Annotated in this window: 111 protein-coding genes and 1 tRNA gene (1 of these 112 running past the window's edge); 43 read left to right on the plus strand and 69 right to left on the minus strand. The window is 30.2% G+C overall.

Annotated features, from left to right (window positions below; genetic code table 11):
* The first annotated feature begins 157 nt into the window (after positions 1 to 157).
* Positions 158 to 1,189: a T9SS type A sorting domain-containing protein gene (locus tag ACIQ06_RS05480; protein WP_396144261.1), complete on the plus strand. Its 1,032-nt coding sequence runs from the start codon at positions 158 to 160 to the stop codon at positions 1,187 to 1,189.
* Between the two features lie 355 nt (positions 1,190 to 1,544).
* Here the strand turns inward: ACIQ06_RS05480 and ACIQ06_RS05485 are convergent, their stop codons facing one another.
* The 6 genes from ACIQ06_RS05485 to ACIQ06_RS05510 all read right to left on the minus strand — a co-directional run bounded on the left by ACIQ06_RS05485 (position 1,545) and on the right by ACIQ06_RS05510 (position 7,991).
* Positions 1,545 to 2,798, minus strand: coding sequence for a murein hydrolase activator EnvC (locus ACIQ06_RS05485; protein WP_298306923.1), 1,254 nt, complete (start codon positions 2,796 to 2,798; stop codon positions 1,545 to 1,547).
* A 5-nt stretch (positions 2,799 to 2,803) separates the two neighbouring features.
* Positions 2,804 to 3,577 (minus strand): DUF4292 domain-containing protein, encoded by a 774-nt coding sequence (locus tag ACIQ06_RS05490; RefSeq protein ID WP_396144262.1) that lies wholly within the window; start codon positions 3,575 to 3,577, stop codon positions 2,804 to 2,806.
* 27 nt (positions 3,578 to 3,604) lie between these two features.
* Complete coding sequence (locus ACIQ06_RS05495) at positions 3,605 to 4,957, minus strand: tetratricopeptide repeat protein (RefSeq protein WP_396144263.1); 1,353 nt, start codon at positions 4,955 to 4,957, stop codon at positions 3,605 to 3,607.
* Between the two features lie 7 nt (positions 4,958 to 4,964).
* Positions 4,965 to 5,975, minus strand: coding sequence for a sugar phosphate nucleotidyltransferase (locus ACIQ06_RS05500; protein WP_396144264.1), 1,011 nt, complete (start codon positions 5,973 to 5,975; stop codon positions 4,965 to 4,967).
* Positions 5,976 to 6,089: 114 nt separating this feature from the next.
* The gene (dut, locus tag ACIQ06_RS05505; protein ID WP_396144265.1) at positions 6,090 to 6,524 is read right to left on the minus strand and encodes a dUTP diphosphatase; all 435 of its coding nucleotides are present in this window, start codon (positions 6,522 to 6,524) and stop codon (positions 6,090 to 6,092) included.
* Between the two features lie 6 nt (positions 6,525 to 6,530).
* On the minus strand, positions 6,531 to 7,991 hold the full coding sequence (locus ACIQ06_RS05510) for a lipopolysaccharide biosynthesis protein (protein WP_396144266.1): 1,461 nt from the start codon (positions 7,989 to 7,991) through the stop codon (positions 6,531 to 6,533).
* Between the two features lie 127 nt (positions 7,992 to 8,118).
* Here ACIQ06_RS05510 and ACIQ06_RS05515 point away from each other — a divergent pair, with 127 nt between their 5' ends.
* Complete coding sequence (locus ACIQ06_RS05515) at positions 8,119 to 10,200, plus strand: prolyl oligopeptidase family serine peptidase (protein WP_396144267.1); 2,082 nt, start codon at positions 8,119 to 8,121, stop codon at positions 10,198 to 10,200.
* A 103-nt stretch (positions 10,201 to 10,303) separates the two neighbouring features.
* Here the strand turns inward: ACIQ06_RS05515 and atpG are convergent, their stop codons facing one another.
* From atpG to ACIQ06_RS05580, 13 genes are all read right to left on the minus strand, one after another.
* On the minus strand, positions 10,304 to 11,164 hold the full coding sequence (atpG, locus tag ACIQ06_RS05520; RefSeq protein ID WP_396144268.1) for an ATP synthase F1 subunit gamma: 861 nt from the start codon (positions 11,162 to 11,164) through the stop codon (positions 10,304 to 10,306).
* Between the two features lie 73 nt (positions 11,165 to 11,237).
* The gene (gene atpA, locus ACIQ06_RS05525; protein ID WP_344815852.1) at positions 11,238 to 12,815 is read right to left on the minus strand and encodes a F0F1 ATP synthase subunit alpha; all 1,578 of its coding nucleotides are present in this window, start codon (positions 12,813 to 12,815) and stop codon (positions 11,238 to 11,240) included.
* Positions 12,816 to 12,826: 11 nt separating this feature from the next.
* Positions 12,827 to 13,381 carry a hypothetical protein gene (locus ACIQ06_RS05530; protein WP_396144269.1) on the minus strand — a complete coding sequence of 185 codons (555 nt, stop codon included), beginning with the start codon at positions 13,379 to 13,381 and terminating at the stop codon, positions 12,827 to 12,829.
* A 1-nt stretch (position 13,382) separates the two neighbouring features.
* Positions 13,383 to 13,916 carry an ATP synthase F1 subunit delta gene (gene atpH, locus ACIQ06_RS05535; RefSeq protein ID WP_396144488.1) on the minus strand — a complete coding sequence of 178 codons (534 nt, stop codon included), beginning with the start codon at positions 13,914 to 13,916 and terminating at the stop codon, positions 13,383 to 13,385.
* The gene (locus tag ACIQ06_RS05540) at positions 13,916 to 14,416 is read right to left on the minus strand and encodes a F0F1 ATP synthase subunit B (RefSeq protein ID WP_396144270.1); all 501 of its coding nucleotides are present in this window, start codon (positions 14,414 to 14,416) and stop codon (positions 13,916 to 13,918) included. The genes atpH and ACIQ06_RS05540 overlap by 1 nt, the downstream gene beginning before the upstream one ends.
* Positions 14,417 to 14,499: 83 nt before the next feature.
* On the minus strand, positions 14,500 to 14,694 hold the full coding sequence (gene atpE / locus ACIQ06_RS05545) for an ATP synthase F0 subunit C (protein ID WP_396144271.1): 195 nt from the start codon (positions 14,692 to 14,694) through the stop codon (positions 14,500 to 14,502).
* Positions 14,695 to 14,727: 33 nt separating this feature from the next.
* Entirely contained in the window at positions 14,728 to 15,879 is a 1,152-nt protein-coding gene (atpB, locus tag ACIQ06_RS05550; protein WP_396144272.1) for a F0F1 ATP synthase subunit A, read from the minus strand.
* Positions 15,880 to 16,399: 520 nt separating this feature from the next.
* Positions 16,400 to 16,633, minus strand: a complete 234-nt coding sequence (locus ACIQ06_RS05555; protein ID WP_396144274.1) for an AtpZ/AtpI family protein — start codon at positions 16,631 to 16,633, stop codon at positions 16,400 to 16,402.
* Complete coding sequence (locus ACIQ06_RS05560) at positions 16,602 to 17,006, minus strand: polymer-forming cytoskeletal protein (protein WP_298306890.1); 405 nt, start codon at positions 17,004 to 17,006, stop codon at positions 16,602 to 16,604. The genes ACIQ06_RS05555 and ACIQ06_RS05560 overlap by 32 nt, the downstream gene beginning before the upstream one ends.
* Before the next feature lie 4 nt (positions 17,007 to 17,010).
* Entirely contained in the window at positions 17,011 to 19,872 is a 2,862-nt protein-coding gene (locus ACIQ06_RS05565; protein ID WP_396144277.1) for a tetratricopeptide repeat protein, read from the minus strand.
* A gap of 111 nt (positions 19,873 to 19,983) precedes the next feature.
* The gene (locus ACIQ06_RS05570) at positions 19,984 to 20,562 is read right to left on the minus strand and encodes a methyltransferase family protein (RefSeq protein ID WP_396144279.1); all 579 of its coding nucleotides are present in this window, start codon (positions 20,560 to 20,562) and stop codon (positions 19,984 to 19,986) included.
* A 4-nt stretch (positions 20,563 to 20,566) separates the two neighbouring features.
* The gene (locus ACIQ06_RS05575) at positions 20,567 to 21,265 is read right to left on the minus strand and encodes an ABC transporter ATP-binding protein (protein WP_396144282.1); all 699 of its coding nucleotides are present in this window, start codon (positions 21,263 to 21,265) and stop codon (positions 20,567 to 20,569) included.
* Positions 21,266 to 21,308: 43 nt separating this feature from the next.
* Complete coding sequence (locus ACIQ06_RS05580) at positions 21,309 to 22,778, minus strand: DUF5687 family protein (RefSeq protein WP_396144284.1); 1,470 nt, start codon at positions 22,776 to 22,778, stop codon at positions 21,309 to 21,311.
* A 118-nt stretch (positions 22,779 to 22,896) separates the two neighbouring features.
* On the opposite strand from ACIQ06_RS05580, the gene ACIQ06_RS05585 reads away from it, so the two are divergent.
* From ACIQ06_RS05585 to ACIQ06_RS05595, 3 genes are all read left to right on the plus strand, one after another.
* Positions 22,897 to 23,952 carry a 2Fe-2S iron-sulfur cluster-binding protein gene (locus ACIQ06_RS05585; RefSeq protein WP_396144286.1) on the plus strand — a complete coding sequence of 352 codons (1,056 nt, stop codon included), beginning with the start codon at positions 22,897 to 22,899 and terminating at the stop codon, positions 23,950 to 23,952.
* A gap of 71 nt (positions 23,953 to 24,023) precedes the next feature.
* Positions 24,024 to 24,332, plus strand: a complete 309-nt coding sequence (locus tag ACIQ06_RS05590) for a hypothetical protein (protein WP_396144289.1) — start codon at positions 24,024 to 24,026, stop codon at positions 24,330 to 24,332.
* 95 nt (positions 24,333 to 24,427) lie between these two features.
* Complete coding sequence (locus ACIQ06_RS05595) at positions 24,428 to 24,955, plus strand: hypothetical protein (protein ID WP_396144292.1); 528 nt, start codon at positions 24,428 to 24,430, stop codon at positions 24,953 to 24,955.
* Positions 24,956 to 24,971: 16 nt separating this feature from the next.
* Here the strand turns inward: ACIQ06_RS05595 and ACIQ06_RS05600 are convergent, their stop codons facing one another.
* Both ACIQ06_RS05600 and ACIQ06_RS05605 read right to left on the minus strand, forming a co-directional pair.
* The gene (locus ACIQ06_RS05600) at positions 24,972 to 25,958 is read right to left on the minus strand and encodes a glycosyltransferase family 9 protein (RefSeq protein WP_396144490.1); all 987 of its coding nucleotides are present in this window, start codon (positions 25,956 to 25,958) and stop codon (positions 24,972 to 24,974) included.
* Between the two features lie 58 nt (positions 25,959 to 26,016).
* Complete coding sequence (locus tag ACIQ06_RS05605; RefSeq protein WP_344815844.1) at positions 26,017 to 26,622, minus strand: DUF4254 domain-containing protein; 606 nt, start codon at positions 26,620 to 26,622, stop codon at positions 26,017 to 26,019.
* 67 nt (positions 26,623 to 26,689) lie between these two features.
* On the opposite strand from ACIQ06_RS05605, the gene upp reads away from it, so the two are divergent.
* Entirely contained in the window at positions 26,690 to 27,343 is a 654-nt protein-coding gene (upp, locus tag ACIQ06_RS05610) for a uracil phosphoribosyltransferase (protein ID WP_344815843.1), read from the plus strand.
* Here the strand turns inward: upp and ACIQ06_RS05615 are convergent.
* Positions 27,338 to 28,267: a DUF6427 family protein gene (locus ACIQ06_RS05615; protein ID WP_396144295.1), complete on the minus strand. Its 930-nt coding sequence runs from the start codon at positions 28,265 to 28,267 to the stop codon at positions 27,338 to 27,340. The genes upp and ACIQ06_RS05615 overlap by 6 nt on opposite strands.
* 48 nt (positions 28,268 to 28,315) lie before the next feature.
* On the opposite strand from ACIQ06_RS05615, the gene ACIQ06_RS05620 reads away from it, so the two are divergent.
* Complete coding sequence (locus tag ACIQ06_RS05620) at positions 28,316 to 28,546, plus strand: uracil phosphoribosyltransferase (protein WP_298306858.1); 231 nt, start codon at positions 28,316 to 28,318, stop codon at positions 28,544 to 28,546.
* Here ACIQ06_RS05620 and purD read toward each other — a convergent pair.
* On the minus strand, positions 28,538 to 29,812 hold the full coding sequence (gene purD, locus ACIQ06_RS05625; protein ID WP_396144298.1) for a phosphoribosylamine--glycine ligase: 1,275 nt from the start codon (positions 29,810 to 29,812) through the stop codon (positions 28,538 to 28,540). The genes ACIQ06_RS05620 and purD overlap by 9 nt on opposite strands.
* Positions 29,813 to 29,920: 108 nt before the next feature.
* Between purD and ACIQ06_RS05630 the strand changes: the two genes are divergently transcribed.
* From ACIQ06_RS05630 to ACIQ06_RS05645, 4 genes are all read left to right on the plus strand, one after another.
* Complete coding sequence (locus ACIQ06_RS05630) at positions 29,921 to 31,234, plus strand: phenylacetate--CoA ligase family protein (RefSeq protein WP_396144301.1); 1,314 nt, start codon at positions 29,921 to 29,923, stop codon at positions 31,232 to 31,234.
* 24 nt (positions 31,235 to 31,258) lie between these two features.
* Positions 31,259 to 31,786: an ORF6N domain-containing protein gene (locus ACIQ06_RS05635; RefSeq protein WP_396144303.1), complete on the plus strand. Its 528-nt coding sequence runs from the start codon at positions 31,259 to 31,261 to the stop codon at positions 31,784 to 31,786.
* Between the two features lie 76 nt (positions 31,787 to 31,862).
* Complete coding sequence (wecB, locus tag ACIQ06_RS05640) at positions 31,863 to 32,948, plus strand: non-hydrolyzing UDP-N-acetylglucosamine 2-epimerase (protein WP_396144305.1); 1,086 nt, start codon at positions 31,863 to 31,865, stop codon at positions 32,946 to 32,948.
* Between the two features lie 96 nt (positions 32,949 to 33,044).
* Positions 33,045 to 34,229, plus strand: a complete 1,185-nt coding sequence (locus ACIQ06_RS05645) for a glycosyltransferase family 4 protein (protein WP_396144307.1) — start codon at positions 33,045 to 33,047, stop codon at positions 34,227 to 34,229.
* On the opposite strand, the gene ACIQ06_RS05650 is transcribed toward ACIQ06_RS05645, so the two are convergent.
* The 23 genes from ACIQ06_RS05650 to ACIQ06_RS05760 form a co-directional block, all read right to left on the minus strand.
* On the minus strand, positions 34,226 to 35,593 hold the full coding sequence (locus tag ACIQ06_RS05650; protein WP_396144311.1) for an undecaprenyl-phosphate glucose phosphotransferase: 1,368 nt from the start codon (positions 35,591 to 35,593) through the stop codon (positions 34,226 to 34,228). The genes ACIQ06_RS05645 and ACIQ06_RS05650 overlap by 4 nt on opposite strands.
* A 3-nt stretch (positions 35,594 to 35,596) precedes the next feature.
* Positions 35,597 to 36,580, minus strand: coding sequence for a UDP-glucuronic acid decarboxylase family protein (locus ACIQ06_RS05655; protein WP_298305063.1), 984 nt, complete (start codon positions 36,578 to 36,580; stop codon positions 35,597 to 35,599).
* The gene (locus ACIQ06_RS05660; protein ID WP_396144313.1) at positions 36,577 to 37,896 is read right to left on the minus strand and encodes an O-antigen ligase family protein; all 1,320 of its coding nucleotides are present in this window, start codon (positions 37,894 to 37,896) and stop codon (positions 36,577 to 36,579) included. Before ACIQ06_RS05660 ends, ACIQ06_RS05655 begins: the two co-directional genes overlap by 4 nt.
* Positions 37,856 to 38,965 carry a DUF1972 domain-containing protein gene (locus ACIQ06_RS05665; RefSeq protein ID WP_396144317.1) on the minus strand — a complete coding sequence of 370 codons (1,110 nt, stop codon included), beginning with the start codon at positions 38,963 to 38,965 and terminating at the stop codon, positions 37,856 to 37,858. The genes ACIQ06_RS05660 and ACIQ06_RS05665 overlap by 41 nt, the downstream gene beginning before the upstream one ends.
* Before the next feature lie 71 nt (positions 38,966 to 39,036).
* Positions 39,037 to 40,197: a glycosyltransferase family 4 protein gene (locus ACIQ06_RS05670; protein WP_396144321.1), complete on the minus strand. Its 1,161-nt coding sequence runs from the start codon at positions 40,195 to 40,197 to the stop codon at positions 39,037 to 39,039.
* Positions 40,197 to 40,763: an acyltransferase gene (locus ACIQ06_RS05675; RefSeq protein ID WP_396144323.1), complete on the minus strand. Its 567-nt coding sequence runs from the start codon at positions 40,761 to 40,763 to the stop codon at positions 40,197 to 40,199. The genes ACIQ06_RS05670 and ACIQ06_RS05675 overlap by 1 nt, the downstream gene beginning before the upstream one ends.
* 148 nt (positions 40,764 to 40,911) lie before the next feature.
* Positions 40,912 to 42,165: an O-antigen ligase family protein gene (locus ACIQ06_RS05680; RefSeq protein WP_396144325.1), complete on the minus strand. Its 1,254-nt coding sequence runs from the start codon at positions 42,163 to 42,165 to the stop codon at positions 40,912 to 40,914.
* A gap of 2 nt (positions 42,166 to 42,167) precedes the next feature.
* Positions 42,168 to 42,950: a glycosyltransferase family 2 protein gene (locus tag ACIQ06_RS05685; RefSeq protein ID WP_396144328.1), complete on the minus strand. Its 783-nt coding sequence runs from the start codon at positions 42,948 to 42,950 to the stop codon at positions 42,168 to 42,170.
* Positions 42,940 to 44,169, minus strand: coding sequence for a glycosyltransferase (locus ACIQ06_RS05690; protein ID WP_396144330.1), 1,230 nt, complete (start codon positions 44,167 to 44,169; stop codon positions 42,940 to 42,942). Before ACIQ06_RS05690 ends, ACIQ06_RS05685 begins: the two co-directional genes overlap by 11 nt.
* Positions 44,166 to 44,954 carry a class I SAM-dependent methyltransferase gene (locus ACIQ06_RS05695; protein WP_396144332.1) on the minus strand — a complete coding sequence of 263 codons (789 nt, stop codon included), beginning with the start codon at positions 44,952 to 44,954 and terminating at the stop codon, positions 44,166 to 44,168. The genes ACIQ06_RS05690 and ACIQ06_RS05695 overlap by 4 nt, the downstream gene beginning before the upstream one ends.
* A gap of 16 nt (positions 44,955 to 44,970) precedes the next feature.
* Entirely contained in the window at positions 44,971 to 45,804 is an 834-nt protein-coding gene (locus ACIQ06_RS05700; RefSeq protein ID WP_396144334.1) for an FkbM family methyltransferase, read from the minus strand.
* 20 nt (positions 45,805 to 45,824) lie between these two features.
* A complete protein-coding gene (locus ACIQ06_RS05705) occupies positions 45,825 to 47,177 on the minus strand; it encodes a hypothetical protein (RefSeq protein WP_396144337.1) in 1,353 nt (450 codons plus the stop codon).
* Complete coding sequence (locus tag ACIQ06_RS05710; RefSeq protein ID WP_396144340.1) at positions 47,164 to 49,110, minus strand: OstA-like protein; 1,947 nt, start codon at positions 49,108 to 49,110, stop codon at positions 47,164 to 47,166. The genes ACIQ06_RS05705 and ACIQ06_RS05710 overlap by 14 nt, the downstream gene beginning before the upstream one ends.
* Positions 49,111 to 49,201: 91 nt before the next feature.
* Complete coding sequence (gene rfbD, locus ACIQ06_RS05715; protein WP_396144342.1) at positions 49,202 to 50,101, minus strand: dTDP-4-dehydrorhamnose reductase; 900 nt, start codon at positions 50,099 to 50,101, stop codon at positions 49,202 to 49,204.
* Entirely contained in the window at positions 50,095 to 50,646 is a 552-nt protein-coding gene (gene rfbC / locus ACIQ06_RS05720) for a dTDP-4-dehydrorhamnose 3,5-epimerase (RefSeq protein ID WP_396144344.1), read from the minus strand. The genes rfbD and rfbC overlap by 7 nt, the downstream gene beginning before the upstream one ends.
* Positions 50,647 to 50,725: 79 nt before the next feature.
* Complete coding sequence (gene rfbA / locus ACIQ06_RS05725; RefSeq protein ID WP_396144347.1) at positions 50,726 to 51,586, minus strand: glucose-1-phosphate thymidylyltransferase RfbA; 861 nt, start codon at positions 51,584 to 51,586, stop codon at positions 50,726 to 50,728.
* Between the two features lie 98 nt (positions 51,587 to 51,684).
* On the minus strand, positions 51,685 to 52,680 hold the full coding sequence (locus ACIQ06_RS05730) for a hypothetical protein (protein WP_396144350.1): 996 nt from the start codon (positions 52,678 to 52,680) through the stop codon (positions 51,685 to 51,687).
* Positions 52,681 to 52,689: 9 nt separating this feature from the next.
* Positions 52,690 to 54,378 carry a DUF6909 family protein gene (locus ACIQ06_RS05735; RefSeq protein ID WP_396144352.1) on the minus strand — a complete coding sequence of 563 codons (1,689 nt, stop codon included), beginning with the start codon at positions 54,376 to 54,378 and terminating at the stop codon, positions 52,690 to 52,692.
* Positions 54,379 to 54,420: 42 nt separating this feature from the next.
* The gene (locus ACIQ06_RS05740; protein WP_396144354.1) at positions 54,421 to 55,296 is read right to left on the minus strand and encodes a carboxypeptidase-like regulatory domain-containing protein; all 876 of its coding nucleotides are present in this window, start codon (positions 55,294 to 55,296) and stop codon (positions 54,421 to 54,423) included.
* Positions 55,296 to 56,177 carry a carboxypeptidase-like regulatory domain-containing protein gene (locus ACIQ06_RS05745; protein WP_396144356.1) on the minus strand — a complete coding sequence of 294 codons (882 nt, stop codon included), beginning with the start codon at positions 56,175 to 56,177 and terminating at the stop codon, positions 55,296 to 55,298. Before ACIQ06_RS05745 ends, ACIQ06_RS05740 begins: the two co-directional genes overlap by 1 nt.
* 15 nt (positions 56,178 to 56,192) lie before the next feature.
* Positions 56,193 to 57,683, minus strand: a complete 1,491-nt coding sequence (locus tag ACIQ06_RS05750) for a GH3 auxin-responsive promoter family protein (protein WP_396144358.1) — start codon at positions 57,681 to 57,683, stop codon at positions 56,193 to 56,195.
* 2 nt (positions 57,684 to 57,685) lie between these two features.
* Positions 57,686 to 58,036, minus strand: coding sequence for an SdpI family protein (locus ACIQ06_RS05755; protein WP_396144360.1), 351 nt, complete (start codon positions 58,034 to 58,036; stop codon positions 57,686 to 57,688).
* 10 nt (positions 58,037 to 58,046) lie between these two features.
* The gene (locus ACIQ06_RS05760) at positions 58,047 to 58,535 is read right to left on the minus strand and encodes a peptidase (RefSeq protein WP_298305118.1); all 489 of its coding nucleotides are present in this window, start codon (positions 58,533 to 58,535) and stop codon (positions 58,047 to 58,049) included.
* Positions 58,536 to 58,744: 209 nt separating this feature from the next.
* Here ACIQ06_RS05760 and tatA point away from each other — a divergent pair, with 209 nt between their 5' ends.
* Positions 58,745 to 58,948 carry a twin-arginine translocase TatA/TatE family subunit gene (tatA, locus tag ACIQ06_RS05765; RefSeq protein ID WP_345093482.1) on the plus strand — a complete coding sequence of 68 codons (204 nt, stop codon included), beginning with the start codon at positions 58,745 to 58,747 and terminating at the stop codon, positions 58,946 to 58,948.
* A 65-nt stretch (positions 58,949 to 59,013) separates the two neighbouring features.
* On the opposite strand, the gene ACIQ06_RS05770 is transcribed toward tatA, so the two are convergent.
* From ACIQ06_RS05770 to ACIQ06_RS05800, 7 genes are all read right to left on the minus strand, one after another.
* The gene (locus ACIQ06_RS05770) at positions 59,014 to 61,140 is read right to left on the minus strand and encodes a Tex family protein (RefSeq protein WP_396144363.1); all 2,127 of its coding nucleotides are present in this window, start codon (positions 61,138 to 61,140) and stop codon (positions 59,014 to 59,016) included.
* Positions 61,141 to 61,149: 9 nt separating this feature from the next.
* On the minus strand, positions 61,150 to 61,713 hold the full coding sequence (locus tag ACIQ06_RS05775) for a DUF4870 domain-containing protein (protein ID WP_396144365.1): 564 nt from the start codon (positions 61,711 to 61,713) through the stop codon (positions 61,150 to 61,152).
* A gap of 111 nt (positions 61,714 to 61,824) precedes the next feature.
* Positions 61,825 to 62,388, minus strand: a complete 564-nt coding sequence (locus tag ACIQ06_RS05780) for a DUF4143 domain-containing protein (RefSeq protein WP_396144367.1) — start codon at positions 62,386 to 62,388, stop codon at positions 61,825 to 61,827.
* Positions 62,389 to 62,400: 12 nt separating this feature from the next.
* Positions 62,401 to 62,727: a hypothetical protein gene (locus tag ACIQ06_RS05785; RefSeq protein WP_396144369.1), complete on the minus strand. Its 327-nt coding sequence runs from the start codon at positions 62,725 to 62,727 to the stop codon at positions 62,401 to 62,403.
* A gap of 4 nt (positions 62,728 to 62,731) precedes the next feature.
* Positions 62,732 to 63,160: a ribose 5-phosphate isomerase B gene (rpiB, locus tag ACIQ06_RS05790; RefSeq protein WP_396144371.1), complete on the minus strand. Its 429-nt coding sequence runs from the start codon at positions 63,158 to 63,160 to the stop codon at positions 62,732 to 62,734.
* Positions 63,157 to 64,224, minus strand: a complete 1,068-nt coding sequence (locus tag ACIQ06_RS05795; RefSeq protein WP_396144374.1) for a YhcG family protein — start codon at positions 64,222 to 64,224, stop codon at positions 63,157 to 63,159. The genes rpiB and ACIQ06_RS05795 overlap by 4 nt, the downstream gene beginning before the upstream one ends.
* A gap of 674 nt (positions 64,225 to 64,898) precedes the next feature.
* On the minus strand, positions 64,899 to 65,132 hold the full coding sequence (locus tag ACIQ06_RS05800; protein ID WP_290835674.1) for a DUF2007 domain-containing protein: 234 nt from the start codon (positions 65,130 to 65,132) through the stop codon (positions 64,899 to 64,901).
* A gap of 109 nt (positions 65,133 to 65,241) precedes the next feature.
* Here ACIQ06_RS05800 and rnr point away from each other — a divergent pair, with 109 nt between their 5' ends.
* From rnr to ACIQ06_RS05825, 5 genes are all read left to right on the plus strand, one after another.
* Positions 65,242 to 67,422: a ribonuclease R gene (rnr, locus tag ACIQ06_RS05805; RefSeq protein ID WP_396144377.1), complete on the plus strand. Its 2,181-nt coding sequence runs from the start codon at positions 65,242 to 65,244 to the stop codon at positions 67,420 to 67,422.
* 98 nt (positions 67,423 to 67,520) lie between these two features.
* Positions 67,521 to 68,189 carry a head GIN domain-containing protein gene (locus ACIQ06_RS05810; protein ID WP_396144379.1) on the plus strand — a complete coding sequence of 223 codons (669 nt, stop codon included), beginning with the start codon at positions 67,521 to 67,523 and terminating at the stop codon, positions 68,187 to 68,189.
* Between the two features lie 84 nt (positions 68,190 to 68,273).
* Positions 68,274 to 68,978, plus strand: a complete 705-nt coding sequence (locus tag ACIQ06_RS05815; protein ID WP_396144382.1) for a LysE family translocator — start codon at positions 68,274 to 68,276, stop codon at positions 68,976 to 68,978.
* Positions 68,962 to 69,762, plus strand: coding sequence for a hypothetical protein (locus ACIQ06_RS05820; RefSeq protein ID WP_396144384.1), 801 nt, complete (start codon positions 68,962 to 68,964; stop codon positions 69,760 to 69,762). Before ACIQ06_RS05815 ends, ACIQ06_RS05820 begins: the two co-directional genes overlap by 17 nt.
* Entirely contained in the window at positions 69,743 to 70,402 is a 660-nt protein-coding gene (locus ACIQ06_RS05825; protein ID WP_396144386.1) for a GldM family protein, read from the plus strand. The genes ACIQ06_RS05820 and ACIQ06_RS05825 overlap by 20 nt, the downstream gene beginning before the upstream one ends.
* A 233-nt stretch (positions 70,403 to 70,635) precedes the next feature.
* Here the strand turns inward: ACIQ06_RS05825 and ACIQ06_RS05830 are convergent.
* A tRNA-Cys gene (locus ACIQ06_RS05830) sits at positions 70,636 to 70,706 on the minus strand.
* A 106-nt stretch (positions 70,707 to 70,812) separates the two neighbouring features.
* On the minus strand, positions 70,813 to 71,172 hold the full coding sequence (folB, locus tag ACIQ06_RS05835) for a dihydroneopterin aldolase (protein WP_344815799.1): 360 nt from the start codon (positions 71,170 to 71,172) through the stop codon (positions 70,813 to 70,815).
* 117 nt (positions 71,173 to 71,289) lie between these two features.
* Here folB and ACIQ06_RS05840 point away from each other — a divergent pair, with 117 nt between their 5' ends.
* From ACIQ06_RS05840 to ACIQ06_RS05855, 4 genes are all read left to right on the plus strand, one after another.
* A complete protein-coding gene (locus ACIQ06_RS05840) occupies positions 71,290 to 72,975 on the plus strand; it encodes a glutamine--tRNA ligase/YqeY domain fusion protein (RefSeq protein WP_396144389.1) in 1,686 nt (561 codons plus the stop codon).
* Between the two features lie 327 nt (positions 72,976 to 73,302).
* Positions 73,303 to 73,632 (plus strand): YtxH domain-containing protein, encoded by a 330-nt coding sequence (locus ACIQ06_RS05845; RefSeq protein ID WP_298303296.1) that lies wholly within the window; start codon positions 73,303 to 73,305, stop codon positions 73,630 to 73,632.
* Positions 73,632 to 73,982 carry a competence protein gene (locus tag ACIQ06_RS05850; protein ID WP_396144392.1) on the plus strand — a complete coding sequence of 117 codons (351 nt, stop codon included), beginning with the start codon at positions 73,632 to 73,634 and terminating at the stop codon, positions 73,980 to 73,982. The genes ACIQ06_RS05845 and ACIQ06_RS05850 overlap by 1 nt, the downstream gene beginning before the upstream one ends.
* A 3-nt stretch (positions 73,983 to 73,985) precedes the next feature.
* Entirely contained in the window at positions 73,986 to 74,240 is a 255-nt protein-coding gene (locus tag ACIQ06_RS05855; protein WP_396144395.1) for a DUF6327 family protein, read from the plus strand.
* 27 nt (positions 74,241 to 74,267) lie between these two features.
* On the opposite strand, the gene ACIQ06_RS05860 is transcribed toward ACIQ06_RS05855, so the two are convergent.
* A complete protein-coding gene (locus ACIQ06_RS05860; RefSeq protein ID WP_396144397.1) occupies positions 74,268 to 75,254 on the minus strand; it encodes an SPFH domain-containing protein in 987 nt (328 codons plus the stop codon).
* A 74-nt stretch (positions 75,255 to 75,328) separates the two neighbouring features.
* On the opposite strand from ACIQ06_RS05860, the gene ACIQ06_RS05865 reads away from it, so the two are divergent.
* The gene (locus ACIQ06_RS05865) at positions 75,329 to 75,988 is read left to right on the plus strand and encodes a PorT family protein (RefSeq protein WP_396144399.1); all 660 of its coding nucleotides are present in this window, start codon (positions 75,329 to 75,331) and stop codon (positions 75,986 to 75,988) included.
* 48 nt (positions 75,989 to 76,036) lie between these two features.
* The gene (locus ACIQ06_RS05870; RefSeq protein WP_396144401.1) at positions 76,037 to 77,443 is read left to right on the plus strand and encodes a hypothetical protein; all 1,407 of its coding nucleotides are present in this window, start codon (positions 76,037 to 76,039) and stop codon (positions 77,441 to 77,443) included.
* A 31-nt stretch (positions 77,444 to 77,474) separates the two neighbouring features.
* On the opposite strand, the gene gltX is transcribed toward ACIQ06_RS05870, so the two are convergent.
* The gene (gene gltX, locus ACIQ06_RS05875; protein ID WP_396144404.1) at positions 77,475 to 78,980 is read right to left on the minus strand and encodes a glutamate--tRNA ligase; all 1,506 of its coding nucleotides are present in this window, start codon (positions 78,978 to 78,980) and stop codon (positions 77,475 to 77,477) included.
* Positions 78,981 to 79,162: 182 nt separating this feature from the next.
* Between gltX and ACIQ06_RS05880 the strand changes: the two genes are divergently transcribed.
* The 6 genes from ACIQ06_RS05880 (at position 79,163) to ACIQ06_RS05905 (ending at position 89,096) form a co-directional block, all read left to right on the plus strand.
* The gene (locus ACIQ06_RS05880; protein WP_396144406.1) at positions 79,163 to 82,549 is read left to right on the plus strand and encodes a hypothetical protein; all 3,387 of its coding nucleotides are present in this window, start codon (positions 79,163 to 79,165) and stop codon (positions 82,547 to 82,549) included.
* Positions 82,542 to 82,961 carry an rRNA maturation RNase YbeY gene (gene ybeY, locus ACIQ06_RS05885; protein WP_396144409.1) on the plus strand — a complete coding sequence of 140 codons (420 nt, stop codon included), beginning with the start codon at positions 82,542 to 82,544 and terminating at the stop codon, positions 82,959 to 82,961. Before ACIQ06_RS05880 ends, ybeY begins: the two co-directional genes overlap by 8 nt.
* 83 nt (positions 82,962 to 83,044) lie before the next feature.
* Positions 83,045 to 84,916 (plus strand): tRNA uridine-5-carboxymethylaminomethyl(34) synthesis enzyme MnmG, encoded by a 1,872-nt coding sequence (gene mnmG / locus ACIQ06_RS05890; protein WP_396144413.1) that lies wholly within the window; start codon positions 83,045 to 83,047, stop codon positions 84,914 to 84,916.
* A gap of 144 nt (positions 84,917 to 85,060) precedes the next feature.
* Complete coding sequence (locus ACIQ06_RS05895) at positions 85,061 to 85,912, plus strand: class I SAM-dependent methyltransferase (protein WP_396144415.1); 852 nt, start codon at positions 85,061 to 85,063, stop codon at positions 85,910 to 85,912.
* A 234-nt stretch (positions 85,913 to 86,146) separates the two neighbouring features.
* Positions 86,147 to 86,725, plus strand: a complete 579-nt coding sequence (locus ACIQ06_RS05900) for an OmpH family outer membrane protein (RefSeq protein ID WP_396144417.1) — start codon at positions 86,147 to 86,149, stop codon at positions 86,723 to 86,725.
* Between the two features lie 100 nt (positions 86,726 to 86,825).
* On the plus strand, positions 86,826 to 89,096 hold the full coding sequence (locus tag ACIQ06_RS05905; protein ID WP_396144419.1) for a helix-turn-helix domain-containing protein: 2,271 nt from the start codon (positions 86,826 to 86,828) through the stop codon (positions 89,094 to 89,096).
* Here the strand turns inward: ACIQ06_RS05905 and ACIQ06_RS05910 are convergent.
* Positions 89,093 to 89,476, minus strand: coding sequence for a DoxX family protein (locus ACIQ06_RS05910; protein ID WP_396144422.1), 384 nt, complete (start codon positions 89,474 to 89,476; stop codon positions 89,093 to 89,095). The genes ACIQ06_RS05905 and ACIQ06_RS05910 overlap by 4 nt on opposite strands.
* A gap of 3 nt (positions 89,477 to 89,479) precedes the next feature.
* Complete coding sequence (locus ACIQ06_RS05915) at positions 89,480 to 90,628, minus strand: ATP-binding protein (RefSeq protein WP_396144425.1); 1,149 nt, start codon at positions 90,626 to 90,628, stop codon at positions 89,480 to 89,482.
* Positions 90,629 to 90,855: 227 nt separating this feature from the next.
* Between ACIQ06_RS05915 and ACIQ06_RS05920 the strand changes: the two genes are divergently transcribed.
* From ACIQ06_RS05920 to ACIQ06_RS05945, 6 genes are all read left to right on the plus strand, one after another.
* Positions 90,856 to 92,817: a hypothetical protein gene (locus tag ACIQ06_RS05920; RefSeq protein ID WP_396144429.1), complete on the plus strand. Its 1,962-nt coding sequence runs from the start codon at positions 90,856 to 90,858 to the stop codon at positions 92,815 to 92,817.
* Entirely contained in the window at positions 92,807 to 92,968 is a 162-nt protein-coding gene (locus ACIQ06_RS05925; RefSeq protein WP_298303324.1) for a hypothetical protein, read from the plus strand. Before ACIQ06_RS05920 ends, ACIQ06_RS05925 begins: the two co-directional genes overlap by 11 nt.
* Positions 92,969 to 93,045: 77 nt before the next feature.
* On the plus strand, positions 93,046 to 94,233 hold the full coding sequence (locus ACIQ06_RS05930) for a phosphoglycerate kinase (protein ID WP_396144433.1): 1,188 nt from the start codon (positions 93,046 to 93,048) through the stop codon (positions 94,231 to 94,233).
* Positions 94,234 to 94,334: 101 nt separating this feature from the next.
* Complete coding sequence (locus ACIQ06_RS05935; RefSeq protein ID WP_396144435.1) at positions 94,335 to 96,671, plus strand: LysM peptidoglycan-binding domain-containing protein; 2,337 nt, start codon at positions 94,335 to 94,337, stop codon at positions 96,669 to 96,671.
* Between the two features lie 39 nt (positions 96,672 to 96,710).
* Positions 96,711 to 97,694, plus strand: a complete 984-nt coding sequence (locus ACIQ06_RS05940) for a DUF4837 family protein (protein WP_396144437.1) — start codon at positions 96,711 to 96,713, stop codon at positions 97,692 to 97,694.
* 1 nt (position 97,695) lies between these two features.
* Positions 97,696 to 98,151 (plus strand): GNAT family N-acetyltransferase, encoded by a 456-nt coding sequence (locus ACIQ06_RS05945; protein ID WP_396144439.1) that lies wholly within the window; start codon positions 97,696 to 97,698, stop codon positions 98,149 to 98,151.
* Here the strand turns inward: ACIQ06_RS05945 and ACIQ06_RS05950 are convergent.
* From ACIQ06_RS05950 to ACIQ06_RS05985, 8 genes are all read right to left on the minus strand, one after another.
* Complete coding sequence (locus ACIQ06_RS05950; RefSeq protein WP_396144442.1) at positions 98,148 to 98,984, minus strand: OmpA family protein; 837 nt, start codon at positions 98,982 to 98,984, stop codon at positions 98,148 to 98,150. The genes ACIQ06_RS05945 and ACIQ06_RS05950 overlap by 4 nt on opposite strands.
* Before the next feature lie 3 nt (positions 98,985 to 98,987).
* Positions 98,988 to 99,803, minus strand: a complete 816-nt coding sequence (locus ACIQ06_RS05955) for an OmpA family protein (RefSeq protein WP_396144444.1) — start codon at positions 99,801 to 99,803, stop codon at positions 98,988 to 98,990.
* A complete protein-coding gene (locus tag ACIQ06_RS05960; protein WP_396144446.1) occupies positions 99,803 to 101,437 on the minus strand; it encodes a S41 family peptidase in 1,635 nt (544 codons plus the stop codon). Before ACIQ06_RS05960 ends, ACIQ06_RS05955 begins: the two co-directional genes overlap by 1 nt.
* A gap of 98 nt (positions 101,438 to 101,535) precedes the next feature.
* The gene (gene rnpA, locus ACIQ06_RS05965) at positions 101,536 to 101,928 is read right to left on the minus strand and encodes a ribonuclease P protein component (RefSeq protein ID WP_396144492.1); all 393 of its coding nucleotides are present in this window, start codon (positions 101,926 to 101,928) and stop codon (positions 101,536 to 101,538) included.
* A gap of 13 nt (positions 101,929 to 101,941) precedes the next feature.
* Positions 101,942 to 102,355, minus strand: coding sequence for a hypothetical protein (locus tag ACIQ06_RS05970; RefSeq protein ID WP_396144448.1), 414 nt, complete (start codon positions 102,353 to 102,355; stop codon positions 101,942 to 101,944).
* A 79-nt stretch (positions 102,356 to 102,434) separates the two neighbouring features.
* A complete protein-coding gene (locus ACIQ06_RS05975; protein WP_396144450.1) occupies positions 102,435 to 104,330 on the minus strand; it encodes a M1 family metallopeptidase in 1,896 nt (631 codons plus the stop codon).
* Between the two features lie 61 nt (positions 104,331 to 104,391).
* Positions 104,392 to 105,987 carry a S8 family peptidase gene (locus ACIQ06_RS05980; RefSeq protein ID WP_396144452.1) on the minus strand — a complete coding sequence of 532 codons (1,596 nt, stop codon included), beginning with the start codon at positions 105,985 to 105,987 and terminating at the stop codon, positions 104,392 to 104,394.
* A 65-nt stretch (positions 105,988 to 106,052) separates the two neighbouring features.
* Positions 106,053 to 106,913, minus strand: a complete 861-nt coding sequence (locus ACIQ06_RS05985; RefSeq protein ID WP_396144454.1) for an MBL fold metallo-hydrolase — start codon at positions 106,911 to 106,913, stop codon at positions 106,053 to 106,055.
* 166 nt (positions 106,914 to 107,079) lie between these two features.
* Between ACIQ06_RS05985 and ACIQ06_RS05990 the strand changes: the two genes are divergently transcribed.
* From ACIQ06_RS05990 to sufD, 4 genes are all read left to right on the plus strand, one after another.
* The gene (locus ACIQ06_RS05990; protein WP_298303344.1) at positions 107,080 to 107,409 is read left to right on the plus strand and encodes an iron-sulfur cluster assembly accessory protein; all 330 of its coding nucleotides are present in this window, start codon (positions 107,080 to 107,082) and stop codon (positions 107,407 to 107,409) included.
* A gap of 6 nt (positions 107,410 to 107,415) precedes the next feature.
* A complete protein-coding gene (gene sufB, locus ACIQ06_RS05995) occupies positions 107,416 to 108,864 on the plus strand; it encodes a Fe-S cluster assembly protein SufB (protein WP_344815770.1) in 1,449 nt (482 codons plus the stop codon).
* Positions 108,865 to 108,900: 36 nt separating this feature from the next.
* Positions 108,901 to 109,650, plus strand: coding sequence for a Fe-S cluster assembly ATPase SufC (sufC, locus tag ACIQ06_RS06000; protein ID WP_298117636.1), 750 nt, complete (start codon positions 108,901 to 108,903; stop codon positions 109,648 to 109,650).
* 69 nt (positions 109,651 to 109,719) lie between these two features.
* Positions 109,720 to 111,036, plus strand: coding sequence for a Fe-S cluster assembly protein SufD (gene sufD / locus ACIQ06_RS06005; RefSeq protein WP_396144457.1), 1,317 nt, complete (start codon positions 109,720 to 109,722; stop codon positions 111,034 to 111,036).
* Between the two features lie 64 nt (positions 111,037 to 111,100).
* Here sufD and ACIQ06_RS06010 read toward each other — a convergent pair whose 3' ends face one another.
* Together ACIQ06_RS06010 and ACIQ06_RS06015 are read right to left on the minus strand one after the other, a co-directional pair.
* Positions 111,101 to 111,289 carry a hypothetical protein gene (locus ACIQ06_RS06010; protein ID WP_396144460.1) on the minus strand — a complete coding sequence of 63 codons (189 nt, stop codon included), beginning with the start codon at positions 111,287 to 111,289 and terminating at the stop codon, positions 111,101 to 111,103.
* 96 nt (positions 111,290 to 111,385) lie between these two features.
* The gene (locus ACIQ06_RS06015; RefSeq protein ID WP_396144464.1) at positions 111,386 to 112,732 is read right to left on the minus strand and encodes a serine hydrolase domain-containing protein; all 1,347 of its coding nucleotides are present in this window, start codon (positions 112,730 to 112,732) and stop codon (positions 111,386 to 111,388) included.
* 157 nt (positions 112,733 to 112,889) lie between these two features.
* On the opposite strand from ACIQ06_RS06015, the gene ACIQ06_RS06020 reads away from it, so the two are divergent.
* The 4 genes from ACIQ06_RS06020 to ACIQ06_RS06035 form a co-directional block, all read left to right on the plus strand.
* Positions 112,890 to 114,104 (plus strand): aminotransferase class V-fold PLP-dependent enzyme, encoded by a 1,215-nt coding sequence (locus ACIQ06_RS06020; RefSeq protein WP_396144466.1) that lies wholly within the window; start codon positions 112,890 to 112,892, stop codon positions 114,102 to 114,104.
* A gap of 104 nt (positions 114,105 to 114,208) precedes the next feature.
* Positions 114,209 to 114,643 carry a hypothetical protein gene (locus tag ACIQ06_RS06025; RefSeq protein ID WP_396144468.1) on the plus strand — a complete coding sequence of 145 codons (435 nt, stop codon included), beginning with the start codon at positions 114,209 to 114,211 and terminating at the stop codon, positions 114,641 to 114,643.
* Between the two features lie 37 nt (positions 114,644 to 114,680).
* On the plus strand, positions 114,681 to 115,100 hold the full coding sequence (locus ACIQ06_RS06030) for a SufE family protein (RefSeq protein ID WP_396144470.1): 420 nt from the start codon (positions 114,681 to 114,683) through the stop codon (positions 115,098 to 115,100).
* A gap of 6 nt (positions 115,101 to 115,106) precedes the next feature.
* Positions 115,107 to 115,343: the 5' portion of an SUF system Fe-S cluster assembly protein gene (locus ACIQ06_RS06035; RefSeq protein WP_298117622.1), read on the plus strand. 87 nt of this gene lie beyond the right edge of the window; only the first 237 of its 324 coding nucleotides appear in the window; its start codon is at positions 115,107 to 115,109; its stop codon lies off the right edge, out of view.

Genomic DNA, 115,343 nt, shown 5'->3' on the forward strand with positions numbered 1-115,343 from the left:
ATAATGGACAGTTTGAGATCAAAGCTTACTTTTTGATACTCATTTTTTCGACATGGTTGTTTTTTTGGTGTTTCCATAGGATACTAAAAGTGTTTAATTTTTAGTCAACCTATTTTAGGACGAGAGGGCGCCAAATGGTGTTCATCACGATCTAGAAGTGGTTGTTATTCCGCTACTTCCTGCTCGTCCTGGTTTTGATGCTGATTATAAAATCAAATACAAAAACAAAGGCACTTCTTCTGAAACAGCTACTTTGGTTTTTAATTATGACGATGCCGTTTTAGATTATGTTGCTGCAACTTTAGTACTAACCACTCAAAATGTAGGTTCGCTTTCTTGGAATATTGGCACAATTGCACCTTTTCAGAGTGGTGAATTTGTGATAACGTTAAATGTAAATTCTCCAATGGAAACTCCAGCCGTAAATAGTGGTGATATTTTGAGTTATGCTGCAACAATAAATGGCTTAAATACCGATGAAACGCCAATTGATAATACTGCTGCAATAAACCAAACAGTTGTAAATTCTTATGATCCTAATGATAAAACGTGTTTAGAAGGCAACACCATCAACCCAAGCATGATTGGAAATTATGTGCATTACAAAATTCGTTTTGAAAACACGGGTACTTTTCCTGCTCAAAATGTTGTAGTAAAAGATATGATAGATATTTCAAAATTTGATATTTCAAGTTTACAAATGATCGATGCTTCTCATAGTTGTACAACAAGAATAAACGGCAACAAAGTAGAATTCATTTTTGAAAACATCAATCTTCCTTTTGATGATGCCAATAATGATGGTTATGTGGTTTTTAAAATTAAAACAAAATCAACTTTAGTGGTTGGAAACACTATTAGCAATCAAGCAAATATCTATTTTGATTACAATTTTCCAATTATAACCAACACAGCAACTTCAACTTTTCAATCATTGAATAATGATGCTTTTGTTTTTGAAAACGAGTTTGTTTTATACCCAAATCCTGCTAAAAATTTGTTGCATATCGAAGTAAAAAACGAAATTGAAATGTCGTCCATTTCAATTTATAATATGTTGGGACAAGTGGTTTTAACTACAACTAATCCTTCAAACACAATTGAGGTATCAAATTTAAAAACCGGTAACTACTTTATAAAAGTCACCACCGATAAAGGAACTGCTACTAGTAAATTCATAAAAGAATAAACCATTTTATAGTATAATAAGCCTTTCAGAAATGAGAGGCTTTTTTGTTTTATTTATAAAATAGGTTCTTATCGCTACTTGTGAGGTCAATAAAAATAAACAAGAAATTTAAACCATTAAGATAGTAAGTTAATTAAGGCTTAATGACCCAAGCTTTTGCGAATTGGCGGATCAAACTTAAAATCTTATTGGTTTAAAAAAAATGGCTTTAGTCTAAATAACGTTAGATCGATATAAAAATTAAGTCAAATTTAAATAAAATGAGCCCGATAAAAAATCGAGCTCATTATTATCATTATTACTTATAAATCTGTCAGCACTTTAGGTCGCAGTCTATAATTGCAGACTTTTCTTTTTATCTACTTATCCATTGTGATGGATTGGTGTAAGTTGTATTTTGAGAAATCATAAACTTCAGCACTGTTTTACCTTCGGCATTGGTTCGTACTTTTCCTAACACTTGTTTAGTCGATACTTTATCACCGGCGCTTACATTTACACTTCCAAGATTTTGATAGATAGTGAAGTAATCTCCGTGTTGCACACAAACTGCTTTGTTTAAAGGTGAAATTACAATTACTTTAGTTACTTCTCCACTAAAAACAGCTCTTGCATTAGAACCAGATTCTGTGGTTATTTCGAGACCACTGTTGTGAATGATTAATGATTTATAAACTGGATGTGGTTGATCACCATAACCTAAAGTAATAGTTCCTTTTTCTACTGGCCAAGGTAATCTTCCTTTGTTAGCTTTAAAATTATTCGAAACCAATTGTCCTTCTGGTGTTAAAACAATTTTGGTTGATGTTTCAATTTTCTTTGTTTCGGCAGCAGTTGTTGTTTTTGGGTTAGCTTTTGCTTTTGCTGCTGCTGCTTTTTTATTAGCTTCGGCAATCGCATCACGAATCAACTTTTGAATTTGAGCATCAATTTTTCTGTATTCTTGTTGCTTTTTCTTAATCTCAGCGGTAATTTGCTTTTTATTTTTCTTTAAGCTATTGGCGATTTTTTCTTGTTCCTGCTTTTCTTTTTCTAAATCTTGACGTTGCTTTTCTTGCTCAGCAAGAAGCTTTTCTTTCTCTGTTTTTTGTCCGCTTAGTTTTAGATTATAATCCGCAAGCTTATCTGTTTTATCCTTGATTTCAATACCTTGCATTTTTCTATAGCTAGAATATTGTTTCATGTATTGCAATCTTTTATAAGCTTGCAAGAAATTTTCTGAAGATAACATAAACATAGCACGACTCTGCTGCGAACGACTTTTGTAAGACTTCAAAATCATTTCAGCATAATCATCTTTAAGTACCACCAATTCTCTATTCAACTTATTTATTTGAAGTTGATTAATGTACATATCGTTACTCAACAACTTCGTTTGCTTAGCTGTTGTGTTGATTAGTTTCTCTTTCAATCCGATTTTCTCTTTTTGAATTTGAAGTAATTTTACCACCGATTTTTCTTTACCTCTAACTTCTTGAAGCATGCGTTCTTTTTCACGAATTTCTTCTTGAATTTTAGCTTTTTTCTGTTCAAGTTCTTCCTGACTTTGTTGGCTCCAAGCAAATGAAGTAAGTAAAACTAAAAATAATGTGACTAATTTTTTTTGCATAACCATTATATCTTATCAATGTAAATTCTTTCATATCCTTCAGGAACGCTATAAGGAAACGATAAATCTTCGTTGAATGTAACCGTTTTATATTCTATATCAATTTTTGTATTCCCTTTCTTTTGTCGAGCATCAATTGCCAAAGATAAAGGTAAAATCATTTCGTTGTGTTTTTTATAATCTGGATAAGCAATTTGCAACGTTCTATCTTGAAAAGGTTGATTGATTTCTTGTCTTTTTATTAAAAAATTTTCGCTTTCAAAGTAAAAAGATTTATTGGTTTTCTCCTCAGGCTTTGATTCTAATTTATACAGTTTTTCCATGATTGAAACAGCATATTTTTCTTTATGCAAATCATCCAATGCTTTTCCTAAGAACATATTTTCTAATTTGTTGTAATCTAAATCGGTGCCAAGCCATTGGCTCAATCCTTCATAATTGCCTTCAAAATATTTGTTCCCAATCTTTTCATAATACTGAACTGATGTTGGTGTAATTAAAGCTTTAGCCATAGTTATCCCCAAAACCCTAATACTTACTAATATCTTTTCGTTTTTCTTTATTCTTATTTCTGCTGTAACATTTTGAGTGTTTTTCTCATCTTCATATCTCGCACCAGCTTTAATATATAATGTAGAAAAATCTGTTTTATTGTTGTAATGATTTTCTATTATTTTATCTGCAGATAAGGTATTACTTGCACTACCTTCTGCCAAAACTGCTTTAGGTTTACAAGATGCTAGAAAAATAACAACTAAAAGGACAAGGTATTTTTTCATAGATAATCCAACTGAATGGCGTGTTTACTATTTTCTTTTTTGTTTTTCAATTAATTGGTTGGCTTTAGAAAAATACAAATCTTTCTTCTTCATATCTCCCAATCCATTAGACGCTTCACCCAATTGAAGGTTGAAATTTATCTCCAAAACTGTATCGTCAATTATAAAATCTATTCCAGATTCTAAAACGTCTTTAGCTTTTTTATAGTTTTTTAATTGATTGTTTGCCAATCCATTATAATAATACAACTGAGGTTGTGTTGGAAACAATTGCAATTGCTCTTCAGAAATTTTTGCTAATTTATCAAACTGCAAATTCTCTGTATAAGCTTGCATTAAAAGTAGAATGGTTTCCATATCATCTGTTGCATTTTTTAGATGCATTTCATAATATTTTATTGCTTTGGTCCAATCTTTTTTAGATTGATAAAATTTGGCAATTTCCTTTGCTACTTTTACTTCTTTATCGTTATCAAAATAACCAATTGCTTTGTCTAAATCTTTATCATATTGTGGGTTATTCTTTGAAAAAATTAAAAACTCATTCAAAATACGATGCTTAATTTTCTTATCTATTTTATCACTTGCTAAAACAGTATTAATTGATTTTACTGCTTTATCTCCGTCATTGTTATTGATATGAAACTTGAACAAACTTACTTGAGCCCAATCGGATGTTGGGATTTCTTTTTCTAATTGCTTGGCGATTTCTAATGCTTTTTCCTCTTGATTGCTTTGAGAATACATGTAAATTAGAGCAATATAATTAGCTTCATCTTTAGGATTCTTTTTTATTTTATCGATAAGATTGGCTTTTTCAGAACCTTGGTATTTAGCATCGCGTAAGATATCAGCTTTATATAATTCACGTTTTTCAGATTTTCCAACCGTTTCATTCAACTCGTTTATCAAATCTAATGCTTTGTCAAACTGCTGCGTATTCATATACAATGAAACCAAATCTTCTCTATAATCGGGTTTGAACTCAACTAATTTTTGAACAATTATTATTGCCTGATTAAAATCTCTTGTGTCGTAACAAACGTCATACATTCCAACCCAAGCCCAACGGTTTTTGGGGTCAATTTTGGTTACTTTTTCAAAATTATCGTAAGCATCTTTATACTTTTTTTGAGAAAGATAATTTTTACCTAATTCAAAAAACACAATTGGATTTTCTGGTTGAATATTTTTACACTTTTCTAATGCATCAATAGCTTTGTCATAGTTTTCGATGCCTTTTTGTTTAAGAGATTCGTAATAGTAATTTTCAAATTCATCAGAAACAGTAGCAACGTCTTCTGGTTCGGTTTGAGCCAAAAGAACGTTTGGAATGAAAAACATTCCGAAAAGAAAACTATATAAAACTATTTTTTTCATCAACTTTTTATTCTAAAACGGAATAATCTCCAATACTAATACTTGTAAAATTGCCATCAAAACTTACGTGATTTCCAATCATTGCATTGTCAAGATTTGCGTTTTTAATATGAGCGTGAGTTTGAACCAAACTGTTTTTAATGGTACTATCAATTACATGACATCCTTTTCCTAAAGATACATTTGGACCAACTGTAGCATTAATTAAAACCACATCTTCACCAATATAACATGGTGGAATGATGGTTGAATTCTCTTGTTTAACATCGTAATCAACTAAATGAATTCCGTCGTTATGAAGAAAATTTAACATTCTGTTGTTGGTGTCAACCGTTACGTCTTTATTTCCGCAATCCATCCATTCGTCTACTTTACCAGGAACAAATACCATGCCTTTTGCCATCATTTGTTTGATTCCATCATTAATTTGATATTCACCTCCATGAATGATGTTATTATCAAGTACTGATTGCAACTCATTTTTTAAAACGGCAACATCTTTAAAATAGTATATTCCAATCACTGCTAAATCAGAAACAAACTCTTTCGGTTTTTCAACTAATTCGATTATTTCTCCATTGGAATTCAAATTTACAACTCCAAAAGCTTCAGGTTGATCAACTTGTTTTACCCAAATTACACTATCAGCATTTTGATCTAAATCAAAGTCGGCGCGAATCAAAGTATCAGCATAAGCGATTACTGCTGGACCACTTAAAGAATCTTTGGCACACATTATAGCATGGCCTGTTCCAAGCGCTTCATTTTGATAATAAATTGTTCCTTTTGCGCCAAGTTTTTCGGCGATTGCAATTAATTCTTCTTCTACTTTTTTACCGAAACTTTCGTGAATTACAAAAGCTACTTCTTCTATTGGTTGATTTAAAACACCAGCAATATCTTCTACCAAACGGTGAACTATTGGTTTTCCTGCAATAGGAATTAATGGTTTTGGAATCGTTAATGTGTGCGGACGTAATCTTGAACCACGCCCTGCCATTGGTACTATTATTTTCATTTTTTATGTTTTTTACCACAAAGACACTAAGTTTTCACAAAGTGCACTAAGTTATATTATTATTTCTCGCAAAGGCGCTAAGGCGCAAAGCTTATATTATCAATTAACTGAAATCTATTTTACGCCTGTTGAACCAAAACCGCCTTCACCACGAGAAGTTTCCGATAATTCTTGAACTTCAATCCATTCGGCTCTTTCGTGTTTTGCAATGATTAGTTGTGCAATTCTTTCACCGTTTTCGATGATAAAATCTTCATTGGATAAATTTACTAAAATAACTCCGATTTCACCTCGATAATCGGCATCGACTGTTCCAGGAGAATTTAAAACAGTAACTCCTTTTTTGGCAGCTAATCCGCTTCTTGGTCTTACTTGTGCTTCGTAACCTATTGGTAATTCAATAAAAAGTCCTGTTTTTACAATAGTTCTTTCTAAAGATTTTAAGGTAATTGGTTCTGAAATATTAGCACGTAAATCCATTCCTGCAGAGGCAATGGTTTCGTAATTAGGCAGTTCGTGTTGTGATTTATTTATAATTTTAATCGTCATGAGTTATTATTTTCGTTTGATGATTTTTAAATGTGTTTCCTTTTCGTTTCTGTAAATGAAATATGTAAATATCAATATTAAAGAGATTCCTACCAAATAATTTTCTCTGAAAAAATAAAATGAAATACCTGAAAACAATATTGAAATTCCTAAATAGCTACTAATTTTTTTCATATCATAAGGAATTGGATAATACTTATTTCCAAGAATGAAAGAAATTGTCATCATACTTCCATAGGCAACAATAGTTCCTATTGCAGAACCCATGTAGCTATATTTTGGTATAAGAAGATAATTCAATACTAAAGTAAAAAAAGCTCCAACAATAGAAATGTAAGCTCCGATTTTGGTTTTGTCTGTTAATTTATACCAAACAGAAAGATTATTATAGATTCCTAAAAAGAAATTTGCCAAAATAATTAGAGGAACAACTTTCATAGCTTCCCAATAGGATTCGTCTTTAATCATTATTAGTTTTAATAAGTCAGCAAAAACAATTACAGTCAAAAGAATTAGTGATCCAAAAATTACAAAAAATTTAGTTATTGTTGCATAAGTTTGTTTTGCATTTTCGTTTTTAGAATGGCTAAAAAAGAAAGGTTCTATTCCTAACCTAAAAGCTGTTGCAAATAAAACCATAAATAAGCCTAACTTATAGCATGCTGCATAAGCTCCTACTTCTGATTTTCCGATGTTTTTTGGTAAAAGATATTCTAAAATTATTTTATCTAAATGTTCGTTTACTGCAAATGCAATTCCAGCAATTAGAATTGGAAATCCGTAAAGCATCATTCTTTTCCAAAGCTGAACATCTAACTTCCATTTCAATCGGAAATAATTTGGCGAAAGCACAATAAAAGTTGCTAAACTAGCTATAAGATTGGCTAAGAAAATATATCCTATTTGGAAGTTTTCAAAATACAAAGTTGCTAAAAAGCCATCAGATTTTTGAGTAGCAATATCTGGTAAATACATTAAGAAAAATAGGTTTAAAACCATATTGATTAACACATTTCCAATTTTAATTACTGCATAAACAATTGGTCTTTGTTCTGCTCTTAACTTGGAGAATGGAATGATAACTAAAGCATCTAAAACCAAAATCCAAATGGCATAAGTAACATATTCTATTTCAACATTTATCCAATTGGAGATTGTTTTTCTTAAGAAAAGCGATAAAAATAAAAAGCCAATAGAGGTCCAAAAAACGGAAATTGTTGAAGTTTGAACCACTCCTTTTTTATTTTCTTCTGAATTATAAAAACGGAAAAACGCAGTCTCCATTCCATAGGATAAAATCACATTGAAAAAAACCATGTAAGCAAGAAGAATAGTGGTTTCTCCATAATCTGCTTTTTCTAATTTACCGGTATGAACCATAACTAAAAGAAAGCTTATCATTCGTGGCAAAACAGTTGCCAAACCATAAATTAGTGTTTGCTTAAAAAGATTTTTATATAAACTCAAGGTGGTTTTATTTAATGTGAAACAAAAATAGTTATTAAATCGATGTAATAAAAAATTTGCCTATAAATGTGAGAATTGATGCATAATAATAACTGATAATTATATATTTGTATAAACATCTCTTTAAATGAAACAACTTTCTTTATTTTTTATAGTTTTTGTAACTACTCTTTCTTTCTCTCAAAATATTCCTATCACTAAAAAAGTTGCTAAAACTGTTGAAAAACATGATTTAAAGATACAAGATGACTATTCGTGGTTAGAAAATTTAAAATCTGATGAAGTGACCGGTTGGGTAAATGCTCAAAACGCCAATACTAATGCTGTTTTTGAAAAAATTAATGTGAGTAAAATTGCCTATAAGATTAAAGAATATGATTATTTATCAACTAATTCTTTGCCTATAAAAATTGGTAAATATTTTTATGGTAAATACAGAAAAGACAAAAATCAACCTTCAATACTTTGTTATAGAAAATCTTTAAATGAAAATCTAATAGAACTCGTTAATCCTTTCAAAATTTATAAGGATGAAAATGTGGTTATAGATGGCTATTATCCCTCAAAAAATTCAACTTTAATTGCTTATGAAATAAGTATTGATGGTAGTGATCGAAAAGAAATAAGGTTTTCAAGTATTGATAAAGGAGAAGTATTAAAAGATATTCTAAAGGATTCTAAATTTTCAAATGTTGCTTGGAATATTGATAAAGGAGTTTTTTATAAAAAAAATTCCAATAAAAATATAATGGCTAAAGATTCAACCTTTCAATTATATTACCATGTTATCGGAACCAATCAAGAAGATGACAAATTAATATTTGACGCTTCTAAAAAAGAATCAAACATTTCATTTTTTACTTCAAAAAATAAACTTTTTATAACTGAAACAAGTAAAGATGAGTTCTCTAAAAGTATGTATTATATAAATTTGGAAAATGATACTTTTGAAAAAGAAATTATTTTTGAGAATGATACAACAGGTTTTACATACTTAGGTTATCAAAACAATAAAATTTATATCTCAACTAAAGAATATGAATGGGGCGAGGTTCGTAGTTTTGAAATAAAAAACAAAACAGATATTAAAGAAGTAATTCCTCAGATTTATAACAATCTTCTTGTTGGATGTTACTTCTATGATAATTATATTATTTGCAAACACAAAACCCTTAATAGATATTATCTAAGAGTCTACGATATTGATGGTAATTTTATAAGGAAATTTGATGCTCCAGAAAACATGAATTTTTCTGTGCGTTTTTATAACTCTGAAACAAAGGATTTATTTGTAACTTTTTTTTCAGAAGTAATTTCAGCCCAAAATTTTAAATTAAATATAGATACAGGTGAAATCCGTAATTTTTATAATGATTTTATTAGGCCATTACCAACTATTTTTCCTTTAAATCACTTTATTACCAAAAAAATTACTTTTAAAAGTAGAGATAACAAGGATGTTCCTATTACTATAATTCATAAAAAAAATATTGTTTTAGATGGAACGAATCCAACTCTTTTAAAAGCATATGGTGGATTTGGAGCTGTATCTGGTCCAAATTATGATACAGGATTATTATACTTTCTTGAGCAAGGTGGCGTTTATGCCTTTGCTGAAATTCGTGGTGGTGGAGAAAAGGGTTTAAAATGGCATAAAGACGCAGTTGGTTTAAAAAAAATGAATTCTTTCAATGATTTTATTGATGCTTCTGAATTCTTAATTAATGAAAAATATACTTCACCCGACAAACTAGCAATTTCTGGAGGTTCTTATGGCGGATTGGTCGTTGGTGTTGCTATAACTCAAAGACCAGATTTATATAAAGTTGCTATTCCTGAAATGGGTGTGTTTGACATGTTGACCTATTCTGAATATTCAGTTGGAAAATTTCATTTAGACGAATTTGGGGATCCTGAGAAAAAACCAGATTTCAACTACTTGCTTGGATATTCACCTTATAATAAAGTAAAAGAAGACGTAAATTATCCTACAACCTTATTAATAACTGGAGAAAATGACGATAGAGTTCCACCATTTAATTCGTATAAATTTGCAGCTGCACTTCAAAATAGAACTGCTCAAAAGAATCCTATTTTTCTAAAAACTTTAGGAAATTCTGGACATTACGGTAAAAATTCAACTTATCAAAGTCGAATTAATGAAAGTGCTGAATTTTATGGATTTTTATTATACTACTTAACCAAATAAAAAAGAGCCAACAAATGTTGACTCTTCCTTAATTTTATTTTGAATTAAATAACCTTTCAAAGCTTCGCATTTTTGAAGATTTGAAAAAATTAAAAATTTTTCCTTATCCTTTCAAAGCTTCTGCTCCACCAACGATTTCTAAGATTTCGTTAGTAATTGCAGCTTGACGTGCTTTATTGTAAGTTAATTTCAATTGGTTTCTTAATTCTGTTGCGTTATCCGTTGCTTTATGCATTGCTGTCATACGAGCTCCATGTTCTGATGCAAAAGAATCACGAATTGCTTTGTACAATTGAGTTCTTAAAGATTTTGGAATTAATGTTAAAACAATTTCTTCTTTAGAAGGTTCAAAAATATAATCTCCTGTTGAAACTGGTTTATCAGATTTAACTGGTGCTAATGGCAAAAATTGTTCGGTTTGAACTATTTGAGTTGCAGCATTTTTAAACTGATTGTAAACAATTTCGATTTTATCATACTCACCAGAAGTAAACTTTTGAGTTAATTCTTCAGCAATTTGGGCAACATTTTCGAATGTTAAATTATCAAAAATAGAATTTTGACTTGCTAAAATAGTATTTGTTTTAGCTAGTACATCACCACCTTTTTTACCAATAGCAAAAACATCTACTTCTTTTCCTTGATAAGATTCGGCAATTGATTTTACTTGTTTGATAACATTGGTATTGAAAGCACCACACAAACCTCTATTAGAAGTTACGGCAACAATTAATACTTTTTTCACTTCACGTTGCGATGTAAAGCTTCCGCCTACTTCACCATCAAGTGTTGCACTTAAACTTTGTAATAATTCCGTTAACTTCTCTGCATATGGACGCATTGCTGTAATTGCATCTTGTGCTTTTTTCAACTTTGCAGCAGAAACCATTTTCATCGCCGATGTAATCTGCATCGTTGACTGAACGGAAGTAATTCTATTACGGATTTCTTTTAAGTTTGCCATTTTTTTCTAGTAATTAGTAATAAGTAAATAGTAATTAGCTTTTTACTAATCACTATTCACTTTTCACTTATAATTAATTATATTTCGCTGAAATTTCTTTAGCTGCTTTTTCTAAAACATCAGTAATGTTGTCATCCAACTTACCAGCTTTAAGAGCATTAAGCGTATCTCTGTGTTTGTTATTTAAGTATTCGATATAATCATTTTCGAATTCTTTAACTTTATTTACAGGAACATTTCTTAACAAGTTTTTAGAACCAGCGTAGATAATTGCTACTTGGTCTTCTACTGTATAAGGATCGTTTACTGCTTGTTTTAAGATTTCAACGTTTCTTCTACCTTTTTCAATTACGTTTAAAGTAACCGCATCCAAATCAGAACCAAATTTAGCGAAAGCTTCTAATTCACGGAATTGAGCTTGGTCTAATTTTAATGTTCCAGCAACTTTTTTCATTGATTTAATCTGTGCGTTACCTCCAACACGAGATACCGAAATACCTACGTTAATTGCAGGACGAACTCCAGAGTTAAACAAATCTCCATCAAGGAAAATCTGTCCGTCTGTAATCGAAATTACGTTAGTTGGGATATATGCAGATACGTCACCAGCTTGAGTTTCGATAATTGGTAAAGCAGTTAACGAACCACCACCTTTTACGATACCTTTCAAGTTGTCTGGTAAATCGTTCATGTTTTTTGCGATATCATCATCGGCAATTACTTTACAAGCTCTTTCTAATAAACGAGAGTGTAAGTAAAAAACGTCTCCAGGATAAGCCTCACGACCTGGTGGTCTTCTTAATAAAAGAGACACCTCACGATAAGCAACCGCTTGTTTTGATAAATCATCATAGATAATCAAAGCAGGACGACCTGAATCACGGAAATATTCACCAATTGCAGCACCTGCCATTGGAGCGTATACTTGCATTGGAGCTGGATCTGAAGCATTTGCAGCAACAATAACTGTGTAAGCCATTGCACCTTTTTCTTCTAATGTTTTTGCAATTAATGCAACAGTTGAAGCTTTTTGTCCAATTGCAACATAGATACAAAATACTGGTTGACCAGCATCATAAAATTCTTTTTGATTTAAGATAGTATCGATACAAACAGTTGTTTTACCTGTTTGACGGTCACCAATAACCAACTCACGTTGTCCTCTACCAACTGGAATCATCGCGTCGATTGACTTGATACCTGTTTGTAATGGTTCTGTTACTGGCTGACGAAAGATAACTCCTGGAGCTTTTCTTTCTAATGGCATTTCATAAAGTTCTCCACCGATTGGTCCTTTACCATCGATTGGGTTACCTAATGTGTCTACCACACGACCTACGATTTGCTCACCAACTTTTAAAGAAGCAATACGTTGTGTACGTTTTACTGTAGAACCTTCTCTAATTCCTGTAGATGGTCCTAAAAGTACAACTCCTACGTTGTCTTCTTCTAAGTTCAATACGATAGCTTCCAATCCGTTTTCGAATTGTACTAACTCACCATATTGAGCATTTGATAAACCGTAAACACGAGCGATACCATCACCCACTTGAAGTACAGTCCCTACTTCTTCTAACGATGCACCTGATTCAAAACCAGATAATTGTTTTTTTAATATTGCTGAAATTTCAGCAGGTTTAATTTCTGCCATAATATTTATGATTATCTACCTATGTTTATATTAACGCCTGATCTTCTTGGCTCTTCTTTTATAATTATTGTTTGTGTATTGTTATTTCCACGATTATTAATTTCATCGCGTTTTTTGGAATACTCAAATCCTATTTTTTTTGATAACATTTCAAGTTTTTGAATATTTAAAGTTCCATCAGCATTAATAGCTTCACCATTGTACAAATTTGAAATTGTGTTTTCTGTGTAAAGACTATTGAAAGGTGACCCTGATGGACGATTTTCAAAATATATTGTATTCAAATCAGCTGATAAAACTTCAAAATAAAAAACATCTCCATTTGTGTAATGCCCTGGTGTTGTTTGTCTAACTTCTGCTGGATCATAATAAGAATTTCCTCTTATATACAATATATCTTCTCCCTTAAGATTAGAAACTATGTAACATCTCTTTGAAACTTTATCTTCTCTAATCTTTATGTATTCAACCTTATCAACTAAGATTACACCATCTTTAAGCTTAATCTTTTGAGAAAACCCAAAAAAAGAGGTGCATAAAAATATTAAAATTAAAAATTTCTTCATCTTAGTTTGCAAATTCACGTTTCAATTCACTCAATTTACCTGCTACAGAAGCATTATACTGCTGGTCGCCAACTCTTAAAATAAATCCACCAATAATTGAAGGATCTACAATATTTTCAATTGTAATTTTATTTTTTGAAAATTCTGCAATTTTAGCCAATACTTTAGTTTCTAATTCAGCAGTAATTGGGAACGCTGTTGTTACTTTAGCAACTTCAACTCCATTACTTACATCATACAACTTAGTGTATTGAACGGCTATTGATTCAAGAATTTCGTATCTTTTGTTTTCAAACAACAAGTTGAATAAACTTTGCGTTTCAGCTTGAACATTTGAAAATATTTCAGATATAGCTGATTTTTTTACATCCATTTTGATAATTGGACTTGATAAAAAATCTTTCAATTCTGTACTTTCTGCAACAGCTGTAACGATAGATTTCATATCATTATTTACTGCTTCAGCTTTTCCTGAAGTTTGCGCAATATCTAAAATTGCTTTTGCATATCTAATCGCTGCTCTAGACATAATGATTAGTTTAATTTAGCGTCACCTAACATTTTCTCAACTAATTTAGTTTGTGAATCTTTGTTAGATAATTCGTCTCTTAATACTTTTTCTGCAATTTCTAATGACAACGAAGAAACTTGATTTTTCAATTCTGCCATAGCTGCATTTTTCTCGCTAGTGATTGCTGCTTTAGCTTGCTCAATCATTTTCTCTCCAGTAGCTTGTGCTTCTGATTTAGCATCGTTAATCATTTTTTCTTTGATTTCACGTGCTTCTTTGATCATTGCATCACGTTCAGCTCTTGCGTCAGCCAACAATTTCTCGTTATCCGATTTAAGATTTTGCATTTCTTTTTTTGCATTTTCAGCAGAAAGTAACGCGTTTTTGATTCCTTCTTCTCTTTCGTTAACCGCATCAAGAATTGGTTTCCAAGCGAACTTTTTTAACAATAGAATTAAACCTACAAACAAAACTGTTTGCATAATAAACAATCCTAAAGAAAATTGACCTAATAATTGTTCCATTATATATCTTCTTAATTTATTAATCTAAATTTTGTTAATTAAACAATTGTTGTAACCAACCGTTACAACAATTGTTATTTTAATTATTTTACTGCAAATAAAGCAGCAAAACCAATACCTTCAATAAGCGCTGCTGCAATAAGCATAGCTGTTTGAATTTTTCCAGAAGCTTCTGGTTGACGAGCGATAGCTTCCATAGCTGATCCACCAATTTTACCGATACCTAAACCAGCACCAATAACGATTAAACCTGCTCCTACGATGTTTGGAATTGTCATAATGTATATATATTTAATTAAACATTCAAGTTATTAATGAGCTTCTTCATGATGATGCTCTTCATTAGCTGCACCAAAATATAATGCAGTTAACATAGTAAATATGTATGCTTGTAATAATGCTACAAGTATTTCTAAAATTGATAAAACAAATCCTAATAAGAAAGATAATGGACTACCTATAGGACTATTAAATGTATACATTAATGCAATAATACTCATAATTACTACGTGACCTGCTAACATATTAGCATACAAACGAATCATTAAAGAAAATGGCTTAATAAAAGTTCCTAATAATTCAATTGGCGCTAAAACAATTTTCATTAAAGACGGTACGCCTGGCATCCAAAAAATATGACCCCAATAATTTTTATTTGCAGAAAAAGTTGTAATCAAATAAGTAATAATAGCTAATGATGCAGTAATTGCAATATTTCCTGTAACATTTACTCCAAGCGGTGTTAATCCAAACATGTTTAAAAACCATATAAAGAAAAACACTGTCAATAAATGACTCATATATTTTCTATAATGTTTTTCACCAATATTTGGAATAGCTATTTCGTCTCTAATATAAAGAACTAAAGGCTCAAAAAATCTTCCTACACCAGTTGCAATACCACCATTTCTTCCATAAGATTTACCCAAATTTCTAAAAATTACAAACATCAATAAAGCAACGATTAAAATCATTACAATACTTTTAGTAATTGAAAAATCGATAGGTTTTGTATTGGTTGTATGATGTTTTTCATCAACATTAAAAGTTCCTTTTGCATCAGTATTGTAAATCATACCATCATGATGATTTATAGCAAAATATTTTCCATTTGATTCGGCAACTTCTTCACCGTGATGGAACTTAGATGACATAAAGAAATGCAACCCATCTTCCCATAAAATAACTGGCAACGGAAAACCAATATGTTTTTCATGACCTGACTCTTTCCCATAAGAAAATAAGTGAAAATCATGAGAATCTAATAAGTGATGTTGAATGAATTCCGCTCTTTCTTCTTCAGGCGTCTTTGATTCTTCTTCATGAGAAACACCTTCAGCATTTGTAACAGCGTGAGCTTCAACTTTTGTAGAGTCATTCGTTGGGTTTGCAAAAGTAATTAGTGGCATAAAAGCTACTAACAATGCTACGATAAAATGGAGTGGTTTTTTTGAAATCACCATAACTTTATTTTTCTTAAATTTTAAGGTTTCTAAAATTTGGTGCAAAAGTACAATTTTTATTAATATACCAAGTGGATAAGAAAAAAAAATAATCGATTTTACAGATATTTTTCAGATTTACTGATTATTATTTAATAATCTTACGGTTATTAGCGTCTCTATTGCTAAAAAAAGAATAAATGACAGAAAAAAACTATTCTTTTCGTAAGATAAAAATTCGTGAGGGTTTTTATTGATTTGATGTAGAAAAAAATAAGCAACTCCCATTTTAACCATAGTCAATATCAAATAAAAATAACCAACAATATCTAGATTCTTTTTTCGAACAAAAATTAATATTGTTATTATTAAAATAGAGGAGATTGTGTAGAAAAGATAAATTTGATGTACTGAAAAATAAAAATCAGAAAGTGCTTCTTGACCTATTAAATAAATAAGAATATAATAATGAGCAAAAAAAAATAGAATTGAAAAAACTAAAACAGATAATAGCGGTTTGAATATTGAGAGTTTCATTGTGTTATTTATCTTCAGAATCGTTAATCTGTTTTAACTGCCTATTCAAATTATAGAATGCCAATGCTACGCCAATTAAAACAAAGACTTTTACATAGATTTCGTTTGGATTTGGGTATTTTTCATCCAACCATCTTCCTAGGTGGGCAAATAAAAAAATAACAATACCCATTTGAATTGGAATATTAATGAGTGCCAGCCATCTATTACGCTGTTTTTTCTTCGACTGGTTGTCCATTTTGTGGAAGATTTTTTACATGAGGTTTCATAACACATGTGGCACTAAATTCTGCTCCTGGTTCAACGGCTAGTTTTCCACAAACTACTTCTCCATGAATTATTGCTTTAGATTTCAAGTTCAAAATTTCTGAAACTTGAATTTTTCCATCAAATTTACCTTCGATATCACAATTTTTACAAATGATATCTCCTTTAACACTTCCAGCTGGTCCGATGACTAGTTTCCCTTTTGACTCGAAATTACCAATTAAATGTCCGTCTAAACGAAAATCTGCAGGAGAAGAAATATCACCTTTAATTGTGGTTCCTTCAACTATTCTATTAGTTTTTCCTAAAAGGTCTGTATATGATTTTGGTTTTTTATCAAACATAACTTTATGGTTTTTTAGGTAATTCAGGTGTTGGAGGCATCATTCCTTTTGGTGGAGTATCATCGGTTTCTACTGGATTAACTCCTTTTGGTGCTTGATTTGATCTGCTTTTTTCTGGAGGAGCTTGTTGATTGAGTTTATTTAAGACATTTTCTTTTGTAAGCTCTGGTTGCTTTTTGGCTTCTTCTTTTGGTTGATCTAATTCAAGAGTTCTCTGAATAGGAATTATATCTTTATTCAACCAATCACCTGCTGTATATTCGTCGATGTTCTTTTTAACTTGAACTACTTTGTAATTCTCGCTAGAAATCACAATAGCTGGTTCTGCGATTTTATATTCTTTAAATTCTTTTAAAACCTGAGCAATTCCCTTTGCGTTATCTAAAGATTTGATTCCGTGAATTACAATGAAATTTTTGTCAATGGTATAAATATCTGTTGATATTGTTAATTTCTCTATTGTTCTTTCTTTAGCAAATTTATTTAACTTTTCTAACAACGCTTTAGTATTCTTGTCTTCTAAGCTATCCGCTTTATACAAGATATTCCAAGACAATGGAAACTCCGAATTAAAAGAAAGAGATTCTAAGTAAGGCATTTTTTTAGCTAAAAACACTTCTGTTGATTTTCCTTCTTCACTATTAGGATAAGTTAACGCTACATAATTAAGTGCTTTTTTAAATTCACTCAATCCTTTAAGTTTTCCTAAAAGATTGGCTTTTAGCAATTCAAATTTCGATACCATTTCCTCGCCAGTAAACTGCTCTACTGCAAGTTCTGTTTTTGGAAGTACTTCTCTATACAAACCTTTTTCATAGTCTTTATAAAGTAAATCATAAGCTACTTCAGGTGTAGAACCTAATTGGCCTGAATTTGATGAATTATTTATGATTTGTGCATAACGAGAATCTGGATATTGAGCCGTAATTTTAGCTTTCATCGCTTGTGCTTTACTTGGATCTATAATTTCATAAATCTTGTATAAATTATACATTGAAGGAAGCACCAATCGCTCTTCTGGATTGTTTAGAAGTAGTTTTTCAAGTTTTTCAGCAGCTCTTTTATACTCTTTAAATTTCTCTTTGTAGATTACTCCCAATTGATAGTATGCAAAATTTCTTTCCTTAGCAATACTATCCAAATCTTTATCTGAAGAAGGGATTTGTTTCAAATAGAAATCAGTCGTGTAACGTTCGTCAACTTCTTCTTTCTTGTCGCCATTGTCAGCAACATCATTGTTTTCATCGGGATTTTTATCTTCTTTGATAATATCTTTTGACCATCTCCAATTTTCTACATGAGGTCTATTTCCCCATTTTTTCTTAAACTCTACTTTTCCCAAAGCGATAGTTGATGGATTGTAAAAGTAAAATGTGCTTGAATTACTTGAAATTGATTGTGTTGGCGCAATTGCTTTAGGAGGCGCTTGCTTAGAAGCCATATTATCTGGCTGAGCTAGTTCTTTTGCTCCATTTTTACCTAAAACATCTCCATCAGAGGAATTTAAAGCAGCTAACTCTTTAATTTTCGCTTCTTTCTCAGCCAATTCTTGTTTTCTTTTTTCTTCTTTTTTAAGTTCATCAATAAACTGTTTGTAATAATTCTCTTTTTCAGAAGAAGACATTGAAGCCACTTTCAAAATACTATCGTTACGTTGTGCAATTCCTTCAAATTTTATTACATCTTCTAGATTCTCTCTCTTTTTTGTAATCAATTTAAATTCACGTGTTCTTGAATTTAAAACAGTTAACGTGCTATCAAAATATTTTCCAGCTATTACATATTTAGCTTTGTTGAAATAAATTTCTGCTAAATTTCTATAATTAGAAGCTATCAAATATTCATCTTGAGATCTAGATTTTAATGATTTATTATAATATTTTTTAGCAACTTCAGGCTTTTTTGATTTGTCATAAAATAAGGCCATTTGATGATTAAGAACATCTAAATGAGGACGGTTTTCTCTATCTTTCAATAAATCTTTATATTTTTTTATAAAGGATAAAGTATCTCCTTTTTCAAAATCAAATTGTTGTGCTTGACGAGCATGTGCTTGAATTACATATTGTCTTGCTGATTTTCTCTTCATATCAATTACATCTTGATATTTTGCAAATGCACTATCTTTATGACCCATTTGTTCATATACTTGTCCTAAAATGAAGTGATATCTTGCTTTTTCTTCGTTAGATTTTGTAAATTCTGTAGCCAATTTTAATTTTGCAACAGCACTATCTTGTTCTTTTAAGTTCAGAAAAGCCTGAGCTAAGGTTGCATTTGCATCGGCAAAAATTTGATCTTTAAATTTAATTTCTTTTAGAAGTTTTCTAAGATTTGTAACCGCTAATGCGTCATTATCCATGCGCATATTAGTTTTTTCTCTCCAAATTTTCACTTCATATATCTTGTCGCTATTTGGATATTTGTATAAAACATAATTGAATGCTTCTAATGCAGGAACAAATCTTTGGTCGTAATAACGAGCTTTCCCTAACATTAAATGCGCTTCATCCATTTGCGGATTTTTTTCACCGCCATCAATATTCATAGAGTGTTTTTGAATGGCTTTTGTTGCTTTGGTTTCGGCTCTTTCAAAATTGGCGTTTTTGGCTTGACCAGGAAGCATTTGATCTTGGGTGATTTGCATTCGCTCAACAGGAAGTACTTCCCAAAAGTTATCTTTATATTGTGATTTTAAGTCGGCAATACCTTTATCTAAAGCAATGCCACCATTATAAAGGATATTATATTCTGTACTTAAAGCATGTGAATTTCTAGCAAGAAAAGTGTTCTTCTTTGTTGAACAAGCCACAAAAAAAACAATAGTTCCTAATAAAAAAATGTATTTGATAGTATTTGATTTCAATGTAAAAACGTTTTAATAAGTAACTCTAAAAGGTTAATTTTAGTATAACTAACTGGTAAAAATACGTTTCTTTTTGATAAGTGAAAATAAATTGATAGTTTTTTTGATTTCCTATAACAAATAAGGAAGAATTGCTTTGGTGGTTTTTTTATAATTATGATAGTCTTCGCCAAAAATTTCTATCAGCCATTTTTCTTCTTTTTTTAGTTTAAACCAAAAAGAAATGAAAACTATTAATACAGCAATAATTCCTCTGTAATCGCCTACAATTATCGTGTTTCCAATGAAAATTAAAAGAATTCCTGTATAAATGGGATGACGTAAAATAGAATAAGGTCCAGATCTTATTAATTCATGATTTTCTTTTTTTTGAACCGATAAACTCCAATTTTTTCCTAATAAATATCGAGACCAACAAGCAATTAATAATCCCATAAAAGATATTAAAAGTCCTATTCCGCCGACTAAATTAGTGTGTTCAACAAAATTTTCTCTAATGAGAGAATGACCAAACCATTCACCAGGACCAAGAAGTAACATCGCAATTAATATTGGCAACCAATAAAGAAGAAGTCTTTTAAAAAAAGATTCTTTGTGAATTGATTGTTTGTTGTTTCTTCCGGATAGTATCCAAAATAACAATAATGAAATCCAAATTAATGACAATCCAATTTTGATGATTTCACTCATGATTTTATACTGCAAAAAATGCTTCTAATTCTCTAAGAGTTTCTGGCGATGTTTCAATATCTTTAACAATTTCGCCTTTGTTTAAAGCTACAATTCTATTGCAAACCTCAACTGTGTGAACTAAATCGTGCGAAGAAACTAAAACAGTAACTTCTGGATTTTCAGACAATTCTTTGATAATTTTTTTCAATCTATTTACAGTTGTTGGATCTAAATTGGCAAATGGTTCATCAAGAATTACAACTTCAGGACTTCCAATTAAAGTGGCTATGATTCCCACTTTTTTCATATTTCCTTTAGATAAATCACGTAAGTACTTTTTACTTTTTAGAATTTCACCATTGAAAAATTCTTCATGTTTTGCTAAAAGTGCATCGACATCAGCTTTGTTTTGACCTCTCAAATCACCAATGAAATAGAAATATTCTTCGGCTGTCAAATATCCGATAAGGAAACTTTCGTCAATAAATGCTGCTGTGAAAGGTTTCCAAGCTTCACTAGTATTTACTTGAATAGAGTTGTTTTTAATAAATCCTGTTGAAGGTTGAATTAAATCTAACAGCAAACTGAAAAAAGTAGTTTTTCCTGCTCCGTTATTTCCTACCAAACCAAAACTTTGTCCTTTTGGAATTTCAAGATTAGTGATGTTTAATACTTTAACTCCGTTGTTATATGTTTTTGAAAGATTGTTTACTTGTATCATTTTTTTAGTGATTAGTCATTAGTAAATAGTAATTAGTCTAAAACTAGTTTTTTTGTTTGTAAGCTGCGATTGTTGCGTATTTTTCCTTTTTGTAGATTTTTTCAATCTGACTGAAAACGTAATTTCTAAAGGCAAATCCGAGAATTCCTGCCAAAGCCACAAATAATAATCCGATGTTTGGAGAGAAAATATAATATCCTATTGCATAAAGTGCCATTGGAATTAGCATTTTTGGAAGAGAAATTAACATGGTTTTAATATTGAACGCTTGCTTATCGCCAAAAGCTCCTTTTCCGGTTGTTAAATCGATTGGTGTTTTTACAAATGCACCGCCAAGCATTACCAAATGCGAGTTTACTCCGATGTTGAAAATCGCACCAACTACAATTAATAAATAGGTGTGAACTCCAAAGAATAAATAAAACGATGCTAAAATTGTTGAAATCACTGTTCCAATAACCATCAACCACCATTTAGAACTAATGTATTCTCTGTATTGAATGTTTTGACTCATCATCAACTGATAATAAGCGCTGTCCCAACTTGGTACAAATTGTCCGAACGTGAAAAGAAATCCGCCTGAAACAAAAATTCCAGCAAAAATTTGAAACATCGGACTTCTATAAGCTTCTATCGAATTTGTGAAAAACAATAATCCATAAAAAATAAATAAGAAACTCATTGTAAGAGTAGTTTTAGAACGCTTGTTTCTTAATAACAATCGAAGGTCATTTTTCAAGAACGTTCCTAAAGTTCCGAATTGGTCGAGGAAAGAAAAGTTTTGTGTCTTTGCAATTTCACTTTTCTTAGCCAAACCTTCGTCTAAATTCAAATTACTTTTAAAATAATTGAAAGCAAAATAATAGGTAGCAACAACCAAAATAATCGGAATTAAAAACACAAAAACCGTTTCGTACATTCCTTGAAAAAATGGCTGTGTGTAAAGTGTAATATCAAAAATTTTGTAATAATGCGCCAATCCTAAACCTGCAACAACACCCAAAACCGAGTAGAAAACACTGTCTTTATTATTAATTAAAACATTTATAAAATTATTTAAATAAAACAGCGCCATAATTCCTAAATGCCACAGAATAACATTCAAAACCGAATAGCCATTCATCATTAAAACAATAGAAAACGGAATGAAGAACAAGGCGTGCGACCAATTGAAAAAAGACAAGGCCGTTTTTCCTAAAGTAAAATGAACAATCGTATTTCTTTTAATAGGTAACGTCAACAAAGGACGAATATTCATCACAGGCATTTTTTGAAGAAAATACCTAACCACTAAATCTAAGACTAAATAATAAATCATAAACTTATTTACTGTTGATAGCGGTTCAAGTCCAGACTTTTTCAAAATGAAGAAAACTCCAATACCAGCTGCAATAAAAATCACCATAAAATAAGCTGCAAAAAAACCAATAAAGATTTTCATTGCAATATTAGTTCCCAAGGAAGCTGAACGGAGAAATGCCTTCCATTCGAGCATGATAAAATGTTTGAACATAGTTGATTGTTTTTGGATGAAGTATTAGATGATGAATTTAAAAATTTGTTACAAACATTTCAAATTTTAAATAAAAGTAAATAATTGCTATTTATTACCTTTGTAAAAATTACTTACAATGTCACAATTCTATAAATTACAAATCAAAGAAGTAAAACGTGAAACGCCAAGCGCGGTTTCTGTAGTTTTTAATGTTCCTTCTGAGTTACAATCTGTTTACCAATTTATTGCAGGTCAATATATTAATCTAAAACTTACACTTGACGGACAAGAAATACGTCGTGCCTATTCTATATGTTCTTCGCCAGAAAGTGGTGAACTACGAATTGCGATTAAGTCTGTAAAAAACGGACATTTTTCAAAATTTGCTAACGAGAATTTGAAGGTTGGTGATATTATAGAAGTTGGTCAACCTGAAGGTAAATTTACTTTTGAACCACAAGTTGGCAGACAAAGAAACTACGCAGCTTTCGTTGCAGGAAGTGGAATTACGCCAGTGATGTCTATTCTAAAATCGGTTTTGCATAACGAAAAAGACAGCACTTTTGTTTTAGTTTACGGAAATAAAAACACTGACGAAACCATATTTCATCAAGAATTACACGATTTGCAACAACAATATGTTGGAAGGCTTTTTGTACATTTTGCTTACACTCAAATTAAGGTTGAAAATGAACTTTTTGGTCGAATTGACAAAGCCAACGTGAACTTTGTTTTGAACAACAAACACAAAGAAAAAGAATTCTCAAAATTCTATTTATGTGGTCCAGAGGAGATGATTAATTTGGTTTCCAATATTTTAAAAGAAAATAATGTTGCTGATAAAAACATCAAATTTGAATTATTTTCAACATCAACTTCAGCAGAAAAAGAAATTGCAACTTCTGAAAATGGTCATACCAAAATCACAGTTTTAGTTGACGACGAAGAAACAACTTTTGAAATGAGCCAAAAGCAAACTTTATTGGAAGCAGCTTTAAAACAAGGCATCGATGCTCCTTATTCTTGTCAAGGAGGAATATGCAGCAGTTGTTTAGCGCGAATTTCAAAAGGTACAGCCGAAATGAAAAAGAACTCCATTTTAACTGATAAAGAAGTTGAAAGTGGTTTAATTTTAACTTGTCAAGCGCATCCAACGAGTAGTGAGATATTTGTTGATTTTGATGATGTCTAAATTCAGTTAGCAGTGTTCAGTTTTCAGTGTTCAGTTACGTAGATCGTGTTAAATTTTTATAGAATTAAACTTTGAAAAACAAACTCGAAATATTTAAAAAAGCTCAAGATCTTTTGGACGAACCAGAAGTTCAAGAGCTTTTAGAATATTGTGAAAAATTGGAAGATGAGTTGGTGGATTTCAAATTTGAGAAAAATAAAAGCAAAGAATTAATCTTGCTCGATATGATTAAGGAAGTTTTAAAAGGTTGCAATGCCATCGAAAAAGAACAAATGGAACACGAGCGTTTTGGCTACGAAGCACCAAATTATCAAGCCACTATTTCAAATTTAAAGAGTTATATTTTGGAGATTTGCAGAGATAATCAGATTTATTTGTGAATGAATTTATGTTATAGCTTTGAATTAAAATTATAAAAACTTTTAGTTTAAAAAAGTTATAAAGATTTCGTTAATAATATAAAGTAAGTTAAAATATGGCAATTGATAATGTTTTTTGGTCTAATCCAGATGATTGGTTTTCAGCAATAATCTTGAATGACAGTGGAAATCAGGTTTATGGTAGAGTTAAAAACGATATAGCTTTAATAGAAAGCCTTCCAGATATAAACACTGGATTCCACTTTAATGATGTAGTAAAAGTCAATAAAACAAATATCCAACAGCGATATAAAGATGATTATATATCTGAATACAAAGTACAAGAATTATATTGTCCTTCTGATAATTTTACTTTTCAATTTAAAGCGATTATTTCCAACACAACTGAATATTTTAATTTACAACAATGGTTTATTGAAAACAATCAAATTTCTTCTCTTGTGTTTAAAACTAAATATGAAAAAGATGATTGGAATGATTGTTTTTGTTCAGCAATTAATACTTCACAAGCCAATAAAATATTATTAAATTTTCAATCTAAAGTATCAGGAAAATGGTACGAACGTATTTTTGGAAATAAAAAATCTAATTTTCAATTCAAGGAAATACATCTTTGTGGTTAATTAAAAAACATTTAAACTAAAACTGCGACTGAATACTGAAAACTACCTTCTCCACAGAAATACTTCTCATTACATCTTCATAACCAGCAACATTTTTATTTCCATACACAGAAGTTGGTAATAATGGATATTGATTTCTATCGGAAGTCAAGCAATTTTCTAAAGGTTGATTAAATGGTGAAAAACCAGCAAAAGGATGTGTTGCGCCCCAAAGCGTGATGGTTTTTATGCCAAACATGGCTGCCAAATGAGCGTTTCCACTGTCCATCGATACCATTAAATCTAAATTTGAAATCAGATGTAATTCATCATCAAAAGATATTTTCCCAGCAAAATTTATGACATTTTCATTTGAAAACCCTTCTAATAGTTCCATTTCCTTTTTTCCTCCACCAAAAAGAAGGATTTTTAAGTTTGGATTTTCAGATAATTTACTAATAACTTCTCTCATCAAATCCATTGGATAGGTTTTACTTTGGTAATGAGCAAAAGGTGCTATTCCTATCCATTTTTGATTTTTATTTCCAATTATTTTTTGTGCTTTCAAAGGAATATCCATTTGTCTCAAAAAAATAGGATTGCTTAAATCTATATCATAATCTAACTGTTTAAAAGTATCAACATGTCTTTCAAACATTGATTTTAATGGCTTGAAAATTTTATTTTCTGCACGTGTTAATTCTTTTTTCTCTTTTCTTCCTTTATCAGTATAAGCTACTTTTTTTCCGCTTAAAGCAAATAAAAATCTAATAACTTTTGAACGCAAAACGTTGTGCAAATCGGCAACTTGTTCAACGTTTTGGTGTTTAATTTCTTTGTATAATCTATACAATCCAAATATTCCTTTGTGTTGGTGATTGGTATGAACTGATAAAAAAGTTACATTAGGTATATTTTCAAAAATGGGTTTGAAAAATGGGCGAGAAACCATCGTTATTTTAACTTCTGGATACTGATTGACTAATGCTAAAATAACAGGAACTGTCATCGCGACATCTCCCATTGCAGAGAGTCGAATGACAGCTATATGTTTTATTTTATGTGACAAAGTTTGTCGGAAATTATTTTTTATTCTGATACAAAACCGGATTCAAATCATCGTCATTGTACATTTTCATTTGTTTGTACACTTTCATGAATTTGTCACCATTTTCAATATCCGTTAATAAATCGTCGATTGCTGTTGACAAATCGGTTCTTTGCTCTAAAAGTACGTTCAGTTTTTCTTGACATTTATCTCTGTGTTCTTGTGAAGCTTCAGCACGAGTTGCTTCTTCGTTCATGTGATAAATTTTTAAAGCTAAAATTGACAATCTATCAATCGTCCAAGCAGGCGATTCTGAATTGATTTTAGCTGTTGGTTTTACTTCAACATGAGCATATTTTTGAAGAAAATAACTGTCAATATATTCTACCATGTCGGTACGTTCTTGATTAGAAGCGTCGATTTTTCTTTTCAAAGTTAATGCTGCAACAGGATCGATATTTGGATCACGAATAATGTCTTCATAATGCCATTGAACCGTGTCAATCCAGTTTTTAAAATAAAGTAAATGTTCTATTTTTTCCTTTGGATACGGATTGTTAATAGGTTGGTTTACATTGTCGTAAACGTGATAATCCTTGATACTTTGTTCAAATATAGAATAGGCAAATTTTGAAAACATAATGATTAATTTTATTTGCAAAGATAGTTTTTATACTTTTACGTAAACATACAAATTTTTTACTTTTATGCAAATTCATTACATCTCTGAAAACAATAGTATTCTTAATCATTTTTTGGCAGAAATTCGTGATGTCAACATTCAAAAAGACAGCATGCGTTTCAGAAAAAATATTGAACGTATTGGAGAAATTATGGCGTATGAATTGAGTAAAACTTTAGAATATAAATCAATTGATGTTCAAACTCCTCTTGGCGTAAAACACACTACAACTATTGCAGACAATGTCGTTTTATGTTCTATTCTTCGTGCAGGATTGGCATTGCATACAGGTTTTATGAATATTTTTGATAATGCCGAAAATGGTTTTGTTTCTGCTTATCGTCATCATCCAAATAACGATGATTATTTTGAAATTTTAGTAGAATATCAAGCGGCGCCATCCTTTGAAAATAAAAATTTAATTCTAATTGATCCTATGTTAGCAACAGGTCAATCTATTGTTGCTGTTTTAAATAAATTGCATTTGGAACAAAAACCAAAAGAAATTCACCTTGCCGTTGTTATAGCTGCTCCAGAAGGAATTGCATATCTTGAAGAAAATCTTCCTAACAATTGTCATCTATGGGTTGCCGCTCTTGATGAAAAACTAAACGAGAAAAATTACATTATTCCTGGACTTGGAGACGCTGGTGATTTAGCTTACGGAAGTAAATTATAACTGCGAAAAGAAACAGAATACTCCACAAATAATTGATACAAACAAAATAATTTCTTGTTGAATTTTATTTTGTAAATATTCTACCGTGTTTGTAGCCATTATAGCCATTGGTAAAAACGTGTAAACCAATACTTCATTACTTTTATTTGCTGAGATAAAGAAAATTGCTATACCAATAAAAAAAGCTAATAGTACTTTTTTATAGGAAGCTTGTAAATTTAGTGGCTTGTTTGTTAAGGTAAACAGATAGGGTAAAACAAAAAAAACAGCAAATACTGCATAAATAGAGAAAGCAATATTTTGATAATTATTAGTAAAATAGTCTACCTGCAAATTTATTACTTCCGATTGAAGGTAAGCATCAATAGCTTCTTTATCAAATAATAAAGCATAAAAAACAAAGATTATTGATGAACTGAAAAGGGCTACAAAAGGAATTAACCAATTTCTATAATCTCTTGAAACGTGAAAAATTATGGAGATGTAAACCAATAAAATAAAAAGTATTGCCCAAAAATGGAATAAACTAGCTACAAAAATCCATAACGAAGCATCAAATATTTTTTCTTTTGGGGCTTTCAATGTTTGCAAAGAAACCAATCTTCTCATTGCTAATAGAATGAAAAAATTAGATACAATTAGTTTGTAATTATCTAAAACATTTGGAAAAAACATTAAAAAAATAAGAACAAAGAAAATAGTATAAGCACTATCCTTAGTTAATGCGTTTTTCTTAACAATAAAATTTGAAATGAAAAGTGATGCAAATAAAATCAATATTAAAGCCGACTTTTTTGCAATTTCAAATAACGAACTTGTCCATTTTGTATCCTGCAACTGGTAGGTAAAAAAGACAAAAACCATCAAAATTCCTATAAAAGAATAATTAATTGGTGTAGATTTTTTAAAAACGCTTGTTATCATGAGGATATTTTATACTTTTGTGGATGTAAATATAACACTTGTTTAAAAATGAAAGCATTTTTCGAAGCAATACAATCACTTTTTGTAGATTTTTTATTTAAACCACTAGATTGGTTACGTGCATTAGAGTTAGATAATTGGTGGTTGGCTAATATCGTTAGTTGGACATTAATGGCTGTTTGTGCTAGATACATCATTTATTGGTGTAAAGAATTGCAAAAGCATCAAGATAACAACGAAGAAAACCAAGATACAACGGCTCACTCTTTCTTAAAGTAAGTCAAAACCGATATCTTTTCTAAAATACATCTTATCAAAATGTAGCTTGTCTATGTTTTGATAAGATTTTTTTATGGCTTCTTGAAAGCTTTCGCCAAATGACGTAATGGCAATAACTCGACCTCCATTGGTTACCACTTTTCCGTTTTCTAATTTTGTTCCGGCATGAAAAGCAATCGAATCTTCGATGTTTTCTAAACCAGAAATTTCAAAACCTTTCCCATAATCTTCAGGATATCCGCCAGAAACTACCATAATTGTTGTGGCACTTCTGTCGTCAATTTCTAGAGAAACTTCGTTTAATGTTTGATTTCCAACCGCATGAAAAAGTTCCACCAAATCCGATTTCAATCTCGGAATTACAACTTCCGTTTCTGGATCACCCATTCTCACATTATACTCAATTACTATTGGTTCGCCTTTTACGTTAATCAGTCCAATGAAAACGAAACCTTTATATTCAATTCCGTCGCTTTGCAAACCTGCGATTGTTGGTTTTACAATTCGTGTCTCAATTTTTTCTAACAAAACTGCATCTGCAAATGGAACTGGAGAAACTGCTCCCATTCCACCAGTATTTAAACCTGTGTCACCTTCACCAATTCTTTTGTAATCTTTCGCTGTTGGAAGAATTTTATAATTTTTTCCATCGGTTAAAACGAAACAACTTAGTTCAATTCCGTCAAGAAATTCTTCAATCACAACTTTTGCACTTGCGGTTCCAAATTTTTCATGAACCAACATGTTTCTTAATTCAGTTTTGGCTTCATCCAAATCTTGAATAATCAAAACACCTTTTCCAGCAGCCAAACCATCTGCTTTAAGAACGTATGGAGGTTGTAAAGTTTCTAGAAAATTACATCCTTTTTCAACTGTTTCTTTGGTAAAACTATCATAAGCCGCAGTTGGTATTTTATGTTTGATTAGAAATTCTTTAGCAAATTCTTTACTTCCTTCTAATTGTGCACCCACTTTTGATGGTCCAATCACAGGAATATGATTTAAATCAGCATCGTTTTTGAAGAAATCATAAACTCCGTGAACCAAAGGATCTTCAGGTCCAACAACAACCATATTCACTTTTTCAGCCAAAGCAAATGTTTTTATAGCTTCAAAATCTAAAATATTTATAGAAACATTTGTTGCAATTTGAGATGTTCCAGCGTTTCCTGGAGCAACAAAAAGTTTAGAACATTTGTCTGATTGTAACATTTTCCATGCTAAAGCGTGTTCGCGTCCGCCTGAACCAAGTAGTAAAATTGTCATTGTGTGTGTAGTTATGTTGTTGCAAAAATAGTTTGTTTTCAAAAGAATTTAAAGCTAATTGATAGAAAAGTTTTTGTTTTTAGTATTTTTGAACAAAATAGATTTTTTGTGTTCAACCTTTTCAATTTATCACTCAAGGCAAATGGTTTTCCGATGAAGGAAGCAACTTCTGAATTTGAAAAAATTCAAGCCATTTCTGATGCTGAATATGAAAATTATATTAATCTAAAACGAAAAGAAATTGTTGACTACCATTTAAAAAACAATAAATCTTTTCAAGACTTTGTTGGAAAACCTGAGATTGGAAATTGGAATGAACTTCCGATAATGACTAAAAAAGAATTTCAGAAACCTTTATCTGAAAGACTTTCTAAAGGCTTTACTTTAAAAAATGTTTACGTCAATAAAACTTCTGGTTCCAGTGGTGATCCATTTATTTTCGCCAAAGATAAATTTTGTCATGCCTTAACTTGGGCAAATATCATTAATAGATTTGGATGGTTTGGAATTGATTTTAATTCGTCTAAACAAGCAAGATTTTATGGAATTCCTTTAGATTTTATTGGAAACAAGAAAGAACGATTAAAAGATGTTTTGAAAAACAGTTATCGATTCACCATTTTTGATTTATCAGATAAAATTCTTGAAAAAGTACTACTGAAATTTCAGAATAAAAAGTTCGATTACATTAACGGTTATACTTCTTCCATCGTTTTATTTGCAAAATTTCTTCAAAAGAAAAACATTGTATTAACATCAGTTTGTCCTAGTTTAAAATGTTGTGTTGTTACTTCCGAAATGTTATTTGAAGAAGATAAACTATTGATGGAAAAACAATTTGGAGTTCCAGTTATCAACGAATATGGGGCTTCAGAATTGGACTTGATTGCTTTTCAAAATCCAAATGATGAATGGCAAGTCAATTCAGAAACCTTATTTGTAGAAATTTTAGACGATAATGATAACATTTTACCTAACGGAAAAGAAGGTCGAATTGTAATTACTTCATTGTATAACAAAGCGCATCCATTCATTCGATATGATATTGGAGATATTGGAATTCTTGACGAAAAAAGCACCTTCAAAAAACCAATTTTAAAGAAACTGATTGGTCGAACCAACGATATTGCTATTTTACCAAGTGGAAAAAAATCACCAGGATTAACATTTTACTACGTAACAAAAAGTATTATTGAAGACGACGGAAATGTAAAAGAATTTGTGATTAAACAAACAAAAATCGATACTTTTGAGGTGGAATATGTAAGTGAAAATGCATTAACCGAAAGTCAAATTCGCGATATTGAAAAAGCAATTACAACTTATTTAGAAAGCGGTTTGAACTTTAGCTTTATTAGGAAAGAAAAATTAACACGAAGTAAAAGTGGTAAATTGAAACAGTTTGTTTCGATGATGAAATAAAATATAAACCATTAAAATAACTATATGAGCCAAAATTTAATTATTTCAGAAGAAACGATTTCAGATAAAATTTACTTTATCCGAAATCAAAAAGTGATGTTAGACAGAGATTTAGCAATGCTTTATGGGATTCAAACAAAAGTCTTAAAACAAGCCGTAAAAAGAAATATTTCTAGATTTCCAGACGATTTTATGTTTGAATTATCAGATGCTGAGTTTTCAAATTGGAGGTCACAAATTGTGACCTCCAATTCAGACAAAATGGGTTTACGTTATGCACCAATGGCTTTTACTGAACATGGAGTCTTAATGTTATCAAGTGTTTTAAATAGTGATAAAGCTATTCAGACTAATATTCAAATTATGAGGATATTTACAAAAGTGCGTCAAATGCTTTTGGATACAACCGATTTGAAAATTGATATTATGCAAATTCAAAAGAAATTAGAAAACCACGATAAAAATATTGAGTTGGTTTTTAGTTATTTGGATGAATTGACAGAAAAAGAAGAAAAAACAAAACCAAGAACGAAAATTGGTTATAAAAAATAGTTTTTTAATGACGCAAATTGCGATCTTAATGAAATCGAAATAAATTAACAGATACTGAAACAAGTTCAGCATTACTATGAAAATAACCATAATTGCAGGCGCAAGACCTAATTTTATTAAAATCGCACCTATTATAAAAGCGATTGAAAAAAAGCAATCTGAAGGAAAAACTATTTCTTATAGATTAGTTCACACAGGTCAACATTATGATAAAAATTTGAGTGATACTTTTTTTGAGGAGTTGAATATTCCGCATCCAAATGCAAATTTGGAAGTAAAGAGTGGTTCACAAGCAGAGCAAACTGGTGCAATAATGGTAGCTTTTGAAAAAGAATTAACTCAAAATCCTTGTGATTTGGTTTTGGTTGTTGGTGATGTCAATTCGACTATGGCTTGTGCTATTGTAGCTAAGAAAATGAACATAAAAGTCGCTCATGTTGAAGCCGGAATTCGTTCTGGAGACATGACAATGCCTGAAGAAATTAACCGAATTGTTACCGATAGTATTACGGATTATTTCTTTACAACTTCAAAATCTGCATCTGAAAATTTATTGAAAAATGGAGTTGATTCTTCTAATGTACATTTTGTTGGAAATGTAATGATTGATACTTTACATCAGAATTTAAATCGAATTTCCGCTCCGAGTTTTTGGGATGAATTCTGTTTAGAAACTGGAAATTATATCATTTTAACCTTACATCGTCCATCCAATGTTGATGAAGAAAAATCATTAATCAATTTATTGGAAGGAATTGATAAAATGGTTGGAGATAAAAAAATAATCTTTCCAATTCATCCGCGAACTAAAGCTATTTTGGGTGAAACCAATTTGAATTTGAAAAACATATTATTTGTTGAGCCACAAGGTTATTTGAATTTCATGTATTTGATAAAAAATAGTTTTGCAGTGATTACAGATTCTGGAGGAATTTCTGAGGAAACTACGGTTTTAGGAATTCCATGTTTTACTATGCGAACCACAACCGAAAGACCAGAAACTATTGAAATTGGTACTAATAATTTGGTTGGAATTTCAATAGAAAATTTGACTTTAGAATTTAGTAAATTTCTAAAAATTGGTTTGTCAAAAAGAGGAATTCCTGAGCTTTGGGACGGAAAAGCATCAGAAAGAATTATTGATATTTTGCTAAAAATTTAACCACAAAGGCCACAAAGAATGCAGAAAGAACACTATTTTAACTTTAATAATTTACTTTGTGAGCGTTGTGCTTCCATTGTGTCTTAGTGGTAAAAAATGGAAGAAATTCTAATTATATCTAATTATTATCCGCCTGAAAAAGGTGCTGCTGCCAATAGAATTGAGCAGTTGGCTTTGAAGTTGAATCAAAATAATTATAAAGTTTCTGTAATTTGTCCGCTTGGAAATTATCCAAAAGGTGAATTGTTTCCTGAATATAAAGGAAAGTTTTCAGTTACAGAAAATCGAGATAATATTGCTGTAAAACGTCTTTGGATTTATCCGAGTGTGAGCAAAAATTTGGTTGTTCGAATAATTTCTGTTTTGTCTTTTTCGTTGAGTTTGTTTTTTTATTTATTGTTTAAAAAAACGCCTCAGAAAGTAGTGGTTCAATCACCGCCTTTATTGCTTTCTTTTATCTCTGTTTTTGTACTGTCGTTGAAAAAGAAAAAGATAATTCTAAACATTTCAGATCTTTGGCCATTGGCTGCGATTGAATTGAAAGCTTTGAAAGAAAACTCTTTTTCACATAAATTCTCATTGTTTTTAGAACGATTTATTTATAAAAAAGCAACATTAATCATTGGTCAATCTAATGAAATTATCACTCACATAACTTCTTTATTTCCTCTAAAAGAATGTTATTTATATCGCAATTTTCCAGATCATAAAATTGAAAATTTTGATTTGAAGTTGGAAGAAAATCAACCTATTAAAATATTTTACGCAGGACTTTTAGGAATTGCTCAAGGCGTTTATGAATTGTGTGAGAAAATCGATTTAAATGGCTTAAATATTGAATTACATCTATTTGGTGATGGTGCTGAAAAAAGTCAAATAGAAGCTTTAATTTCAAGTGAGAAAGGTAAAAACATCTTCTTTCACGGTATGATGGAACGAAATGATTTGCACGAAAAATTGAAAACTTTTGACATTGCAATTGTACCGTTAAAAGTTCGGATTTATGGTTCGGTTCCTTCTAAGATTTTCGAATATGGCGCACTTGGATTTCCTATTTTATACTTTGGAGGTGGCGAAGGCGAAACTATTGTTGAAGAAAACAATATGGGTTGGATTGCATCTGTAAAAAATTATGAGCAATTAAATCATGAAATAGAAAAGATTTCGAAGATGAGTAAATCAGAATTATTCGAAATGAAAAAGAGCATCTTTATTAAATCAGAAATCAATTTCAATTTAGACAATCAAATGAATTATTTAATTGAAAAAGATGTTTTTTAGTAAGCTTTATCCTCGCCTTTAAAAATGTTTACAACCGTTTGAATAATGATTTTGATATCCATTACTATTGACCAATTTTCAATGTAGAAAACGTCAAATTTGATACGATTTATCATGTCTTCATCGGTTTCAATTTCACCACGATATCCTTTTACTTGAGCAAGTCCTGTTATACCTGGTTTCACATAATGACGAACCATATATTTTTTCACCTTACTTGCATACGATTTATTCTGTGACCACAAGTGCGGTCTTGGTCCAACAACCGACATATCGCCAAGTAATACATTGAAAAATTGTGGTAATTCATCAATACTCGTTTTGCGCATAAATCGTCCCATTTTAGTAACTCTAGGGTCGTTTTTTGAAGCTTCTTTTTCAGTTGTTTCATTGACTTGCATGGAACGAAATTTATAGCAAAAAAATTCGTTTTCATCTAAACCTGGTCTTCCTTGTTTGAAGAAAACAGGTCCTTTAGATTCTAATTTAATTAAAATTGCAATTAAAGGCATTAACCAAGAAAGGATGAGAACGATAACCAAAAAAGAAAAAACAATGTCAAATCCTCTTTTAATACCTTTTATTGTTGGGTTATGAAGTTGGGTTTTTTGAAGCGATAAAACAGGGAAAAGCTCATAATAATCAATTCTCATGTTTTTAGAAAATATCTCTTTAGTATCAGGAATGAATTTTATTGTTTTATTGTTTTCGTCAGAAAACTCAACTAATTCTTTCAATTTTTCATTTGAAATTTCATTTAGAGAACAATAAATTTCATCTATTTTTTGATCTATAACAAAATTCTTTATGTCGTCTACTCTACCTTTTACCTCGGGATTCTGTTTTTTATCTGAAAAATATCCTTGAAAACGATAGCCGTAATCTTGTCTGTTATCAAAAACTTCTTTAAGTCGAATTGCCTCTGGAGTATATCCTATTATAATTGCATTTCTGAAATTATTTTTGGTGGTAATTCTGTATTTTTTTAGGTAAAAAAACAAGAAATATTTAATTCCTGCAATAATAACAAAACTAATAGTTGTCATAATTGCAATAGCTTTTCCGCTGAAAATTACTGTTTTTGCAAAGGGAAAAAAAGCAATTACAACTAATATAAATAAACTAAATTGTTTAAATATTTTAGATATAATTTCTACCGGAGTTGTAAACCTATATACCTCATAAAACTTGAGTAAAAAGGCAATGAATATCCAAGCAAGTGTTTGATATGCAATATAATATACCATATTAAGATTTAAATCTCTAAAGAAATATAAACTTAATATGGTAATGACCAAAATATCTATTGTGATACTTATTGGTCTAATATATTTTGAATATCTACCTGTTTGTTGTGCAACCATATTTTAATGGATGTAACCTTTGAAATCTTTGTGTTCTTCTTTTAGTAATTCTTCCGATGATAAAGATTTGAAATAATCATATGTCAATTTCATACCTTCTTCTCTATTTACTTTAGCTTCCCAGCCTAGAATTTCTCTAGCTTTAGTGGTGTCTGGTTGACGTTGTAGAGGATCGTTTATTGGTAATGGATGATAAACAACTTTTTGTTCAGTTCCGGTTAGTTTAATAATCTCATCAGCAAAATCTTTAATTGTGATTTCATCTGGATTACCAATATTCACAGGATAAATATAATCTGAATGTAATAGTCTGAAAATTCCTTCAACTTGGTCGGTAACATAGCAAAAAGATCGTGTTTGACTTCCGTCACCAAAAATAGTTAAATCTTCACCACGTAAAGCTTGTCCGATAAAAGCTGGAATTACACGTCCATCATTTAGTCGCATTCTTGGTCCATAAGTGTTAAAAATTCTAACTATTCTTGTTTCCACACCATGAAAAGTATGGTAAGCCATTGTTATTGATTCCTGAAAACGTTTCGCTTCATCATAAACACCTCTTGGACCAATGGTGTTTACATTTCCATAATATTCTTCTGTTTGTGGATGAACTAATGGATCTCCATATATTTCTGAAGTTGATGCGATAAGAATTCTAGCTTTTTTTACTCTCGCCAATCCTAAAAGATTATGTGTACCTAAAGATCCAACTTTAAGTGTTTGAATAGGAATTTTTAAGTAATCAATTGGAGATGCCGGAGATGCAAAATGAAGAATATAATCTAATTTTCCAGGAACATGAACGAATTTAGTTACATCGTGATGGTAAAATTCAAAATTTTCAAGTTTGAATAAATGTTCAATGTTTTTTAAATCTCCAGTAATCAGGTTATCCATTCCGATAACAAAGTATCCTTCTTTGATAAAACGATCACAAAGATGTGATCCTAAAAAACCTGCCGCTCCTGTTATTAATATTCTTTTCATAATTTTGGTTCTATATTTATTGACTCTTTGGGGCTTATTGAATTGAAAATACAAAATAATAATGTAAAAAATACAACGCCTCTTTGCCTGCAAAGAAAAGATTCTGTCAAAAATAAACTTATCATTAGAACTGCAAAAGAAAAATGCATAAAATCTTTGTTATTTATTGCTTTTTTTAATGTTTGAAACAGCATAATGACTAAAAGTAGAAATCCAACTACACCAATTTCGGCAAAATTCTGGATGTATTGATTGTGAAAGTTAAATCTTCCATATCCATTATGTAGATTATATTTCTTTTCTTTTTCTAATAATTTAATTTCGGAAGCATTTAAACCAAATCCTTTAAGGAAAATTGATTCTTCTTTCAAAAGTTCAAAAAACATTCTTGCTTGATAAACTCTTAAAGCAGTTCCTGGAAAATAATCATTAGGAGAAAACTTTTCATTGTTCCATGCTTCATAGATACTGGTATTGTGCACACCATTTTCTAGAGTTGCTGAAACATTTGTACTTATATTATTTGGTGTATTATTTCTAAACTCCTCTTGAAAACGTTGTTTAATCTTACCAAAAGACAGTCCGATCGAAATAATCCCTATAAAAATTATTAGATTTCTTAATCTCATTTTGTGAGATGCTTTTGAATAGTAGAAAAAGTAAACTAAAATTAAAACAACAATAACTAGAATTATATTTTTGGAAGAAAGTAAAACAATAAATCCTGCGAGAAGTAATGAGAGTGCTATATCAATTTTAGATTTAATTTCTTTTGTGAAAAAATAAAAAAACGCTAATGCAACAAAAACTGAAACATGAATTGCATTTAATAGATTCGGTACTAATCCATAATCATCATCGTTTTCTCCATGGTAGAAAAAGCTCCGTGTGTCTTTACTTATTAAATATCTAATTATTGCTCTTAAAAGGAAAAAAACTACAATCAATACCATTGAAAAGCTATAATATTTCAAAAGTTTTTCTTTTTCTGTTTTGGAAATTTGTACTTTCATGAACACCAATGGCAGTAATAGTAAAGTAATTCCTTTTGGAATAGCTTTTAAAGTTTCGTGCTTATCAATACTCCAAAAATTGGATACAGACATCCATAAAAACAATACTATTGGAAAGAAAAAAATTAGATTTTTATTGAAATTGGTCTTATTGAAATTTATAAGAACCGATAAAATTAATAGTACTAATGCAATATTGTTTACCGCTAATGAAAATGGAATAGTAACAAGTAATACTAAGGTGAAAATAAAAGAACTATTCTTATTGCTTTCTTGTTTTATGTCTTGAATAACACTCTTCAAAAAGTTGTAAATATTGACCATTTATTTTCTCCCAATTAAAATCTTTAATTATTGCTTGATAGTTATTTTGAACTTTCTGCAAGTTATCAATTTTTTTGACAGATTCTAAAATATTTTTGACTTCAGAAGGATTAGAAAAATAGATTCCATTTTCTTTTAAGATTCCTTTATTGAAATCGTTATTGTGAGCAATAACTAATGCTTGCGAAGCCATAGCTTCTAAAAGAGATGGATTGGTTCCGCCAACGGAATGACCATGAAAATACAATTTAGAAAAATAACGAAGATTATTTAAATGCTCCAGATTATAAATTCCTCCCAGAAATCTAATGTTGTCGAAGCTTTTAAATTTATTTTTTAAATATTCTCCATATTTTGTTTCGTGTTTTCCTATGACTAAAATTGGTGTTTTATCATTAGATTGAGCAACACCTTCTAGAACCATATCAAGATTGTTTTCGGGTTCAAAGCGCGCCATAATCATGTTGAAATTTTGCTTTTCAACATTATATTCTTTTAGAAAATTTTCATTAGGTGAATCAAATGGATAAGCTCCATAGGCAATATAGGTTGATTCTTTTTTGTATTTTTTCTTCAAAAATTTTTCAATTCCAATTGAATCTGAAACTAAATAATCACTTGAAATTGCTGCAAGTCTTTCGGCAAATTTTAAAAATTGTTGAACTGGTTTTGAATACTTAGTTCTTTTCCACTCTAAACCGTCCATATTTGTAATAATGATTGGCTTTTTTGGAAGAAGAAAAAACCAAATAGAATTACTTGTATATCCTAATTGAAGAATAATATCAAAATCTCGCTTTCGAGAATCCATGATGCAATTGTAGTCATAAATAAATTGACCGAAAGTTCCATATTTATACTCAGGATCATGTTGATGAATGATATTTACGCCATGAAAAGTTTTTTCTTGAAATTTGTGATTATGAGAGTTGTAGCAATATACTTCATGTCCTTTTTCTACAAGATAAACCGAAAAAAATTCAGCAAATTGTTCAAAACCTCCGTAATGATTTGGAATTCCTCTTGTCCCTAAAATGGCTATTTTCATTTAATTACTTCTTTTCGTGGGCAAAAATAGGGAAATTTAGTAATGTTTTTAAAAATAGATTTGGTTTGTTTTTATAACATTTCAGAAAAAACAGTTTCAAAACTTTGAACGTATTTGTCTACTGAAAACTCTTTGATGGATCTTTGATATCCTTTTTCTCCAAAACTTTTTCGCAACTCAGAATTATCTATTAATTTACAAATTGCTTCAGAAAGCGCTTCAACATTGTTTGGTTCAACCAAAAAACCCGTTTCGTCATTTATAATTATTTCTGTTAAACCTCCATGATTAGATCCAATAACAGGTTTTTTTGCTAACATTGCTTCTACTGCAACTAATCCGAATGGTTCTGGTTCAGTAGAAGGAACAACCGCAATATCTATACTTTGCCATACCAAATTTATATCGTTTTGAAATGGCACAACTTTTACAAAATTATTGAGGCTTAAATTATTTATTTCTTGGTATAGATTTTCTAAAAATCCTTCTTGATTTAGTGGTGGTGATCCAACATAAACTAATTTAATATTCTTATGAGTTTTATTAACAATATGAAAAGCTCTTAGTAAAACTTGTTGTCCTTTCCATCTGCTTATTCTACCAATAAGTCCTATTACAAGATCATTCGAATTTGCTTGAAAAAGCTCTTTTTTGGTTTTATTTACTTCTACTTGTGATAAATAATAATTTGGAAGTTCTAATCCATTCCAGATTACTTGGGATTTAAATTTAATTTTATCATTTATATCCCAGAAATTTCCAGTTGCTACAGAATTGTAAATTATTTTAGTATTACTATTAAGCGCTAAAAGAAAATTGAATGCTTTTGTAAATATTTTAGGCGATTCAATAATTTCATGCACATGCCAAATATGTTTTATTTTTGTTTTTTGCGCATAAAATATTCCTAATAAAACCGCAAGTGTATTAGAATATATAATTTCAAATTGATGCTCTTTATGAAGTATATTTAATGTTGAAAAACTACTTTTTATCTCTCTGAAAAATTTAATTATGTTTTTTGGTGAAAACATTTTTCGATACAATTTTAAAACAGGAGCAATAACAACTTTTATATTTTCTTTTTCAAGTTCTGTTTTTAACGGACCTTCAAATGGAATGATAACAACAGGATTAAACTTTGTTTTATCGAGATGTTTTAATAACAAAAGTAATGTTTTATCTGAACCATAAAGTTCGGCTGATTGATGTATGAAAAGAATATTTTTCATTATTCTATATTCTTTAAAATTCTTGCAGGAACACCACCAATAACTACATTGTCTGGAAAAACACCTTTAACTACTGCGCCTGCTGCAACCACAGAATTGTTACCAACCTTACATCCGTCAAGAAAAGTCACTTTTGCACCAACCCAAATGTTGTTTCCTAAAACAATTCCTTTTGATGTTACACCTTGTTCTCTTATTAGTTTTGAAGAATCATTAAAATTATGGTTTTCTGAGTGAAAACTTATATAAGATCCCATAATCACGTCGTTTCCAATTTTTATTCCTCCTGAAGCGCCAAAATGAGTATAATCACCTATTGCGGAATTGTTTCCCATAATTAAGCCTTTACCATATTTAGATAAATGACTAGTTGATGTCAATGTTGAAAAAGAACCAATTTTTACACAATTGCCTAATTTAATATTTTCTGAGGAAAAAGCGTCAATCTCACACAATTTACCAATAGTGACACTGTGACCAAAGACAATATTTTTTGAATTATAAATTTTAGTATTGCTTCCAATAAAGACTTTTTTGCCCGTTTTTAAAAAACCTCTTATTAACATAAAAAATCTATTTGAAAGAGTATAAAATATTAGCAGATTAGGTATTCTACTATCAATTTCATAATTTTTTCCCGATTTGTTGAGAAGTTTTTGAAATATTGTTTTTAGCATATTTCTAAGGTTATTTATTATAAATTTTCATTTAAAATTATTTTATTTTTTTAAACTTTAGTTCTGACGCATTTTTTTCATCGAAAAACACTAAAGCACCTAGTAAAATCATCATAGTAGGATTACCATTAAAAATACTTCCAATTACAATTGAAGCTAACATAATAGAAAGAGCGATACCCGATATGAATACTTTCTCAAAACTTCTTCTGTAATATATTTTTTTATAAAGATTGTATAAAAAAAATAGATATAAAAATAATCCGAAAAAACCTGTTTTATACAACATAAAAACATACCCATTATGCAATTCTGATATATATTTCATTCCTTTATCATCATCCGATAAAGGTGCAAAAAATTTTAAATTTACTAATGAACCATATCCACATCCAATAATATATCCTGATTTATTATTATTTAATAATTCAAACGCACATTTTGCTTCATATCCTCTCCAATGATCCCATAAATCAGTATGATCTTCTCTATCTATTTTAGTTTTAAAAACCTCTGCTGGCGCAACTTTTACTTTATATAAAAATGATTCTATTCCCTTTTTATTTCTTTGAATATTAATTGAAAATAAAAATATGTAAAATCCAACAAGAAAAATTAATAAAAAACTAAATATTTTTAAAGCCCTTTTGGTTAAAATAGTATAACCATATACGGTTAACAATAAAACAATTGACATCAAAATCATTGTTCTTGAAAAATAAAGGACACAAGAAAGTAAAAGACTATAGTAAACTATTTTTTTGATGAATATATTTTTAAATAACTCTTCGTTTTGAAACTTTTTATAAAAACTAAAAAAAAATAAAGCAAATAATTCTAAAACATTGTCTCTTGAATTTTCGCGTAAACTACTAACGTTGCTAAAACCACTATTTACGAAAAAAATTATGTAATAATGAAATAATGAAGATATAAATCCAATAATTATAATTGTTTTTATAAATAGTCTAAAATTATTAATTCTTTTATAAAATAAATAACCTAGAAAGATTGCTATTAATGGTCTTATAAAGTGAAAAATGTCTTTAATAATATTATATAAGTTGTATTTATTAAAAATCATACCTATAAATCCAATAAGAATAATTATTATTATAGGAACTAAGATTTTATAAAATTTATACGAAATTGTAACTTTTTCTATGAAAAAAAAGGTAGCCAATACAAATAATTGAAAGAAAATATTAATTCTAAATGAAGAAACATACAATTGCAATAAAAAAACAATTATAAAAATGTAGGTGTAAAATTTTTCAGCATTTATTTTCATTGTTAACGATATAACCTCTCTGCTATGTGTGTTTTAGATTTATTTATAAAAATTCTTATAATTGCGAAAAAGTACTCGAAATATATTTGAAAAATTGATGTTTTTTTATATTTTAATTGAATTGCTAAAACTTCATTTAAAGGCTTTATAAAGTTAGCGTTACTAACTCCTGAATTTAGCATTTGAGCAGTGATTTTGTTTATATAACCTGCATTTATATTTTCACTACATCTCATGAAAAAATCATAGTCTCCAACAATTTTATAATTTATATCAAAATTTCCAAAAGTTTCAAACAACTTTTTATGATGAAAAGAACCAACATGAGCTATATTCATATATCGAATCATTTGATTATGATTATATGGATTTTTTAACACTTTTAATACTTTTCTTTTCTCATTAACATATTCAACCTTACTACAAATATAATTTATATTTTTATGCTTATCTATTTCAATAATGTAATTTTCTAAAGCATCTGGATAATAGATGTCGTCTGATCCTAAAAAAGAAATCCAATTAGATTTTGCTATACTTAGACCTTTATTCCAGGCATCATATATTCCTTTATCTTTTTCTGAAATCCAAATAAAGGAAATGTTTTTGCTTATGAATAATTTCTCAAAGTTATTAACAATTGACAATGTTCTATCATTTGAAAGCCCATCTATTATTATAACTTCAAAATCAAAATAAGTTTGAAATAACAAAGATTCTAACGTTTTTTCTAACGTTTTTTCAGAATTATATGTCGCAATAATTATAGATAATTTAGGTATCATTTTTTTTGGCAATTTTTTTAAATAATTCTATATATTTTTTGGCTTGAATAGTTTGATCGTATTTATTTACGGCGTTTTCTCTTATCTGCTTTTTATCAAAAAAATTAGGATTATCTAAAAAATTTTGAATTGTTTTTGTTAGAGATTGAACACTCACGTCTTCTGTCAAATATCCATTTACACCATCTTGAATCATTTCGGGAATTCCACCAATAGGGAAACCTATTACAGGTGTACTACAAAATAACGATTCTAAAACTGTATTGGGTAAATTATCCATCAATGAAGGAATAATAAAAACATCTGCTGATGAATATACATGACTTAACAATTCATCATTATTAATTGACCCCAGTTCTATTATATTATTTGTTGATTTAAAATTAATCTGATTTTTGCCGATAGCACAAAGTATAACATTGGGATCTTCAATTTGTTCTAAAGCTTTTTTTAAATAAATAAATCCTTTTCTACTATTTAAAATTGAATCTGCTACAAATAGTAAAACTTTTTTATCTTGAGGTATTTTCAATAAATCTCTTGATTTTTGTCTGTCTTTTGGGGAAAATATTTCAGAATCAAGGCCATAAGGAATACAATAAATAGGCTTACTCCCAAAAACTTTGCTTTTTCTTGCTTCATTTGCTAGCCACTCGGAAGGTGCAACAATGGTTAAATTTTCAATTTTATCTATGCATTTTTTCTTATATGAAATAATTTTTTTAAACAATTTTTTTTCACTTTTAGATAGTATTCTTTTAATTGGAAAACCAAACTCATCAATTCCTAGATATTCTTCATCATAATGTTCTCCACCAGTAAATGGATTCATATCATGTAAAGTCCAAATTACTGGCTTTTTGTTTTTTTTAAAAAAATTAAAATCTAAGAATCTTGCAACCCAATGTAAGTTAATAATAGTTGCATCCTTATAAAGTTCTGACTTTGTAATATCAAAATTAGAATCTGGAAAACTAAATAACTCTAGCTCTTTTGAACGCTTTCTTAATTTTATTTTATACTTTAAAAATGATATTGTTTTTAATATAAATGTGTTAATAATATTGTTTTTAAACAAAAATGTGTTTCGATAATTTTTTTGTTTTTTACTAACTATTACTTTAGAATTAATTTTTTCATCTAAAAGCGCGTTATGAAGTCTAAAACAAGCATTGGCTGCACCTCCGATATCTGAAGTGCTTATAATTAATAAATTCATATTTTTTTTGCTTCTATAAATAAAGAATCTGGTTTTCTTATTTTCCCATCAATTACGTCTAAACTATAGGTTTGCCAATTAGGAATATCACTTTCAAAAGCAGAACAAATTTTTACTTCTCCAAAACCATTTGATATTAATAATAAACTTAGTGAATATCTATCATACATCCATTGATGAATTTCACCTCCAAGTCTGAATTGACCTATTTTATAATCTAATGAAAACTTACTTAGTAATTTTTTAAATATTTTTTTAATCCTACTAATACTTATTTTTTTTGGTTTAATGTTTTGAGCGTTCACAATTTTATCTCTAATAATTGTTCCTTCATATCCAATTCTATTAAAAACATATTCCTCATTTGGTAATTTTGGTTGCAATAAATAGTCTTTCATCAATCCACCACTTTCATTACGAACCATTTGATCTAAAAGTTCTAATTTGATCCATTCATAGTTCTGTTTAGCATTCATATCTCCATTTGAAGCTCTTTCAAGATTTATTAAATACTCTTTTGCAATTGTTTCAAGATCTGGAATTGCAATTCTGATAATTCCATTTGTATTTAAAACTCGGCAGCATTCTTTAATAAATTTTTCTCCATCTTTTTTTGAAAAATGTTCTAAAACATGTGAATGATAAACAACATCCACTGAATCATTTTTTAAAGGAATTCCTTTTAGTAAATTATGACCAATAACATCTTTACAGTTAGATATAAAATCTATGTTTATCCAATTTTTATGATATGTTGAACCGCATCCAAGGTTAAGTAATTTCATGCTTTTAAAATTATTATTATTCTTTATATCCAAAAATATTTAGTTGAAAATCCATATTGTTGTATTCATTTAATCCCATTAATGGAGATTTTAGAGCGTTATTTCCTGGTATTGACATATAAAGTCTAAAACCGGCTTTTGTGAGAATATTTATTACTTCATTCAAAGACTGAGGTTGATTAACAAATGAGTGATATTCAACAAAAATTTTATCGACATTAATTAAATCATCCTCTATGTCTTTCAAAACCAATGTTTCAGACCCTTCAATATCTAATTTCAAAAAATCGATAGGTTTTTGTAAATAGGGTTTAAGTGAAACTACATTAATTGATTCTGTTGATTCTGTAGTATTGTCAATATCAGCGACTAATCCACCGTCAGCTCCTTCAGATTTAAAAAATAAAGTTTTTGTTGCGTTCCATAATCCTTTATTTACTAATTCGACATTCGTAAAGTTAAACGATTTTATGTTACTTTCTAAAATTTTATAAATTTTAGAATCCGGCTCAAAGGCTATTATTTTAGAATTAGGATGTAATGATTTTAAGTAAATCGTTGCTAATCCGATATTAGCACCACCATCAATAATAATTGGATTTGAATTTGTGGTTTTAAATCGATATATTTCATCAATAAAAATCTCTTTATGCATAAACATAAATGAAGCGCTATCTGGGATTGTTATTTCAAATCCATTTAAATTGAAAGTAGTTTTAGTATATCTTGGAATATTAATTAAACTTTCGACTTCCCGGCTTTTATATAAACGTAATTTCCTTTTAATTAATTGAATGATTTCGGGAGGAAGTGATTTTCCTATTTTTTTTATCCAATCGAGATTTTTCATAGTGTTTCTTTCTTTTTTATTTATACTCTCGCTTTAATCTTTTTATTTATAATACAAAAAGATTGTAAAGGTGTCATTACTGACGCCGGCAATATACATAAACAATTTCCAATAATTACTCCTTCTATCCCATAACCTTTTTTAATTAACAACAAGCATATTGGTAAATTTACAATAGCTTGAAAAACAATTATGCGCATTGAAAGATTGATTTTGTTTACTCCATTTAAAAAAAAACTATATATAGAAGCGTACGATATAAGAGTAATATAAATAGATAATGATATCAATAATGTATTTGAAAAAATTATTTGCTTATCAATCCAAAAAATGATAATGTCATTTAACATATAGTTCAAAATAAACATTCCAATTATAAATAAAATAAATGAAAAATTATAAATATAAAACACTTTCTTAATCCATAAATATTTTTTTTCTGCATAAGCTTTTGAAAAAATAGACCAAAAAGGTGACAAACCAGCAGTTATAAGTAGCATTGGAACCTGAAAAAGCTTAAATACAATATCAAACTGACCAACTTCTTTACTTCCAAAATATTTCAAAATTAAAAAATGGTCCGTTGAATATATTATTATCATGCAAACCTGTATAATAAAAAAATTTAACCCCAAACCGATGTTTTCTTTTAAAACTGAAAAATTAAAATACTTAAATGAAATTTTAATATTATTATGTTTTTTAAAAAAGTAAAAAGTAAAAATTATTCCAACAAAAACATTTACAAACCCATATACAATTGAAACATTTATAATTTTTGACTCAAATAAAAGAATATTAAATCTACTTATAGTAAATATAGAAGCAAATATTAATAATTGAATTAACATTAGTGAAAACTCCACTAAGTGAGTTTTTAATACACCAACAAATAATGATTTGTGATTACCAATTATAAGAATTAAAATTGAAAAAAGTAGGTTTATAGATAACAAAAAATTAAAATTTATTGAACTTGCTTTAACATTAAAAAATTCTGAAGGTGTGCTTATAAAATTTAATATACAAAAAATTATAATTATTGTTAAAGCTATAATACCCACTCCAACATAAATCGTCGTTACTAATTCGTTTGTTTCATTTTCTTTTTTTTCTAAAATTTTAACAGGAAGTTTAGTTTTAATTACATTTGCAAAACCAAAATCTAACAAATAAACCCAAGAAATAAAAGAATAAATTGCTGCCCATAAACCATATTCATTTTCACCTAAATATTTATTTACAAATGAAGTGGTTAAAAAAACCAAAACCATCGAAATGAATTTAAATAAAACGCTGTATATGAGTTGTTTATGAACTTTTGTTTTCAATATTTGATTTTTATTTGTTGCTTTGGCATTATTTCTTTTCAATTTTTTTACCCGTTATCAATAGTCCTTCTTTATTTGTTTCTTCATCTTTTAGGTATACTACTAATTGATAGGTGCCTTTTTTTAAATTTGAACTATCAAAAGTTGCTCCATATCCACAATTATCAACATTATAATCTAATTTAAAATAGGTAGTCACATCGAATCTGGGTACTCTTTGAACTTTAAATTTTGTTGCAACTCCATCTTTTAGTAACAATAAAATAATCCTTGTCTTGTTTGGTGATTGATTTTTAAAAAATGCCCATCCAGTTACTTTTAAAAAATTATTTTTTTCTTCTATTGTTTCTAAATTACTCATAAAATCATTTCCAACTGAGTTTACATTTGGCATTAACTTAGAAATTATTTGATTGATATCAGCTGCTTCTTGTTTGTTGTTTTGTTCTTCAAATTTTGCCCTACTCACTTCTACAATTTTTTTATCCAATTCCACCTCATCTTCTGGAAAAATATCTTCTTTTGTCTTTATTCGTTCGTCGCCTCGCCATACAAAACCTCGAAGTTTTCTTGCGTTTTCGGGTAAATCTTTTTCTGGATAAATATCACCATCTACATTATTGAAAAAAGTAATTGTTTCTACTTTACTTTTATCATCCATTATCATATTAATCTTGCTACTAACGTTTTTGTTGATACCTATGAGTTCGTTTTTGTCATTTCGCATGTAATAAACAACCTCCGTATTTTTAATGACATCGACTTCATGAAGCTTATTTTCTAAAAATTTTCCATAAAGATTTAAACCTTTTATCTGGTTAAAACCATCACCAATAGTATCTTTTGAAATAATAAAAGTATTGTTTAACACTTTAAGCGAATCTAATTTTTCTGTTTTATTGTCACCTATCAAATGCATTACATCTCCTGTTAGTTGGTTTTCAAAATTCCAAAGAATTGGTTTTCCAATAAGTTGTGTTAAAGCTCTCTTTTGGTCGGAATGAATAGAGTCACATTTACCGCTTAAATCTGTTTTGAAAAATCTAACGTTTTTTTGTCCTCTGACAATTCGTTCGCCTGTTTTCCCGGTTAAATACAACTTTTTAGCGTGAACAAACATAGAATCGTTTTCAACTTTATAGCGTATTGAAGCGTGCTTAGTCATGTAAACAGAATCCTTTTGTTTAAAAACTTCGCCATAATGTCCTTTGATGATAGCTTTATTAATGGAATCTGTAATTTTTACATTATTAGTTCCTGAGGCATATTCGATTTTTCTATCGTAATATAAACTGTCTCCTTCTATCAATCTGTCTTTGTATTTTATATACGATTTTTGGAGAAAATGTCCTGTATTGTTCTTGCTGTTATAATGTCCGTTTTCTGTGTAAATAAAGGTTTCTTTACTAACAATAGTTGATGGTCCTTTTAAATCGGAATTGCCTTGGGTTGTTTTGTAATCTAAATGATTTGTCTTTATAGTATATTCTGGGTTTTTTAACTCAACAGCAGATAAAAATTGGTATTTTTTTTCCTTTAAATAATAACGTCCTGCTTTACTTTTTAAAGTGTTATTTTTATTTACAATGGTTCCGTTTGAATTAAAATAAGCTTCTTGAGTATTTCGGTCAAAGTGAATAGTATCGGTTGTCATTGTTGACTCTGGTGAAGTCATAACCACATTTCCTGCCGCAAATGCTTTTTTGATATTTCCATTATACTCGGCATATTTACTGTTTAAATAAAGTGTGTCGCCTTGTACCATTTGAACATCTCCAAATGCTTTTATGTAGTTTTCTTTCTGATAGTAATAGGCTTTGTTGCAAGTCATTGTTGCTCCATCATGACTAAGTCTCACATTACCTGTTAAAAGTACAGCGTCTGGAACTTCATATTGATTAATGTCTGAGTAATCAGTATGTTCAATAACAATTGTTTTTGCTTTTTGGGCAAATACAAATGCAATGTTCATCATTAGAAAACTCAGTATAAATATCGTCTTTTTCAAAAGTACTATTTTGTTGGTAAAATTATATTTTATGAATTGATAAACTCCTAAATAAAATTTAAATTTTACATGTTCTTAAACTTTCTTTCCAATCCTTAATTTCAACTTGAAAAACCTTTTTTATTTTAGTTTTATCTAAAACACTAAAAGCTGGGCGTTTTGCTGGTGTAGGAAAACTTGTTGTTGGAATTGGGTTTAAATTTATATTGATATTATTAATTTCAAATATTTCCTTAGCAAAATCATACCATGAACATTTTCCTTCGTTTGAGAAGTTGTAGATTCCGAAGACTTCGACAGGCTCAGTCTGACAGTTGGAAGTTGTAGGTTGTAGGTAGGCACTTCGACTGCGCTCAGTGTGACAAATCATTGAAATCAAAACTTCGGCTAAATCTACTGCGTTTGTTGGAGTACCTATTTGGTCATTTACTACTGATAAACTATCTCTTTCAGAAGCTAGTCGGAGCATGGTTTTCATGAAGTTATTTGCGAATTGCGAATAAACCCAAGAGGTTCTTATAATAAAATAATTATCAAATGTTTCTTGAATCGCTTTTTCTCCTTGTAATTTTGTCAAACCATAAACTCCTGTTGGATTTGGTGAATCTTCCTCTTTATAAGCTATTTTGTTGCTTCCATCGAAAACAAAATCAGTAGAGACATGAAGTAAAATAGAATCATATTCTTTGCAAACCTCAGCTAGATTTTCTGCTCCTTTAACATTTATTAATTGTGCTTTTTCTGGTTCACTTTCTGCTTTATCAACTGCTGTATAGGCTGCTGAGTTTATGCAATAATGTGGTTTAATTTGTTTAAAACTTTGTTTAATATTGTTTAAATCCGTGATATCTAAACGAGTTGAGTCACAAAAAACAAAATCTATTTCCGGATGATTTCCTGAAATAGATTGTAACGCTTGTCCTAGTTGTCCGTTTGCTCCTGTTACTAAAACTACCATACTTTTTTAGCGTTTTTTAAATTGGGAAGCTTTTGGTCTTTCTCAGATATAATTAGCTCATCAACATCAAATTGCCAATCAATATTGATATCTGAATCGTTATATTTTATTCCGCCTTCGCTTTCTTTGTTATAAAAATTATCGCATTTATAAAAAAAGTTGGCTTTTTCACTCAAAACCAAAAATCCATGAGCAAATCCTCTAGGAATAAAAAACTGTTTTTGGTTATCCCCTGAAAGTAAAATAGCAATATACTGTCCAAACGTTTCAGAATCTGGTCTTATATCTACGGCAACATCAAGTACTTCTCCATTTAAAACTCTAACTAGTTTTGCCTGAGCATGTTCACCTGTTTGATAATGCAATCCTCTTAGTACTCCTCTCGAAGAATAGGATTGATTATCTTGAACAAAATGTACATTTTCTCCAATACCTTTTTCAAAAGTTTGTTCATTAAAACTTTCCATAAAAAAACCTCTTTCGTCTTTTATGATTTTTGGTTCTATAATAAAACAACCTTTGAGTTTTGTTTCTGTAAAAATCATGTTCAATAGCAATTTCAATAGCAAAAATCAAAGTCAATTTCTAAAAAATCAAACTTCATTTAAACTTAAATTAATTTTATTATTCTAATAAACTCATTAAATGTAAACCGTAACCGCTTTTCAATAATGGTGTTGCGAGTTCTTTTAATTGTTTAGCATCTATAAATCCCATTTTGTATGCCGCTTCTTCTATTGCTCCAATTTTCAATCCTTGGCGCTCTTCAATTACTTGTACAAACTGTCCGGCTTGCATTAATGATTGAAAAGTTCCTGTGTCTAACCACGCGGTTCCTCTATCGAGAATACTAACTTTTAGATTTCCTCTTTTTAAATATTCTTTATTAACATCAGTTATTTCAAGTTCACCTCGATGACTTGGTTTTATATTAGCCGCCACTTCAATAATGGAATTGTCATAAAAATAAATTCCAGGAACTGCGTAATTTGATTTTGGTTTTTCGGGTTTTTCTTCTATTGAAAGAACGTTTCCTTCTTTATCAAAATCAACCACTCCATATCTTTCTGGATCATGAACGTGATAAGCATAAATAATTCCACCATCAGGATTGCTATTAGCTTGTAATAATTCGGCTAAACCTGTTCCGTAAAAAATATTATCTCCAAGAATAAGTGCTGCTTTATCATTTCCTATAAATTCTTTTCCAATAATAAATGCTTCTGCAAGACCATTCGGGTTTTCTTGAACAGCATATTCAAAACGACAACCAAATTTTTTTCCATCGCCTAATAATTGTCTAAATAAAGGCAAATCGTGTGGTGTTGAAATGATAAGTATTTCATTAATTCCTGCCCACATAAGCGTTGAAAGTGGATAGTAAATCATTGGTTTATCATAAATAGGCATTAACTGTTTGCTTACAGCAAGAGTCAATGGGTGTAATCTAGTTCCTGAACCTCCAGCTAAGATAATTCCTTTCATATGTTTAAATTTTATTTATCATTGGTCGTGTATGCTATCGCCTTTATTTATTGATGTTTGTTGCACAAACTTGATATTAATGACGATTTCATAAATTCCTATTTTGTTTTAGTTAACTGATTTTTATAAAAAGCTAGAAATAGATAAATAAGCACAAATAAAGAAATAAATAGTATCGGTAAAATCAATTTCATCTTTCCATTTGTTCCTTTATTATTTATAACATTTGGCGTTATACTAACATCTTTTATAAATGTATCAATTTTAACTAATTGTATTTTTTGAGAAGCAATTTCACTAATTAGTTTGTTTTTTAACTCAAACATTCCGTTTATCTCGCTGTTTTCATTGTTGTATATTAGATTATTACCTTTGTTGTTTTTAGATATGTTTTTAGATATTACACTAATAAGCGAATCTATCTGAACGATTTCTTCTTCGTTCTTCTTCATTTTTATTAATATATTCTCCTTATTAATTTTTGAAATCTGATTCATGTAATCATCAGTATTCAAATATTTTAATAAAGGTTTAATAATATCATCTGATTCTATTCTACCGTTTGATGATATAAGTAAAGAATGGTATGGATAGTTTTTACTAGTAAGTTCATCTTCAATTACTTTATTAATATCATTACTTTCTGCAAGTAATTTTATTACTTCAAAGTTTTGAGTGTTTTGAGCATTTGAAGCTATTGCAGTATTATTATTTACAAAATTATAAAGATCAACAATTGGTTCAATTTTTATATTTTGAATTTTATCTGAATTGGTGATTCCAATACTTTTAAAAAATTTCTCGTCTTTTTCAGATAATCTTGATTTAATCAGATTTATTTTTGAGTATAAATAATCAACTCCTCCACTTGGCGCAACAATTATTTGACTATTATAATTTTTATTTGAATCTAAAAAGAAACCTAGTACAGCTCCAATTATAAATAATAATCCTAGGATTAAGGCTTTTCTTTTAAAAAACAAAATCACATTAAAAATTGACCTTAAAACAGCGTCATATAATCCACCAATTTTTTTTGAAATTTCAGATAAATCAATTTCTTGATTGTCGTTATTTTGAGAATTTGTACTCATAGAAATATGTTATTTTACGTTGAAAATTTGTTCTAATATTTTGATTGTAATTAAATACGTTGGTTTTACTCCTGTTGTTCCAAGTCCTCCAGAAGCTAATGTACTTCCTGTTTCTAATGGATTATCTGAGGCATAATAAGCATAACGAACTTTTACGTTTGGATTTATACTTTTCCTAATTTTAGATGCCGATTGAATCGCTTTTTGATAATAAGCACCTTCCATTTCTAGACCAATTACGCTCCAAGTTGACTCGTGGAAAAATTTCAATAAATCTTTATTTTGAAGTGATGTTCCAAGAACTGTAATCATTGGTCCAGCGAATACTGGAATTCCGTTTCCTTCAAGCATTTCAGCAGTTAATTCATTTTCGAAGAAATAATTGTCTGCTGTTCCTTCATTAATATGAGCATTTGGAATCATAATATCACCTTTTCCACCTTCTAGAATTCCTGCTTTACCCATAATGGAAACCGATTCAACATTTAATAATGTTTTCTCTTTTCCGTTTTTGTATGGTTTTAATAATTCGTCAATAGTTTCGTAAGCTTGTTCTCCAAAAGCATAATCCATTACAATAATCACCGGATTATCTTTTCCGACTTTTGCATTTGGAAATGCCGATTTTATCCAATCGATTTTTGAGGTATCAAATATTTGAACGTCAATATTAGTTCCAGATTGATCTGGAAGCGAAATCATTCCGTGTTTAATTGCAAATTCTTCTACTTTATCACGAACATCATGCGCTCCTTGACGACTCAATTCTTCAAAAATATCAAAATCTGATTTGCCTTTGAATTTTGGTCCTAGAACATGCGTTGCAAAAATCGAATTCATAACACTGTGCATGTTTGCACTAATAATATGAATTGGTCTTCCTAGCAAATTATTTTCTTTTAAAACTTCTTTGATATTGGTTGCCCATATTTCACCATGAATGTGGTGTCCAAGACGTTCTCTCAAAATTGGACTGAAAGTAATTGTTCTTTTGTTATTGTCAACCACTTCTTCAATGGCAAGTTTTCCTAACCAGTAAATTACGTGAAGAAATCTGTCTGGTTTTTCTTTGGTTCCAAAAGAATCATAAATATCTAAAACCTCGACAAACGTTCTTCCCAACACATTTGCTGCGTGAGAAATGGCTTTCTCTTTTTCAATTTGAGTTAATTTTTTGGTTTGTAAAGCGGCTTGTTCTAATTTTTGCCAATCACGTGAAATTCTTCCTTCTTCATCAATTAAAACTCTGTCTTTAATTTTGTGAGATTCGATGAAAATGAAAGTCAAATGCGTCAAAATATCATAAATATCGGAACGGCCACGTGTAATTTCTACATTCATTTGTTCTTCATCAATACGGTAGCAATTTCTTCTACGTTTTGGTGGAACAATGGCTTGAAAATGCGATTTTGAATACCCTTCATCTGAAGTTAAGTTGATGTAACGGCATTCTTCAATTCCTACTGGAAGTCTTTCTATTACATAAAGTAAACCGTTAAGTTCTACTTTTTCTTCTGCAATACTTCCGTAAATTTCTGGTCGAAGCTCTAATAAAGCTTCTCTTAAAGTTTCTCCTGAGATACCCATTGGTTTATAAAAACCTCTGTTGAATAAATGTCTCATGGTAATGTACAATCGTTCGATAGCTGCCGACGATTCTTGCGCTCTTGAGCGCGAAATGTTTTTAATTTCTTTCATTAAATTTTATTTTCTAACCTGCAAATATACTGATTTTATGCTTTAGTTGGTTAGGATAAGGTTAATTGCCGGCTCATTTATCATCATTTTACTCACTGAACCATCGAGATTGAATTTTTGTTGTTTGCTCCATTTTCCGCCAGAATATTCAAATTGAAAATCTTTTTCAACAAAATTATATAGTAAGAATGGGTAATATTTTTTTTGGGTTTTTGTTGTATTCGAATTAAAATCTGTAATTGTTGTTTCAAGTTTATTTTTCTCAATTAGTAATTTTTCAAAGCCAACAAAAAGTCCTGATTTTGGCATAGTAAGATTCAAATATGAAATATCAAAAGCATGATTGTTTACACCTTTTTTCACAGTTAGTATCAAATCTTTTTTTAATAACTCTTTTGATGGAAAACCTAAAGAATCAACAGCATAAAAATGTAATTTTATCGTGGCGTTTTCTATTTTGCTATCGGTTAAAACAGTAACTTTTTTTATGTATTTTGTTGCTTTATAGGACAATTTATAAGGAAAGAATTTAGCAACAATTTTAGGACCATTATCAAAAGCTTGTGAAATCGAATTTTTGGTTTTGCCTATTTCAATTTGTTTGGTTTCTTTACTATTAGAAAGCACAATTTCATCTAGTAAATATTCTACCGATTTTAGTTTTACTTCTTTACTTTCTGAGATTTTAATAATTTTTTTCTCAAAGCCAATAGCAGAAAATATTAAGTTTTTACTCTTTTCTGAAGTATAAATTTCAAAAGTTCCGTTTTCTTCTGAGCTTGCACCAATATTCTCGTTTTCTACCCAAATGTTTACATAAGGAATAGGATTTCCTGTCAAACTATCTTTTACTACTCCTTTGATTTGAGCTGAAAGAGAACCAGACATTAGTATAAGTAAAAGGTAAATTTTATTCATTAATTGGTTAAAATGAGGTTTATTGCAGGCACCATAACTTTATTATCCCACGGTTTTGTTTCTTTAATTTTGATTTTATTAATTTTTGATTTTATCCATCTTCCTCCCGAATATCGGAAGGAATTTTCTACTTCTGAATAATTAATAACTAAAGAAGGTGCGTAATTTACAGTACTCTGTTTTGTTTTGTTATAAGTATATTCGTAAAGATATTTGTTTTCTTCTATGATAAGCCATTCCAAACCAATGATAATTCCATTGTTTGGCATTTTAATTTTATATTTTGAAATATCTACGACGTTTTTTCTCATTCCTTTTTTAACCGTAACAAAGACGTCTTCGAATAACATATCTTCATCAGGTAAAGAGTCTTTTAGTTGAAATATTCTGATTTTTAATTTTGCGTCTTTTTTTTCACTATCTGATAAAAACACTATGTTTTTTAAATAGGGTGTTTCAGAATATTTTGGTTCGTAAGTAAATAACTTGCCGTAAATCCATGGCTTATCTCCAGATAAATGTTTGTGGTGAATTTTTTTGGAATCACCAATTTCTAATTCTTTAGTGTTTTTAAGTTTAGTTATTTCTACGTTATCTAACTGATATACAGTCGGATTTAGAATAATTTCGGATGTTTCAGATAATTTACAAATCTTAGTTTCAAAACCAAGCACCGAAAAAACAAGTTTTTTTTCTTTTGAAGTTTTTAATTCAAATGTTCCGTCTTCTTCAGATGTAGTTCCAATATTTTCGTTTTCAACCCAAATATTTACATAAGGAATAGGATTTCCTGTCAAACTATCTTTTACGACGCCTTTAATTTGAGAAAAAGTAAACTGTGAAATTAAAAGCAAAACCCAAACCAGTCTTTTATCTGTCATCTATTTTCTATTTTCTTAAAAAAAATCAGCAATTTTTCTATCATTAGAAAGTCTTGGTAATTTGTTTTGACCACCTAATTTTCCTATAGATTTCATGTATTCTTGGAATCCGTTTTTTGGAACTTTTGTTATTACTAATGTTCGCAACACTTTTCCAACAATTAAATCATCATAATAAACGTTTTGCTTTCGCATTGCGTTGTCAATTTTTAACGCAAATTCATCCAGATTATTGGGTTCTTCCGAAACTTCGGAATCAAATTCAATAAACCATTCGTGATAAGGTAAACCATCCCTTGGTGCAATTTGTGGCGCAACTGTAAACTCATTAACACGGATATCTGTATTTTCCATAGCTTCTTGTAAAGCATGTTCAACTTCTTTACCAATTACATGTTCACCAAACGCAGAGATATAATGTTTAATTCGACCCGAAACGATAACTCGATAAGGTTTTAAACTTGTAAATTGAATGGTATCGCCGATATTATAAGCCCAAAGTCCGGCGTTGGTTGAAAGAATTAAAACGTAATTTACATTCAATTCCACTTCGCCAATCGTATGTCGTTTAGGATTTTCTGTGAAAAATTCATCGGCTTTTACAAATTCGTAGAAAATTCCTGAATTTAAGAGCAACAACATTCCTTTTTCTTTTTGAGAATCTTGGTAAGCAAAAAATCCTTCGGAAGCCGGAAATAATTCTATAGAATCTACTTTTCGTCCGATTAGATTTTCGAATTTGGCACGATAAGGTTCATAATTTACACCGCCATAAATAAATAAATTGAAGTTTTTAAACAATTCTCCAACGGGTTTCTGTGCTTTTTGGCGCAATTTTTCAAAATACATTTGCACCCAAGAAGGAATTCCTGAAATCACCGCCATATCTTGATGGAACGTTTCTTCAACAATAGCGTCAACTTTGGTTTCCCAATCGTCAATGCAATTGGTTTCCCAACTTGGCATTCGGTTTTTTTGCAAATATTTTGGAACAAAATGTGCTACGATTCCAGAAAGACGACCTAATTTAATTCCGTTTTTTTCTTCTAATATCGGACTTCCTTGTAGAAAAATCATTTTACCATCAACAAAATCGGCGTTTCCAGTTTCGTGAATATAACTCAAAATCGCATTTCGCGCTGCTTGAATGTGAAAAGGCATCGATTCTTTAGTCAGCGGAATATATTTTGCGCCAGATGTTGTGCCAGATGTTTTGGCAAAATAAAGAGGCTTTCCTTTCCAAAGAATATTTTCTTCGCCTTTTACAACTCGGTCAACATAAGGTTTTAATGCTTCATAATCTCTTATCGGAACTTGATTGGCAAAATCTTCAAAAGTTTTGATTTCATTGAATTTGTGGTCTTTTCCAAACTGCGTTTCTTTCGCTTGACGAATTAAATCATTAAAAACTTTTTGTTGTGTTTCAACAGGATTTGAAGCCCATTTTTGGGTTTTATTATGAATTGACTTAGCAAATAGCTTGGCTGCAATTGATTTTATCGACATATTTATTCGTTAGGAAAATTAATTTTAATCGCTTTTTCTATTTTGTAAAACATAAATCCCACAGCTACAATCACGATAACTATTTGTAAAAAAATATTTGTTTTGAAACTTTCATTAAACCAAGGTAAAATCAATGAAACTATAAATAATTTAATTGCTGTAAACATCATTTGAAAAGAAGAATATTTTTGAGAAAAATCCCATCTTTCTTGAGATTTCATAGAAGCATTTGTGCGATATCCATACAAATAGTTAATTTTTTTAGGTGGAAATTTATACATGATAAATCCTGTAATTAAAAAAACAATGCTAACAAAAGCAGATAAATGCATAATATTATCTAAGTTGAACATAATCTTTTCTCTATTTTCTTTTCTCTGTTTTCTTTTTCTCTTCTTCGGCAACTTGTTTTCTCAAATTCATTTCGGCTTCAGTAGCTGTTAGTTGTAAATCTGGCAAAGTATCAACAGATATTGCTAAAATGGAATCTTTGTTGACTTTAGCGTATTCTAAGTTACCATTTAAAACTTTTTTTATAGATTCTAGATAAGCTTCGTTTTTCTTAATAGCAAATTCTAATGAATCTGATTTTAGAGCTAATTCGGTAGCGTCTTTTTTCAATTTTGTTGAAGTATAACCCGGAATATATTCTCTTAAAGGTGTAAAAGCAATAATAAAAGTAGTCACAAAAATGATTAAAATAGCTCCAATTGAGGCAAAAACAAAGACATTCATCAAGGTTAATCTCAATGAAAAAACTTCTTCAAAAGTCTCATCATTTAAAATTACTAAACGATTTTTAGTGAAAAGATGTTTCTTTAGTTTTTGCTTTTTGAGGCGCTTTTCAGACATGTTTTTTTATTATTATACAAATATAGAAAATTTGTTGAATTGCTATGTTTATTAAGGTTTTTGCTTTTTAAAAAAATAAAATGAATAACTAAAAACTATATTAAACTTAAATTAATTGTAAAAATTTTTAGTAATCACAATTCACGACCATTTTATTTTTACATTTGCATATTGTAAATAACTGAATTTAATTTTTAATAAATAAAAAAATGAATTTTTTAACTATATTTTTAGGGTTTATGCCAGGAGGATCTGAGTGGATACTTATCATTGTAGTGGTATTGTTGCTTTTTGGAGGTAAAAAAATTCCTGAACTAATGAAAGGTTTAGGTTCTGGAATAAATGAATTTAAAAAAGCTTCAAAAGGTGAAGATCAACCTGCTGATTCTAAAAAAGAAGAAACTAAAGAGTAATCTTATTAAGTTTAAAATAAAAAAATCCCAAATTCTAAATTGTTTTAGAGTTTGGGATTTTATATTTACAGTATCATTGTAAGTTGTATTCGCTTTCTGTCTTCATCAACCTCAACAACTTTTACTTGAACGTGTTGGTGGAGTTTTACGACTTCATTTACATCACTAACAAATCCTGCTTTTAGTTGGGAAATGTGAACCAAACCGCTTTCTTTTACTCCAATATCCACAAAACATCCAAAAGCGGTGATGTTGTTTACAATTCCAGGTAAAATCATTCCGGTGCGAACGTCTTTTATGGTTTTAACATTAGGGTCAAATTCGAAAACTTTGGCAGCTTTTCTTGGATCTAATCCTGGTTTTACTAATTCTTTCAGAATGTCATTTATACCAAGAATTCCGATGGTTTCGTTGGTGTAACTTTCTGGTTTTATTAAGGCTATTTTTTCTTTGTTGGCTATTAATTCGTTTACCGAAATTTTTAAATCTTTTGCCATTTTCTCCACAATTGGATAAGCTTCTGGATGCACCGCAGAATTATCTAAAGGATTTTTTCCGTTGTGAATTCTGACGAAAGCTGCGGCTTGTTGATACGCTTTTTCACCAAGTCTTGGCACTTTTTTAATTTGTTTTCTATCTTCAAATGGACCATTTTCTTGACGATAAGCAATAATGTTTTCGGCCATCTTCTCTCCTATTCCACTGACATAACTCAACAATGATTTACTTGCTGTATTGATGTTAATTCCAACTGAATTCACACATCTAATCACGGTGTTATCCAATTCTTCTTTCAATTTAGTTTGATCTACATCGTGTTGGTATTGCCCAACTCCAATGGATTTTGCATCAATTTTTACCAATTCTGCTAAAGGGTCTGAAAGTCGTCTTCCAATAGAAACCGAACCACGAACTGTAACATCATAATTTGGAAATTCGTCGCGAGCAATTTTACTTGCCGAATAAATGGATGCTCCAGCTTCAGAAACCACAAAAACCTGAACTGGTTTCTCGAAAGCAATTTTCTTGATAAAGAATTCGGTTTCGCGACTTGCTGTTCCGTTTCCTATGGAAATTGCTTCGATGTTGTAAGCGTTTACCATCGATTTTATCTTTTTCATCGCCATTGCAGTTTCATTTTGCGGCTGATGTGGATAAATGGTTTCGTTGTACAATAAATCGCCTTTTTCGTCCAAACAAACAATTTTACAACCACTTCTATAACCTGGATCTATTGCTAAAATTCGTTTTTCTCCTAATGGTGGCGCAAGTAACAACTGACTCAAATTTCCGGCAAAAACATCAATGGCTTTGATATCAGCTTTGGTTTTGGCTTCTTGTAACGTTTCATTCGAAATGGCAGGATGAAGTAATCTTTTGTAACTATCTTCAATTGCCAATTGAACATGATTAATAGATGGACTATTCCCATTTTTGATTATAATCTCATCAATCAAATCGTAAGTTTCATCAATATCGGTTTCTATTTTTAGTTTTATAAACCCTTCGTTTTCTGCACGAAGCATTGCTAATAATCTATGTGAAGGTGCTTTTGACAAAGGTTCTGCCCAATCAAAATATTGTTTGAATTTTTGAGCTTCTTCTTCTTCAGCTTTCTTTTTTACAACTTTAGTTTCAATAACGGCTTTTCTGTTATACAATCGACGCAAACTTTGACGTACGGCAATATTTTCGTTTATCCATTCGGCAACAATATCTCTTGCACCTTGCAGTGCTTCTTCTTCGTTTTCAACATTTTTATTGATATATTGTGTCGAAAGAAAATCTACATCGTCATTTTTTTGCGCTAAAATTAATGTTGCTAATGGTTCTAATCCGTTTTCGCGAGCTACATCGGCACGTGTTTTTTTCTTCTTTTTATAAGGCAAATACAAATCTTCAATTTCTTGTAGATCGAATGATTTTTTAATTTTTGACTTTAATTCTGGTGAAAGTTGTCCTTGTTCTTCAATCGTTTTTAGGATGCTTTCTTTACGTTTTACAATCTCGTCGAATTGCTTCGAAAGTTTTGCAATTGATTCTATTTGAACCTCATCAAGATTTCCGGTTTGGTCTTTTCGATAACGAGAAATAAACGGAATGGTGCAATCTTCTGATAGTAATTTTAAGGTTGCTTCAATGTTTTTTGGAGTAGTATTTACTTGGCTTTGAATGAAATTAATGTTCGTCATTTGATTTTTTTATTTCACAAATTTAATTGGGTTTGGATAATAATTAACTATTTCTTTTTTGTTAATATTATATGCAACGTAAACTGAATATAAAATATTTAATATTAAAAGTAAAAAATATATCTGAATAAAGTATGGGAAAATATAGGAATGAGAAATTTTACCATAAACACCTATGATTAAAATTAAATTGTTGACTAAGGAAAATAATATTTGAAAATTTAAAATGTTTTTACCTTGATTGTTAACATCAATAATAGTATCTTTTTTATTTAACCATAAAATAAGTGGTAAAATAATATTTCCTAGTGGGATAATTAAATTCAATAAAATTGATAAATGAAGAAAAATTAAATAACTTCTATCTTCTCTTTTACCAAAATCCACTATTTCTTCAATATTGATTTTTAAAACATCACAAATTTGTTTTAATGTATTTCCTCTTGGTTCATTTTCGTCTTTTTCAATTCGTTGTAATGTTCTTAAATTGATCTTTGATAAATCCGAAAGCTCTTCTTGAGTCATTCCTTTTTGCTTTCTAATTTTTGAAATTTTTGATCCAATAGTTTCCATAATATAGTTTTTAAAATTTCTTCAAAATTAGACATCATTAAATATTTTGTGTTGCGGTTTTTATACGACATGTTTACGACATTTGTGTCAAAACATTTGTTTCCAATGTGTTTACATTACAAATTCTAAATAATTTTGTTTGTTTATCACTTCAAAAATAGCTTCTGGGTAGGCTTTTGCAAAAGCTGTTGGTATTTTAGCTTTTCGGTTTTCATTCCATTTGAATTCAAATCCGCTTAGTTTGCCATTTTCTTCTTCAAGCCAATCTAATTCTTGTTGATCGTAGGTGCGCCAAAAAAAATTGGATACCGACTTCTGATTATAATTTTGAAACTTTATTCTTTCGGTTACTAGATAATTTTCCCATAATTCACCGACATCATTTCTTGCTTCTAATCGATTGAAATTGTTAATTATGCCGTTTCGAATGCCGTTGTCATAAAAATACCAACGGTTAGATTTTGTAATTTCTTTTCGCAAATTTCTACTAAATCCTTCTACTTTATGTAAAATAAAAACCTTTGTTAATAAGTCTAAATAATTTGCAACCGTATTTTTTGAAATTTGTAAATTATTGGCTAATTCTTGAACAGAAACCTCTTTTCCTACCTGAAAAGCAATCAATCGCAACAAATCATAAATTTTATCAGAATGTTTTGTCGGTAGGTTGACCAAATTAATGTAAATTTAATTATTTGACATTATAGAATTATAAATTTTAAATCCTAAATCAGTGTAAAGAAATCCTACTGGAATGTTTATTAACAATAGAACTAAAGTAAAAATTATGGTAGTTCTTTTTTCACCTTCTTTAAAATAGGAAATGAGTAATCTCAAAAATACATAGCTATTAAATCCTAACGCAGTGAAAAAATATAAAAAAACTAAATAAATAGTTCCTATATATTCTGTAAAGTAAAAAATTAACATAAGTAGTGTTGCCACTAAAAAAGTGAATAGAGAAACTTTTCTTCCAAAATTTATATCTTTATCTAATCTATCGTTTATGTTCAAATTTTTAACAGCTAATTTTATTTACTCTTGTTGCGTGTCTTCCGCCTTCGAAATCGGTAGTTAAAAAAGTATCTACAATTTCTATTGCTTGTTGAATTGAAGTAAATCGCGCCGGAATACTTACCACATTTGCATTATTATGTTGGCGCGCAAGCGCCGAAATTTCTTTGGTCCAGCAAAGTGCAGCACGAATTCCTTGGTGTTTGTTGGCAGTCATTGCAATTCCGTTTCCGCTTCCGCAAATTACAATTCCTAAATCAGCTTTTCCTGATTCAACATCAGTTGCTACAGGATGACCGAAATCGGGATAATCAACACTGTCAAAAGTATCGGTTCCGTGGTTTAAAATTTCGTGTCCTTTTGAAACTAAATAATCAACAATTGCTTTTTTATAATCTGGACCTGCGTGATCGTTTCCGATAGATATTTTCATTCGTTACTGTTTTTTAATTCGTTTTCTATTTCTTCAATTGTTGGTAAACTACTTTTTAATTCTTCTGGAAGAATTTCTGTTAATTGAAATTCACTTATTCCAATTGGTTTGTTTAAATCTCGTAATGCAAATTCAGCTTCGATGTTGTTTTTGTCTCTGCACAACAACAATCCAATGGTTGGTTTATCATCTTCTGCTTTTAACAATGAATCAATTGCAGATAAATAGAAATTGATTTTTCCTGCATATTCTGGAATAAACTTAGTGTTTTTTAATTCAATAACAACATAACATTTTAATCTTATATGATAAAAGAGTAAATCTATAGCATAATCATTTTCTGCTATTGCAAAACGATATTGCTGTGCTACAAAAGCAAACCCTTTTCCTAATTCTAATAAAAATTTCTTTAAATGTAGAATTAACTGGTTTTCTATATCTTTTTCTTTCGCTTTTATTGATAAGGTTAAAAAATCAAAAACATAAGGATCTTTTAAAGTTTGTTCTGCTAAATCTGAAAATGGTTCAGGTAAAGTATTTTTGAAATTATTAATTACTTTTCCATTTCTTTCAAACAAATCTGTTTTTATTTGAAGTGCTAAAGTTTCTCTACTCCAATTGTTTTCAATGGTTTGTTGAATATAAAAATGAGCTTCTTTTTCATTTTTAATCTTATTTACAATAAGTTTAATGTGACCCCATGGAATTTGTTTAACGAAATTTAAATCGTCCTCAAGTTGGGGACTTTTTATATTTTGTAAATCGTCCTCAAGTTGGGGACGCTTTGTAAAATAATTATAAAATAGTTTACAATATTTGAGATTTGTAACTGAGAACCCTTTCATTTCAGGAAATTCATCTTGTAAATCTGATGATAAATTTTCTAAAAATTTACTTCCCCATTCTGCTTGCTTTTCTGAAATACTTTTTCCTAAATCCCAGTAAAATTTTATTAATTCAGAATTTACCGCAATTGCCGCTTTTATTTGAACCGAACGAACTTGTTTTTTTAGTTCATTAATCCAAATTTTATACTCCGAATTGTGCTTATTTATTTCTGACATACTTATTAAATAACAATTACAAATTTAGTCATTCTTATTTGTATTTCCATTTCATTTTTTTAAAAATATAACTGGCTGATTTACTTACGTTAAGGAAATATTGTTAATAAGATATATTTATAAGTAACTGTAAATCATTACATTTTATTTAATTCAAATGTTAAAATTTTACATTGTTAATAGCATTTTGTAATGTGTTGAAAATCAGTTAACCTTAAATTAACATAACTTGTTAACAACTTTATATAGTTTTTTAGAAGTTTTTCTTGGTTGTATGTAAATTAATTGTAATCAAAAATTGAGATTAAAAATCCTAATTTAGTTTGAGGAATTTTTAGAAAAGTTATCAATATAAAATTTTAGCTTTTCAACAGAAATTAACAATCAAACTTATCTACAAAAACTATACTTTTTCACTTGTTAACAACTGTTGATTGTTTCTAAAAATCGCTTCAAAATGAACGAATTAGTTTCTTAAAAGTATGTTAATAAATCGGTATAAATAATCATAACTAAAAAAATACCTTTTAAAAAATAAAGTTATTGTAGTAATTAACACGCTATAATAACCATCAAAAATTTAATTAAATTTAAAATATTTTTTTGTTGTATTTAATATATGTTGACAACTTTCAAATTTTTTAGAGAAAAGAAAATAGAATATAGAGAATAGACTACACGATATCTAGATTAGTATTTAAGTCGTTCAAAATTTCTTTTACAACTTCTATATCGTTTGGATGAATTTTTAAATGAATTCCGCCGTAAGCAAAACTCGCTAATGGATCAACTGAAATTAGATTTTCGTTTTGAAAGAAATAGTCAATTTCTCTATTGTCTAAAATCGATTTTAAAACCGTAATTTCATGAGCAAAATTAAAGGTTGCAATCGTTACAAAGTCGTTCATTTTAATTTTTTTATAAAGATACAAAAGTTATATTTTAGATAAATCTAGCTGTTAATCACTATTTACTAATTACTATTCACTAATTTTATACTTTATAAGAACAGAAATTATGAGTAAACCACCAAAAAAGTTTGGAAAAAAACCGAAAACTTATTCGGAAAAAATATTAAAAATACTATCACAAAACGCAAATAAACCATTCAATTACAAGCAAATATGTGCTATTCTTGAATTGACCGATACCAAAAGCAGAAACGAAATTATAAAAGATTTAAAGATTCTAGCTGCTCAAAAAGTTATTATTGAAAACGAACCTGGAAGTTATTTAGTGAAAGCAGTTTCGCAAGATTACTACGAAGGAACGATTGATATGACATCCAGAAGAACTGCTTATTTTATTTGTGACGAATTTGAAGATGATGTTTTTATTCCCACAAATAACCTGAACCACGCGTTAGATAAAGACAAAGTTAAGGTTTATGTTTACAACCGTAGAAAAGGTAAAAAGCCTGAAGGTGAAGTCATTGAAGTTCTTGAAAGAAGTAAAACAGAATTTGTTGGAGTTATTGACATTCAAAAGAATTTTGCTTTTGTAACTACTGCCAATGCTAAAATGTACACCGATATTTTTATTCCGAAAGATAAATATAACGGAGCTGAACAAGGTGATGTTGTTGTGGTTCGAATTGAAGATTGGCCAAAGAAAGCCGATTCACCATTTGGTTCGGTAATCAATGTTTTAGGAAAACCTGGTGAACACGATACCGAAATTCATGCAATTTTAGCCGAATATGGTTTGCCGTATGATTTCCCAGTTGAAGTGGAAGTTTTTGCTCAAAAATTAGACACAGCCATTCATCCAGAAGAAATTGCAAAGCGTCGTGACATGCGCGATACGTTGACGTATACCATTGATCCAAAAGATGCCAAAGATTTTGATGATGCTTTATCGTTTAAAAAATTAGAAAATGGAAACTACGAAATTGGAATTCACATTGCCGATGTTTCTCATTATTTGCAAGAAGGAACCATTCTAGATGAGGAAGCTTACAACCGTGGAACTTCGGTTTATTTGGTTGATAGAGTTGTGCCAATGTTACCTGAAGTTTTATCCAATTTTGCTTGTTCATTACGTCCGAATGAAGAGAAATATACTTTTTCTGCGATTTTTGAAATCGATCATAAAGCAACCGTAATCAATCAATGGTTTGGAAGAACTGTTATCAATTCTGATCAACGATTTTCGTATGAAGAAGCACAAGTAATTATCGAAACTAAAGCTGCTACCATTCCGGCAGAAATTTCGTTAACAGGAAAAGAATACAATGCATCTGATGAAATTACCGAAGCCACTTTAAAATTAGACGAATTAGCAAAAATTCTTCGTAGAAAAAGAATGAGTGAAGGTGCTATTTCATTTGATAAAGTGGAAGTAAAATTCAATTTAACAGAAGATGGCGAACCTGAAGGAGTTTATTTCAAAGTATCGAAAGATGCCAATCATTTGATTGAAGAATTCATGCTTCTTGCTAATAGAAAAGTGGCAGAATACATTGGAAAACAAAAGAAAACATTCGTTTATAGAATTCACGATGAACCAAATGAAGACAAGCTTTTTGCAATGCAAGCTTTGATTTCTAAATTTGGTTATAAAATTGATTTACGTGATAAAAAAGACATTTCTAAATCGTTAAACCAATTAATGTCAGACGTTAACGGAAAGAAAGAACAAAATTTAATTGATACGTTGGCAATTCGAACGATGAGTAAAGCCAAATATTCGACAGAAAATATTGGTCACTACGGATTAGCATTCGATTATTACAGCCATTTTACATCGCCAATTAGACGTTATCCTGACGTTATGGTACATAGATTACTTCAATATTATTTAGATGGCGGAAAATCGGTTTCTGCAGAAGAATTTGAAGAAAAATGCGAACATTCAAGTAATATGGAAAGTTTAGCCACAAATGCCGAACGTGATTCGATTAAGTACATGCAAATTAAATACATGCAAGATCACAAAGACGAAGAGTTTTTGGGCGTAATTTCTGGTGTAACCGAATGGGGAATTTATGTAGAAATCATTTCTAATAAATGCGAAGGAATGTGTAGAATTCGTGAAATTAAAGATGATTATTACACGTTTGATGAAAAACAATATGCTTTAGTTGGTGAAATTTCTAAGAGTTTACTACAATTAGGCGACGAAGTTTACGTTAAAGTAAAGAATGCTGATTTGGTTAAAAAACAATTAGATTTTACTTTTTTAAGAAAGAATGAGTAAAATTAGTATTCAGTGTTCAGTTTGCATTGTTTCAGTATTTTTTTAAACTTTTACTGTAACAATTCTGTTTTACTGTTGTCTTTAAAAGAAAAAACATCATGAAAAAAATAATTTGTAGTTTCTTATTGATTAGTTCAATCGCATTTTCACAAACAGAAAAAAGTGTTGGGGATTTTAATAAAGTAACTTCTTTTGATCAAATTGAAGTTTTACTAATTCCATCCGATGAGAATAAAGTAGTTCTAGACGGTTCAGGTTCAGAAGATGTTGAAATTGTTAATAAAAATGGTGAGTTAAAAATTAGAATGCGTTTAACAAAAATGCTTTCTGGTGAAAATATTTCAGCTACGGTTTATTACAAAAATATAGATGCAGTAGAAGCTAATGAAGGATCAAGAATTTCTTCTGAAGCTACATTTAAATCTACCACTTTTGATATCATTGCAAAAGAAGGATCGCAAATTAAAATCAAAATTAATGTAGATAGATTAACAGTAAGAGTTGCTAATGGTTCTACTATTTCAATCTCTGGAACTGCTAAAAATCAGGATGTTTTAATCAATTCTGGCGGAATCTATGAAGCTGAAAGACTTAAAACTAGTCAAACTATAATTACTACAAATGCTGGTGGCGATGCCGATGTTTATGCAACCGATTTGGTTGACGCTAAAGTTCGTGCAGGCGGTGATATTAGAATCTACGGTAAACCAAAACAAATCAATCAAAAAATTGTTGCAGGCGGAACGATTAAAGAAGGAAATGATTAGTACTTTTTGTTTTTCAGAATAAAAGTTAGATATTTGATGAAGCAAAGTTTATTCTTTTAAACTTCAAATCCATAAACTTTTTAAATGATAAACGATATATTATCTGCCATACCTTGGGGAATTTTACTTGCATTTACTGTTGGTCCAGTTTTTTTTGTACTTCTTGAAACTAGTATTACAAAAGGATTTAGAGCAGCAATGGTTTTTGATTTTGGAGTAGTTTTTGCCGATTTTGTATTCATTCTTATAGCTTATTTTTCTACCAATCAAATACTTGAAAAACTTAAAGACGATCCAGGATTATTTATCTTTGGTGGCGCTGTAATGTTGGCTTACGGAGTCATTTCTTATGTAAAAGAAAAAAAGAGTTACAAAAAGCAACTTGATGAAGAATTTGAAGATGATAATATCCAAAAAAACAACTACTTAGGTTTATTTTTTAAAGGATTTCTGTTAAATTTCATAAACATTGGAGTCTTAGCTTTTTGGATGGGAATCATCATTGTTTTTGGTCCAAAACTAAATATGGAAACCAATAGAATTATCCTTTTTATAGCTTGTATTATCCTTACTTATTTCGCAGTTGATATCATAAAAATTATGGTTGCCAAACAACTAAAATCAAGAATGACACCGCACAATATTTATAAGATAAAAAGAGTTATCAGTATTATTCTAATGATTTTTGGTGGTTTTTTAATGGCTCAAGGTTTCTTCCCAAAAGAAAAAGAAATGATAAAAGAGAAGTTCGGAATTAAAGAACCAGTTGTAAATGAAAAATATAATTAAATTACTTTTTTTATTTTTTACACTTTCATTTTATAGTCAAAATGATACTATTACGGTTTTAAAACCATATAGTTATGTAATAGAATCAATTGATTCGACCAAATTAGTTTATAAAGGTTTAGATGATAAAAATTCAATTTTAAGATTAATAGATACTGTTTCTTACATAAGCAAATCGAATATTAGTTTTGTATTTGCAAACAAATTAAACGTTGTTTATCGAGGTTTAGAAAATAAAATTTCAATAGTTGTACCGAATTCAAAATCTTTCACAGCATCAGGAAATTATTTGTATAAAAACAGTAATAATGAATATGTATTATTAGCAGGATTTGGAGATGAAGCGTTAATTTTATTAAATATTGAGATGAATGATGGTTCAATTAGGAAGGAAAAACATGAATTTAGAATCAAAGATATTCCTAATTTATATGGTAAAATAAATAAATATTTTTGTAATCATTCTATTTTATTAATGTCAAAAGAAGAACTTTTAACATCAAAATTATCTGTTGGTTTTCCAAGTGAATTTCCAATTGATATAAATATTGAATTATTACAATTTACAGTTGAAATAGATAATAAAACTTATTTAGTTAATGGAAATAAATTTAATAATGAAGTTACATCTTTAATAAGTCAATTACCTATAAATTCAAAGTTCTCTATAAAATCTTTCAAATCCAATGTTAATTTCAATAATTGCAAACCATATCCAATTCAAAATATTGAAATAATGATTGTTGAAGATAATTACTTTAAAAATGATGAATTTGATAAATAAGTTATTCATATTTTTTCTTTTTTCAACTCTTTCATTTTATGGACAAAATGATACAATTTCAGTTGTTAGGCATACAGATAATGACTTTGTTATTCCAAAAACCAAAAAATTAGTTTACAGAGGTATTTTTAATGAAGTTTTTATTGATGTTCCAAATTCAAAATCTTTTGAAGTTGAAGGAATTGGTGTTACAAAAAAAGATAAAAACATTTATAGTATTAATCCTTCATCAGGTAAAGAATTAATAATCAGTATTAAAGGTATTTTAAAAAGTGGTAAAAAGTTTTATGAAAAACATATTTTTGAAATTCGTAATGTGACTAATGTCGAAGCAAGAATTAATAATCTTGATGGATTTGAAGTCAGAATGCAAAAAAACAATCTTTTAAATGCAGTTATTAAATTAGGTTTTCCAGATAAAAATATTGGTATCAGACTAAGTATTAAAAGCTTTCAGCTAAAAATACCAGGATATAGTTCAATGCATATTGATGGAAATAGTATTAAAGAGATTGATTATAATAAAATAATTAATAGAGTTAAGATAGGTGATGAAATTGTTATAAGTGATATAAGATTTACTGCAAATATTAATGCAAACATTTGTAAAATTAATCCAATAATAATTGAGATTTATTAATTTTTCTAAAAATTTACAATAAAAAATCGTCCAAGTTTACTTGAAGGTTTCATAAGCATTGCCCGGATTCGATCATCACTTTAATCAATTTTTTCTAAAAATTTACAATAAAAAAACCTCCAAGTTTCCTTGATGGTTTCAGAGGCATCGTCCGGATTCGAACACAACTTTAATTAATTTTTTCTAAAAATTTAATATAAAAAAAAAGAGACACATTTCTGTATCTCTTGTAGAGGCATCGTCCGGATTCGAACCGGAGTAGGAGCTTTTGCAGAGCCCAGCCTAGCCGCTCGGCCACGACGCCAATTATTTATTGGATTGCAAATATATAAAAAAGTTTAAAGTTTGAAAGTTTAAACTTTAAAAAGTTTCATTTTCTTACTTCGTACTTCTAATCTTGTACTTCGTACTTAATTCCTGTATTCTTCCATTTCTATAGTAACAGCTTCAACATCACCACCAATAGGCGGATTTAGTTTAGAAACTGCCAACACAATTCTAGAAACAGATGGAATTTCTTTAAAGATTCTAGTGATGATTCGATGAGCTACATGTTCTAAAAGTTTGGCTCTAATATCCATTTCTTCCACTACAATTTGATTTAAAAGTACATAATCAACCGTATCTTTCAATTCATCTGTGAGTGAAGACTTTCTTAAATCAGTTTTAATTTCTAAATCAACTCTATAGTCTGAACCAATTTTTCCTTCTTCTTCAAGACATCCATGAAAGGAAAAAGTTCTAATATTCTGTAATTTAATTGTTCCCATTTTTTTTAGTTTTCAGTCTCAGTTTTCAGTCTCAGTAACAAGTTTCTAAAAGAAATCTGTAAACTGTAAACCGAAAACTGTAAACTTTTTTATCTTTGCTAAAATTACGAAATAATTATGTCAACAGAAGAAAAGTCTCTGAATTTTATTGAACAAATCATAGAAGAAGATTTAAAAAACGGATTATCACAAGATAAACTTCGTTTTCGTTTTCCGCCTGAGCCAAATGGTTATTTACACGTTGGTCATGCGAGTGCTATTTGTTTAAATTTTGGTTTAGGAATTGATTATCAAGCGCCAGTTAATTTGCGTTTTGATGATACCAATCCTGCCAAAGAAGAACAGGAATTTGTTGACGCAATTAAAAAGGATGTAGAATGGCTTGGTTTTAAATGGGATAAAGAATGTTATGCTTCTGATTATTTCCAAGAGTTATACGATTGGGCAGTTCAGTTTATAAAAGATGGTAAAGCTTATGTAGATAGCCAAACTTCGGAAGAAATGGCTATTCAAAAAGGAACGCCAACAACTCCAGGAACCGATTCTCCATATAGAAATCGTTCCGTTGAAGAAAATTTAGACTTATTCGAACGAATGAAAAATGGCGAATTTCCAAACGGAACCCACATTCTTCGTGCTAAGATAAGTATGGGCGCTAATAATATGTTGATGCGTGATCCAATTATGTATCGAATTTTACATGCTCACCATCATAGAACTGGGGATAAATGGTGTATTTACCCAATGTACGATTGGGCTCATGGCGAAAGTGATTATTTAGAACAAATTTCGCATTCGTTTTGTACGCTTGAATTTTTACCTCATAGAGAATTGTACGATTGGTTTTTGAATCAAATTTATGATAGTAATAAAGTTCGACCAAAACAAAGAGAATTTGCTCGTAGAAATCTTTCACATACTGTAGTTTCTAAAAGAAAATTATTGCAATTAGTTCAAGAAAAGCATGTTACCGCTTGGGATGATCCAAGAATGAGTACTATTTCTGGAATGAGAAGACGTGGTTATACACCAGCATCAATAAGAAATTTTGCTAATACCATTGGAATTGCAAAACGTACAAATTTAATTGATGTTTCGCTTTTAGAATTTTGTGTTCGCGAAGATTTGAACAAAACTGCTCCAAGAGTTATGGCAGTTTTGAATCCTGTGAAGTTAGTTATTACTAATTATCCAGAAGGAAAAGAAGAAAGTTTAGAAGCTGAAAACAGTCAAGAAGACGCAAGTTTAGGTTTTCGTCAAGTGCCATTTTCTAGAGAATTATATATTGAAAGAGAAGATTTTCAAGAGGAAGCCAATAAGAAATTTTTCCGTTTGACCTTAGGAACAGAAGTTCGTTTAAAAAATGCTTATATCATTAAAGGAGAATCAGTTGTAAAAGATTCTGAAGGAAATATTACTGAAATTCATTGTACTTATGATGAAGAATCTAGAAGCGGAAGCGGAACAGAAGCTAGTCAAAGAAAAGTAAAAGGAACGATTCATTGGGTTTCAATTAATCACGCAATTGAAGCTGAAGTTCGCTTATATGATAGGCTTTTTACACATGAAAATCCTGATGGCGATAAAGAAGTGGATTTTAAAGAATACATTAATCCAAACTCTTTAGAAGTAATTACAGGATATCTTGAACCAAGTTTGGCAACTGCAAAAGATGGTGAAAGATTTCAATTTCAACGATTAGGATATTATTGTGTTGATAAAGATTCTTCTTCCGAAAAATTAGTTTTTAACAAAACAGTTGGCTTAAGAGATACTTGGGCAAAAGTGGAAAGTAAAGAATAATCCAATTTTGTCATTTCGACAAAGGAGAAATCTCAAAAACTATTTTAAAAATAAAATAGTTTTTTATTATAAAACCCAGCAGAAATGTTGGGTTTTTCTATTATTGAAAAAACTTATCGTAAAATAAAAAGTATATTTTTTTACTATCAAAATCGGCTTTTATATTTTAATTTTAATCAATTTTTAAAAATTCACCAACATAATTCACCAAACCATCAATAAACGTTGGTTATTTGGCTTTAAAATGGTTTTTACTTCTTTAACGACGATTTAACACTACGACACGATAAAATTTCGTAACTTTAGTATAATAAAAATTTAAAAGTTATGTCAAGTAAAAATGGAAATAGCATTTTAGCAATTTTAGCAGGTGCTGCAATCGGAGTTGGATTAGGAATTTTATTTGCACCAGACAAAGGTTCAAAAACTAGAGAAAAAATAAAAGAAGGTTTTGATGATCTAAAAGGAGAAGCCAAAACAAAATGGGATGCACTAGAGGAAGATACCAAAGAGAAATTTTCTAAAACCAAAGATGAGTTAAAAGAAACTGTTGAGGATTTACTTTCTAGTTCAAGTTACAAAGCAGAAGAAGCAATTACTTTTCTTGAAGAAAAATTGGCGGAGTTAAAAAAGCAAAACGCAAAACTTCAGAAATAATGGCTTTTGAAGAATTAAAAGAAAATACTGAAGCAATTCAAGAAAATGCCAAAGCTTATGTAGAAAGCAGTTTAGCTTACTACAAACTTTGGGGTTTCAAAGTGGCTATGAAATCAACAACTCTAATGCTCAAATTTTTCTTAATTGCATTGTGCTTGATGATTGTTTTGCTTTTTATTTCCATAGCAGGAGCAATGGCCTTAGGACAATTATTTCAAAGTTATCCACTAGGATTTCTTGCTGTTGCAGGAATTTATTTGATATTGGCTTTGTTATTATTTTTAGTAAAAGATAAAATAGTAGAAGGTCCAATTTTAGAGAAATTTTCAGAAATATTTTTTAACGACTAAATTATGGAAACAAAAAAATATTCGTCCTATGCAGCAATAGAGCAGGATTTAGAAATTCTAAAATTAGAAAAAGAACTCTATTATCAAAAGATGCTTTTAAGTATTGATAAAACTAAAGAAAGTATTCTGCCCTCTAAATCAGTTTCTTTTATTGGAAATCTGTATCAAAAGGTATTTTCAGGTACTTATGGAACGCTTTTAAAAATAGCAATTCCGTATATCATCAATTGGTATATAAACAGAAAAAGAGGCGATTAAGCCTCTTTTTTTATATGAAAAACTTCATTAAACTTCGTCAGTTGGATTTGAAGTATCATTTGGATTAAAATCTGTTGAAGTGTGATCATTTTTTGTTTTCACACGTTTTGGTTGGTTTTTCATTGTTTCACCAATTTGGTTGCTTGCTGAAAAACTTGCTACCATATTATTCAACATGTCGCTTCCAGCTTGTGGTGAATTTGGTAATAAAATTAAGTTTGAATTTGTATCTGCACCAATAGCTTGTAAAGTATCATAATGTTGCGTAACTACAATCAATGCAGAAGCTTCTTGTGAGTTAATTCCAACAGAATTTAACACTTCAACACTTTCTACCAATCCACGAGCAATTTCTCTTCTTTGGTCGGCAATACCTTGACCTTGAAGTTTTTTACTTTCAGCTTCAGCTTTTGCTTTAGCCACAATTCTAATTCTTTGTGCTTCTGATTCAAATTCTGCAGCTGTTTTTTCTCTATCAGCAGCGTTGATTCTATTCATCGCATTTTTAACTTGAATATCTGGATCAATATCAGTTACCAAAGTATTGATAATATCATATCCATAAGTAGTCATTGCTTCGTTCAATTCACGTTTTACAGCAATAGCAATATCATCTTTTCTAACGAAAACGTCGTCCAAAATCAATTTAGGAACTTCAGCACGAACTACGTCAAAAACATAAGCAGTAATTTGATCGTGTGGATATTCTAGTTTATAAAAAGCTTCATAAACTTTGTCTTGAATTACTTTAAACTGAACCGAAACTTTCATTTTGATAAACACGTTATCTTTAGTTTTGGTTTCAATTAATACATCAAGTTGTTGAATTCTTAAGTTTACTCTTCCGGCAACTCTGTCAATAATTGGAATTTTAAGTTGTAAACCTGAGTTTCTAATACTTGTAAACTTTCCAAAACGTTCAATAACTACAGCCGTTTGTTGCTTTACTGTAAAGAAAGAAGAAAATAAAATAATTAATCCGAAGACTACTAAAACAATCAAAAATGGTCCCATGTGTAATATTTAGTTTGTTAATACAGTTATTATACGAGAATAATGTATGTTTGTTACAAATAAATATTTTAATAATGAAGAAATTATTTTTTATCCTTGTTTTTTGTGCCTTCACAAATTTAGCTTTCTCTCAATATAGAAATAGAGATGGAAATAGAATAGGGTTGTCGGCCGGAGTTTCTCAAACGAGTTTATTTACATCAGATTTTGATGCCAAACCTGGAATGGGCTTTGCAGGTGGACTTTCTGTTAGAGGAAATTATTACAATAATTGGAGTATGATTTATGGAATGCAATTTTTCAGCAATAATTTTAGTCTTGAATCAACATCGTTAACTTCATTAGCTAAAGAAACAGAATTCAATTTACAAGGCGTACAAGTGCGATTATTGTTAAGTTACAATGTTGTTGAAAACCATGTATCGTTTGATTTTGGTCCTGTTTTACAGATTAATGGAAAGCTTTCTGTTAACGAAAGAGATCAAAATAATATTTTAAACGGTACAGCACTTACAGCAAAGCAAATAGAAGAAGTTTCTACCATCAATGGAAATTTTTATGCTGGCTTTTCAGCTGGAGGTAAAGTTGTTCGTGCAGTTATTTTTTATGAATACGGATTTACTAATATCTTCAGTAAATTGAATAAGAATGATGATTTTAAAATACTAACAGGAAACCAAAGTATTAAAGGAAATCTGGGAACTATCAACGGTCAGATTATTTTTAATTTGTAAAAACAGTTTCTTTATTTTTTAGTATTATTAATTAAAAAACACCTTTTTATGAAAAATATATTAACAAGCTTTACTTTATTTTTAGTTTGTGTTTTAAATGCTCAACAAGTAATTGTTGAAGAAAAGTTTGAAAAAGATATCGTTCCTATTGGATATCATTTTTCGCCTTTATCTAATAAAATTTTTATTGAAAAAGGTAAACATAGCGTTGGTATGTCAAGAAATAAGCAAGTTAATAGTATTGTTTGTTATGATTCAAAAGGTTCAAAAACCAATTTGTTAGAAAATGTTAACGTAATGAATGTTCGTTTTTCACCATCAGGAAGTTTATTAAGAACTGATGAATACGAAAAAATGAGTTTTTCAGGTGATCATAAATTCTATAAAAACGGAAAAAAGATTGCAGAACTTCCAAAGAGCAACACTTTTAGTCTTATATTAGATGACTTTCTTTTTAATAACGGAAATAAAATTGTAGGCGAAGATTTGAATTTTACAATTACTGAATTACCTTCATTTAAAAAGATTTCAAAGAAGTATGAATTGCCAAGCCTTGATAGAATAGTAAATGCAAACAATGTTGATTATGCTAGAGATGTAGTAACAAGTACAAGAGCATCCAACGATTATTTTGACATAATTTCAAAATCAATTTCAAAAGACTATAAGTCAACTACTTTATATAGAACAAGATATAATTATGATGGAAAAAAAATAAGCGATATCGGCTATAAAATTGATATTAAAAACGATTTTTTAATATACTCAAATAATAGCGGTGGTAATACAGAAACAAAAGGTTTTGGCGACACTGCTAAACGTATTTTTTCAGATGATTTAAGTATCAACAACTTTAAAGTTGACCCTTCTACAAATGAAGTTTATGTTTACGGATTATATGGCAAAAGAGCTGAAAGATCAAATGATAATTCTAATACTCCATTGGGTTATTATGTTTTTAAATTTAATGAAGACGGCACAAAAATTTGGGAGGTAATAAATGCTATAGATGACAAAGGTGATTTTACAGACAATCAAAACATGACTTATCTTTACGTGGATTTATTTTTAATGGGTGAATCTGTTGTTTTTAGTGCAGGAGCAAAGGAATCATTAGATGATTATATTCAATATGTAAAATTAAATTCTAATGGAAAAGTTGATTCAAGTTCTAAAATAACATTTAAATCAGAATCAAATGCTTATAACATTACAAGTTATGGAGATAAGAAATTTCTTCACGCAAATCTTACCAATAAAGAAGATTTGAAGAATAAAAATTTAGATTACAAAACCATGGTAGTTTATAACACAAACCAAAAAGTAAAAGATTATATAAAAACAGTTAACAACAAAAATAAAACATCTTTTTGTACCGCTGTTAACAAAGGAAATACTTGGCTAATTGAATCAGATAATGAAACGTATTACAAAGTAACTTACTTTGAAAACTAAAAAAAAGCCCTGAATTTCAGGGCTTTTTTTTCTACAATGTTGCAATTGCTTTTTCTAATCGTTTGATTGTTTCGTCTTTTCCAATCAATTCAACAATGTCAAAAAGATGTGGTCCTTTTAAAGCACCAACCAAACTCAATCGGAAAGGTTGCATTACTTTACCCATACCAATTTCGTTTTTAGTCATCCAATCTTTTACAATCGTTTCTATATTTACTGAAGTGAAATCGCCAATATTTTCTATAACAGAAATTAATTGTTGCATTAAATTTGGTGTTTCTTCTTTCCAGTTTTTAACTGCTTTTTCATCGTAAGATGTTGGTGCAACAAAAAAGAAGTCACTCATTTCCCAAAATTCAGAAACAAAATTTGCTCGTTCTTTTATTAACGAAACTATCTTAATTAATTTATTATTATCAACAACAATTTCTTTCTCAGATAGAATAGGAGCGAAGGCTTTTGCCAAACTTTCATCACTTTGCTTTTGCAAATACTGATGATTGAACCATTTATTTTTCTCAGGATCAAACTTGGCTCCAGCTTTATGAACTCTATTCAAATCAAATTTTTCAGCCAATTCTTCTAATGAAAACAATTCTTGATCTGTTCCGTCATTCCAACCTAAAAGTGCCAAAAAGTTAATTACAGCTTCAGGAAAGAATCCTTTTTCTCTGTATCCAGATGAAATTCCTTCTTCGGTTTTCCATTCTAAAGGAAATACCGGAAATCCCATTTTATCACCATCACGTTTTGATAATTTTCCGTTTCCAATTGGTTTTAAAATTAATGGTAAATGCGCAAATTCTGGAGCTTCCCAACCAAATGCTTTGTATAATAAAACGTGTAATGGCATACTTGGTAACCATTCTTCACCACGAATAACATGAGAAGTTTCCATTAAATGATCATCAACAATATTCGCTAAATGATAAGTTGGCATTCCGTCAGATTTGAATAAAACTTTATCGTCTAATAAATTAGTATCAAATTTTATATCGCCACGAATAATGTCATTCAAATGCAACGTTTCATTCACAGGAGTTTTAAATCGGATAACATAATCAGCACCTGATGCAATTCGTTTATCGGTTTCTTCTTTAGAAATCACTAATGAAGTATCTAATTTTTCACGATTATGCCAATTGTAAATGAAGGTTTTTCCTTCTGCTTCGTGCTGTTTTCTATGTGCATCTAAAGCTTCTGCTGTGTCAAAAGCATAATAAGCCCAACCAGAATTAATCAATTGGTCAGCATATTGTTTGTATAAATCTTTTCTTTCAGACTGACGATAAGGGCCAAATTTTTCGTTTTTCCCAACGGTTTCACTTGGTGCAATTCCCAACCATTCCAAAGCTTCCATTATGTATTCTTCTGCTCCAGGAACAAATCGATTTTGGTCGGTATCTTCAATTCGTAAATAGAAAACACCACCATGTTTTTTAGCAAATAAATAATTAAATAAAGCGGTTCTTACACCACCAATATGCAATGGTCCAGTTGGACTTGGTGCAAAACGCACACGAACTTGTTTAGACATCTTGTTATAATTTGATGCAAAGATACGTTTTCAAGAATCAACTTCAAAAATCAACTTCAACTTCAAAAAATCTTAATACTTAATACTCAAATCTTAATACACATTCCTTTTTACAAAGATTTAACTTTTATCGTAAGTATAAATTTGTATTTTTATCGGTTATAAACATAGTATCAACAATTTTGGAACATCAAAACATTATATTCGATAAACTCGAACAGTTTATTAAGAAGTTTTACACAAACGAATTACTACGTGGAACCATTTTCTTCGTCGGAATAGGTTTGCTTTATTTTCTTTTTACGCTTTTTGTAGAATATTTTCTTTGGCTAAAACCTACAGCGAGAACCATTTTATTTTGGACATTCATCGCAGTAGAACTTTTCTTGTTGTTGCGTTTCATTTTATTTCCTCTCTTTAAATTATTCAAACTTCAAAAAGGAATTAATTATGACGACGCTTCCAAAATTATTGGAAATCATTTTAATGAAGTAGGCGATAAGCTTACCAATTTTTTACAATTATCTCAAGATAAAAATAAATCTGAATTATTAGTTGCTTCAATCGAACAGAAAGCAAATACGCTTCAACCCATTCCTTTTGGAAATGCAATCAATTTCGGAAGTAATAAGAAATTTTTACCGTTAGCAATTATTCCAATTTTGTTTTTTGCGTTTTTCTATTTGTCAGGAAATAGTAGTTTTATTTCTCAAAGTTTGAATCGTGTGGTTAATTACAAACAACAATTTTTACCGCCAGCTCCATTTGAATTTCAACTTTTGAATAAGTCTTTACAAACCGAACAAAACCAAGATTTCCTTTTGAAAGTAAAAACAGTCGGAAAAATTGTTCCAGAAAACGCTATGATTTTTATTGGTGAGGAAAGCTATTTTATGGAAAGTACTAAGCCTGGAGAATTTCAGTTTGTCATTCCTAAACCAAAAGAGAATTTAGAATTTCATATTGAGGCAAATGAGGTTTCGTCTAATGATTATGAATTGAATGTTGTTACAGTTCCATCGATTGCAAACTTCGAAATGGTTTTGAATTTTCCTGGGTATTTGAATAAAAAAGCAGAAGTAATTAAAGGAACTGGTAATGCTGTGCTTCCAGAAGGTACTCGAGTAACTTGGAGAATGAATACCTTAGCTACTCAAAAAGTGGAATGGTTGGATGCTTCAGCTAAGTATGCTTTTACAAAACAAGAAAATCAATTTTTGTTGTCAAAAAATATTGTTCAAAATACAGATTACCAAATTGTTACTTCAAATAATAAGGTTCAAAACTACGAAAAGTTGAATTATCAGATTTCCGTGGTTAAAGATCAATTTCCAACAATTACTGTAGGAAATGCGCCAGACAGTCTTAAAATCGAAAAAAACTATGTTTTAGGCCAAGTATCAGATGATTACGGGCTTTCGAAATTGCAAGTAGTTTATTATCCAAAAGACAAACCAAATTTTGCCAAACGTGGAACAATTGCTGTAAAGAGAGATGTCTACGACCAATTTGTTTTTGCTTTCCCAAGTAATTTACCTGTTGAAGAAGGCGTTTCGTATGAATATTATTTCGAGATTTTTGATAACGATGCTTTACACAATTTCAAGAGCGCAAAGTCTTCTGTTTTTTCAAACAGAATTGCTACAGAATCTGAAAAGGAAGACCAGGTTTTACAACAGCAAAATGATAATATTAACTCCTTAGAAAAGTCTTTAAAAACGCAAGATAAGCAATTGAACGAAATGGAGAAGTTGCAAAAAATGGGTAAAGAAAAAGATAATCTTGAATTTAAAGAACAGCAAAAGGTTAATGATTTCTTGAACAAACAAAAGCAGCAAGATGAATTAATGAAAAATTTTGCTGAAAAGATGAAAGAGAATTTAGACAAAGTTAAAACTGAAAAGAAAGATGAAGTAAAAGAGGTTTTAAAAGAACGTCTAGATAAAGTTGAAAAAGATTTAGAAAAAAATAAAAAGCTTTTAGATGAACTTCAAAAGTTAAATGAAAAACTTCAAAAAGAAGAGTTGTTTGAAAAGATGGATAAGCTCAAACAGCAGAGTAAAAATCAAACAAAGAGTCTACAACAATTAGTTGAATTGACTAAGAAATATTATGTAGAAAAGAAAGCAGAACAAATCGCAGATAAATTAGATAAGCTTTCAGAAAAGCAAGAAAAGTTATCTGATAATGACAAGGAAAATTCTACTGAAAAACAAGAAGAAATAAACAAAGAATTTGACAAAATTCAAGAAGAACTTAATGAATTAGAAAAAGAAAATAAAGAATTAAAAACTCCGGTTGAACTTCCAGATACAGCTCCAAAAGAGAAAAGCATTGATGAAGATTTAAAGAAAGCTTCAGATGAATTAAAGAAAGATTCTAAGTCAGCTGCAAAACCAAAACAAAAAAGTGCTTCAAAGAAAATGAAGCAAATGAGTCAAGACATGCAAGCTAGTATGGAGTCAGGCGAGATGGAACAAATGGATGAAGATATTGCAATGTTGCGTCAAATTCTTGACAATCTATTAGCTTATTCTTTTTCACAAGAAAACGTTATGAAGGAGTTTAGAGGTTTAAAAAGAGGTTCTTTGAGTTTTAATAAAAACCTTAAAATCCAACAAGATTTAAAACAACAGTTTAAACATGTTGATGATAGTTTGTTTGCACTTTCATTACGTAATCCTAAAATAGCTGAAGAGGTAACTACTGAGGTAGGAAATGTTCAATATAACGTTGACAAATCTTTAGAAACTTTGGCAGATGCAAATGTACCAAAAGGAATTTCTCACCAACAATTCGCAACAAGTTCGGCTAATAAATTGGCAGACATGTTAGCAGACACCATGAATAATATGCAGATGTCTATGTCAATGTCAGGCGCAGGAAAAGGAAAACCTAAACCTGGTGAAGGAAGCGGAATGCAATTGCCTGATATTATCAAAAAGCAAGAAGGACTTGGAGAAAAAATGAAGAAAGGCATGAAGCCTGGTCAAAAGCCAGGCGAAGGAAAAGATGGAAAAGAAGGTGAACAAGGAAGTGGTAAAGAAGGTCAGAAGGAAGGAAAAGATGGTAAAGGTAAATCTGGAAAAGACGGAAAAAGTGGTGGTAGCGGAAACAGTCAAGGTGATTCTGATGGTGAAAACGGCGAAGATGGAGAAGGCGATGCAAAAGCAATCATGGAGATTTATAAAGAGCAACAACAGTTAAGAGAAGCGTTACAAAATGAACTTAACAAACAAGGTTTAGGCGGTCAAGGCCAAAACGCTTTAAATCAAATGAAGCAAATAGAGAAACAATTATTAAACAAAGGTTTCAATAATGAAGTGCTTCAAAAGATGCTAAATTTAAAATATGAAATGCTCAAATTAGAGAAAGCAATTCAACAACAAGGCGAAGAGAAGAAACGTCAGTCAGAGACTAATAAAAAAGAATTTACTAATTCAACGAATGCTTTACCTAAACGTTTGCAAGAATATTTGAATAGCGTTGAAATTTTAAACAGACAAACCTTACCTTTGCGCTCCAATTTTAACCAAAAGGTTCAAGAATATTTCAAAACAAATGATTAGTTTCAATTACGAATTAGAGTTTCAACTTGAAAACGAAGAACAATATTCTTCATGGATTTCAAATGTTATTTCATCTGAAAACAAAAAGGAAGGTGATATTAATTATATCTTTTGTGATGACGAATACATCCTTGAAATCAACAAGCAATACCTAAATCACGACTATTACACAGACATTATAAGCTTTGATTATTCTGTAGGAAATGAATTACATGGCGATATTTTCGTTTCTATAGAAAGAGTCTGTGAAAATGCGATAGAATTTGAGGTTACTTTTGATGAAGAACTCAAAAGGGTTCTTGCTCATGGTGTTTTACACTATTGTGGATACAAGGATAAAACCGAAGAAGAGGAGCTGATAATGCGCTCCAAAGAAGATGAGAAAATCAAAATGTTTCACGTGGAACATTAATTGTTTTTATAATTTGAATTTACAAACGTTCCACGTGGAACAATAAATAAGTCGAGTATATATTTATCTCGAATCAAAATAAAATGTTTTTAGAAAAATACGATGTTATTGTTGTTGGTGCTGGTCATGCTGGTTGTGAAGCTGCTGCTGCTGCTGCTAATTTAGGTTGCTCAACCTTGTTGGTTACAATGAGTTTGCAGAACATTGCTCAGATGTCTTGTAATCCTGCAATGGGAGGAATTGCTAAAGGTCAAATTGTTCGTGAAATTGATGCGCTTGGCGGATATTCAGGAATTGTTTCTGACAAAACCGCAATTCAGTTTAAGATGCTTAATAAATCAAAAGGCCCAGCAATGTGGTCGCCAAGAGTTCAATCAGACAGAATGCGTTTTGCTGAAGAATGGCGATTAATGCTTGAGCGAACTCCTAATGTAGATTTTTATCAAGAAATGGTTTCGGGTTTGAGTATCAAAAACGGAAAAATTGAAGGAATAAAAACTTCTTTGGGAATTGAAATTAAAGCTAAAACAGTTGTTCTTACAAATGGTACTTTTCTAAATGGTTTGATTCATATTGGTGACAAACAATTTGGAGGAGGAAGAGCTGGAGAAAGTGCTGCTTATGGAATAACAGAAGATTTGTTAAAAGTAGGTTTTGAATCAGGAAGAATGAAAACCGGAACCCCACCAAGAGTAGATGGTCGTTCTTTAGATTATTCTAAAATGCAAGAAGAAGCTGGAGATGTAAATCCAGATAAGTTTTCATATTCAGATGAAACAAAACCATTAATACACCAAAGATCTTGTCACATGACTTATACTTCACTTGAAGTTCATGATATTTTGAGAGAAGGTTTTGATAGGTCACCGATGTTTAATGGTAGAATTAAATCACTCGGACCAAGGTATTGTCCTTCTATTGAAGATAAAATTAATCGCTTTGCAGATAAAGAAAGACATCAACTTTTTGTCGAACCAGAAGGTTGGGATACGGTTGAAGTTTATGTAAATGGTTTTTCAACATCCTTACCAGAAGATGTTCAGTTTAAAGCATTACGTTCTGTTGCAGGTTTTGAAAAAGTAAAATTCTTTAGACCAGGATATGCCATAGAATATGATTATTTTCCACCAACACAATTAAAGCATACATTAGAAACTAAATTAGTTAATGGTTTATATTTTGCTGGTCAAATTAACGGAACAACCGGTTATGAAGAAGCGGCTTCTCAAGGAATGATGGCTGGTATTAATGCTGCGCTTAAAGTAAAAGAGCAAGAACCAATGATTCTTAAAAGAGATGAAGCTTATATTGGCGTTTTAATAGACGATTTGATTACCAAAGGAACAGAAGAGCCGTATAGAATGTTTACTTCTCGCGCTGAGTTTAGAACACTTTTGAGACAAGATAATGCCGATTCTCGTTTAACACCAAAATCATTTGAGATTGGTTTGGCTTCAGAAAAGAGAATGCGTAGAATGGAAGAGAAGTTTGCGAAAAGTGATGCTATGGTAAATTTCTTTAAAGAAACCAGTGTAACTATCGAAGAAGCAAATCCTGTTTTAGAAGCCAAAGGAAGTTCGCCAATGGTTCAATCGGATAAAATGTTTAAAGTTTTTTCTCGTCCACAAATTGATTTAGATGATTTCATAAAGTTTGACAAAGTAAAACAATACATTGAGGATAATGATTTAGATAAAGAAATTATCGAACAAGCAGAAATCAATGTTAAGTATTCGGGCTACATTGAAAAAGAAAGAAACAATGCCGATAAACTTACACGTTTGGAGGATATGAAAATTCCGGAGGATTTCGACTACAATAAAATAAAATCGATGTCAATTGAAGCACGACAAAAATTAAGTAAAATACGTCCTGTAACAATTTCACAAGCTTCAAGAATAAGTGGAGTTTCTCCAAGTGATATTTCAGTATTGCTAATTTACATGGGAAGATAATTCAAAATAAGATTTATGAAGGTTAGAACACGAAGTAAAATAAATATTGAATTTTAACCTTCGTATTTTGTATTTCTAACTTCTAACTTTGAAGTGTTCCACGTGAAACTAACTTTGCTAACACCTATAAATAAAGAGAATTTAATGAATATTGAAAAGACAAAACATTTTTTAAACGTAAAAGATCATTCGGTTTCAAAAGAAACTTTTGAATTGCTTTATGAAGAAGATTTGGATATGTTGATTACGCATCCACAACCTTCTTTAGAAAAACTTCCTAGTTATTATGAAAGTGTAGATTACATTTCTCACACTGATGGGAACAAATCGTTGTTTGAAAAAATGTATCAGTTTGTAAAAGGAATTGCTTTAAAAAATAAATTAAAGTTAATCAATACAGAATCTTCAAAAGGAAGAATTTTAGATATTGGAGCAGGAGTTGGTGATTTTTTATCGGTTTGTAAAAATGATGGTTGGGAAACAATTGGAATTGAACCAAGCGATAAAGCTAAAACAATTGCAATCAAAAAAGGAGTTTCATTCGTAGAACATCTTTCAGAATTAGAAAGTAATTCATTTGATGTAATCACAATGTGGCATGTATTAGAACATGTTCCGGATTTAGAAAACCAGATTAAAGAATTAAAAAGATTAATCAAACCAAACGGAACGATTATAATAGCTGTTCCAAATTTTAAATCATTTGACGCAAAACATTATGGAGCTTTTTGGGCTGCTTACGATGTGCCAATTCATTTGTGGCATTTTTCTAAAACAGCAATTAAAAAATTATTTGCTAAACAAAATTTAGAATTAGTAAAAGTGCTTCCAATGAAATTTGATAGTTTTTATGTTAGTCTTTTATCTGAAAAATATAAATCTGGAAAAATGAATTTCATCAAAGCATTTTTCGTCGGATTGAAATCAAATTGGAAAGGAAGTCAAAATTCCGAGTATTCTTCGCATATTTATGTGATAAAAAACGCTAAAAACTAAAATAAAAGCGAAATTTTAATCATTTTCAACACAACAATCACTTTGGTTGTCAAAAAAGAGAAGGTTTCTTAAACGGCTTTATTTCGACTCGTTTTTAATAGAGGATTACTATTTAAGTTTATAAAACAATAACAAACACTTATATTATTAAAATTTGGCCAATTTTATAACTTTTTATCTTTTACGACTAAAATTTTATACTTTTGGCAAATAGAAAAAAATAACACTTTTAAAATGAAAAAAATTATAGTATGTCTTGCAATGGCAGTTGCAATTGTATCATGTAACAAAACTACAGACGCAAAAGAATTTAAAACAGCTTATGTTGATACCAATAAACTTTTGGATGAATCTACAGAGAAAAAAGATATTGAAGAAAAATACAAAGCCAAAGCTGATGTAATGGATTCAAGATTGAAAGTCGCTGCAGAAAAATTTCAAAGTGAAGCAGCTAGTTTCAAACAAAATGCAATGGCCAATGGTCAAGCTTGGGCTCAACAAAAAGGTGCAGAATTGCAACAAAGAGAACAAGAATTGCAATATGCTCAACAAGGTATGTTGCAACAATTGCAAACAGAAAGCGGAAAAGAAATGGATTCTTTAGTAACTAAATACAAGAAAATTTTTAAAGAATACGGAAAAGACAAAGGTTACGATTATGTTTTCGGAACAGGTGAAGCTGCTACCGTATTGTATGCTAAAGATAGTTATGATATCACTAAAGAATTAATCAAATTAGTGAACGATAAATACAAGTCTGAGGGTAAAAAAGAAGAAAAACCTGCAGATAAAAAAGAAGAAGCTAAGAAATAATTTTAGTTTTTAATTTTTGATAAACGCCTTTCAAAAGAAGGCGTTTTTTCTTTGTATATTGATTAACAAACTTTTATATTTGCTTTTTAAAATATAAGCCATGGAATTTGTATCAGCAGAAGCAAAATATGTTTTGCAATTTATCAACCAAACTAACCGTTCCGTATTCCTTACAGGAAAAGCAGGAACCGGAAAAACTACTCTTCTCAAAGAAATTATTAGAACCACTCACAAGAATTGTGTAGTTGTTGCACCCACAGGAATTGCTGCTTTAAATGCCGGTGGCGTAACAATTCATTCTATGTTTCAACTGCCTTTTGGCGGATTTATTCCAGACAATTCTACACCACAATTTGCAGAAAATTCTAAGTTTGAAAGCCGCGCTACACTTCGTAGACACTTCAAAATGAGCGGATTAAAGAAAGCCGTTATTAAAAACATGGAGTTACTGATTATCGACGAAGTCAGTATGTTACGTTCCGATTTATTGGATGCTATGGATTTTATGCTGCAATCGGTTCGTAAAAAGACACAGCCTTTCGGTGGAGTACAAGTACTTTTTATTGGCGATTTACTTCAGCTTCCGCCAGTAATTCGTGATGAAGAATGGCGAACTTTAAAACAATATTACAGAGGAAAATTCTTCTTTCATTCTCATGTTATTGAGCAATTTCCGCCATTGTACATTGAACTTTCGAAAATCTTTAGACAAACCGATGATCGTTTTATTTCTGTACTTAATAATTTGAGAAACAATCGAATAACGCAAAATGACATCCAAATTTTAAATGAGTTTGTTAAACCAGATTTTGATTTAAAAGCAAATAAAGGCTACATAACTCTTACAACACATAACGCAAAAGCAGATACAATAAATTCAGAATCTCTCCAGGATTTGGAGGGAAGATCAAAAACTTATTATGCAGAAATAACCGGTGATTTTCCAGATAAGATTTATCCAATTGAAGAAAAATTGGAACTTAAAGTTGGTGCTCAAATCATGTTTATTAAAAATGATTTGTCTTTTGAAAAGAAGTTCTTTAATGGTAAAATGGGTTTTGTAAAATCTATTTCTGAGAAAGAAATAATGATTCATTTTCCTGATGAAAATAAAACCATTGAGGTTGAAAAATACGAATGGCAAAATATTAGATATTCCATAGACGAGAACACAAAAGAGGTTCAAGAAGAGGTTTTGGGCACATTTGTTCATTATCCTATTAAATTAGCTTGGGCAATAACCGTTCACAAAAGTCAAGGATTAACTTTTGACAAAGCAGCGCTCGATGTTTCGCAAGTTTTTCTTCCAGGACAAGCGTATGTTGCACTTTCTCGTTTACGCTCTTTAAACGGCTTAATTTTGCTTTCTCCGTTACGTATGAACGGAATTTCTAACGATCAAGATGTAATGGATTATTCTTTGAATAAAGCTTCAGAAGATCACTTAGAAAATGCTTTACAAAATGAAACTAAGAACTTTATTCATAATTATTTAATAAACAGTTTTGATTGGACTGAACTTGCTCAAGAATGGCGTAATCATAAATTTAGTTACCTTGATAGTGATAAATCTGTTAAATCTAAATCTGCCAATTGGGCTGCGCAACAGTTAGAACTTTGCGATTCAATTATTGATCCGTCTAGGAAATTTATTTCTCAATTGAATAAATTATTTTCTCAAGAAACTACAGATTATCAATTTATTAATGATAGAATTCAAGCAGCTTACAGTTATTTTTTTGATAAATTAGATAAGCTAGAATACGAAATTTTATATAAAATTGAAGAAATAAAAAGGGTTAAACAAGTAAAACAATTTTACGACGAATTGCTAGATTTAGAAGATTTGCAAACCAAAGCAGTATTGCGATTAATGAAAGCCAAATTATTGATGGAAACTATTATGAATAGAAAAACCATTAGTAAAGAAAGTTTAAATTCTTCGGAAATAAAGAATTACAAACTGAATAAAATTGAGAGAGTTGTTGAAGATTTCAAACGAAACAATCTTAATTTGATAGAAGATAAAGAAGACGTTAGTTATTACGAGCCAAAGAAAAAGAAGTCGGAAAAAACGCCAAAAAAACCAACGTCTCAAATCACTTATGAACTTTGGATAGAAAGAAATACAATAGAAGAAATTGCCAATTTAAGAAAACTTACAGTCGCAACAATTTTATCACATTTTACAAAACTTATTCAAGATAAAGCCGTTAGCATCAACGATATTATGCCAGAAGATAAAATTGAAATTTTAACTAAAGCATTTTATGGCTACAAAGAAGAGTCACTAACACCAATGAAAGAACAATTAGGCGACGATTTTTCTTGGGAAGAATTAAGAATGTTTAAGGCGAGTTTGAATGTTTAACTCAACCAAAAAACACCTAAAATAGCTACAACAAAGTAAATGGCTATGGTTCTAGCTCCATCAAAATCTTTTGCCAATCGTTGGCCAAATAACATCATTAGCAGTGAGATACAAGAAAAAACCGCACCATAAAAACCAAACATTCTTCCACCATTAATGTAAAGTTCGATGATTCCTACAACGCAAGAAATTCCGGCAATCAATTCGAAAAAGACTAAAACTCCAACCGCTTGAGGAACAAAGTTTTTTAGAATAGTTTTTTCAAAATGAGGTTTCATCCAAGCCATATTATCATTCCAATGAAAAAGCTTATCGTGCGCCGACATTATGAAAGTTATAGTTAGAAAAACCAAAACCAAAACAGATGCTGTATTATTCATAGCTTATTTTTTGTGAATTAAACGAGTAAGTTTTATTGATAAATCGGTCAATATAATTTTTGCATTTCCATTGCGTTCAATGTGGTAAGATGCATCGGATAGTTCTTTAAAAATTTCTGTAATATTGTTTCCTGTTACAAAAGGAGCTAGTTTTTCCAATTTAAAACCATCTACTACAGGTTCCATATAAACCAATTTTTCAGCTTGATAATTTAGAAGTAATGCTTGACGAAACATGTCAATACAATAATTCAAAAATTTCTTTTGAGCTTCACGACCTAAACTAGCAATTTGTTCACTCCAAGCAATTAAATCTTGAATTGCAGAAGCATTTCCTTTAGCTTTATAAGCAGCACGAACCCAGTCTACAAACCACTTTTCAAAAGGCAACTCGTCATTGTCTTCTTTTAAGATGTGTAACGCTTTGTTGAAATTTCCTTGAGACTGATGAGCAATCTTATAAGCTAATTTTTCATCAATATTTTCACGTGAAACCAAAGCATTAGTTATAATACTTTCTGGCAAAGCATTAAAGTGCAATACTTGACAACGCGAACGAATGGTTTGAATTATATCTTCTTCTTTTTCAGAAATTAATATAAAAACTGTTTTATCTGTTGGTTCTTCAAGTAGTTTTAAAAGTTTATTGGATGCATCTAAATTCATTTTATCGGCCATCCAAATAATCATTATTTTATAACCTCCTTCGTGCGATTTCAACGCTAATGATTTCAATACTTCAGAGGCATCTTCAACACGAATCATTCCTTGCTTATTCTGAACTCCCAATATTTTGTACCAATCAAATAAGCCACCATAAACATTCTCAGTTATGAATTGGCGCCATTCTTGAATAAAGTCTAAACTTTTTGGTTTTGTTTTTACATCTTCAGTAGAAACAGTTGGATAAACAAAATGTAAATCAGGATGTTGTAAATGATTGAATTTTAAATTACAAGCTTCATTCTGTCCAATATTTTCATTTCCAGAATTTTGGCAAACGATATATTGTGCGTAGGCAATTGCCATTGCTAAAGTTCCACAACCTTCTTGACCAACAAATAGTTGCGCATGTGGAATTCTTCCAAGGCTTGCACTTCTAATTAAGTGGTTCTTAATGTGTTCTTGACCTAAAATTTCTGAAAACTGCATAAGCAAAGATAATAAAAATTAGTATTTGTTTTGTTGATAACTTTAAAAAAAACGTAGGAAAAAACATATAAATATAATTAATAAGCAGGAAAAAGCATTCAAAAACAATAAAAAACAGCATTTAATCGGTTAAATGATGCGTTTAATCGATATTTATTATAATTTTGAATTGTTAATAACGATTTTTTCAAATGTTTTAAAGACCCCAATCTAAAAAACTTAGAATTATGAATGCTAAAATTACTCTTCGAAAAATAGTTTTTCTAACTATGTTATTGGTTAGCACAACCAATTTTGCTCAACTTTCGGTTCCGTTTAAAATTCGTTATCAAGGATTTGTGAAAGGCGATATGACTATAATTGCCAATAATAGTGTAAACAGAGTTGACTTTACTAGTGGTCCAAACGAACCATACTATAATCTTACTTCTTATGCCAAATTGAATGATGAATTTGATATGGCTTATATTGATATTGATGAAGATGAATCTACTTTTTCTTCAAGTAGTGCTGAGTTATATCTTGAGAATTCTAACAGAAAAAAAATTGTTTATGCAGGACTTTATTGGTCAGGAACCTATCGTTATAATGCAGGAATTCAAAAATCAGAAAAAAAGTTTATTCCAACAGACGCTTCAAGAGGAACTTTTTCTAGTGTAAAATTAAAATTACCTAATAAAGAGAAATACATAGATGTTTCAGGTCAAGTTATATTTGATGGTGCTGGTAAAAATGAGTTTGATGAAATTGCACCTTATGCAGTTTACGCAGATATCACAGATTATTTAAAAGAATTATCAAATGCTTCGGGTGTTTATTCAGTTGCTAACGTAAAAGCAACTCAAGGTATAATAGAAGGAGGTGTTTCTGCTGGGTGGACTATTTTTATTGTTTACGAAGACCAGAATATGAGTGGAAAGTTTGTATCAAGTTATGATGGTTTCGCAGGTGTTACAGACAAGTCAACAGATATTGTATTTAACGGATTTCAAACTTTACCAGAAGGAAATGTTAGAGCAAAAATTGCTTGTGCCGCTTTAGAAGGTGATAACAACCTTTTGGGTGATCAATTACTTTTTAGTTCAAACGAAAGTAAACTTTTTACACCATTAAGCACAAACATTAGAAAAGACAACAACTTTTTTAATAGTTCGATAACTATAGAAAATCAGAATTTCATAAATAGATATCCTGATAGTAAAAACACGCTAGGTTACGACACATGTTTGTTTACAATACCAAATCCGAATAATACAATCATTGGAAATAATATCAAAGAAGCTACTTTAAGATTAAAATCAGTAGGTGATAGATGTTTTATGTTTTTCACTGCATTTGGTGTAGAGGTAACTCCTTCAAAAGAGGAAGTTATATATGCTGCAAATGATGATAAACCATTGAAAGTCGCTTCAAAAAACAATCTGTTAAAATTTATACCAGCTAACAAAGATTTTTTAATTGAAGATTATAGAACAAGTTCATCTATTAACAGAAATAGAAAAAACACTTTTATTGACAGTAAAAATAATATTATTGAAGTTCAGACTGCATCAATTTCATCTGCAACTTCAGGTTATTATATTGTAGCTAATATTTTTAAAACAGAACAAAGCGCAATAGAGTTTGTGACTTTTCTAAAATCAAAAGATATCGAAGCCGACTTTTTTACTAATGTTTTAAACAATTATCGATATGTTTATCTAAAGAAAAACAATGATTTAAATGAAATAGTCGATTTATATCTTTCAAAACTAGATGAAACTTACGAAGACAGAATTCAAATTTTGGCTATTAATAAAAACAATAATGAATTAATTGCTGATGCGAGTATAAAAGAGCTGCCTAACAAACAAGAAGTTGTAATAAAAGAACCAAACAAAAAAGAACTTTTTGATGTTCAGATTGTTTCAATACCAAACGAACCAAGAGGATATTATATTGTTGCCAATGTGTTTTCAGTATCAGAAAATTCGGTTAACTTTTTCAATTCATTAAAAGCTAAAGGATTGACACCAAAAGTGTTGGTCAACCCAATGAATAATTATAAATATGTTTATTTAAAAAAGGTCGATAACGAACAAGAAGCGCAAGCATTGTATCTTTCTAAAATAAATAACACTTACCAAGGAAAAATTTGGATTTTATCAGTAAACAATAACAACGCTTTAATCACAGATAATGACGATTAATATACTTATATACGGAATCTATAAATCAATTGTAGAAAAGAAAAATATGTTTCCAAAAATTATCCAAGAAATTGATTTTAAATGTAGTATTTTCGGACGCGAAGGAGTAAAAATACACTCTGTGCGTGACGAAGAATCAGATGATGAATAGACCTGATATTTCTCATTTTTAATAAAAAACAAAATACTTATATTTGCAGATTAATATCAATTAACACTGCAATTTAAATGAAAACCTTAAACGATTTCAATTTCAAAGATAAAAAAGCTTTAATCAGAGTAGATTTTAATGTTCCGTTAGACGAAAATTTTAATGTTACAGATACCAATAGAATTGAAGCTGCAAAGCCAACAATTGATAAAATTCTTACAGACGGCGGAAGTGTAATTTTAATGTCGCACCTAGGAAGACCAAAAGGAAAAGAAGAAAAATATTCTTTAAAACATATCGTTAAAACAGTTTCAGAAGTTCTTGGAACAAATGTTGAATTTGCTTCAGATTGTAGAGGAGAAGTTGCTTTTAATGCTGCTGCAAATTTACAACCAGGTCAAGTTTTACTTCTAGAAAATTTACGTTTTTATGCAGAAGAAGAAGCTGGAGATATTGATTTTGCTAGAGAACTTTCGCAACTTGGAGATATCTATGTAAATGATGCTTTTGGAACTGCCCACAGAGCTCATGCTTCTACAACAATTGTGGCACAATTTTTCCCAAATCAAAAATGTTTCGGATTGCTTTTGGCAAAAGAAATAGATAGTTTGAATAGAGTTTTAAATAATTCTGTTAAACCAGTAACCGCTATTTTAGGTGGTTCTAAAGTTTCTTCTAAAATCACCGTTATTGAAAACATTTTAGATAAGGTAGACCACATGATTATTGGTGGTGGTATGACTTTTACATTCATCAAAGCTTTGGGAGGAAAAGTAGGAGATTCTATTTGTGAAGATGATAAATTAGATCTAGCCTTAGAAATTTTACATAAAGCCAAATTAAAGAATGTTCACATTCATATTCCAGTTGATGTTGTTGCTGCCAATGCTTTTTCAAATGATGCAGAAACACAAATTGTTGATGTTCGTGAAATTCCTGACGGATGGCAAGGACTTGATGCAGGACCAAAATCATTAGAAAATTTCAAAAAAATTATAATGGATTCAAAAACAATCCTTTGGAATGGTCCGTTAGGTGTTTTTGAAATGGAAAAATTTGCTCACGGAACCATTACTTTAGGCGAATATATTGCAGAATCTACTGCAAATGGCGCTTTTTCACTAGTTGGTGGTGGCGACTCAGTTTCAGCCGTAAAACAGTTTGGATTAGAAGATAAAATGAGTTACGTTTCTACTGGTGGTGGAGCTATGTTAGAAATGCTTGAAGGAAGAGTTTTACCAGGTATTCAGGCAATTTTAGACTAAAAAAAGACTTTAACAATAATTAAACATATTGTTGCGTTATAGTTAGTAACTTTGCATTTTAGCATAAAATGCTGATTAACAAATTTTTGAGAATACAAAATATGATTATAAAAAATAAATTAACAGCGTTTCTTTTGGTAGCTTCTTCAGTTGTTTTCGGACAAGAAGTTGCAACACAACAAGATTCGATTGTAAAAAAAGAGACCAAAATTTCCTACTTAGATTCAATAAAAGCAACTTTCGTTAATGACGAAATGGCCTCGTGTATTGATAGTCTTTGGATGAAAGAATTAACCTCTTTAGACGTTTACAGCACACTTCTAGAAGATATAAAAAATATTGATATCGATAAACCTGTTGATTACGAATTACCAACAGAATTATTGAAAGAACGTTTAAAGATATTAGACGAAAAATCACCTTTCAATATTGAATACAACATTGGTTTAGAAAATGTTATCAAATCTTTCTTAAAAAATAGAAAAAAAGGATTTGAACGTTTGATGGGAATATCTCAGTTTTATTTTCCAATTTTTGAAGAAGCTTTAGCGGTTCAAAACATCCCATTAGAAATTAAATATCTTGCTGTTGTTGAATCTGCTTTAAATCCGAGAGCGGTTTCTAGAGTTGGTGCAACAGGTTTGTGGCAATTTATGTATCAAACAGGAAAACAATATGGTTTGAACATTACTTCTTATGTTGATGAAAGAAGCGATCCACTAAGAGCAAGTCAAGCGGCAACCCAATACATGACCAATATGTATAAAATTTTTGGTGATTGGGATTTAGTTTTAGCGTCTTACAATTCTGGTCCTGGAAATGTTGCCAAAGCTATTCGTCGTTCAGGAGGTCAACAAAATTATTGGAACATTAGAAAAAATCTTCCAAAGGAAACTCAAGGATATCTTCCTGCTTTTTTAGCAACAATGTATATTTTTGAATATCATAAAGAACACGGAATTGTGCCAAATAGAGCAGTCGCTAATCATTTTGCAACTGACACAATTATGATCAAAAACCACATGACCTTCAAGCAAATTTCAGATTTGTTAGATGTTCCAGTGGCTGAAATCCAGTTTTTTAATCCATCGTTTAAGAGAAATGAAATTCCAGCAATTTCAGGTGAAAAAAACTTTTTGAGATTACCAAAAGACAAAATTGCAATTTTTGCTTCTAACGAAGACAAGGTTTACGCATATGTAAAATATCAAGCAGACAAAAGAGAACGTCCTTATGAGCGTCTAGCATCTGTCAAACAAAATGATTCTACTAATGTAGCTTTTGCAGAGAGAGAATTTACCACTAGAACTAAATATCATAAAGTAAGGAAAGGAGATAATCTTAGCGAAATTGCAGATAAATATCAAGTTTCAATTGGTGATATCAAAAAGTGGAATGGATTAAGAAGCAACAAAGCACCTTTAGGAAGAAATCTTAAAATTGTCTCTACAGAAAGAATAGCTTACAAAGACAAAAAAGAGTCAAAATCCGATTCAGTTGCAACCAAATTGCCTAAAGTAATTTCTAATGAAAACACTAGTATTGCTTCAAATGAAGTAAAAGCTGAAAAAGTTTTCAAGACAGAAAAAGTGGTAACTTACAAAGATGTTACTAAATATCATAAAGTTAAAAAAGGTGATGTACTTGGAGAAATTGCCGATAAATATGAAGTTTCTGTTGCCGATATTAAAAAGTGGAATAAAATAAAAGGAAGCAATATTGGTCTAGGCGATAACCTAAAAATTATCAAAAACGAGAAAGTAGTTACAACTGTTAAGAAAGAAGTTAAACAACCTTTTACATCTAAAAAAGAAGAAATAGCAACAGTTGAACCAAAAATTTCTAAAGCGAAAAAAGAAGAAAAAGTTGATACAACTTCAAAATCTGAAAACTATTATGTTGTAGCTAAAGGTGATAATTTGACAGCTATTGCTAAGAAAAACAATGTAACAGTTCAAAATATTAAAGAATGGAATAATTTAATTGATACCAATGTAAAAGTAGGAACGCAATTAATTATTTCAGGTGAAAGTTTAGCAGAAGCTAAAGAGGAATCAATTTCTAAAGGAGAACTAAAAAATATTGAACACGTAGTTGGTAAAGGTGAATATCTTGGAACTATTGCTAGAAAATACAATACAACTGTTAATGATTTATTAGAATTAAACTCGCTTTCAGATACAAATATCAAAGAAGGTGACAAACTAATAGTTGGTAAAGAAGAAATCGCTTCTATAGCAGATAAAAAAGCTAAGAAAAACGATTATGCAGCCAATCAGAAGAAAGCTAAAGAGAAAATGTACCAAGTAAGAAAAGGAGATTCTTTATTTAGTATTTCTCAAAAATTCCCTGGAGTTACCATTTCAGACATTAAAAAATGGAATAACATTAAAGGCGAAAGCATCCAACCTGGAATGAAATTAAAAATTAACGGATAATACAAAAATCTTACATAAATTTGGGCTTTATTTCTAATCATGAATAAAGCTCTTTTTTTATTTTCTATTGTAGCTATTTTTCTAACTTCTTGCGATTCTAAAGAAGTTAAAAACACTAGTGAAACTTCCCGAAAAACCAACGAAGTTGCCGTTATTATCGACGACCAACTTTGGAATGGAGAAATTGGTGATAGCGTACGAAATAAATTTGCATCACCAGTTGTTGGTTTACCCCAAGAAGAACCCATTTTTACATTGAATCAATATCCAGTAAAACTACTAGAAGGTTTTATGAGCAATAGTAGAAATATTATTGTTGTTAAAAAAGAAGCTAAAAGTCAGTTTAGAATTGAAAATAATGAATATGCTAATCCTCAAATAGTTGTTCATGTTTCAGGCAAAACGGTTCAAGAGATTTTAGATACGATTCAAGCAAATGATTCGCTTATTATTAGCAGAATAAAAACTTCTGAAATCAAAGTTTACCAGGACAGAATAAAAAAAGATTCTGTTTTAGATTTCAAAAAAGTAGTAGAGAAATTCAACATCAAGATTAACATTCCTTCCAAATACCGAATGGTAATGCATGGAAAAAAGTTTATTTGGTTCAAAAAAGATATCACAAGCGGTAACATGAGTTTGGTTTTTTATCAAGTACCATTAAATAGCATTAAAGACAATGGTAAAGCAGTAAATAGAATAATTCAAATTCGCGATTCTATTGGTAGGATTTATATTCATGGAGCTGTTCCAAAAACCAGAATGATTACAGAACCAGCATTTTCACCGTATTTTTCTAAAACCAAAATTTTCAATAGAGAGACATTTGAAACTAAAGGAAATTGGGAATTACTTCACGAATCAATGAATGGACCATTTATCAATTATGCTATTATTGACAAAACCAATAACAGAATTTTAATAATTGAAGGATTTTGCTACGCACCATCAAAACAAAAAAGAGATTTAATGTTCGAATTGGAATCTATTATTAAATCGGTTCAGTTTTTAAAAAAGAAATAAAATGGCAGAAAGCATTCAGTGGAAAATAAAGCGATTTAACGAACTATCTCTTCGAGAACTATATTCTTTACTGCAACTTCGTTCTCTTGTCTTTGTAGTGGAACAAAATTGCGTTTATCAAGACATTGATGGCAAAGATGAAAAAGCATTACACTTACTTGGCGAGTTAGAAGGCAAAATTGTAGCCTACGCAAGATTGTTTAAAGCAGGAGACTATTTCGATAATGCTTCCATCGGAAGAGTTATTGTTCATCCTGAAGCGCGCGATAAAAAGTTTGGACACGAAATGATGCAACAAGCTATTGAAGGTATAGAAACTTATTTTAAAGAAACTAAAATTACTATTTCAGCTCAATTGTATTTGAAGAAATTCTACGAAAGCCATGATTTTGTTCAAACTAGCGAAATGTATCTAGAAGACGATATTCCGCATATTGAAATGAAACGAGAGCATTAAATCTTCGTAATTAAAATTTCAACACGTTTATTATCAGATTCAATTCCACCAGGAATAGGAAATTTTCTTCCGTAACCCATGTGAGTCATTCGGTTTGGTGAGATTCCTTTTTTTATTAAATCATCATATACCTTTTGCGCCCTGGTGTGAGACAAATTGGTTTTTCCCGAAAGTTTATCAAAGGCATCGCTATGAGCTTTACCAATACAACAGACATGACCTTGAATTTCGATAGTTGTATTTGGATTATTATTAAGATAACTAACTACTTTGTCTAATTCAATTAATGCTTGTTCGGTATTTTCAAAAACCGTTGAGCTTCCTATAAAAACCAAGTTTTTCATTAGAACTTTATCGCCAGCAGCTAATACATCTGAAAAAGATTTGTAATTGTCGTTAATGATTTTACTCTGATTTATTTCTTTTTTTTGAGAATCAAAAATTTTAGAAAAAGTTACAAGAACTACTACTTTTCGATTATTTTTTCTGTTTTCTTCTACAGATGAGTTTTTTGCTAAAGGAAGTTCACCTTTACCAAGTACGGAATTACAGTTTAGGTTAAATTCACTTTTTAAAAAATTTGCAACTGATTGTGCTCTATTTGTAGATAAAATCAAGTTGTTTTCTATAGAGCCAACATCATCACAAAAACCTTCAATTGAAATTGATGAAATGACTAAAGTTTCATCAGAAAAAAAAGCACTTAAAGTTCCTTCAGCCTCAGAAGATAAAGCAAATTCGTTTGAATTAAATAAAACTACAATTGATTTTTGTTCTTCTTGTGAATAGAGAATGGAGCAACAAAAAAGGAACAACAAATAAATTTGCTTCATAAATTATATCTTGGTAATTACCAACTCAACTCGTCGGTCATATTCAGGTTCTTTACCAAGCGGAACAGTATTTCCGTATCCTTTGAATGTCATTCTGTTTTTTGGAACTCTTCTAAATGCCAAATATTTATAGACAGATTGTGCTCTGTTGGTAGATAATTGACGTTTTTTAGTATCTTTATCAATAGCTTCTTTTTGATTTGGCGGCGTGCAACAAACATGTCCTTGAATTTCAAATTCTAAGTTTTTATATCTCAAACACAAAAGCGCAACCTTGTCTAATTCACTTTTGGCTTTAGTTGTAAGGTGGCTACTACCTTTGTCAAAAAGAATATTTTCAAGATAAATATGATCGCCTACCACATGATTTTTTTGAATCATATTATAAAACCCAGGCAAAACCAATTTAGGAAGTTCTTTTAAGTTTAAAACAACATCCACACGGCGATTTTTAGAGCGTTTTTCGGGAAGATTATCTACAATGTCATCATCAATGAGTATTCTTCCTTTTCCTTCAATGGTAACGATGATTTTGTTTTTGATGCCGTTTTCTATCAGTTTATTTTGAATGGTATTGGCTCTATTGGTAGAAAGTTTAAAATTATAAGCTTCTTTTCCAATATCATCGGTGTAACCAAAAATTTGTACCGATTCAATTCTAGTTGAATCCGTATTTTTAATGAAATTGACTACCTCTTTAGCTTGTTTATCATCTAAAGAAAATTTATCAAATTCAAAATAGACAGAATAAACTGCTTCCTCTTGAGCCGAAATAAAACCAAAAAATAAAAGCGGTAAATATTTTAAAAATCGAAACATTATTGTAGTATTTTGTTGTACTCAGTTGGGTTAGCCAATATAGAATTCGCTTTAGCAATTTCTGGATTATTTTTTACATAATATTGGTACAATCCTTCTTTGTATTGATAACGTTTAATGATTTCATCCAGAATTAATTTCTTAATTTCCTTCTGATTTTTATCTAAAAGCGCTTCTTCACTTTTTTGTAGAGCAGCAAATAATTGATCGTATTGAGCTTTAATAGATTCGTCAATTTTTTCTTTTTTAGCTTTTTCTAAAGTGTTTTTCAAAGCCAATTCTGTTTCGGTATCGAAGCTAATTTTTTCTTTTTTCAAAAATGCTTTAAAGTCTGCAAAATCAGTATCAGTAATGGTTGGAATTTTATCTCCAAGCGAAGGATTTTTGTAGTAGTAATTAGTTACATAATTAAAAATACCATCGTTTTTTTGAAGTACCTCAGCAATAGTGCTTAGTTTAGTTTCTTCCAATTCTACATCAGGCTGAATTCCACCACCATCATAAACTGTTCTTCCTTTTTTGGTTTTGAAGGCTGTATATTTTGAAGCATCTGTACGAGTAGCTTTTCCGTCTTTGTCTTTATGCCAATAGTCTAATGCTTGAATACATCTTCCAGATGGTGTATAATAACGAGAAATTGTAACTTTTACTTGAGTTCCATAAGTCATATCAATAGGCCTTTGTACTAAACCTTTTCCGAAACTTCGGCTACCAATTACAACGGCACGATCTAAATCTTGCAAAGCACCAGAAACAATTTCAGAAGCCGATGCACTTTTTCCATCAACGATAATCGCTAATGGAATTTGCAAATCAATAGGCTCTCTAGTTGTCTTGTAAGTAACATTATACTTAGGATTTTTAGATTTAGTTGTTACAATAACTTCACCTTTAGGCACAAAAAGGTTACACACATTAACTGCTTCGTTTAAAAGACCTCCTGGATTTCCTCTTAAATCTAAAATAATTCTTTCGGCACCATCTGCTTTAAGTTTTTCAAGTGCTTCTTTGGTTTCTTGAGTGGTTTTTCTGTTGAAAGCAGAAAGAACAATATATCCTGTTTTTTCATCAATTTTTGAGAAAAATGGAACGGCTTTTATTTCAACTTCATCCAATACAATTTGTGCAGTTAGCGTTTTTCCTTGACGAAGGTACTTTACTTCAACTTTAGTGTTTTTAGCTCCTTTTAACAATTGAGAAGCATCTTCTTTAAAATCTGCTAAAAGCACATCACCAATTTGAATAATGGCATCACCAGCTTTCAATCCGGCTTTGTCTGCAGGAAATCCTTTGTAAGGTTCTTTGATGATTAGCTTGTCTTCTTTTCGAGTAATCATCGCGCCAATTCCAGTATATTCACCAGTGTTGTTTATTTTAAATTTTACAACATCTTGTTCGTTAAAATAATTAGTATACGGATCTAAATCAGCTAACATACTTTTGATTGCTTTATCCATCAATTCAGAAGGATTTACTTCATCAACATAGTTTTGATTTACGGTTTTGAAAAGTGTTGTGAAAATTTCAATTTGCTTAGCAATTTCAAAAAAATCGTCTTTGAAACTAGCGCCAACAAATAAAAAACCCGAGGCAACAATCGGAATTATATATCTTTTTTTAAAGTATTGAAACATAATTGTATTTCTTTTTCTTTTATTATGAATTTACGAAAGTAATAAACAGTGTCAAATATATTGTAATATGATTAGAAAACTAATTTTTTAATTTATCCTTAAGAATTCAATTTCAAATGTTCTTCTTTAAGAACGGCTATCCATTTTTCGAAAAGCAAAATTGTTTTTTCATTAATCTCGGCATAAGTCAGTCGTTCTTTGGTTTGATAAAAAAACATGACAGCATATTTTTGGTCTAAATTATCGTGTATCAAATGTTTATTTAATCTGTAACATTCTCGTAAAACGCGTTTAAAATAATTTCTATCTACCGCATGTTTAAAATGTTTTTTAGAAACAGAAACGCCAAATTTTATTTTTCCTTCACAGTCTTCTATAGGTGTATAAACCAACCGTAAAGGAAATTTTGAGACAGATTTTCCTTCAGTAAAAAGCAAATCGATGGTTTTTCTGCTTTTAAGTTTTTCGTTTTTCGGATATTTGAAATCCACTTCTGTTGACAAATTATTTGGTAGTATAAATATTGTACACCATTTTCAAGTCAGGATAGTTGATGTAAAACTGCATTCTATTGTTTTCTTTTTTGCGAGTAACAATTAGAATAGCACATTTAACACCATCATTATCAGTGCAAATAAAACCTAAAGTATCATCATTTTCATTTGAAACTTTTTCAAGATAGGATTCAATTTTATACAATTGAAGTTCTTTTGAATTGATAACAAATCGATCTTTATTAGCGTCTAAAGTAATTATAATTTCGGCTTTTTTAAATTCGGTCCATTCGTTCCAACCACCTTTAGAATTTTTATCCATAACACTCAAACTACTCGTTTTGAAAGTGTAAACTTGTGCTGAGGTTTTGTGTAAACCTAGGTTTATGGTAAGTAAAAAAAGTATAAAATGTAAAGGTTTCATAAATAAGAAATTTAATCGAGTGTAAAACTACAAATTCTATTCCAAAAAAAAGCGTTCCAACTTTAGAACGCTTTTTGGTTTATTTTATTTCGTAAGAATTATTGTCAGGCTTTACATCTGCCATTAAACCGCTAGGATCAATAGTGATTTTTTTAATTGCTGTTTTCTCTTTATCAATTTCAAAGAAATAATTCGGGTTTCCCCAAGCCCAATCTTTCAGAATAGTTCTTTTAATTTCGGGTGTTGGATTTTCTTTTTCAAAACTCATCATTCGCAACGGAATGTAAAAAGTTTCTTTTGTACCATCGGTATATTCTACTAAAATATCTATTGGCATTGGCATTCTTCCTATTCTTTCGAGAGAAATTTTAGTTTTGGTTGATTTTAGAAAATTCCCATCACTTTCTACAACATTTTTAATTCCATAATCAATAGTATTAAGAGTTTTGGTCCAATCGGTTAAATACCAATCTAGATTTGCTCCCGAAACTCTTTCTGCTGTTCGTTTGATGTCATTAGGCGTTGGATGTTTGAATTTAAATTCTGAGTAAAATCTTTTTACTGTTTTCATCAAATTCTCTTTTCCAATAAGATATTCTAACTGAGTTAAGAAAAGTTCACCTTTGCTGTAGGAAGCGATACTATAACTTCTGTTTTCATCATATCTATCAGCATGAGTTGAAAGTGGTTGTTCTTTGCCAGAATTTGCTAAATTTATGTAAGCTTTATATGCACCAGCAAACGGATTAGCGACTTTTTTTTCATCCAACTCATTAACTCCTAAATCTTCTATAAACGAGGTAAATCCTTCATCCATCCATGAGTGTTTACTCTCGTTAGTAGCTAAAACATGTTGAAACCAAGAATGACCCATTTCGTGAGCAATAACACCAATTAATCCTTGAAGTGTTCCTTCGCCTAAAATTAGAGTACACATTGCATATTCCATTCCGCCATCGCCACCTTGAATTACTGAATATTGCTCATAAGGATATTTACCAACGGTAGTATTAAAAAAGTTTAATAATTGAACGGTTTTTGGTTGTGCTATTTTCCAGTTTTCAATAATTTTAGGATTGTTTTTGTATAAAAAATGCAGTGTGGTTCCAAAATCGGTTTTTACTACATCGTGGATGTAATTTTTATCTGCTGCCCAAGTAAAATCGTGCACCATTGGAGCTACAAAATGCCAAGTTAATGTTTTCTGTTTTTTAGGGATTTTTACAGTAATACCTTCGTTTTGATAGTTATATCCAATTTCGTTTCCGTTTTGTAGATAGCCTGTTCCGCCAAGAAGGTAATTCTTGTCTATTGTTATTTTTACATCAAAGTTACCCCAAACACCATGAAATTCTCTTGCGATGTAAGGATCGGCGTGCCATCCTTCAAAATCAAATTCGGCGATTTTTGGATACCATTGTGCCATTGAAAGTTCTACACCTTCTTTGTTATTTCGTCCAGAACGGCGAATTTGAATTGGAACTTGTCCATCAAAATCTAATGTGAAAGTTGTCGTTTTACCTGGTAAGATAGGTTTTGCTAAAGTAACTTCTAAGATAGTTTCTACTTCTTTAGCAACAGCACTTTGGCCGTCTTGTTTAAAATTTGAAATGTGTAAATAACCAATTTCATTTGGTAATAATTTGGCTATTCGACTTTCGTTTTTAGTTGTTTTATCGTCAACTTTAATTTTATTTACCATTCTGCCATCTGGGTCTTTTACAGACTGCAATCGCATATCCATTTCACTTCCTGGTTGAAAAGCATTATTGTACAAATGGTAGAAAACTTTTCGTAAAGTATCTGAAGAATTATTAGTGTAAATTAATTCTTGTTTTCCTTTGTATTGGTATGTTTTAACATCCATCGAAACTTCCATTTTGTAATCAGCTTTTTGTTGCCAATAACTATTACTTTGCGAAAAAGAAGTCGAAAAACTTATAATAAAAAAAGAAAGCGCAATAAATTTTTTCATCAGATTTTAAATAAAAAATGGAAGAACGTTATGCTCTTCCATTAGTTTGATACTATAGTTTTTATTTTTTTGACATTTGCTCTGCCATTAACAAAGCATTGTAAGCATTAACAATTTTACCTGAAACACAAGTGCTTGAAAATGGGACAGTAGTTTTTTGCTCACCTACAACAACATTTGCTGATATTGGAGTTCCAGAATCCATAAGAATATGTTTCACTTGAGATGCTGTTAAATTTGGGTAATAAGAACGAATTAACGCAGCTACTCCAGCAGCATTTGGTGAAGCCATTGATGTTCCTTGTTCGTATTTGTATTTATTGTTTGGAATAGTGGCATAAATTTTAACTCCAGGAGCAAAAACATCAACATTTTTTACACCAAAATTTGAAAAATCAGCAACAAGTTTTGATCCATATTCGTAGTTTAAAGCGCCAATTGTAATCATGTTATCTGCAACTTCAACACCATTAACTTCATCAGTTGGGAAATTTGGAGCCGTATCAATATTTTTAGCATCATTTCCTGCAGCATGAACGATTAAAACGTCTTTACTTGCGGCATATTTTATAGCATCTTGAACCCAATCAGAATGTGGAGAATAATCTTTTCCAAAACTTCCATTAATTACTTTAGCACCATTATCTACAGCATAGCGAATAGCCAATGCAATATCTTTATCATATTCATCTCCGTTTGGAACAGCACGAAGAGCCATTATTTCTACATTACTATTTACAACGCCATCTCCACCTTTATTATTTCCTTTTACTTGAGCAATAATTCCAGCTACATGCGTACCATGACTTGCGTCCTCAACATCTGGTCCTTTTACGTTTCCGTTACCATATTTTTTATCATTGATGTCTTCTGGATTATCGCCAACGGCTTTTCTACCATCAAAGTTTACATTCAAGTTATAGTTAATTTGATCGTATACATAATCTATTTGACCTTTCATTTCCTCTTGAAAATTTGGACCAACTTGTGTTGCAACGCTCAACATTATCATTTTGTTTTGATTTAAAGCGGCATCAGTGGTAACAATTTTTTTCAAATCATCAATAGTATATGTTTCTTTTTTCAAATGAGTTTTAATCGCTTTATCAGCTTTAGAAATCATGTCCATTTGAGGTTTGTATTGCATCATTTCCGCTAATTTAGCATCTAATTCAGCTTTAGCTTCAGCATAATTTGGAGTGTTTGGACCTTTTTTTACAATACGAGTTAACTCTAAATTCTCATCGGTTGCTTCACCTAAAAAGTTCCAACCATGAACATCATCAGTATATCCATTATTGTCGTCGTCTTTTTTGTTACCAGCAATTTCTTTTTTATTGGTCCAGATTTTACCTTTCAAATCTTCGTGATCGATATCAAGTCCAGAATCTACTACACCCACTATAATTTTTGTCCCTTTTTTACTTTTTAAAAGCTCTTTATAAGCTTTGTCAACACTCATTCCGGGAATAGTATCTTTAACTAAATCTAAATGACTCCATCTAAGTATATCAGCTTCACTGATTGGAGTTGTTTTTAATGGAGTTTTATCAATATTTGCTGGATTTGTTCCAACCATTGGAGCTAATGATGGGCTACAACTTGTAAGTGCAAGCGCTACTACAGCGGAGATAAAAAAAGGTTTTATTAATTTCATTATTATTATTTTAAAAAATTGGTTTAAAAGTATTTAGTTTTATTAGAATTTAAAAATGATTAACATTAGATTAAGATATCTTCACATTTAAAAACTTCTTTCAATCGAATGCCTTTTTCTGTTTTTTCTACTGTGATGATTTCGTTGTGCGCATCGTGTTCTAACAATAAATAGAAGTTATTTTCTGCACAATTTTCTAAAAACTTCGATTTTTCAGGCATTGTTAAAAGTGGTCGCGTATCATAACCCATAACATAAGGTAAAGGTAAATGTCCTGCAGTTGGAATTAAATCGGCACAAAAAACAATAGTTTTATCTTGATATTGAATATGCGGAATCATCATTTTTTCGGTATGTCCATCAACGAAGAAAATTCCAAAATCAAGTTCCGACTTTTCTAAAAAATCACTTTCAGGTCTTTTTATGAAATTAAGTTGACCACTTTCTTGCATTGGTAAGATATTTTCTGAAAGAAATGATGCTTTTTCGCGCTGATTTGGTTTGGTTGCCCATTCCCAATGGTTTTCATTGGTCCAAAATTTGGCATTTTTGAATGCAACTTCATAACCTGTTTTGTCCTTGTTCCAATTAACGCTTCCGCCGCAATGATCAAAATGCAAATGCGACATAAAAACATCGGTTACATCATCACGATGAAAACCATATTTTGCTAATGATTTATCTAAGGAGTGGTTTCCCCAAAGCGAATAATAACTAAAAAATTTCTCCGATTGTTTGTTTCCCATTCCAGTGTCAATAAGGATTAAGCGATTTCCTTCTTCAATTAAAAGACAACGAGCTGCAATGTCAATTAGATTATTTTCGTCTGCAGGATTGGTTTTATTCCAAATGGTTTTTGGCACCACACCAAACATAGCTCCGCCATCTAATTTAAAATTTCCTGCTTCAATTGGATAAAGTTTCATGATTTTTAATTTTAAAAACGTTGCAATTTACTAAATAGGTTGGTTTGATAAACGATAAAATCAATTTTTTCTATGGAAACATTAGTTATAAAAATGTTAGTGTTTGTTGATAAAATCGATAATTGTAGTAACTTTGCCATTAATTTAGACAAAATCAAAATAAGCAATGATAAAAGTTTCTGATTCAGCAAGCAAAAAAATCATCGATATGATGAAAGATGACGGTTTTGACGCTGCCAAAGATTACGTTAGAGTAGGCGTAAAAAGTGGTGGTTGCTCAGGTTTGTCATATGAATTAAAATTTGACAAAGAGTTGGGTGAAAACGATAAAGTTTTTGAAGATAATAATGTAAAAATAGCCGTTGAGAAGAAATCGTTTTTGTATTTAGCAGGAACAATTTTAGAATTTTCTGGCGGATTGAACGGAAAAGGATTTGTATTTAATAATCCAAATGCAAGTAGAACTTGTGGTTGCGGAGAATCATTTTCGTTATAAAATACTATGGCAAAATATACTGAAGACGACTTAAAAGTCGAATTAGAAAACAAAGAATACGAATATGGATTCTATACCGATCTGGATTCGGAGACGTTTCCTATTGGATTAAACGAAGATATTGTTCGTGCGATTTCTAAAAAGAAAGAAGAACCGCAATGGATGACCGATTGGCGTATTGAAGCGTTTCGTGCATGGCAAGAAATGATAGAACCAGAATGGGCAAATGTTCATTATGATAAACCCGATTTTCAAGCAATTTCATACTATTCAGCACCTAAAAAAGCTGATCCAAACAAAACACTTGACGATGTTGATCCAGACCTTTTAGAAATGTATAAAAAGTTAGGAATATCTATTGATGAGCAAAAGAAATTGAACAATGTTGCAATGGATATTGTTGTCGATTCAGTTTCGGTAGCAACCACTTTCAAGAAAACATTGGCGGAAAAAGGAATCATTTTCATGAGTATTTCAGAAGCTATTCGCGAGTATCCTGAATTGGTACAGAAATATTTAGGAACGGTTGTACCTCAAAGAGATAATTTTTATGCTGCGCTAAATTCAGCGGTTTTCTCTGACGGAAGTTTCTGTTATATTCCAAAAGGCGTTCGTTGTCCGATGGAATTATCAACGTATTTCCGTATCAATCAAGCAGGAACAGGACAATTTGAAAGAACACTTCTTATTGCTGACGAAGGCAGTTATGTTTCTTACTTAGAAGGTTGTACAGCGCCGAGTCGTGATGAAAATCAATTGCACGCAGCTGTTGTAGAACTTATTGCTTTAGATAATGCCGAAATAAAATATTCAACAGTTCAAAACTGGTATCCAGGAAATAAAGAAGGAAAAGGTGGAGTTTTTAACTTCGTTACCAAAAGAGGAATCTGCGAGAAAAACGCAAAAATTTCATGGACGCAAGTTGAAACAGGTTCGGCAGTAACATGGAAATATCCATCAGTGGTTTTAAAAGGAGATAATTCAATTGGAGAATTTTATTCAATTGCTGTAACCAATAATTTTCAACAAGCCGATACTGGAACTAAAATGGTTCATTTAGGAAAAAACACTAAATCGACTATTATTTCTAAAGGAATTTCGGCAGGAAAATCACAAAACAGTTACAGAGGTTTGGTTAGAATTAGTGCTAATGCAGATAATGCTAGAAACTTCTCACAATGTGATTCCCTTTTGATGGGAAATAATTGTGGTGCGCATACTTTTCCATATATCGAAAGTAAAAACTCAAGTGCAAAAATCGAACACGAAGCAACGACTTCAAAAATCGGTGAAGACCAAGTATTCTATTGTAATCAAAGAGGAATTCCAACCGAAAAAGCTATTGCGTTAATCGTAAATGGTTTCAGTAAAGAAGTTTTAAATAAATTACCAATGGAATTTGCAGTTGAAGCACAAAAATTATTAGAAATTTCGTTGGAAGGATCAGTTGGATAATCAATATTAAATCAGAATAAAAAACACATTCAAAAAATGTTATCAATAAAAAATTTACATGCTTCGGTAGAAGACAAAGAAATATTAAAAGGAATTAATCTTGAAATAAAAGCTGGAGAAGTTCACGCGATTATGGGACCAAATGGTGCTGGAAAATCAACACTTTCTTCTATTATTGCAGGAAATGAAAATTATGAAGTTTCTGAAGGTGAAATCCTTTTAGAAGGTGAAGATATTTCAGAATTAGCACCAGAAGAAAGAGCACATAAAGGTGTTTTCTTGTCGTTCCAATATCCAGTAGAAATCCCGGGAGTTTCCGTTACGAATTTCATCAAAACTGCGATTAACGAAAAGAGAAAAGCTAACGGACAAGAAGAAATGCCAGCCAACGAAATGTTGAAATTAATTCGTGAGAAATCAGAATTATTGGAAATGGACAGAAAATTCTTGTCACGTTCATTAAACGAAGGTTTTTCAGGTGGAGAAAAGAAACGTAATGAAATCTTCCAAATGGCAATGTTAGAACCAAAAATCGCTATTCTAGACGAAACCGATTCAGGTTTGGATATTGACGCACTTCGTATCGTAGCTAATGGCGTTAATAAATTGAAAAACGAAAACAACGCAGTGTTAGTAATCACACACTACCAACGTTTGTTAGATTATATTATTCCGGATTTCGTTCATGTTTTGATGGATGGAAAAATCGTAAAATCAGGCGGAAAAGAATTGGCTTACGAGTTAGAAGAAAAAGGATACGACTGGATTAAAAGTGAATTAGTTTAAAAAGTTATCAGTTGTCTGTTATCGGTTTCAAACGGACAACAAAAACAACTGACAACCGACAACAAAATTATGGATTTAAAAGAAAAATTAGTATCGTCTTTCATGGCATTTGAAGAGCAAATTGATGTGACTTCTCAGTTGCATGATGTTCGTACTTCGGCTATAAAAAACTTTGAAAATAAAGGCTTTCCAACCAAAAAAGAGGAAGCTTGGAAATATACATCGCTGAATACCATTCTAAAAAATGATTATTCGGTGTTTCCAAAACACGAAAATGCTATTGAATTTGCTGAGGTTAAGAAATATTTTCTTCATGAAATCGACACCTACAAAGTGGTTTTTGTAGATGGGAAATTTTCTTCATTTTTGTCATCAACAACTCATGACGGATTGGATGTTTGCTTAATGTCATCGGCATTGACAAAGCCAAAATACAAAATGATTATTGACGAGTATTTCAATAAAATAGCTAGTAAAGACGAGACTTTAACTACATTAAATACCGCTTTTGCGAACGAAGGTGCGTACATTAATGTTCCGAAAAGTAAAGTGGTTGAAAAACCAATCGAAATCATTTATTTCTCTACTGGAGTTGAAAATGCTTTGATGGTGCAACCTCGAAATTTGGTAATTGTAGGTGAAAATGCTCATGTTCAAATCATTGAAAGACACCAATCGTTGAACGAAAATCCAGTGTTGACAAATGCAGTTACTGAGATTTTTGCTCAAAAACGTGCTATCGTTGATTATTACAAAATTCAAAACGATTTGCTAACAGCAAACCTAATTGATAATACCTATATTTCTCAAAAACAGGAAAGTAGAGTTTCAGTGCACACGTTTTCTTTTGGTGGAAACATTACCAGAAACAACTTGAATTTTTATCATTTTGGAGAAAGAATTGACTCGACTTTAAAAGGAATTACGATTATTGGTGACAAGCAACATGTTGATCATTACACACTTGTAAATCATGCAACGCCAAATTGTGAAAGTCATCAAAACTATAAAACCATTTTAGCTGACAGTTCAACAGGCGTTTTCAATGGAAAAATTTACGTAGAAAAAGAAGCTCAAAAAACCGATGCTTTTCAGCAAAATAACAATATTTTAATTGGTGATAAAGCTACAATCAACGCTAAACCACAATTGGAAATCTTCGCCGATGATGTAAAATGTTCTCACGGTTGCACCATTGGTCAATTAGACGAAAGCGCTATGTTTTACATGCAAAGCCGTGGAATTCCAAAGAAAGAAGCTAAAGCTTTGTTGATGTATGCGTTTTCAAATAGTGTAATCGAAAGCATTAAAATACCTGAATTAAAACAACGAATTACTAAGATTATTGCTAATAAATTAGGTGTTAATTTAGGTTTTGATTTGTAGATAAAAATTTCTTTTATATAACAGAAAAGCTTTCCGAAATGGAAAGCTTTTTTTATTTAAGTTTTTATGATTCGTCTTTAGTTGTTTTAATTAATCCTATACCGGAGACAAAAAAAACAACACCCAATACTCCATAAATAATTAAAGACTTTATATCTCTTTCGCTTCCAGCTGTACTTGAAAAAACTATAGCTGTATATACAAGTCCAACAATTCCTAAAACCGTAAGGAATCCGCCAAAAATCCTTTTCATATTCATGATTTTATTTTTTAGATTACCTAACAAAAGTAGTTACAAGTTAATCAGAAATATTACACATTTAAAGTAAAAACTTGCATTTTTATGTACCTATTTTTCTAAACTCCCAACAACTCCACTCAACAACCCATTAAAATCAAATTCAGGGTCTTCTTTTAAACCCATTCGAACGATAACTAAATCATGGCTTGGGAAAATCGCTACCATTTGTCCTTGATAACCACTTGCGTAGAACATGTCTTTTGGAGCATTTGGAAATCTTCCTCCAGCGTTTAACCAAAATTGTGCACCATATTGTCCGTTGGAAGTATTAGTTGGTGTAGACACGTATTTCGCCCAACTTTCGTCAAAGATTTGTTCGCCGTTCCAATTGCCTTTGTGTAAGTACAATAAGCCGAATTTTGCCCAATCACGTGTGGTTGCCCAACCATAAGACGAACCAACAAAATTTCCTGCCATATCGGTTTCAACAATAGCTGAATTCATGCCGATTTTGTCTAATAAATTGGTGTACCAAAAATCCAAATACTCTTGATGAGTTTTGAATTGTTTTCTCAAAATTCCACTTAATAAATTTGTTGTTCCTGATGAGTAATTCCAAGTGTTATTGGGTTTTCCAATTAGTGGTTTATTGATTTGCGATTTAGTCATATCTTCTTCAATAAAAAGCATTTTGGTAACATCCGAAATTTTTCCATAATCTTCTTCCCATTCTAATCCTGAATTCATGTGAAGTAAATCGTTTGTGGTGATTTTAGAACGTTCATCGCTTTTCCATTCCGCAATTGGAGCGGGTTTTATGATATCGAATTTACCTTGTTTTTGCAAAATTCCGAATAAAGTTCCTGTGATACTTTTCGTCATTGACCAACCTAAAATTCTTGAGTTTTTATTGAAACCATCAGCGTATTTTTCAGCTATAATTTTGTTTTTATAAATTACAATTACCGAGCGTGTTCGCTTGTCTTTTTGACTTTTTTTATCGAAAGCATTTTCAACAATAGCGTTTAATTTGACATAATCAATATTTGAAAAAACAGTGTCTTTTTGGTCTAAATTTCCATAAGGAAAAGGTAAATTAGTATTTATTTTAGTCCTTTTCGGAACATTGTACGGTTTGGAAACATCAAAATCATCGTTAATCAATGTTGCTCCTAATCCTTCACGATAAATAGCTTTTCGTTCTTTTAATCCATAGACTTTTGAAGTTACAAATCGTTCCGCATCATTAATTTCATTGGTTGCCCAATCTATTTTATCAATATCATTATCGCCTTGTTCAATGGTTTCCAACGAACGATTATCTAAAAAATGGCCTGACGTAACGCTTTTAGATGAAAAACCAGTTATCATATCAAGTTGCGGATAAATTTCTATTCGAAGATAAACTAAAACTAATAGTAGTAAAACCGCGAATATTTTGAAGAATTTTTTCATTGTAAATAGATTTTGATGCAATTTATAAATTAAAAATGAAATCAGTAATCATTATAAAATTTTACATTTATAAAACTATGATTTTATTAACATCTGTTTGGTAAAAATCAGTTTCAATTTTATTACTTTTGTATTTAGAAAAATTCTAAATAAAGAAATGTTAGATATAAATAAAATACGAGCAGACTTCCCAATATTATCGCAACAGATTTATTGTAAACCGTTGATTTATTTTGATAATGGCGCGACATCTCAAAAGCCAAAAGTGGTTATTGACGCTATTACAAAATATTATGAACAATTGAATGCAAATATTCATAGAGGAGTACATAAATTAAGTCAAGACGCTACCGATGCGTATGAGGTTTCTCGTGGTAAAATTCAAAATCATATTAATGCTAAATTCCCATACGAAGTAATTTTTACTTCAGGAACCACACATTCTATAAATGCCGTGGCGAATGGTTTTGCTTCTATTTTGAAAACTGGCGATGAGGTTTTGGTTTCTGCTTTAGAACATCATAGTAATATTGTGCCTTGGCAAATGTTGTGCGAAAAAACCGGAGCTGTTTTGAAAGTAATTCCAATGAACGAAGCTGGTGAATTAATACTATCAGAGTATGACAATTTGCTTTCAAATAAAACTAAAATTGTAACGGTTAATCATATATCAAATGCCTTAGGAACGATTAATCCTATTGAATATATGATTAAAAAAGCGCATGAAGTTGGTGCTGCAATTTTGATTGATGGAGCGCAAGCAACACCTCATTTAAAACCCGATGTTCAAGCTTTGGATTGTGATTTTTATGTGTTTTCAGGACATAAAATTTGTGGACCAACAGGCGTTGGAATTTTATATGGAAAAGAAGAATGGCTTCGAAAACTGCCTCCTTATCAAGGTGGTGGTGAAATGATTGCGACCGTTTCATTTGAGAAAACTACTTATGCTGATTTGCCACACAAATTTGAAGCAGGAACACCCAACATTGAAGGCGGAATTGTACTTGGAACAGCAATAGATTACATGAATGAAATAGGTTTTGACAATATTGCTGTTTACGAACAAGAATTGTTAGAATATGGAACTAAAAAACTTTTAGAAATAGAAGGATTAAAAATCTATGGAACGGCTAAAGAAAAAGCTTCTGTAATTTCGTTTAATATTGATGACATTCATCCTTATGACATTGGCACGATAATAGATAAATTAGGAATAGCAGTAAGAACTGGACATCATTGTGCACAACCTATTATGGATTTCTTTAGTATTCCAGGAACAATTAGAGCTAGTTTTGCTTTTTACAATACTAAAGAAGAAATTGATATCTTTGTCGAAGCCGTTAAAAAGGCTAAAATGATGTTAACTTAAACAATCATTATGAAATCGCCATTAACAACATTTTTGCGTAAGCAAACACCAATAATTAAAAAGGCGATACCATATGTTACCGCTAATAAATAAAATTTAAACATATGAAAGTATTTACATTATTAGTACTAACCATTTTTATGGCAAAAGGATGTTCGCAAGAAGCTAAAAACGATATTGCTAATGCAAAAATTGTTTATACAGCTAATACTCGTGGTTTTTATCAAAAAATAACAATACAAAATCAAGAAATTTCTGTTTCTAAAGAAAGAGACTCCGCCGACAAAGGAGTTACTTCCAAAATTTCTGATGCTGATTGGAAAGAGTTAGTTGGATATTTTGAAAAGATAGAACTTGATAGTTTGTCAACTTATAAAGACCCGACTCAAAAAAGAGTTTATGATGGTGCAGCAATCGCAGAGTTGATAATTAATTACAAAGAGAAAGAATATCAAACCAAAAATTTTGACCATGGTTATCCACCTGTTGAAATTGAAAAGTTTGTGAACAAATTGGTTTCTTTGGTTAAAGAAGAATAAATAGATTATAATTGATACTGAAATGATTCAGCATAATATGACAATACAAGAAATACAGGACACAATTGTTGATGAATTTTCGATGTTTGACGATTGGATGCAACGTTATGAGTACATTATCGATTTAGGGAAAGCACTTCCTTTAATTGATGAACAGTACAAAACAGAAGACAACATCATAAAAGGTTGTCAATCTAAAGTTTGGGTTCATGCGGAACAGAACGAAGATAAAATAGTTTTTACTGCAGATAGTGATGCTATTTTAACAAAAGGAATAATTGCAATATTGATTAGAGCCTTTTCAAATCAAAAAGCAGCGGATATTTTAGATGCAAATACCGACTTTATAGATGAAATAGGATTGAAAGAACATCTTTCTCCAACTAGAGCTAATGGTTTGGTATCAATGGTTAAACAAATAAAAATGTATGCTTTAGCGTATAATGCTAAAAATTAAATAATTATGGAAGAATTTAAAGATGAAATTAATTTAGGTGAGAATGTAGTTAAGGTTTTAAAAGGAATTTACGACCCAGAAATCCCTGTTGATATATATGAGTTAGGTTTGATATATGACGTGATGATTAATGAGGATAATGAAGTAAAAGTATTAATGACTTTAACATCACCAAATTGTCCAGTTGCAGAGACTTTACCTCGTGAAGTGGAAGAAAAAGTAACCAAAATTGATGTAGTTAAA

The sequence above is a fragment of the Flavobacterium sp. genome, from assembly GCF_044341265.1.
In the GTDB taxonomy this organism is placed as follows: Bacteria; Bacteroidota; Bacteroidia; order Flavobacteriales; family Flavobacteriaceae; genus Flavobacterium.

Excerpts from the sequence above, each read along its gene's own strand:
- ACIQ06_RS05485 (WP_298306923.1), bottom strand. The coding sequence starts at position 2,798 with ATGCAAAAAAAATTAGTCACATTATTTTTAGTTTTACTTACTTCATTT.
- ACIQ06_RS05490 (WP_396144262.1), bottom strand. The coding sequence starts at position 3,577 with ATGAAAAAATACCTTGTCCTTTTAGTTGTTATTTTTCTAGCATCTTGT.
- ACIQ06_RS05495 (WP_396144263.1), bottom strand. The coding sequence starts at position 4,957 with ATGAAAAAAATAGTTTTATATAGTTTTCTTTTCGGAATGTTTTTCATT.
- ACIQ06_RS05500 (WP_396144264.1), bottom strand. The coding sequence starts at position 5,975 with ATGAAAATAATAGTACCAATGGCAGGGCGTGGTTCAAGATTACGTCCG.
- dut (WP_396144265.1), bottom strand. The coding sequence starts at position 6,524 with ATGACGATTAAAATTATAAATAAATCACAACACGAACTGCCTAATTAC.
- ACIQ06_RS05515 (WP_396144267.1), top strand. The coding sequence starts at position 8,119 with ATGAAACAACTTTCTTTATTTTTTATAGTTTTTGTAACTACTCTTTCT.
- atpG (WP_396144268.1), bottom strand. The coding sequence starts at position 11,164 with ATGGCAAACTTAAAAGAAATCCGTAATAGAATTACTTCCGTTCAGTCA.
- atpA (WP_344815852.1), bottom strand. The coding sequence starts at position 12,815 with ATGGCAGAAATTAAACCTGCTGAAATTTCAGCAATATTAAAAAAACAA.
- ACIQ06_RS05530 (WP_396144269.1), bottom strand. The coding sequence starts at position 13,381 with ATGAAGAAATTTTTAATTTTAATATTTTTATGCACCTCTTTTTTTGGG.
- ACIQ06_RS05540 (WP_396144270.1), bottom strand. The coding sequence starts at position 14,416 with ATGGAACAATTATTAGGTCAATTTTCTTTAGGATTGTTTATTATGCAA.
- atpE (WP_396144271.1), bottom strand. The coding sequence starts at position 14,694 with ATGACAATTCCAAACATCGTAGGAGCAGGTTTAATCGTTATTGGTGCT.
- atpB (WP_396144272.1), bottom strand. The coding sequence starts at position 15,879 with ATGGTGATTTCAAAAAAACCACTCCATTTTATCGTAGCATTGTTAGTA.
- ACIQ06_RS05555 (WP_396144274.1), bottom strand. The coding sequence starts at position 16,633 with ATGGACAACCAGTCGAAGAAAAAACAGCGTAATAGATGGCTGGCACTC.
- ACIQ06_RS05560 (WP_298306890.1), bottom strand. The coding sequence starts at position 17,006 with ATGTTTGATAAAAAACCAAAATCATATACAGACCTTTTAGGAAAAACT.
- ACIQ06_RS05570 (WP_396144279.1), bottom strand. The coding sequence starts at position 20,562 with ATGAGTGAAATCATCAAAATTGGATTGTCATTAATTTGGATTTCATTA.
- ACIQ06_RS05575 (WP_396144282.1), bottom strand. The coding sequence starts at position 21,265 with ATGATACAAGTAAACAATCTTTCAAAAACATATAACAACGGAGTTAAA.
- ACIQ06_RS05580 (WP_396144284.1), bottom strand. The coding sequence starts at position 22,778 with ATGTTCAAACATTTTATCATGCTCGAATGGAAGGCATTTCTCCGTTCA.
- ACIQ06_RS05585 (WP_396144286.1), top strand. The coding sequence starts at position 22,897 with ATGTCACAATTCTATAAATTACAAATCAAAGAAGTAAAACGTGAAACG.
- ACIQ06_RS05595 (WP_396144292.1), top strand. The coding sequence starts at position 24,428 with ATGGCAATTGATAATGTTTTTTGGTCTAATCCAGATGATTGGTTTTCA.
- ACIQ06_RS05600 (WP_396144490.1), bottom strand. The coding sequence starts at position 25,958 with ATGGGAGATGTCGCGATGACAGTTCCTGTTATTTTAGCATTAGTCAAT.
- ACIQ06_RS05605 (WP_344815844.1), bottom strand. The coding sequence starts at position 26,622 with ATGTTTTCAAAATTTGCCTATTCTATATTTGAACAAAGTATCAAGGAT.
- upp (WP_344815843.1), top strand. The coding sequence starts at position 26,690 with ATGCAAATTCATTACATCTCTGAAAACAATAGTATTCTTAATCATTTT.
- ACIQ06_RS05615 (WP_396144295.1), bottom strand. The coding sequence starts at position 28,267 with ATGATAACAAGCGTTTTTAAAAAATCTACACCAATTAATTATTCTTTT.
- ACIQ06_RS05620 (WP_298306858.1), top strand. The coding sequence starts at position 28,316 with ATGAAAGCATTTTTCGAAGCAATACAATCACTTTTTGTAGATTTTTTA.
- purD (WP_396144298.1), bottom strand. The coding sequence starts at position 29,812 with ATGACAATTTTACTACTTGGTTCAGGCGGACGCGAACACGCTTTAGCA.
- ACIQ06_RS05635 (WP_396144303.1), top strand. The coding sequence starts at position 31,259 with ATGAGCCAAAATTTAATTATTTCAGAAGAAACGATTTCAGATAAAATT.
- wecB (WP_396144305.1), top strand. The coding sequence starts at position 31,863 with ATGAAAATAACCATAATTGCAGGCGCAAGACCTAATTTTATTAAAATC.
- ACIQ06_RS05645 (WP_396144307.1), top strand. The coding sequence starts at position 33,045 with ATGGAAGAAATTCTAATTATATCTAATTATTATCCGCCTGAAAAAGGT.
- ACIQ06_RS05650 (WP_396144311.1), bottom strand. The coding sequence starts at position 35,593 with ATGGTTGCACAACAAACAGGTAGATATTCAAAATATATTAGACCAATA.
- ACIQ06_RS05655 (WP_298305063.1), bottom strand. The coding sequence starts at position 36,580 with ATGAAAAGAATATTAATAACAGGAGCGGCAGGTTTTTTAGGATCACAT.
- ACIQ06_RS05665 (WP_396144317.1), bottom strand. The coding sequence starts at position 38,965 with ATGAAAATAGCCATTTTAGGGACAAGAGGAATTCCAAATCATTACGGA.
- ACIQ06_RS05670 (WP_396144321.1), bottom strand. The coding sequence starts at position 40,197 with ATGAAAAATATTCTTTTCATACATCAATCAGCCGAACTTTATGGTTCA.
- ACIQ06_RS05675 (WP_396144323.1), bottom strand. The coding sequence starts at position 40,763 with ATGTTAATAAGAGGTTTTTTAAAAACGGGCAAAAAAGTCTTTATTGGA.
- ACIQ06_RS05680 (WP_396144325.1), bottom strand. The coding sequence starts at position 42,165 with ATGAAAATAAATGCTGAAAAATTTTACACCTACATTTTTATAATTGTT.
- ACIQ06_RS05685 (WP_396144328.1), bottom strand. The coding sequence starts at position 42,950 with ATGATACCTAAATTATCTATAATTATTGCGACATATAATTCTGAAAAA.
- ACIQ06_RS05690 (WP_396144330.1), bottom strand. The coding sequence starts at position 44,169 with ATGAATTTATTAATTATAAGCACTTCAGATATCGGAGGTGCAGCCAAT.
- ACIQ06_RS05695 (WP_396144332.1), bottom strand. The coding sequence starts at position 44,954 with ATGAAATTACTTAACCTTGGATGCGGTTCAACATATCATAAAAATTGG.
- ACIQ06_RS05700 (WP_396144334.1), bottom strand. The coding sequence starts at position 45,804 with ATGAAAAATCTCGATTGGATAAAAAAAATAGGAAAATCACTTCCTCCC.
- ACIQ06_RS05710 (WP_396144340.1), bottom strand. The coding sequence starts at position 49,110 with ATGATGAACATTGCATTTGTATTTGCCCAAAAAGCAAAAACAATTGTT.
- rfbD (WP_396144342.1), bottom strand. The coding sequence starts at position 50,101 with ATGGTAGTTTTAGTAACAGGAGCAAACGGACAACTAGGACAAGCGTTA.
- rfbC (WP_396144344.1), bottom strand. The coding sequence starts at position 50,646 with ATGATTTTTACAGAAACAAAACTCAAAGGTTGTTTTATTATAGAACCA.
- rfbA (WP_396144347.1), bottom strand. The coding sequence starts at position 51,586 with ATGAAAGGAATTATCTTAGCTGGAGGTTCAGGAACTAGATTACACCCA.
- ACIQ06_RS05730 (WP_396144350.1), bottom strand. The coding sequence starts at position 52,680 with ATGAGTACAAATTCTCAAAATAACGACAATCAAGAAATTGATTTATCT.
- ACIQ06_RS05735 (WP_396144352.1), bottom strand. The coding sequence starts at position 54,378 with ATGAAAGAAATTAAAAACATTTCGCGCTCAAGAGCGCAAGAATCGTCG.
- ACIQ06_RS05740 (WP_396144354.1), bottom strand. The coding sequence starts at position 55,296 with ATGAATAAAATTTACCTTTTACTTATACTAATGTCTGGTTCTCTTTCA.
- ACIQ06_RS05745 (WP_396144356.1), bottom strand. The coding sequence starts at position 56,177 with ATGACAGATAAAAGACTGGTTTGGGTTTTGCTTTTAATTTCACAGTTT.
- ACIQ06_RS05750 (WP_396144358.1), bottom strand. The coding sequence starts at position 57,683 with ATGTCGATAAAATCAATTGCAGCCAAGCTATTTGCTAAGTCAATTCAT.
- ACIQ06_RS05755 (WP_396144360.1), bottom strand. The coding sequence starts at position 58,036 with ATGTTCAACTTAGATAATATTATGCATTTATCTGCTTTTGTTAGCATT.
- ACIQ06_RS05760 (WP_298305118.1), bottom strand. The coding sequence starts at position 58,535 with ATGTCTGAAAAGCGCCTCAAAAAGCAAAAACTAAAGAAACATCTTTTC.
- tatA (WP_345093482.1), top strand. The coding sequence starts at position 58,745 with ATGAATTTTTTAACTATATTTTTAGGGTTTATGCCAGGAGGATCTGAG.
- ACIQ06_RS05770 (WP_396144363.1), bottom strand. The coding sequence starts at position 61,140 with ATGACGAACATTAATTTCATTCAAAGCCAAGTAAATACTACTCCAAAA.
- ACIQ06_RS05775 (WP_396144365.1), bottom strand. The coding sequence starts at position 61,713 with ATGGAAACTATTGGATCAAAAATTTCAAAAATTAGAAAGCAAAAAGGA.
- rpiB (WP_396144371.1), bottom strand. The coding sequence starts at position 63,160 with ATGAAAATATCTATCGGAAACGATCACGCAGGTCCAGATTATAAAAAA.
- ACIQ06_RS05795 (WP_396144374.1), bottom strand. The coding sequence starts at position 64,224 with ATGTCAGAAATAAATAAGCACAATTCGGAGTATAAAATTTGGATTAAT.
- ACIQ06_RS05800 (WP_290835674.1), bottom strand. The coding sequence starts at position 65,132 with ATGAACGACTTTGTAACGATTGCAACCTTTAATTTTGCTCATGAAATT.
- rnr (WP_396144377.1), top strand. The coding sequence starts at position 65,242 with ATGAGTAAACCACCAAAAAAGTTTGGAAAAAAACCGAAAACTTATTCG.
- ACIQ06_RS05810 (WP_396144379.1), top strand. The coding sequence starts at position 67,521 with ATGAAAAAAATAATTTGTAGTTTCTTATTGATTAGTTCAATCGCATTT.
- ACIQ06_RS05815 (WP_396144382.1), top strand. The coding sequence starts at position 68,274 with ATGATAAACGATATATTATCTGCCATACCTTGGGGAATTTTACTTGCA.
- ACIQ06_RS05820 (WP_396144384.1), top strand. The coding sequence starts at position 68,962 with ATGAAAAATATAATTAAATTACTTTTTTTATTTTTTACACTTTCATTT.
- ACIQ06_RS05825 (WP_396144386.1), top strand. The coding sequence starts at position 69,743 with ATGATGAATTTGATAAATAAGTTATTCATATTTTTTCTTTTTTCAACT.
- folB (WP_344815799.1), bottom strand. The coding sequence starts at position 71,172 with ATGGGAACAATTAAATTACAGAATATTAGAACTTTTTCCTTTCATGGA.
- ACIQ06_RS05840 (WP_396144389.1), top strand. The coding sequence starts at position 71,290 with ATGTCAACAGAAGAAAAGTCTCTGAATTTTATTGAACAAATCATAGAA.
- ACIQ06_RS05845 (WP_298303296.1), top strand. The coding sequence starts at position 73,303 with ATGTCAAGTAAAAATGGAAATAGCATTTTAGCAATTTTAGCAGGTGCT.
- ACIQ06_RS05850 (WP_396144392.1), top strand. The coding sequence starts at position 73,632 with ATGGCTTTTGAAGAATTAAAAGAAAATACTGAAGCAATTCAAGAAAAT.
- ACIQ06_RS05855 (WP_396144395.1), top strand. The coding sequence starts at position 73,986 with ATGGAAACAAAAAAATATTCGTCCTATGCAGCAATAGAGCAGGATTTA.
- ACIQ06_RS05860 (WP_396144397.1), bottom strand. The coding sequence starts at position 75,254 with ATGGGACCATTTTTGATTGTTTTAGTAGTCTTCGGATTAATTATTTTA.
- ACIQ06_RS05865 (WP_396144399.1), top strand. The coding sequence starts at position 75,329 with ATGAAGAAATTATTTTTTATCCTTGTTTTTTGTGCCTTCACAAATTTA.
- ACIQ06_RS05870 (WP_396144401.1), top strand. The coding sequence starts at position 76,037 with ATGAAAAATATATTAACAAGCTTTACTTTATTTTTAGTTTGTGTTTTA.
- gltX (WP_396144404.1), bottom strand. The coding sequence starts at position 78,980 with ATGTCTAAACAAGTTCGTGTGCGTTTTGCACCAAGTCCAACTGGACCA.
- ybeY (WP_396144409.1), top strand. The coding sequence starts at position 82,542 with ATGATTAGTTTCAATTACGAATTAGAGTTTCAACTTGAAAACGAAGAA.
- mnmG (WP_396144413.1), top strand. The coding sequence starts at position 83,045 with ATGTTTTTAGAAAAATACGATGTTATTGTTGTTGGTGCTGGTCATGCT.
- ACIQ06_RS05895 (WP_396144415.1), top strand. The coding sequence starts at position 85,061 with ATGAATATTGAAAAGACAAAACATTTTTTAAACGTAAAAGATCATTCG.
- ACIQ06_RS05900 (WP_396144417.1), top strand. The coding sequence starts at position 86,147 with ATGAAAAAAATTATAGTATGTCTTGCAATGGCAGTTGCAATTGTATCA.
- ACIQ06_RS05905 (WP_396144419.1), top strand. The coding sequence starts at position 86,826 with ATGGAATTTGTATCAGCAGAAGCAAAATATGTTTTGCAATTTATCAAC.
- ACIQ06_RS05910 (WP_396144422.1), bottom strand. The coding sequence starts at position 89,476 with ATGAATAATACAGCATCTGTTTTGGTTTTGGTTTTTCTAACTATAACT.
- ACIQ06_RS05915 (WP_396144425.1), bottom strand. The coding sequence starts at position 90,628 with ATGCAGTTTTCAGAAATTTTAGGTCAAGAACACATTAAGAACCACTTA.
- ACIQ06_RS05920 (WP_396144429.1), top strand. The coding sequence starts at position 90,856 with ATGAATGCTAAAATTACTCTTCGAAAAATAGTTTTTCTAACTATGTTA.
- ACIQ06_RS05925 (WP_298303324.1), top strand. The coding sequence starts at position 92,807 with ATGACGATTAATATACTTATATACGGAATCTATAAATCAATTGTAGAA.
- ACIQ06_RS05930 (WP_396144433.1), top strand. The coding sequence starts at position 93,046 with ATGAAAACCTTAAACGATTTCAATTTCAAAGATAAAAAAGCTTTAATC.
- ACIQ06_RS05935 (WP_396144435.1), top strand. The coding sequence starts at position 94,335 with ATGATTATAAAAAATAAATTAACAGCGTTTCTTTTGGTAGCTTCTTCA.
- ACIQ06_RS05940 (WP_396144437.1), top strand. The coding sequence starts at position 96,711 with ATGAATAAAGCTCTTTTTTTATTTTCTATTGTAGCTATTTTTCTAACT.
- ACIQ06_RS05945 (WP_396144439.1), top strand. The coding sequence starts at position 97,696 with ATGGCAGAAAGCATTCAGTGGAAAATAAAGCGATTTAACGAACTATCT.
- ACIQ06_RS05950 (WP_396144442.1), bottom strand. The coding sequence starts at position 98,984 with ATGAAGCAAATTTATTTGTTGTTCCTTTTTTGTTGCTCCATTCTCTAT.
- ACIQ06_RS05955 (WP_396144444.1), bottom strand. The coding sequence starts at position 99,803 with ATGTTTCGATTTTTAAAATATTTACCGCTTTTATTTTTTGGTTTTATT.
- ACIQ06_RS05960 (WP_396144446.1), bottom strand. The coding sequence starts at position 101,437 with ATGTTTCAATACTTTAAAAAAAGATATATAATTCCGATTGTTGCCTCG.
- ACIQ06_RS05970 (WP_396144448.1), bottom strand. The coding sequence starts at position 102,355 with ATGAAACCTTTACATTTTATACTTTTTTTACTTACCATAAACCTAGGT.
- ACIQ06_RS05975 (WP_396144450.1), bottom strand. The coding sequence starts at position 104,330 with ATGAAAAAATTTATTGCGCTTTCTTTTTTTATTATAAGTTTTTCGACT.
- ACIQ06_RS05980 (WP_396144452.1), bottom strand. The coding sequence starts at position 105,987 with ATGAAATTAATAAAACCTTTTTTTATCTCCGCTGTAGTAGCGCTTGCA.
- ACIQ06_RS05985 (WP_396144454.1), bottom strand. The coding sequence starts at position 106,913 with ATGAAACTTTATCCAATTGAAGCAGGAAATTTTAAATTAGATGGCGGA.
- ACIQ06_RS05990 (WP_298303344.1), top strand. The coding sequence starts at position 107,080 with ATGATAAAAGTTTCTGATTCAGCAAGCAAAAAAATCATCGATATGATG.
- sufB (WP_344815770.1), top strand. The coding sequence starts at position 107,416 with ATGGCAAAATATACTGAAGACGACTTAAAAGTCGAATTAGAAAACAAA.
- sufC (WP_298117636.1), top strand. The coding sequence starts at position 108,901 with ATGTTATCAATAAAAAATTTACATGCTTCGGTAGAAGACAAAGAAATA.
- sufD (WP_396144457.1), top strand. The coding sequence starts at position 109,720 with ATGGATTTAAAAGAAAAATTAGTATCGTCTTTCATGGCATTTGAAGAG.
- ACIQ06_RS06010 (WP_396144460.1), bottom strand. The coding sequence starts at position 111,289 with ATGAAAAGGATTTTTGGCGGATTCCTTACGGTTTTAGGAATTGTTGGA.
- ACIQ06_RS06015 (WP_396144464.1), bottom strand. The coding sequence starts at position 112,732 with ATGAAAAAATTCTTCAAAATATTCGCGGTTTTACTACTATTAGTTTTA.
- ACIQ06_RS06020 (WP_396144466.1), top strand. The coding sequence starts at position 112,890 with ATGTTAGATATAAATAAAATACGAGCAGACTTCCCAATATTATCGCAA.
- ACIQ06_RS06025 (WP_396144468.1), top strand. The coding sequence starts at position 114,209 with ATGAAAGTATTTACATTATTAGTACTAACCATTTTTATGGCAAAAGGA.
- ACIQ06_RS06030 (WP_396144470.1), top strand. The coding sequence starts at position 114,681 with ATGACAATACAAGAAATACAGGACACAATTGTTGATGAATTTTCGATG.